General features: G+C 72.8%; 104 protein-coding genes, 1 tRNA gene and 1 pseudogene (1 of these 106 running past the window's edge). 55 read left to right on the top strand and 51 right to left on the bottom strand.

Annotation, left to right across the window (positions count from 1 at the left end; all coding sequences use genetic code 11):
* The first annotated feature begins 154 nt into the window (after nucleotides 1-154).
* Together AB0H83_RS01850 and AB0H83_RS01845 are read left to right on the top strand one after the other, a co-directional pair.
* Nucleotides 155-1180, top strand: a complete 1026-nt coding sequence (locus tag AB0H83_RS01850; protein WP_360085203.1) for a phosphotransferase family protein — start codon at nucleotides 155-157, stop codon at nucleotides 1178-1180.
* Nucleotides 1180-2391: an acyl-CoA dehydrogenase family protein gene (locus AB0H83_RS01845; RefSeq protein WP_360085200.1), complete on the top strand. Its 1212-nt coding sequence runs from the start codon at nucleotides 1180-1182 to the stop codon at nucleotides 2389-2391. The genes AB0H83_RS01850 and AB0H83_RS01845 overlap by 1 nt, the downstream gene beginning before the upstream one ends.
* A gap of 56 nt (nucleotides 2392-2447) precedes the next feature.
* Here AB0H83_RS01845 and AB0H83_RS01840 read toward each other — a convergent pair whose 3' ends face one another.
* The 9 genes from AB0H83_RS01840 to AB0H83_RS01800 form a co-directional block, all read right to left on the bottom strand.
* Entirely contained in the window at nucleotides 2448-2867 is a 420-nt protein-coding gene (locus AB0H83_RS01840; RefSeq protein WP_360085197.1) for a hypothetical protein, read from the bottom strand.
* A 547-nt stretch (nucleotides 2868-3414) separates the two neighbouring features.
* On the bottom strand, nucleotides 3415-4470 hold the full coding sequence (locus tag AB0H83_RS01835) for a LacI family DNA-binding transcriptional regulator (protein ID WP_360085194.1): 1056 nt from the start codon (nucleotides 4468-4470) through the stop codon (nucleotides 3415-3417).
* A gap of 82 nt (nucleotides 4471-4552) precedes the next feature.
* Nucleotides 4553-6988: a glycosyl transferase gene (locus AB0H83_RS01830; protein ID WP_360085191.1), complete on the bottom strand. Its 2436-nt coding sequence runs from the start codon at nucleotides 6986-6988 to the stop codon at nucleotides 4553-4555.
* Between the two features lie 45 nt (nucleotides 6989-7033).
* On the bottom strand, nucleotides 7034-8062 hold the full coding sequence (locus AB0H83_RS01825) for a LacI family DNA-binding transcriptional regulator (RefSeq protein WP_360085187.1): 1029 nt from the start codon (nucleotides 8060-8062) through the stop codon (nucleotides 7034-7036).
* A gap of 1 nt (nucleotide 8063) precedes the next feature.
* Nucleotides 8064-9467, bottom strand: coding sequence for a GH1 family beta-glucosidase (locus AB0H83_RS01820; RefSeq protein WP_360085184.1), 1404 nt, complete (start codon nucleotides 9465-9467; stop codon nucleotides 8064-8066).
* Entirely contained in the window at nucleotides 9464-10360 is an 897-nt protein-coding gene (locus AB0H83_RS01815) for a carbohydrate ABC transporter permease (RefSeq protein WP_360085575.1), read from the bottom strand. The genes AB0H83_RS01820 and AB0H83_RS01815 overlap by 4 nt, the downstream gene beginning before the upstream one ends.
* 8 nt (nucleotides 10361-10368) lie before the next feature.
* Nucleotides 10369-11355, bottom strand: a complete 987-nt coding sequence (locus AB0H83_RS01810) for a sugar ABC transporter permease (protein WP_360085181.1) — start codon at nucleotides 11353-11355, stop codon at nucleotides 10369-10371.
* A gap of 87 nt (nucleotides 11356-11442) precedes the next feature.
* Nucleotides 11443-12684 (bottom strand): extracellular solute-binding protein, encoded by a 1242-nt coding sequence (locus tag AB0H83_RS01805; RefSeq protein ID WP_360085178.1) that lies wholly within the window; start codon nucleotides 12682-12684, stop codon nucleotides 11443-11445.
* 723 nt (nucleotides 12685-13407) lie between these two features.
* Nucleotides 13408-13953 (bottom strand): plasmid pRiA4b ORF-3 family protein, encoded by a 546-nt coding sequence (locus tag AB0H83_RS01800; protein ID WP_360085175.1) that lies wholly within the window; start codon nucleotides 13951-13953, stop codon nucleotides 13408-13410.
* Nucleotides 13954-14136: 183 nt separating this feature from the next.
* Here AB0H83_RS01800 and AB0H83_RS01795 point away from each other — a divergent pair, with 183 nt between their 5' ends.
* From AB0H83_RS01795 to AB0H83_RS01760, 8 genes are all read left to right on the top strand, one after another.
* Nucleotides 14137-14853, top strand: coding sequence for a pyrimidine reductase family protein (locus AB0H83_RS01795; RefSeq protein ID WP_360085172.1), 717 nt, complete (start codon nucleotides 14137-14139; stop codon nucleotides 14851-14853).
* A gap of 187 nt (nucleotides 14854-15040) precedes the next feature.
* Nucleotides 15041-16810 (top strand): ATP-binding protein, encoded by a 1770-nt coding sequence (locus AB0H83_RS01790; protein WP_360085169.1) that lies wholly within the window; start codon nucleotides 15041-15043, stop codon nucleotides 16808-16810.
* 15 nt (nucleotides 16811-16825) lie between these two features.
* Nucleotides 16826-17977, top strand: coding sequence for an exonuclease subunit SbcD (sbcD, locus tag AB0H83_RS01785; RefSeq protein ID WP_360085166.1), 1152 nt, complete (start codon nucleotides 16826-16828; stop codon nucleotides 17975-17977).
* A 14-nt stretch (nucleotides 17978-17991) separates the two neighbouring features.
* Nucleotides 17992-20469 carry an SMC family ATPase gene (locus AB0H83_RS01780; protein ID WP_360085163.1) on the top strand — a complete coding sequence of 826 codons (2478 nt, stop codon included), beginning with the start codon at nucleotides 17992-17994 and terminating at the stop codon, nucleotides 20467-20469.
* The gene (locus AB0H83_RS01775; protein ID WP_360085160.1) at nucleotides 20466-21416 is read left to right on the top strand and encodes a hypothetical protein; all 951 of its coding nucleotides are present in this window, start codon (nucleotides 20466-20468) and stop codon (nucleotides 21414-21416) included. The genes AB0H83_RS01780 and AB0H83_RS01775 overlap by 4 nt, the downstream gene beginning before the upstream one ends.
* A gap of 50 nt (nucleotides 21417-21466) precedes the next feature.
* On the top strand, nucleotides 21467-22312 hold the full coding sequence (locus AB0H83_RS01770) for a DNA-3-methyladenine glycosylase 2 family protein (protein WP_360085572.1): 846 nt from the start codon (nucleotides 21467-21469) through the stop codon (nucleotides 22310-22312).
* Between the two features lie 61 nt (nucleotides 22313-22373).
* Nucleotides 22374-23489: an ATP-dependent DNA ligase gene (locus AB0H83_RS01765; RefSeq protein WP_360085157.1), complete on the top strand. Its 1116-nt coding sequence runs from the start codon at nucleotides 22374-22376 to the stop codon at nucleotides 23487-23489.
* The gene (locus AB0H83_RS01760) at nucleotides 23486-25024 is read left to right on the top strand and encodes an alpha/beta hydrolase (protein WP_360085154.1); all 1539 of its coding nucleotides are present in this window, start codon (nucleotides 23486-23488) and stop codon (nucleotides 25022-25024) included. The genes AB0H83_RS01765 and AB0H83_RS01760 overlap by 4 nt, the downstream gene beginning before the upstream one ends.
* Before the next feature lie 2 nt (nucleotides 25025-25026).
* On the opposite strand, the gene ligD is transcribed toward AB0H83_RS01760, so the two are convergent.
* Together ligD and AB0H83_RS01750 are read right to left on the bottom strand one after the other, a co-directional pair.
* Nucleotides 25027-26046, bottom strand: a complete 1020-nt coding sequence (gene ligD / locus AB0H83_RS01755; protein ID WP_360085151.1) for a non-homologous end-joining DNA ligase — start codon at nucleotides 26044-26046, stop codon at nucleotides 25027-25029.
* A 78-nt stretch (nucleotides 26047-26124) separates the two neighbouring features.
* Nucleotides 26125-26910, bottom strand: coding sequence for a hypothetical protein (locus AB0H83_RS01750; RefSeq protein ID WP_360085148.1), 786 nt, complete (start codon nucleotides 26908-26910; stop codon nucleotides 26125-26127).
* Between the two features lie 160 nt (nucleotides 26911-27070).
* On the opposite strand from AB0H83_RS01750, the gene msrB reads away from it, so the two are divergent.
* Complete coding sequence (gene msrB / locus AB0H83_RS01745; RefSeq protein WP_360085144.1) at nucleotides 27071-27481, top strand: peptide-methionine (R)-S-oxide reductase MsrB; 411 nt, start codon at nucleotides 27071-27073, stop codon at nucleotides 27479-27481.
* A gap of 57 nt (nucleotides 27482-27538) precedes the next feature.
* Here msrB and AB0H83_RS01740 read toward each other — a convergent pair whose 3' ends face one another.
* Nucleotides 27539-28303, bottom strand: a complete 765-nt coding sequence (locus AB0H83_RS01740) for an ABC transporter permease (RefSeq protein ID WP_360085141.1) — start codon at nucleotides 28301-28303, stop codon at nucleotides 27539-27541.
* Nucleotides 28296-29258 carry an ATP-binding cassette domain-containing protein gene (locus AB0H83_RS01735; RefSeq protein ID WP_360085138.1) on the bottom strand — a complete coding sequence of 321 codons (963 nt, stop codon included), beginning with the start codon at nucleotides 29256-29258 and terminating at the stop codon, nucleotides 28296-28298. The genes AB0H83_RS01740 and AB0H83_RS01735 overlap by 8 nt, the downstream gene beginning before the upstream one ends.
* Before the next feature lie 77 nt (nucleotides 29259-29335).
* Here AB0H83_RS01735 and AB0H83_RS01730 point away from each other — a divergent pair, with 77 nt between their 5' ends.
* From AB0H83_RS01730 to AB0H83_RS01695, 8 genes are read left to right on the top strand one after another with little or no spacing between them, the layout of a single operon-like run.
* Nucleotides 29336-30100: a TetR/AcrR family transcriptional regulator gene (locus AB0H83_RS01730; protein ID WP_360085135.1), complete on the top strand. Its 765-nt coding sequence runs from the start codon at nucleotides 29336-29338 to the stop codon at nucleotides 30098-30100.
* A 44-nt stretch (nucleotides 30101-30144) separates the two neighbouring features.
* Complete coding sequence (locus AB0H83_RS01725) at nucleotides 30145-32502, top strand: hypothetical protein (RefSeq protein ID WP_360085132.1); 2358 nt, start codon at nucleotides 30145-30147, stop codon at nucleotides 32500-32502.
* An 18-nt stretch (nucleotides 32503-32520) separates the two neighbouring features.
* Complete coding sequence (locus AB0H83_RS01720; protein WP_360085129.1) at nucleotides 32521-33405, top strand: class I SAM-dependent methyltransferase; 885 nt, start codon at nucleotides 32521-32523, stop codon at nucleotides 33403-33405.
* Nucleotides 33405-34919 carry a dGTP triphosphohydrolase gene (gene dgt, locus AB0H83_RS01715; protein ID WP_360085126.1) on the top strand — a complete coding sequence of 505 codons (1515 nt, stop codon included), beginning with the start codon at nucleotides 33405-33407 and terminating at the stop codon, nucleotides 34917-34919. The genes AB0H83_RS01720 and dgt overlap by 1 nt, the downstream gene beginning before the upstream one ends.
* Before the next feature lie 4 nt (nucleotides 34920-34923).
* The gene (locus tag AB0H83_RS01710; protein ID WP_360085123.1) at nucleotides 34924-35388 is read left to right on the top strand and encodes a GNAT family N-acetyltransferase; all 465 of its coding nucleotides are present in this window, start codon (nucleotides 34924-34926) and stop codon (nucleotides 35386-35388) included.
* 53 nt (nucleotides 35389-35441) lie between these two features.
* The gene (locus tag AB0H83_RS01705) at nucleotides 35442-36518 is read left to right on the top strand and encodes a hypothetical protein (protein ID WP_360085120.1); all 1077 of its coding nucleotides are present in this window, start codon (nucleotides 35442-35444) and stop codon (nucleotides 36516-36518) included.
* Nucleotides 36519-36526: 8 nt separating this feature from the next.
* On the top strand, nucleotides 36527-37900 hold the full coding sequence (locus tag AB0H83_RS01700; RefSeq protein ID WP_360085117.1) for an FAD-dependent oxidoreductase: 1374 nt from the start codon (nucleotides 36527-36529) through the stop codon (nucleotides 37898-37900).
* Nucleotides 37901-37902: 2 nt separating this feature from the next.
* Nucleotides 37903-38340, top strand: coding sequence for a GNAT family N-acetyltransferase (locus AB0H83_RS01695; protein WP_360085569.1), 438 nt, complete (start codon nucleotides 37903-37905; stop codon nucleotides 38338-38340).
* A 641-nt stretch (nucleotides 38341-38981) separates the two neighbouring features.
* Here the strand turns inward: AB0H83_RS01695 and hemQ are convergent.
* Nucleotides 38982-39683 carry a hydrogen peroxide-dependent heme synthase gene (gene hemQ / locus AB0H83_RS01690; RefSeq protein ID WP_360085114.1) on the bottom strand — a complete coding sequence of 234 codons (702 nt, stop codon included), beginning with the start codon at nucleotides 39681-39683 and terminating at the stop codon, nucleotides 38982-38984.
* Nucleotides 39684-39687: 4 nt separating this feature from the next.
* Nucleotides 39688-41046 (bottom strand): protoporphyrinogen oxidase, encoded by a 1359-nt coding sequence (gene hemG, locus AB0H83_RS01685; RefSeq protein WP_360085111.1) that lies wholly within the window; start codon nucleotides 41044-41046, stop codon nucleotides 39688-39690.
* A 22-nt stretch (nucleotides 41047-41068) separates the two neighbouring features.
* On the opposite strand from hemG, the gene AB0H83_RS01680 reads away from it, so the two are divergent.
* The gene (locus tag AB0H83_RS01680; protein ID WP_360085108.1) at nucleotides 41069-41824 is read left to right on the top strand and encodes an SDR family oxidoreductase; all 756 of its coding nucleotides are present in this window, start codon (nucleotides 41069-41071) and stop codon (nucleotides 41822-41824) included.
* Between the two features lie 136 nt (nucleotides 41825-41960).
* Complete coding sequence (locus tag AB0H83_RS01675) at nucleotides 41961-43112, top strand: HEAT repeat domain-containing protein (RefSeq protein WP_360085105.1); 1152 nt, start codon at nucleotides 41961-41963, stop codon at nucleotides 43110-43112.
* A 5-nt stretch (nucleotides 43113-43117) separates the two neighbouring features.
* Here the strand turns inward: AB0H83_RS01675 and hemE are convergent, their stop codons facing one another.
* Entirely contained in the window at nucleotides 43118-44131 is a 1014-nt protein-coding gene (gene hemE / locus AB0H83_RS01670) for a uroporphyrinogen decarboxylase (protein WP_360085102.1), read from the bottom strand.
* A gap of 80 nt (nucleotides 44132-44211) precedes the next feature.
* On the opposite strand from hemE, the gene AB0H83_RS01665 reads away from it, so the two are divergent.
* Entirely contained in the window at nucleotides 44212-44760 is a 549-nt protein-coding gene (locus tag AB0H83_RS01665; protein ID WP_360085099.1) for a DUF3000 domain-containing protein, read from the top strand.
* 105 nt (nucleotides 44761-44865) lie between these two features.
* Here AB0H83_RS01665 and AB0H83_RS01660 read toward each other — a convergent pair whose 3' ends face one another.
* Together AB0H83_RS01660 and AB0H83_RS01655 are read right to left on the bottom strand one after the other, a co-directional pair.
* Nucleotides 44866-45681: a hypothetical protein gene (locus tag AB0H83_RS01660; RefSeq protein WP_360085096.1), complete on the bottom strand. Its 816-nt coding sequence runs from the start codon at nucleotides 45679-45681 to the stop codon at nucleotides 44866-44868.
* 116 nt (nucleotides 45682-45797) lie between these two features.
* Nucleotides 45798-46742, bottom strand: coding sequence for a trypsin-like peptidase domain-containing protein (locus AB0H83_RS01655; RefSeq protein ID WP_360085093.1), 945 nt, complete (start codon nucleotides 46740-46742; stop codon nucleotides 45798-45800).
* Between the two features lie 425 nt (nucleotides 46743-47167).
* On the opposite strand from AB0H83_RS01655, the gene AB0H83_RS01650 reads away from it, so the two are divergent.
* The 4 genes from AB0H83_RS01650 to AB0H83_RS01635 all read left to right on the top strand — a co-directional run bounded on the left by AB0H83_RS01650 (nucleotide 47168) and on the right by AB0H83_RS01635 (nucleotide 53025).
* Nucleotides 47168-48442: an HRDC domain-containing protein gene (locus tag AB0H83_RS01650; protein WP_360085090.1), complete on the top strand. Its 1275-nt coding sequence runs from the start codon at nucleotides 47168-47170 to the stop codon at nucleotides 48440-48442.
* A gap of 98 nt (nucleotides 48443-48540) precedes the next feature.
* The gene (locus AB0H83_RS01645; protein ID WP_360085087.1) at nucleotides 48541-49734 is read left to right on the top strand and encodes an acetyl-CoA C-acyltransferase; all 1194 of its coding nucleotides are present in this window, start codon (nucleotides 48541-48543) and stop codon (nucleotides 49732-49734) included.
* Nucleotides 49731-51800, top strand: a complete 2070-nt coding sequence (locus AB0H83_RS01640) for a 3-hydroxyacyl-CoA dehydrogenase NAD-binding domain-containing protein (protein WP_360085084.1) — start codon at nucleotides 49731-49733, stop codon at nucleotides 51798-51800. The genes AB0H83_RS01645 and AB0H83_RS01640 overlap by 4 nt, the downstream gene beginning before the upstream one ends.
* 133 nt (nucleotides 51801-51933) lie before the next feature.
* Nucleotides 51934-53025: a peptidoglycan DD-metalloendopeptidase family protein gene (locus tag AB0H83_RS01635; RefSeq protein ID WP_360085081.1), complete on the top strand. Its 1092-nt coding sequence runs from the start codon at nucleotides 51934-51936 to the stop codon at nucleotides 53023-53025.
* Between the two features lie 75 nt (nucleotides 53026-53100).
* Here AB0H83_RS01635 and AB0H83_RS01630 read toward each other — a convergent pair whose 3' ends face one another.
* The 3 genes from AB0H83_RS01630 to AB0H83_RS01620 all read right to left on the bottom strand — a co-directional run bounded on the left by AB0H83_RS01630 (nucleotide 53101) and on the right by AB0H83_RS01620 (nucleotide 56835).
* On the bottom strand, nucleotides 53101-54858 hold the full coding sequence (locus AB0H83_RS01630) for a sensor domain-containing diguanylate cyclase (protein ID WP_360085078.1): 1758 nt from the start codon (nucleotides 54856-54858) through the stop codon (nucleotides 53101-53103).
* Nucleotides 54859-54955: 97 nt separating this feature from the next.
* Entirely contained in the window at nucleotides 54956-56161 is a 1206-nt protein-coding gene (locus AB0H83_RS01625; protein WP_360085075.1) for a HAMP domain-containing sensor histidine kinase, read from the bottom strand.
* Nucleotides 56158-56835 (bottom strand): response regulator transcription factor, encoded by a 678-nt coding sequence (locus AB0H83_RS01620; protein WP_360085072.1) that lies wholly within the window; start codon nucleotides 56833-56835, stop codon nucleotides 56158-56160. Before AB0H83_RS01620 ends, AB0H83_RS01625 begins: the two co-directional genes overlap by 4 nt.
* A gap of 114 nt (nucleotides 56836-56949) precedes the next feature.
* Here AB0H83_RS01620 and AB0H83_RS01615 point away from each other — a divergent pair, with 114 nt between their 5' ends.
* Nucleotides 56950-58317: a PQQ-binding-like beta-propeller repeat protein gene (locus tag AB0H83_RS01615; RefSeq protein WP_360085069.1), complete on the top strand. Its 1368-nt coding sequence runs from the start codon at nucleotides 56950-56952 to the stop codon at nucleotides 58315-58317.
* A 1-nt stretch (nucleotide 58318) separates the two neighbouring features.
* On the opposite strand, the gene AB0H83_RS01610 is transcribed toward AB0H83_RS01615, so the two are convergent.
* The 10 genes from AB0H83_RS01610 to AB0H83_RS01565 all read right to left on the bottom strand — a co-directional run bounded on the left by AB0H83_RS01610 (nucleotide 58319) and on the right by AB0H83_RS01565 (nucleotide 71092).
* Entirely contained in the window at nucleotides 58319-58990 is a 672-nt protein-coding gene (locus AB0H83_RS01610; protein WP_360085066.1) for a slipin family protein, read from the bottom strand.
* A gap of 415 nt (nucleotides 58991-59405) precedes the next feature.
* Nucleotides 59406-60668, bottom strand: a complete 1263-nt coding sequence (locus AB0H83_RS01605; protein WP_360085063.1) for a hypothetical protein — start codon at nucleotides 60666-60668, stop codon at nucleotides 59406-59408.
* Between the two features lie 18 nt (nucleotides 60669-60686).
* Nucleotides 60687-62060, bottom strand: a complete 1374-nt coding sequence (locus tag AB0H83_RS01600; RefSeq protein WP_360085060.1) for a PQQ-binding-like beta-propeller repeat protein — start codon at nucleotides 62058-62060, stop codon at nucleotides 60687-60689.
* A gap of 56 nt (nucleotides 62061-62116) precedes the next feature.
* Nucleotides 62117-63565, bottom strand: coding sequence for a PQQ-binding-like beta-propeller repeat protein (locus AB0H83_RS01595; RefSeq protein WP_360085057.1), 1449 nt, complete (start codon nucleotides 63563-63565; stop codon nucleotides 62117-62119).
* A gap of 137 nt (nucleotides 63566-63702) precedes the next feature.
* The gene (gene dxs / locus AB0H83_RS01590; RefSeq protein ID WP_360085054.1) at nucleotides 63703-65658 is read right to left on the bottom strand and encodes a 1-deoxy-D-xylulose-5-phosphate synthase; all 1956 of its coding nucleotides are present in this window, start codon (nucleotides 65656-65658) and stop codon (nucleotides 63703-63705) included.
* Nucleotides 65659-65763: 105 nt separating this feature from the next.
* Entirely contained in the window at nucleotides 65764-67014 is a 1251-nt protein-coding gene (locus tag AB0H83_RS01585) for an ABC transporter substrate-binding protein (RefSeq protein ID WP_360085051.1), read from the bottom strand.
* A 32-nt stretch (nucleotides 67015-67046) separates the two neighbouring features.
* On the bottom strand, nucleotides 67047-68783 hold the full coding sequence (locus AB0H83_RS01580; RefSeq protein ID WP_360085048.1) for a hypothetical protein: 1737 nt from the start codon (nucleotides 68781-68783) through the stop codon (nucleotides 67047-67049).
* Between the two features lie 100 nt (nucleotides 68784-68883).
* Nucleotides 68884-69150, bottom strand: a complete 267-nt coding sequence (locus tag AB0H83_RS01575; RefSeq protein WP_360085045.1) for a hypothetical protein — start codon at nucleotides 69148-69150, stop codon at nucleotides 68884-68886.
* 376 nt (nucleotides 69151-69526) lie between these two features.
* Nucleotides 69527-70255, bottom strand: a complete 729-nt coding sequence (gene aroD, locus AB0H83_RS01570; RefSeq protein WP_360085042.1) for a type I 3-dehydroquinate dehydratase — start codon at nucleotides 70253-70255, stop codon at nucleotides 69527-69529.
* A 72-nt stretch (nucleotides 70256-70327) separates the two neighbouring features.
* Nucleotides 70328-71092 carry an RNA ligase family protein gene (locus AB0H83_RS01565; RefSeq protein ID WP_360085039.1) on the bottom strand — a complete coding sequence of 255 codons (765 nt, stop codon included), beginning with the start codon at nucleotides 71090-71092 and terminating at the stop codon, nucleotides 70328-70330.
* An 88-nt stretch (nucleotides 71093-71180) separates the two neighbouring features.
* Between AB0H83_RS01565 and AB0H83_RS01560 the strand changes: the two genes are divergently transcribed.
* Nucleotides 71181-71253, top strand: a tRNA-Ser gene (locus AB0H83_RS01560).
* 117 nt (nucleotides 71254-71370) lie between these two features.
* Nucleotides 71371-72909 (top strand): TROVE domain-containing protein, encoded by a 1539-nt coding sequence (locus AB0H83_RS01555; protein WP_360085036.1) that lies wholly within the window; start codon nucleotides 71371-71373, stop codon nucleotides 72907-72909.
* Here the strand turns inward: AB0H83_RS01555 and AB0H83_RS01550 are convergent.
* Together AB0H83_RS01550 and AB0H83_RS01545 are read right to left on the bottom strand one after the other, a co-directional pair.
* On the bottom strand, nucleotides 72906-74072 hold the full coding sequence (locus AB0H83_RS01550) for a TRAM domain-containing protein (RefSeq protein WP_360085033.1): 1167 nt from the start codon (nucleotides 74070-74072) through the stop codon (nucleotides 72906-72908). The two genes, AB0H83_RS01555 and AB0H83_RS01550, sit on opposite strands and share 4 nt — an antisense overlap.
* A complete protein-coding gene (locus AB0H83_RS01545) occupies nucleotides 74069-76078 on the bottom strand; it encodes an APC family permease (RefSeq protein ID WP_360085030.1) in 2010 nt (669 codons plus the stop codon). The genes AB0H83_RS01550 and AB0H83_RS01545 overlap by 4 nt, the downstream gene beginning before the upstream one ends.
* 97 nt (nucleotides 76079-76175) lie before the next feature.
* On the opposite strand from AB0H83_RS01545, the gene AB0H83_RS01540 reads away from it, so the two are divergent.
* On the top strand, nucleotides 76176-76841 hold the full coding sequence (locus AB0H83_RS01540; RefSeq protein WP_360085027.1) for a TrkA family potassium uptake protein: 666 nt from the start codon (nucleotides 76176-76178) through the stop codon (nucleotides 76839-76841).
* Complete coding sequence (locus AB0H83_RS01535) at nucleotides 76838-77548, top strand: TrkA family potassium uptake protein (RefSeq protein WP_360085566.1); 711 nt, start codon at nucleotides 76838-76840, stop codon at nucleotides 77546-77548. The genes AB0H83_RS01540 and AB0H83_RS01535 overlap by 4 nt, the downstream gene beginning before the upstream one ends.
* Nucleotides 77549-77582: 34 nt before the next feature.
* On the opposite strand, the gene AB0H83_RS01530 is transcribed toward AB0H83_RS01535, so the two are convergent.
* The 4 genes from AB0H83_RS01530 to dut form a co-directional block, all read right to left on the bottom strand.
* Entirely contained in the window at nucleotides 77583-78281 is a 699-nt protein-coding gene (locus tag AB0H83_RS01530; protein ID WP_360085024.1) for a DUF3159 domain-containing protein, read from the bottom strand.
* 6 nt (nucleotides 78282-78287) lie between these two features.
* Nucleotides 78288-78695 (bottom strand): OB-fold nucleic acid binding domain-containing protein, encoded by a 408-nt coding sequence (locus tag AB0H83_RS01525; RefSeq protein WP_360085021.1) that lies wholly within the window; start codon nucleotides 78693-78695, stop codon nucleotides 78288-78290.
* A 64-nt stretch (nucleotides 78696-78759) separates the two neighbouring features.
* Nucleotides 78760-79524, bottom strand: coding sequence for a DUF3710 domain-containing protein (locus tag AB0H83_RS01520; RefSeq protein ID WP_360085018.1), 765 nt, complete (start codon nucleotides 79522-79524; stop codon nucleotides 78760-78762).
* On the bottom strand, nucleotides 79521-79982 hold the full coding sequence (gene dut, locus AB0H83_RS01515) for a dUTP diphosphatase (RefSeq protein WP_360085015.1): 462 nt from the start codon (nucleotides 79980-79982) through the stop codon (nucleotides 79521-79523). Before dut ends, AB0H83_RS01520 begins: the two co-directional genes overlap by 4 nt.
* A 51-nt stretch (nucleotides 79983-80033) precedes the next feature.
* Between dut and AB0H83_RS01510 the strand changes: the two genes are divergently transcribed.
* The gene (locus AB0H83_RS01510; protein WP_360085012.1) at nucleotides 80034-80483 is read left to right on the top strand and encodes a DUF3093 domain-containing protein; all 450 of its coding nucleotides are present in this window, start codon (nucleotides 80034-80036) and stop codon (nucleotides 80481-80483) included.
* Here AB0H83_RS01510 and AB0H83_RS01505 read toward each other — a convergent pair.
* Nucleotides 80470-81264: a hypothetical protein gene (locus AB0H83_RS01505; protein WP_360085009.1), complete on the bottom strand. Its 795-nt coding sequence runs from the start codon at nucleotides 81262-81264 to the stop codon at nucleotides 80470-80472. The genes AB0H83_RS01510 and AB0H83_RS01505 overlap by 14 nt on opposite strands.
* Before the next feature lie 78 nt (nucleotides 81265-81342).
* Nucleotides 81343-81639 carry a DUF4193 domain-containing protein gene (locus tag AB0H83_RS01500; RefSeq protein WP_033357966.1) on the bottom strand — a complete coding sequence of 99 codons (297 nt, stop codon included), beginning with the start codon at nucleotides 81637-81639 and terminating at the stop codon, nucleotides 81343-81345.
* Nucleotides 81640-82014: 375 nt separating this feature from the next.
* Between AB0H83_RS01500 and AB0H83_RS01495 the strand changes: the two genes are divergently transcribed.
* The gene (locus AB0H83_RS01495) at nucleotides 82015-82536 is read left to right on the top strand and encodes a LytR C-terminal domain-containing protein (protein WP_360085006.1); all 522 of its coding nucleotides are present in this window, start codon (nucleotides 82015-82017) and stop codon (nucleotides 82534-82536) included.
* Nucleotides 82537-82553: 17 nt separating this feature from the next.
* Here the strand turns inward: AB0H83_RS01495 and AB0H83_RS01490 are convergent, their stop codons facing one another.
* Entirely contained in the window at nucleotides 82554-83354 is an 801-nt protein-coding gene (locus AB0H83_RS01490; RefSeq protein ID WP_360085003.1) for an inositol monophosphatase family protein, read from the bottom strand.
* A gap of 263 nt (nucleotides 83355-83617) precedes the next feature.
* On the opposite strand from AB0H83_RS01490, the gene AB0H83_RS01485 reads away from it, so the two are divergent.
* Together AB0H83_RS01485 and AB0H83_RS01480 are read left to right on the top strand one after the other, a co-directional pair.
* Nucleotides 83618-85261 (top strand): RNA polymerase sigma factor, encoded by a 1644-nt coding sequence (locus AB0H83_RS01485; protein ID WP_360085000.1) that lies wholly within the window; start codon nucleotides 83618-83620, stop codon nucleotides 85259-85261.
* A gap of 294 nt (nucleotides 85262-85555) precedes the next feature.
* On the top strand, nucleotides 85556-85789 hold the full coding sequence (locus AB0H83_RS01480; protein ID WP_360084997.1) for a hypothetical protein: 234 nt from the start codon (nucleotides 85556-85558) through the stop codon (nucleotides 85787-85789).
* A gap of 376 nt (nucleotides 85790-86165) precedes the next feature.
* Here the strand turns inward: AB0H83_RS01480 and AB0H83_RS01475 are convergent, their stop codons facing one another.
* Together AB0H83_RS01475 and AB0H83_RS01470 are read right to left on the bottom strand one after the other, a co-directional pair.
* Complete coding sequence (locus AB0H83_RS01475) at nucleotides 86166-87875, bottom strand: DEAD/DEAH box helicase (RefSeq protein WP_360084994.1); 1710 nt, start codon at nucleotides 87873-87875, stop codon at nucleotides 86166-86168.
* A gap of 143 nt (nucleotides 87876-88018) precedes the next feature.
* Nucleotides 88019-88288, bottom strand: a complete 270-nt coding sequence (locus AB0H83_RS01470; RefSeq protein ID WP_360084991.1) for a DUF3039 domain-containing protein — start codon at nucleotides 88286-88288, stop codon at nucleotides 88019-88021.
* Between the two features lie 62 nt (nucleotides 88289-88350).
* On the opposite strand from AB0H83_RS01470, the gene AB0H83_RS01465 reads away from it, so the two are divergent.
* Together AB0H83_RS01465 and AB0H83_RS01460 are read left to right on the top strand one after the other, a co-directional pair.
* Nucleotides 88351-89259, top strand: coding sequence for a pseudouridine-5'-phosphate glycosidase (locus AB0H83_RS01465; protein ID WP_360084988.1), 909 nt, complete (start codon nucleotides 88351-88353; stop codon nucleotides 89257-89259).
* Complete coding sequence (locus tag AB0H83_RS01460; protein WP_360084985.1) at nucleotides 89256-90155, top strand: sugar kinase; 900 nt, start codon at nucleotides 89256-89258, stop codon at nucleotides 90153-90155. The genes AB0H83_RS01465 and AB0H83_RS01460 overlap by 4 nt, the downstream gene beginning before the upstream one ends.
* Here AB0H83_RS01460 and AB0H83_RS01455 read toward each other — a convergent pair.
* From AB0H83_RS01455 to AB0H83_RS01445, 3 genes are read right to left on the bottom strand one after another with little or no spacing between them, the layout of a single operon-like run.
* Entirely contained in the window at nucleotides 90142-90504 is a 363-nt protein-coding gene (locus AB0H83_RS01455; RefSeq protein WP_360084982.1) for a DUF3099 domain-containing protein, read from the bottom strand. The genes AB0H83_RS01460 and AB0H83_RS01455 overlap by 14 nt on opposite strands.
* A gap of 37 nt (nucleotides 90505-90541) precedes the next feature.
* Entirely contained in the window at nucleotides 90542-90991 is a 450-nt protein-coding gene (gene mscL, locus AB0H83_RS01450; protein WP_360084978.1) for a large conductance mechanosensitive channel protein MscL, read from the bottom strand.
* Nucleotides 90992-91039: 48 nt separating this feature from the next.
* Nucleotides 91040-91609, bottom strand: coding sequence for an HhH-GPD-type base excision DNA repair protein (locus AB0H83_RS01445; RefSeq protein ID WP_360084975.1), 570 nt, complete (start codon nucleotides 91607-91609; stop codon nucleotides 91040-91042).
* 372 nt (nucleotides 91610-91981) lie between these two features.
* Between AB0H83_RS01445 and AB0H83_RS01440 the strand changes: the two genes are divergently transcribed.
* Both AB0H83_RS01440 and AB0H83_RS01435 read left to right on the top strand, forming a co-directional pair.
* Nucleotides 91982-92359: a hypothetical protein gene (locus AB0H83_RS01440; protein ID WP_360084972.1), complete on the top strand. Its 378-nt coding sequence runs from the start codon at nucleotides 91982-91984 to the stop codon at nucleotides 92357-92359.
* 19 nt (nucleotides 92360-92378) lie between these two features.
* Nucleotides 92379-94463, top strand: a complete 2085-nt coding sequence (locus AB0H83_RS01435) for an NB-ARC domain-containing protein (RefSeq protein WP_360084969.1) — start codon at nucleotides 92379-92381, stop codon at nucleotides 94461-94463.
* On the opposite strand, the gene AB0H83_RS01430 is transcribed toward AB0H83_RS01435, so the two are convergent.
* Together AB0H83_RS01430 and AB0H83_RS01425 are read right to left on the bottom strand one after the other, a co-directional pair.
* Nucleotides 94433-94726, bottom strand: a complete 294-nt coding sequence (locus tag AB0H83_RS01430) for a hypothetical protein (RefSeq protein WP_360084966.1) — start codon at nucleotides 94724-94726, stop codon at nucleotides 94433-94435. The genes AB0H83_RS01435 and AB0H83_RS01430 overlap by 31 nt on opposite strands.
* Nucleotides 94723-95847 (bottom strand): hypothetical protein, encoded by a 1125-nt coding sequence (locus tag AB0H83_RS01425; RefSeq protein ID WP_360084963.1) that lies wholly within the window; start codon nucleotides 95845-95847, stop codon nucleotides 94723-94725. Before AB0H83_RS01425 ends, AB0H83_RS01430 begins: the two co-directional genes overlap by 4 nt.
* Before the next feature lie 223 nt (nucleotides 95848-96070).
* Here AB0H83_RS01425 and AB0H83_RS01420 point away from each other — a divergent pair, with 223 nt between their 5' ends.
* Entirely contained in the window at nucleotides 96071-99004 is a 2934-nt protein-coding gene (locus AB0H83_RS01420) for a BTAD domain-containing putative transcriptional regulator (RefSeq protein ID WP_360084960.1), read from the top strand.
* Between the two features lie 388 nt (nucleotides 99005-99392).
* Here AB0H83_RS01420 and AB0H83_RS01415 read toward each other — a convergent pair whose 3' ends face one another.
* Entirely contained in the window at nucleotides 99393-99584 is a 192-nt protein-coding gene (locus AB0H83_RS01415; RefSeq protein ID WP_360084957.1) for a hypothetical protein, read from the bottom strand.
* Between the two features lie 160 nt (nucleotides 99585-99744).
* Here AB0H83_RS01415 and AB0H83_RS01410 point away from each other — a divergent pair, with 160 nt between their 5' ends.
* From AB0H83_RS01410 to AB0H83_RS01390, 5 genes are all read left to right on the top strand, one after another.
* Nucleotides 99745-100086 (top strand): YciI family protein, encoded by a 342-nt coding sequence (locus AB0H83_RS01410; RefSeq protein ID WP_360084954.1) that lies wholly within the window; start codon nucleotides 99745-99747, stop codon nucleotides 100084-100086.
* A gap of 2 nt (nucleotides 100087-100088) precedes the next feature.
* On the top strand, nucleotides 100089-101294 hold the full coding sequence (locus tag AB0H83_RS01405) for a DUF6596 domain-containing protein (RefSeq protein WP_360084951.1): 1206 nt from the start codon (nucleotides 100089-100091) through the stop codon (nucleotides 101292-101294).
* A gap of 147 nt (nucleotides 101295-101441) precedes the next feature.
* The gene (locus AB0H83_RS01400; RefSeq protein WP_360084948.1) at nucleotides 101442-101672 is read left to right on the top strand and encodes a ribbon-helix-helix domain-containing protein; all 231 of its coding nucleotides are present in this window, start codon (nucleotides 101442-101444) and stop codon (nucleotides 101670-101672) included.
* Nucleotides 101659-102006 (top strand): type II toxin-antitoxin system PemK/MazF family toxin, encoded by a 348-nt coding sequence (locus AB0H83_RS01395; protein WP_360084945.1) that lies wholly within the window; start codon nucleotides 101659-101661, stop codon nucleotides 102004-102006. The genes AB0H83_RS01400 and AB0H83_RS01395 overlap by 14 nt, the downstream gene beginning before the upstream one ends.
* A gap of 166 nt (nucleotides 102007-102172) precedes the next feature.
* Nucleotides 102173-103765, top strand: coding sequence for a glycosyltransferase 87 family protein (locus AB0H83_RS01390; protein ID WP_360084942.1), 1593 nt, complete (start codon nucleotides 102173-102175; stop codon nucleotides 103763-103765).
* Here AB0H83_RS01390 and AB0H83_RS01385 read toward each other — a convergent pair.
* Nucleotides 103749-104192 (bottom strand): SRPBCC domain-containing protein, encoded by a 444-nt coding sequence (locus tag AB0H83_RS01385; RefSeq protein WP_360084939.1) that lies wholly within the window; start codon nucleotides 104190-104192, stop codon nucleotides 103749-103751. The two genes, AB0H83_RS01390 and AB0H83_RS01385, sit on opposite strands and share 17 nt — an antisense overlap.
* 103 nt (nucleotides 104193-104295) lie before the next feature.
* Here AB0H83_RS01385 and AB0H83_RS01380 point away from each other — a divergent pair, with 103 nt between their 5' ends.
* From AB0H83_RS01380 to sigB, 6 genes are all read left to right on the top strand, one after another.
* Complete coding sequence (locus AB0H83_RS01380; RefSeq protein ID WP_360084936.1) at nucleotides 104296-104757, top strand: heme-degrading domain-containing protein; 462 nt, start codon at nucleotides 104296-104298, stop codon at nucleotides 104755-104757.
* Nucleotides 104758-104800: 43 nt separating this feature from the next.
* Nucleotides 104801-105259: a hypothetical protein gene (locus AB0H83_RS01375; RefSeq protein WP_360084933.1), complete on the top strand. Its 459-nt coding sequence runs from the start codon at nucleotides 104801-104803 to the stop codon at nucleotides 105257-105259.
* 72 nt (nucleotides 105260-105331) lie between these two features.
* Nucleotides 105332-105673, top strand: coding sequence for a hypothetical protein (locus tag AB0H83_RS01370; RefSeq protein WP_360084930.1), 342 nt, complete (start codon nucleotides 105332-105334; stop codon nucleotides 105671-105673).
* 17 nt (nucleotides 105674-105690) lie between these two features.
* Nucleotides 105691-107157, top strand: coding sequence for a methyltransferase (locus tag AB0H83_RS01365; protein WP_360084927.1), 1467 nt, complete (start codon nucleotides 105691-105693; stop codon nucleotides 107155-107157).
* A complete protein-coding gene (gene dtd / locus AB0H83_RS01360; RefSeq protein WP_360084924.1) occupies nucleotides 107157-107579 on the top strand; it encodes a D-aminoacyl-tRNA deacylase in 423 nt (140 codons plus the stop codon). The genes AB0H83_RS01365 and dtd overlap by 1 nt, the downstream gene beginning before the upstream one ends.
* Nucleotides 107580-107709: 130 nt before the next feature.
* A complete protein-coding gene (gene sigB / locus AB0H83_RS01355; RefSeq protein ID WP_360084921.1) occupies nucleotides 107710-108708 on the top strand; it encodes an RNA polymerase sigma factor SigB in 999 nt (332 codons plus the stop codon).
* A gap of 99 nt (nucleotides 108709-108807) precedes the next feature.
* Here the strand turns inward: sigB and AB0H83_RS01350 are convergent, their stop codons facing one another.
* Complete coding sequence (locus AB0H83_RS01350) at nucleotides 108808-111384, bottom strand: GNAT family N-acetyltransferase (protein ID WP_360084917.1); 2577 nt, start codon at nucleotides 111382-111384, stop codon at nucleotides 108808-108810.
* A gap of 38 nt (nucleotides 111385-111422) precedes the next feature.
* Between AB0H83_RS01350 and AB0H83_RS01345 the strand changes: the two are divergent.
* Nucleotides 111423-111572 (top strand): annotated as a pseudogene (locus tag AB0H83_RS01345) (DivIVA domain-containing protein); the annotation flags it as partial.
* A 140-nt stretch (nucleotides 111573-111712) separates the two neighbouring features.
* Here AB0H83_RS01345 and AB0H83_RS01340 read toward each other — a convergent pair.
* A complete protein-coding gene (locus AB0H83_RS01340) occupies nucleotides 111713-112873 on the bottom strand; it encodes an acetoin utilization protein AcuC (RefSeq protein WP_360085563.1) in 1161 nt (386 codons plus the stop codon).
* A 203-nt stretch (nucleotides 112874-113076) separates the two neighbouring features.
* Here AB0H83_RS01340 and AB0H83_RS01335 point away from each other — a divergent pair, with 203 nt between their 5' ends.
* The 3 genes in view from AB0H83_RS01335 to AB0H83_RS01325 are tightly spaced (at most 51 nt apart) and all read left to right on the top strand, a layout consistent with a single transcriptional unit that may run on beyond the window.
* Nucleotides 113077-113760, top strand: a complete 684-nt coding sequence (locus tag AB0H83_RS01335; RefSeq protein ID WP_360085560.1) for a metal-dependent transcriptional regulator — start codon at nucleotides 113077-113079, stop codon at nucleotides 113758-113760.
* On the top strand, nucleotides 113760-114119 hold the full coding sequence (locus tag AB0H83_RS01330) for a helix-turn-helix domain-containing protein (RefSeq protein ID WP_360084913.1): 360 nt from the start codon (nucleotides 113760-113762) through the stop codon (nucleotides 114117-114119). The genes AB0H83_RS01335 and AB0H83_RS01330 overlap by 1 nt, the downstream gene beginning before the upstream one ends.
* Nucleotides 114120-114170: 51 nt before the next feature.
* On the top strand, nucleotides 114171-114301 hold the 5' end (the start) of the coding sequence (locus AB0H83_RS01325; protein WP_360085557.1) for a Uma2 family endonuclease. 388 nt of this gene lie beyond the right edge of the window; the window shows 131 of its 519 coding nt (coding positions 1-131); the start codon lies at nucleotides 114171-114173; its stop codon lies off the right edge, out of view.

Below are 114301 nucleotides of genomic sequence, written 5' to 3'. Positions count from 1 at the left end.
AGCTTGGCGACCCCGGATTTCCGCGCCGTTTCGCCGCGGTGTCGATGCCGGAACGTCTCCGGGTCCCGCGCTGAGTCCGCGAAAACGGACAATGGCGGTGAAACACCTCGCTCAATGCTTGACAGAGAACGCGTCTCACCCATGGACTGGCCGTATGACCACCCCGCCCGGTCTCGACCTCGCCCGCCTCGCGGCATACCTGCGGGACAAGGCCCCCGGCCTCGTCGCCGAGCCCCTCCACGCCGAGCTCATCGCCGGCGGCCGGTCCAATCTGACGTACGTGCTCAACGAGGTCTTCGTGCTGCGCCGCCCGCCGCTGGGCCATGTCCTGGCCACCGCGCACGACATGGCCCGCGAGCACCGGATCATCTCCGCGCTCGGCCCCACCGCGGTGCCGGTGCCGGAGGCGCTGCTGCTGTGCGAGGACGACAGCGTCATCGGCGCGCCGTTCTACCTGATGTCCCGGGTACCGGGGGTGGTGCTGCGCAGCCGCCGGCAGACCGACCCGCTCGGCGAGCAGGCCCGCCGCGAGGTGGCGTTCGCGATGATGGACACCCTCGCCGGCCTGCACCGCGTCGACCCCGCCGCGGTCGGCCTGGCCGACTTCGGCCGGCCCGAGGGCTTCCTGGAGCGGCAGGTCCGGCGCTGGTCGAAGCAGCTGGCGCAGTCCACGAGCCGGGACCTGCCCGACGCGGAGACCCTGCGCGACCGGCTCGCCGCCGGCATCCCCGCCTCGGCCGCGACCGCGATCGTGCACGGCGACTACCGCCTCGACAACCTCATCGTCGACCCCGCGACCATGCGCGTCGCGGCGGTGCTCGACTGGGAGATGGCCACGCTCGGCGACCCGCTCACCGACCTCGGGCTGCTGCTGGCGTACTGGACGGTCCTGGACCGGTTGAAGATCGGCGTCAACCCGATCGCCGACGGGCTGGGCGCCGACGCCGGCTTCCCGACCGGCGACGCGCTGCTGGAGCGCTACGCCGCGAGCAGCCCGCTGCCGCTGGACGATCTGCACTGGTACGTCGCGATGGCCTGCTACAAGCTCGCCGTCATCTTGGAAGGCATCCACTTCCGCTACACCAGCGGCCAGACGGTCGGCGCCGGCTTCGACCAGATCGGCGCGCTGGTCCCACCCCTGCTCGCGCAGGGTCTCGCAGCGATCAACGGAGAGAGCTGATGGACTTCCGCTTCGACACCCGCACCGCCGAACTGCACGAGAAGCTCACCGATTTCATGCAGGAGGAGGTGTACCCGGCCGAGGCGCGCTTCGAGGAGGAGCTGGCGCGGCTCGACGACCCGTGGGCCCGCCCACCGGTGATCGAGGAGCTGAAGGCGTCGGCCCGCGACCGCGGCCTGTGGAACCTGTTCCTGCCCGACGACCGGTTCGGTGCCGGCCTCACCAACCTGCAGTACGCACCCCTGGCCGAGATCACCGGGCGCAGCCCGCACCTGGCGCCGGAGGCGCTCAACTGTGCCGCACCCGACACCGGCAACATGGAGGTCCTCGCCGGGTTCGGCTCACCGGAGCAGCAGGACCGCTGGCTCAAGCCGCTGCTGGAGGGGCAGATCCGGTCGGCGTTCTGCATGACGGAGCCCGACGTCGCCTCGTCCGACGCGACGAACATCGCCACCCGCATCGAGCGCGACGGCGACGCGTACGTCATCAACGGCCGCAAGTGGTGGTCCTCCGGCGCGATGAACCCCAACTGCGCGATCTTCATCGTCATGGGCAAGTCCGACCCGGCCGCGGAACGCCACCGCCAGCAGAGCATGATTCTGGTCCCCCGCGACACCCCCGGCGTCACCGTCAAGCGCGGCACACACGTGTTCGGCTACACCGACGCGGCCCACGGCGGCCACGCCGAGGTGCTGTTCGAAGACGTCCGCGTCCCCGCCGACCACCTCATCGCCGACGAGGGCTCCGGGTTCGCGATCGCGCAGGCCCGCCTCGGCCCCGGCCGCATCCACCACTGCATGCGGCTCATCGGCATGGCGGAGCGGGCGCTGCAGCTCATGTGCGAGCGGGTCAGCGAGCGGGTCGCGTTCGGCCGTCCCCTCGCCGAGCAGGGCGTCGTGCGCGACTGGATCGCCGAGAGCCGGGTCCGCATCGAGCAGGCCCGGCTGCTGGTACTGAAGACCGCCTGGCTCATGGACACCGTCGGCAACAAGGGCGCCCACACCGAGATCCAGGCGATCAAGATCGCGGTGCCGCAGATGGCCGAGTGGGTGATCGACAAGGCGATCCAGGCCCACGGCGCGGCCGGTGTCAGCCAGGACACGCCCCTGGCCGCCCTGTGGTCCCAGGCCCGGACCCTGCGCCTCGCCGACGGCCCCGACGAGGTCCACCGCGCGTCCCTCGCCAAGCGGGAACTGCGCAAGTACAGCTGAGCTTCTGTATTTCGGACGGGGCCGTCCCTGTCATGTGAGGGCCGGCCCGCCCGCCGTCATTCCGCGACGCGGTAGGCCGCCGGCGCCTCGTACGTCGGCGACGGCACGTCCTCTTCGTCCTCGAACCGCTCCTGCGCCGCCTGGATGGCCTTCGGCGCCGAGGCCGCCACCGCCCAGCCGACCGCGATCCCGCCGAGGACGGCGACCGCGACCCAGCCCCACGGCTTACGCTGCTTGCGGCCCGACAACGCGTCGAACGCCAGGCTCGCCCGGTGCCACGCCTCGTCCGCCACGGACCCGACCCGGTCCGACGCCGAGCTGTACCGGTCCGACGCCTCGCCGGCGATGCCGTACGCCCGGTCCTTCACGGACCCGCCCACCGACCGCGCGGACTCGACCGCTGACACCAGATACTCCCAGGCGTCCTCGGCCACGCTCTCAGCGCGCCGCTTACCCTTCTTCCACTGTGCGGTCATCTCAGCCACCTCTCCTCCATTGACCGAGTGCCCTGTTCCCGAACCCCGCAAACCGCTGTTCCTGGCTTCGGCTGTTCCTGGCTTCGGCGCGGCTGCCGCCGCGGGCCGGCCGGGGGGTTCCCACCCCGGAGCCCCCCATGCTCGCTGGCGCTCGCACTGCCTGCGCTGACGCGCGGCAGCCTCACGCGCGTGCGCGCCGCATCCGGTGGCCGCCGCCCCGCCGCCCGGACCCCGATGGTGATCGAGTCGCCCCCGCCGACGGCCGCGGTCCCGCACCCCAACCCCGTGGTGATCGAAGGCGCGTCCCGGTCACCCGGATGACCACGACACGACTTCGATCAAGCGAGCAAGATCACTAACAACCCGGCCGCCGCCAGCACAGGAGACGCCACAGCACAGGACACACCGCAACCCGCGCCACCCCGCCAACGGCCGCGCATCCCCCCGCCCGACCCCGTGGTGATCAAAGTCGCACCCGGTCGTCCGGATGACCACCACGCGACTTCGATCAAGCGAGCAAGATCACCAGCGATCCAGCCGCCGCCGGCTACGTGCTGGTGCGCTCCACCAGGTGGGTCTCGACCATCACGGCGGAGGGTTCGGCGCCGGCGATGCGGGCCAGCAGCAGCCGGACCATCTCCCGGCCCATGGCCTCGACGGGCTGGTGGACGGTGGTCAGCGGCGGGTCGGTCTGGCGGGCGATGGCCACGTCGTCGAAGCCCACCAGCGACACGTCCTCGGGGACGCGCTTGCCCAACTCGCGCAGGGCCCGCAGGGCGCCGACGGCCATGAGGTCGGAGGCGGCGAAGACGGCGTCGACGTCGGGTTTGCGGGCGAGCAGCTCGTGGATGGCGCGCTCGCCGGAGGCCTCGCTGAAGTCGCCGTACGCGATGAGGGTCTCGTCGACGGGCATGCCGGCGTGTTCGATCGCCTCGCGGTAGCCGGTGAGGCGGGACACGCCGGCGGCCATGTCCTGCGGGCCGGCGATGGCGGCGATCCGGCGGCGGTTGCGGTCCACGAGGTGGCCGACGGCGAGGCGGGCGCCGCCCTCGTTGTCGGCGTCGACGAAGGCCACGTCGGTGGTGGACCGCCCCCCTTCCGACAGCATCCGGGCGGGCCGGCCGCCGAGGACCACGGGCAGGCCGCGCTGCTCCAGCAGGCCGGGCAGCGGGTCGGCGTCGTGCAGGGAGAGCAGCATGACGCCGTCGACGTGCTGGTTGGTCAGGTGGTGCTCGACGCGCTGGCGCTCGGCCGGGGACTGGGCCATGGCGAGCCACAGCTGCAGCTGGGTGTCGGCGAGGGCGGAGCTGACGCCGCGGACGATGCCGGCGAAGAACGGCTCGCCGAAGACGCGCTCCTCCGACTCGGAGACGACGAGGGCGACGGAGTCGGTGCGCTGGGTGACGAGGGCACGGGCGGCGCGGTTGGGCACGTAGCCGAGCTCGTCGATCGCCTTCTGCACGGCGGCCCGCGCCTCCGGGCTCACCTGCGGCGAGCCGTTGACCACGCGCGACACGGTGCCGCGCCCCACGCCGGCGCGCGAGGCGACCTCGTCGAGGGTCGGGCGGCCCGCGGAGCGGGGGCGGCTGTTGGTGGAAGGCACGGCCCCATTGTGCGCACCCGCCAGCGATCTTGCAGCCGCGGTGTCGGAGATACGCGACACCGCGGCGGCAAACCGAAACGATCTACGACAAATGTGCCTCGACCTGCACCGTCGTGCCGGCGGGCGCGACGGGCAGGACGCCGCCCTCGACGGGCACCCCGTCGGCGACGAGCCGGCAACTGGTGGCCGCCGCACCCGGCTCCTTGTGCACGGTGATCTGGTACGTGGCGCCGCGGAACCGGCGTACCGCGGAGAACCCGGACCACGCGGCGGGGATGACCGGCGCGATCCGCAGCCCTGACAGCTCCGGGCGGATGCCCAGGATCCACTGGGTGACGGCCGCGTAGTTCCACGCTGCGGTGCCGGTGAGCCAGGAGTTCTTCGCCTCGCCGTGGGTGGGCGCGTCGCGGCCGGCGATCATCTGGGCGTACACGTACGGCTCGCAGCGGTGCAGGTCGCCGAGCTCCTCGCGGGCCGACGGGTTGATCCGCTTGTAGTAGTCGAACGCGCCGTCGCCGTTGCCGACCATCGCCTCGGCGATCATGAGCCAGGGGTTGGTGTGGCAGAAGATTCCGGCGTTCTCCTTGTACCCCGGCGGGTAGGAGGAGATCTCGCCCAGCTCGATGCGGTACGAGCTGAACGCCGGCTGCTGCAGCACGATGCCGTGCGGGGTGGCCAGCCGCTCCCGGACGCTGGCCAGGGCGCGGGCCGCGGTGCCGTCGTCGAGGCCGACGCCGCCCATGACGCACATGCCCTGCGGCTCGATGAAGATCTGGCCCTCGTCGTTGGACGCCGAGCCGATGACGTTGCCGTGGAAGTCGTACGCGCGGCGGAACCACGCGCCGTCCCAGCCGTGCTCGCCGATGGTGCCGGCCATCTTCTCCGCCGCGATCTGGTAGGCGGTCGGGTCGTCGCCCTTCTGCGCCGCCAGCCCGGCGAGCTCCTTCGCGGCGAGGACGAACTGCCCGGCGATGAACACGGACTCCGCGACCCCGCCGGTGGCGTTCTCGGTGGTCTGGAACGGCTCGCCCGGCGTGTCGGAGAAGCAGTTGAGGTTGAGGCAGTCGTTCCAGTCGGCGCGGCCGATCAGCGGCAGGCCGTGCGGTCCGAGGCGGTCCAGGGTGTACCGCAGCGACAGCTTGAGGTGCTCGTACAGGGGCTGCTCGCTGCCTGGCGCGTTGTCGAACGGGACCGGCTCGTCCAGGATGCTCAGGTCGCCGGTCTCCTTGACGTACGCCGACACGCCGAGGATCAGCCAGAGCGGGTCGTCGTTGAAGCCCGACCCGATGTCGTTGTTGCCCCGCTTCGTGAGCGGCTGGTACTGGTGGTACGCCCCGCCGGTCGGCAGCTGGGTCGCGGCGATGTCGAGGATCCGCTCGCGGGCCCGCTCCGGGATCATGTGCACGAAGCCGAGCAGGTCCTGGTTGGAGTCGCGGAAGCCCATGCCGCGGCCGATCCCGGACTCGTACAGCGACGTGGACCGGCTCATGTTGAAGGTGACCATGTTCTGGTAGGCGTTCCAGATGTTCACCATGCGGTCGGTGTCGGTGTCCGGGGTCTGCACCCGCAGCCCGCCGAGCAGCTCCTCCCAGCGCGCCGCGAGGGCGGCGAAGCCGGCGTCGACCGTCGCCTGGTCGAGCCACTCGGCGATCTTGGCCTGGGCGCCGGCCTTGTTGATGGTCTGCGAGCCGGGCGGGTCGAACTTCGCGTCGCGGGGGTTCTCCCAGTACCCGAGGACGAAGCCGATCTCGCGGGTCTCCCCCGGCTGGAGGGTGAGCTTGACGTGGTGCGAGCCGTGCGGCTGCCAGCCGTGCGCGATCGAGCCGGTGGACTCGCCGCGCTCGACGACGAGCGGCCGGTCCCAGGAGCGGTACGGCCCGAGGAACGCCTCCCGCGCGGTGTCGAAGCCCGCCAGGGGCTCGCCGCAGGCGAAGTAGGCGAAGTGGTCGCGCCGCTCGCGGTACTCCGTCTTGTGGTAGATCACGCCGTCGACGACCTCGACCTGGCCGGTGTTGAAGTTGCGCTGGTAGTTGGTGGCGTCGTCCTGGGCGTCCCAGAGGCAGAACTCGATCGAGGAGAAGGCCGACAGGGTCACCGCGGTGTCCCGCTCGTTGGTGACCTTGAGCCGCCACACCTCGAGGGTCTCCCCCAGTGGCACGAAGTAGAGCGTTTCGGCCTTGATCCCGCGGTACCGGGAAGCGATGCGGGTGTACGACAGCCCGTGGCGGCACTCGTAGTCGTCGAGCTCGGTCTGCGTCGGCTGCCACGTGGGCGACCAGAAGGTCTCCTCGTCCCGCAGGTACAGGTACCGGCCGCCCAGATCCATCGGGGCGTTGTTGTACCGGTAGCGGGTGAGCCGGCGCAGGCGGGCGTCACGGTAGAACGAGTAGCCGCCGGCGGTGTTGGAGATGATGCCGAAGTACGCCTCGGTGCCGAGGTAGTTGATCCAGGGCAGCGGGGTGTCTGGTCGGTCGATGACGTACTCGCGGCGTTCGTCGTCGAAGTGGCCGAAGCGCACGGGGTGCCTCCTGCTGGGGTAGAGACGCGCTGGACACGTGCCCGGTCAGGCCGACTCGCGGACGACGAGGTGCGTGTCGAGCACAGTCGAATGGGCCGGCCCGCCGGCGATGCGGGCCAGCAGGAGCCTGGCCATCTCGCGCCCCATGCCCTCCACCGACTGGTGCACGGTGGTGAGCGGCGGCTGGGTCTGCCGGGCCACGGCGGAGTCCTCGAACCCGACCACGGCCACGTCGGCGGGCACCCGGCGGCCCAGCTCACGCAGGGCTCGGATGGCGCCGGCGGCCATCAGGTCGGAGGCGGCGAAGACCGCGTCGAGACCGGGGTTGAGATGGATGAGGCGGTGCATCGCGTCGGCCCCGCTCGCCTCGCTGAAGTCGCCGTACGCGATGAGTCGCTGATCGTGCGGCAGGGACGCCAGGCGCAGCGCCTCCCGGTAGCCACGGAGGCGGGCGATGCCCACCGCCATGTCCTGCGGCCCGGCGATCACCGCGATGCAGCGGCGACCGAGGCCGATCAGGTGATCGACGGCGGTGCGGGCACCGCCCTCGTTGTCGTTGTCGACGTAGGCGACCTCGTTGTCACCGTTGTCGTCTTCCGCCTCGAGCATGTGCGCGGGGCGGCCGCCGAGCACGGTCGGCAGTCCCCGTTTGGTCAGCAGCGCCGGCAGCGGGTCGTCGTCGTGCAGCGACAGCAGCAGTACCCCGTCGACGTGCTGGTCCGACAGGTGCCGCTCGACCATCAGGCGTTGCGACGGCGACTGCGCCATGGCGAGCCACAGCTGCAGGGAGGTGTCGGCCAGGACGTTGCTGACGCCGCGGACGATGCCGGCGAAGAACGGCTCGCCGAAGACCCGCTCCTCCGACTCGGACACCACGAGGGCGACCGAGTCGGTGCGGCGGGTCACGAGGGCGCGGGCGGCCCGGTTGGGCACGTAGCCGAGCTCCTCGACGGCGCGGGCCACGGCGGCGCGGGCCTCCGGGCTGACCTGCGGCGAGCCGTTGATCACCCGGGAGACCGTGCCCCGCCCGACGCCGGCGAGCGCGGCCACCTCGTCCAGCGTCGGGCGGCGCACGTTACTCGCCGAGGCCGTTGTGCTTGATGACTTCGCGGTACCGGTGGCCACTGGCCTTGATCGTGCGCTCCTGCGTGTCGTAGTCGACGCGGATCATGCCGAACCGCTTGGTGTAGCCCCACGCCCACTCGAAGTTGTCCAGCAGCGACCAGGCGAAGTAGCCGCGCAGCGGCGCCCCGGCGGTGATCGCGTCGTAACAGGCCCGGAAGTGGGCGTCGAAGTAGGCGACCCGGTCGGTGTCCTCGACCGAGCCGTCGGGGCCGACGGTGTCGATGTACGCGGCACCGTTCTCCGTGATGTAGAGCGGGATCGCCGGGTAGTCGCGGGCGACCCGGGTGAGGGTCTCGGTGAGCCCCTCGGCGTCGACCTCCCAGCCCATGTCGGTGACCGGGACGCCGGGCCGCTTCAGGAACCGGACGGTCTCGCTGCCCGGCCACGACGTCGGCGCCCGCCAGTACGGCTCGGCGGGGACGTCGGGGTCCTCGGCGGCGACCACGTGCCGGCTGTAGTAGTTGATGCCGAGCAGGTCCAGCGGCTGGGCGATGCGCTCCAGGTCGCCGTCGCGGACGAAGCCGAAGTCGCTGACCCCGGCGAGGTCGGCCACGACGTCGGCGGGGTACGAGCCGAGCAGCACCGGGTCCAGGAAGATCCGGTTGGCGAGCCCGTCGATGCGGCGGACCGCGTCGAGGTCGTCCGGCCTGCTCTCGTCGGCCGCGGAGATGGCGTACAGGTTGAGCGTGATGCCCAGCTGCGCGCCCGGGTCGGCCGCGCGGATCGACTCGACCGCCTGGCCGTGGCCGAGGAGCAGGTGGTGCATCGCGGCGAGGGCGTCGGGTGCGTGCTGGCGGCCGGGCGCGTGGACGCCCGAGGCGTAGCCGAGGAACGCCGAGCACCACGGCTCGTTGAAGGTGGTCCAGTGCCGGACCCGGTCGCCGAGCGCGCCGTGCACGAGCATGGCGTAGTCGGCGAACCGGGCCGCGGTGTCGCGGGCGGGCCAGCCGCCCGCGTCCTCGAGCTCCTGGGGAAGATCCCAGTGGTACAGCGTCACCCAGGGGGTGATGTCGTTCGCCAGCAGCTCGTCGACGAGCCGCCGGTAGAAATCCAGGCCCTTGGCGTTGGCCGGCCCCGACCCGCCCGGCTGCACGCGGGGCCACGCGATGGAGAACCGGTAGGCGTTGACGCCCAGGTCCTTCATCAGCCCCACGTCCTCGCGGAAGCGGTGGTAATGATCGCAGGCCACGTCGCCGGTGTCCCCGCCCAGCGTCTTGCCCGGGGTGTGGCTGAACGTGTCCCAGATCGAGGGGGTGCGGCCGTCCTCCTGGGCCGCCCCCTCGATCTGGTACGACGCGGTCGCCGCACCCCACACGAAACCGGGTGGGAACGTCAGCGGGTCGATGCTGGTCACGCCTTGACCGAACCTTCCATGATGCCGCCGATGATCTGACGGCCGAATGCGATGAACACGAGCAGCAGAGGCACGATCGCCAATGCTGTCCCGGTAAAGACTTGCACGTAGTCGGTCTTGTAGTAACCGGTCGCGAGAATGTTCAGTGAAACTTGCACGGTCGGCGTGTCACCGGTGAGCACGACGTACGGCCACAGGAAGTCGTTCCAGGTCTCCATGAACGTCAGCAGGCCCAGCACCGCGGCCGCCGGACGCAGCGCCGGCAGCACCACGGACCAGTAGGTCCGCCACGTGGACGCGCCGTCGACCCGGGCGGCCTCGATGAGCTCGTCGCTGATCGCCGACTCCGCGTACTGCCGGATCATGAACACGCCGAAGCCCTTGACCAGGAACGGCACGATGACCGCCTGCAGGGTGTTGGTCCAGTCGAACTTCACCATCAGCAGGTACAGCGGGATGATGTTGACCTGGGTCGGGATCATCATCGTGAGGATGATGATCAGCAGCAGGGCGTTCTTCCCGCGGAACTTGAGCTTCGCGAACGCGAACCCGGCAAGGGTGGAGAAGAACACCACCGACAGCGTCACGCACGACGACACGATCGCCGAGTTGATCAGGCCGTAGATGAAGTTCGCGTCGGTGTTCTCCAGGACCCGCTGGGCGTTGTCGAAGAAGTTCGGCCCCGGGGTCAGCGGCGGCGGGATGTCGGTGACGGCGCTGTTGTCCCGCGACGCCACGATGAAGGACCATACGATCGGGAACACGGACAGCACGATCGTGATGATCAGCGCGAGGTAGGTCAGCGGGCTGGCGTCCCACAGCGCCGCCGAGGCGCTGCGGACCTTGCCCTTCTTGCGCGGCGGCTCGACCGGCACGCTGCGCGGCCTCGTCATGGTGGTACTCATGTCGTGGTCCCCTTGACGGATCGGCGCACCAGCGCGAAGTTGACCAGCGCGAAGATCAGGATGATCAGGAACAGCAGCCAGGAGATCGCGGCGCCGCGGCCCACGTTGTAGTTGTTCGTGAACGTGGTCTCGTAGATGTACATCGCGACGGTCTGGAACTCGTTGAGCGAGCCACCCTGGATGCGGCCGTAGTTGAACAGCAGCGGCTCGGTGAACAGCTGCATGCCGCCGATCGTCGAGATGATCACCGTGAAGAGGATCGTCGGCTGAATGAGCGGCACGGTGATCCGCCAGAACCGGCGGGCCGCGGACGCGCCGTCCAGCGACGCCGACTCGTACAGCTCCTTCGGGATCGCCTGCATCGCGGCGAGGTAGATCAGCGCGTTGTAGCCGGTCCAGCGCCAGTCGACCATGAACGCGATCGCGGTCCACGACGACCAGCGGCTGTTGCGCCACTCGACCGGCTGCAGCCCGATGGCGTCCAGCAGCCAGTTCGCCAGGCCGTACCGGTCGGCGAAGATCAGGCCGAACACGATGCCGACGGCCGCGACCGAGGTGATGTTGGGGATGAGCACGCCCATCCGGATCGCGGTGCGGGCCCGCATCTTCTTGTTCAACCAGCTCGCGATGAGCAGCGCGAAGATCAGCTGCGGCACGGTCGCGACGATGAACAGGCCGAACGTGTTGTAGATGACGATCCAGAAGTGCTCGTCCATCAGGACTTTGCGGTAGTTCTCGAGCCCGACGAAGCCCGCGTCGCCGCCGGTCAGCGTGTTCTTGCGGGTCGAGAGGATCGCGGTGTAGACCAGCGGGTACGCGCCGAACACCGCGAACAGCACGAAGAACGGTGCCACGAAAAGGTACGGCGACAGTCGCAGGTCGAGCCGGCCGACCCGCACGGAGCGCCGCGACGGCTGCTTCGACGGCCCGGCGGGTGCGCGCCCGTGGCGAGGTCCAGTGACCTCGCCGACGTTGGTTGCCATGGGGGGTGGATCCCTTCCGATCAACGGGCTATGTGGAGGACGGAGGCGGCGTCAGGTTCGACGCCGCCTCCGCCGTCAACGTTCGGATCAGCCTTCGGCGAGTGCCTTGCTGTCCTTGATGGCCTTGTCCCAGCCCGCCTGGGCGCTCAGCTTGCCCTGCTCGGCAGCCTGCATGGCCGGCTCGAACCCGTTCTCCCACAGCGCCTGGTGCTTCGGGCCGAGGTAGATCGGCTTGAGCTCCTTCGCGGCGGCGGCGTAGATCTTGCCGACCGGGGCGTTGTTGAAGTAGTCGTTCTTCGCGTCGGTGATCTTCGGGTCGTCCAGCGCGGCGATCGACGAGGGCAGCGGGCCCGCCTCGGCGAACGCGTCCAGGCCACCCTGCTTGCCGGTGATGAACTTGACCAGCTCGAACGCGGCCTTCTTGTTCTTGCTCTGCTCCGGGATCGCGAGGTACGAGCCGCCCCAGTTGCCACCCTTACCGGGGATGGTCGCGATGTCCCACTTGTTCTTGCCGGCGTCGCCGGCGCGCTCCTTGATGACACCCGTGTACCACGGCGGGCACGGCACGGTCGCGAACGCGGCGTTCTTGAACGCGGCGTCCCAGTCCGCCTGCCAGCGGGCGAGCTTCGCGGTCAGGCCCTTGGAGGCCATGTCCATGCCCAGGTCGTACGCCTTGCGCACGGCCGGGTTGGTGTCACCGATGTACTTGTCGCTCTTGTCGTAGAACCAGCTGTCGGCGTTCTGCATGATGTACGGCTGCATGACGCTCGTGGCCGAGTCGGTCCAGGCCGCGCCGGTGTTCTTCGACTTGAAGATCTCGCCCTGCTTGACGTACTCCTCCCACGTCGGCCAGAGGGCGCTGACCGCGTCACGCTCGACCGGCAGGCCGGCCTTCTGGAAGAGGTCGGTGCGGTAGCACATGGCCAGCGGGCCGACGTCGGTGCCGAGGCCGACGAGCTTCTTGCCGTCCGCGGTGAAGGCGTTCTTCCACTTGAAGGACAGGTAGTCCTTCTCCAGCGACGCCGCACCCAGGTCGAGCAGGTTGGCGAAGCCCTTGTTGTCCTTCAGGTACTGCAGCAGCATGCCCTCTTCGAGCATGACCACGTCGCTCGCGCCGCTGCCGGCGGAGATCCACTGGGCGAGCTTCGGGGCGAAGTCCTTGGTCTGGCCCTCGTTCTTGACGTCAACCTTGATGTTCGGGTTGGCCGCCTCGAAGTCCTTGACCGCCTGGTTGAAGCCCGGCGTGCCGAAGTAGGACAGCGAAATGGTGACCGGACCGGTGCCATCGGCACTCGGCTCGTCGTCGTTCTTGGCGCTGCATGCGGTCATACCGAGGGTAAGACCCACGGTGAGCGCGGCCGTGGCGATCGAACGCAGACGGCGCGAGGTGACGCTCATCCTGACCCCTCTCTCAGGTCGTGATGGGTGTGGTGGGGGTGTGATGCATCGACGGCGGACCCGGGTGTGAAGTCCGTCGTTCGGGTGTCGCAGGTATGGCGGGTCGAGCATTTGAGTGGCTCCCATGGCCGCAGGGTGTGTCACCGGCCACAGCCACGGGAGCGCTCCCATGAGACTGGCCCCTCGTCCGCCACGTGTCAATGGGGCAATGGGAGCGTTCCCATTTCGTTACCGCAAGGTTTCAGAGCGCCGTTTTGTCAGCCTTTACCGAGACATGTCCGCTCTACCCGCACCAACGAGAGCGACCGCCATCAATCCAACCCCCTCCAGCGCCTCCATCGATCGCGGTCACGATCCCGTCACCCTCATGAAACACACACGAATCGATCCCCACACCCCCCGGAAATCGACAACCACAAGTCCCCTACACGCGCGCATTCCATGCAAAGATGTCGATGTCGATCGCGCGGGCCCAACTCGAAGGCGCGAACGGTTCTCTGGCGATCTCGCCCGGTTGATCGAAGGCGCGCCGTGGCCATCCGGACGACCGCAACGCGGCTTCGATCACCCACGGCGGTCGGACCGGCAGGCCGACGTCCGTCCCGCGCACCGGAAGGTGCGACCGGAGGGAGCATGAAGGGTCAGCGCGGGGATCTAGGTCATGCGGCGCAGCAGGGTGGTCGCGAGGGCCGGGTCGAACCGTTCCGGGTCGAACGGGCGGCCCAGCCACTCCAGCATCGTGCCGTGGTCGGGGTGGGTCGGGTCGGCCATCGCGGCCACGAAGTCCTGGTACCCGTCCGGACCACCGACGTCGTCCGGCGGGCAGGCGCGCTCGCCCCCCACGCAGACCGGGTACTCCATGTCCAGGTCAGCGGGGAACACGTCCTCGACGGTCAGTTCGTGCTCCCACCAGTCGCCGAAGTCGTACGTGTACCGCAGCCGCCCGCCCTTGTGCGCGACCGCGTCGAGGCGGGTGTCCAGCTCGTCGCGGACGTCGAGCAGGCCGTCGGGGTCGGGGACGCCGTACTGCACCCCATCGACGTCGAAGACGTGCAGGTGGCGGTTGCCCCAGCCCATCGCGAACTGCAGGACGCGGTGGACCCGGTCGAGGGTGAATCCGCCGGGGATGAGGACCCGACGCCAGACGGTGGGCTCGACGCCGTCGAGCGTGATGCGGAGTTGGATGATCGCGCGCGTCATGGTGCAGTCATTGTTGACCGGGCCCGTGCCGCGGCGCACCCTGAACTTGTGATCTGTCCTGCGTGCCGGGAGAAAAGGCATGCCGACTGCCCAGGCGGCAGCTGGTGCGACTGCCAGCACCGCCCACCGGCCCCCACTCCACCGGTGACCGGGCCGCCCGGCGAGTGAACGTAGGGTTGGGCGGTGCAGCAGCTGTACCCGGAGCCGGGCCCCGTCGACCAGGACACGCTCATCAACCTGTACGCGCCACCGCCGGATCCCTCGCTGCGGGTGAACTTCGTGTCCAGCCTCGACGGCGCCGGCACGCTGCAGGGCAGGTCGGCCGGGCTCTCGGGGGCCGAGGACAAGCGGGTCTTCGGGATCCTGCGGATGCGCTGCGACGCGTTGCTCGTCGGCGCGGGCACGGTCCGCGACGAGGGCTACCGCGCGCTGCGCCTGGACGAGGAGCGCCGCCGGTGGCGGCTGGCGCACGGCATGAGCGAGTTCCCGACCCTGGTCATCGTCTCCGGCCGGGCGGACCTGGACCCCGCCCAGCCGGCCCTCGCCGACGCACCGGTGCGGCCGGTCATCGTGACGACGCGGCAGGCGGACCCCGGGCCGTTGCACGACGTCGCCGACGTCATCCGGGCGGGTGACCGGCACGTCGACCTCGCGGCGGCGGTCGACGCGCTGCGCGGGCGCGGGCACGCGCAGATCCTCAGCGAGGGCGGCCCGAGGCTGTTCGGGTCACTCACCGTGGCGGGGCTGGTCGACGAGCTGTGCCTCACGCTGTCGCCGTTGCTCACCGGGCCGGGAGCGGGCAGGATCACTGCCGGACCCGACCACGACGTCCCGGAGCACCTCACGCTGCGTCACGCTCTGCTGGCCGATGGTCAGCTGCTGCTGCGGTACTCGCGCTGACCCTCATCCACATCATTGTCCACACCCCTGTGGACAAAGGTCCCCAACCTGTGGACAGCCGCCTGGCTTGCCCCGGTTTGGGGTCATGAACGCGCGTGAACGCGTCCACAAGCGGGCGTGGTGACTTCGATCCGCCGGTGGTCTTGGGGCACGATGCACAGGCGAACACATGTACTGGGGGTCGAGCATGGAGCCAGGCACGGACGCGGCTCAGGACGGGCCGGTCGTCGGCCGGGTCCTCGGCACGGCCGACGCGACCCCGCTGACGTTCTGGGTCGCCGTGAACGAGGACGCCTACCTGCAACTCGATGACGTCGTTGTCACCGAGCGTGAGCTTCCCGGCCAGCCACCGGTGAAGATCGCCGGGGTGGTCACCGCGGTCCGGGCCCGGCACGAGGGGGTCGTGTTCGACTCCGACGTGTTCCTGGTCGCCGACGGCACGCTCCCGGCGACCGTGCAGGAGGCCGCCGAGATCACCACCACCCGGGTCGACCCCGAGGTGTACGTCCCGCCGACGCCGGGCGCCGTCGTGCACCGGGCGCAGGGCGACGCGCGGGCCGGCGCGCTGTACTTCGACCGGATGGACCGCACCATCCCGATGGGGTTCGGCCGCGACGGCGCGGCGATGTTCCTCAACGCGGACTTCCTCGACGGCAGCCGCGGCGCGCACGTGTCGATCTCCGGCATCTCCGGGGTGGCGACGAAGACGAGCTTCGCCACGTTCCTGCTGTACTCCGTGTTCCGCTCCGGCGTGCTGGGCGGGGCCGGCGAGACCGCCAACACCCGCGCGCTGATCTTCAACGTCAAGGGCGAGGACCTGCTGTTCCTCGACCACCCCAACAGCCGCCTGGACGCCGCGACCGAGGCCGGCTACGCCCGGCTCGGGCTGGTCGCCGGGCCGTTCCCCGACGTGCGGGTCTACGCGCCGCCCCGGGCCGGCGACTCCTCCGGCACGCCTGACGTCAGCAGCCGGCTCACCGGCGTCGACAGCTTCTACTGGACGCTGCAGGAGTTCTGCGCCGACCGGCTGCTGCCGTACGTCTTCGCCGACGCCGACGACGAGCGCCAGCAGTACACGATGGTGGTCCACTCGGTCACGGCGCACCTGGCGCGCATCGCCCAGCCCGCCGAGGGCGGCGTCGCGGTCGACGGCACCCGGCTCAATTCCTACGCCGACCTCGTCGACTACCTGGTCGAGCAGCTCAACGACGACGCGACCCGGGGGCAGTGGGCGGGCAGCGCGGTCGGGCTGGGCACGGTCAACGCGTTCGCGCGGCGGCTCATCGGCAGCAAGAAGGACCTGTCCCGGCTCATCCGCGGCGACCTGGCCACCCGCCGGCCGCACGCGGTCAACACCGCCGAGAGCGCCCAGGTGACCGTGGTCGACCTGCACAACCTGCCGGACCGCGCGCAGCGCTTCGTGGTCGGCGTGACGCTGCGCAGCGAGTTCGAGCGCAAGGAGAAGGCCGGCACCGCCAAGCCGCTGCTGTTCGTGGTGCTCGACGAGCTCAACAAGTACGCGCCACGGGAGGGCACCAGCCCGATCAAGGAGGTGCTGCTCGACATCGCCGAGCGCGGCCGTTCCCTCGGCGTGGTCCTGATCGGCGCGCAGCAGACGGCGAGCGAGGTCGAGCGGCGCATCGTGGCCAACTCCGCGATCCGGGTCGTCGGCCGGCTCGACCCGGCGGAGGCGTCCCGGCCGGAGTACGGGTTCCTGCCGCCCGCGCAGCGGCAGCGGGCCCTGCTCGCCAAGCCGGGCACCATGTTCGTGTCGCAGCCGGAGATCCCGGTACCGCTGTGCATCGAGTTCCCGTTCCCGTCGTGGGCGACCCGGCCGGCCGAGGCGGGCCCGCCGCCCAGCGCGACGCTGCGCTCGATCGCGCAGGCCAACGACTCGTTCGCGGTCGTGGCGAGAGTGGGCGGCGGCGGCATCTCCGACGACGACATCCCGTTCTAGAGAGGACACCCAACGGTGCGGATCCTGCACACCTCGGACTGGCACGTCGGCAAGGTCCTCAAGGGACAGTCGCGGGCCAACGACCACATCGCGGCCCTGAAGGCGCTCGTCGACGTGGCCGAGGCCGAGCAGCCCGACCTGGTGATCGTCGCCGGTGACCTGTACGACTCCGCGAGCCCGCCCGCCGACGCCACGAAGATCGTGACGCGGGGGCTGTCGGCGCTGCGCAAGACGGGCGCGGACGTGGTCGTCATCGGCGGCAACCACGACAACGGCCAGGCCCTCGACGCGCTGCGGCCGTGGGCGGAGGCGGCCGGGATCACCATCCGCGGCGCGCTGACCAGGCCCGAGGAGCTGCTGCTGGCGGGGCGGACGAAGGACGGCGAGGAGTGGCGGCTCGCCGCGCTGCCGTTCGTGTCGCAGCGCTACGCGGTCCGCGCCGCCGAGATGTTCGACCTGAGCGCGGCGGAGAGCGCCCAGTCCTACGCCCACCAGATCGGCGGGCTGCTCGCGACCCTCGCCCAGGGCTTCGGCCGGGACACCGTCAACCTGATCACGGGGCACCTGACGGTGATCGGCGCGACCATGGGCGGCGGCGAGCGCGAGGCGCACACCATCATGGGCTACGCGGTGCCGGCCTCGGTCTTCCCGTCCTCGGCGCACTATGTGGCGCTCGGGCACCTGCACCGCGCGCAGACCGTCAACGGCCCCTGCCCGATCCGGTACAGCGGCAGCCCCCTGCCGATCGACTTCGGCGAGGAGGAGAACTTCTCCGCCGTCGCCGTCGTCGACGTCACCACGAGCACCGCGGCGCGGGTGCGGGAGGTGGCGCTGCCGGTCGCGACCCCGCTGCGCACGGTCCGCGGCACTCTCGCCCAGCTGGCCACGCTCGACACCGGAGACGCGTGGCTGCGGGTGTACGTGTCGGAGCAGCCGCGGGCGGGGCTGCACGAGGAGGTCCAGGAGCTGCTGCCGAGGGCCCTGGAGGTGCGCATCGACCCGAAGCTGCTGCCGGACCCGGCGTCCGCCGGGCGGGCCGCCGCCCGGGCCGGGCGCTCCGCCGGCGAGCTGTTCTCGGACTACCTCGGCCAGAAGGGCCACGCCGACGAGGCCACGGTGCAGCTGTTCCACCGGTTGCACGACGAGGTCCAAGAGGCCAGGAACTGAGGCGAGGAGCAGACATGCGGCCCATTCGTTTGGACCTGGACGGGTTCACCGTGTTCCGGCGGCCGACCACGATCGACTTCACCGACACGGACTTCTTCGCCCTCGTCGGCCCGACCGGCTCCGGCAAGTCGACGGTCCTCGACGCGATCACGTTCGCCCTGTACGGCACCGTGCCCCGCTGGGGCGACCGCCGGGCCATCGCCAACGCGCTCGCCCCCTCGGCGACCGAGGCCAGGGTGCGGTTCGTGTTCGAGTCCGCGGGCGTGCGCTACGTGCTGGCCAGGGTGGTGCGCCGCGACGGCAAGGGCGCGGTCACCACGAAGCACGCCGGGCTGGAGGCGCTGCCGCACGGCTTCGACCTGTCCCGGTTCGACAGCGGGCTGAGCGCGGAGGACATGGGCACCGTGCTCGCCGGCACCCCCAACGAGGTGGACCTGGCGGTGCAGACCGTGATCGGGCTGCCGTATGAGCAGTTCACCAAGTGCGTGGTGCTGCCGCAGGGCGAGTTCGCGGCGTTCCTGCACGCCAAGCCGGCCGAGCGGCAGAAGATCCTGGTGAATCTGCTGGGTCTGGACGTGTACGGCCAGATCCGCGAACGCGCGACCGCCCTCGGCGGCACCGCCGACGCGAAGCTCAAGGTGCTCACCGAGCAGCTCGCCGGGATGTCCGACACGGACGACGCGGCCCTCGCCGCCGCGCAGGCACGGGCCGCGACGCTGCGCACGCTCACCGAGGACGTCGACCGGATCAGCCCGCAGCTGGCCGACGCGGCGAAGCTCGCGGTCGCCGCCGCGGAGACCCTGACCGGCCTGGACGCCGAGATCCGGCGGCTGACCGGGCTGCGGGTCCCCGCCGACGCCGGCACCCTGGCCGCGGGCGCGGCCGCCGCCCGGGGCGCGGTCGCCGCCGCCGTCGACGCGGCCCGGGCCGCCGAGGAGTGCGAGGACAAGCTGCGCGGCGAACTGCAGGCGGCCGGGGACCAGACCGCGCTGCGCCGGCTGCTGGACGCGCACGGCGAGCGCGACCGGCTCGCCGCCGAGGCGGTCACCGTGCACGAGACCGTCGCCGCCGCCGAGCGCGAGCACGGCAAGGCGACCGGGGCCCTCGCGACCGCCCGTACCAGGGCCAAGGACGCCCTCGACGCGCTCGAGGCCGCGCGGGACGCCTACCAGACGGCGGTCGCCGTGGACCGCGCCGCCGCGCTGCGCCCGCACCTGCGGGTCGGCGACGAGTGCCCGGTGTGCACCCAGACCGTGCAGGTCCTGCCGGAGCTGCCGCACGAGCCGGCGGTCGCCGCGGCCAAGGCGGCCGGTGACGCGGCCCGCAAGCGCAGCGACGCCGCCGAACGGGTCGTCACCGAGCAGGACAAGGTGGTGCGCGACCTGGACCGGGGGCTCGCCGCCGCCCGGGCGCACGCCGAGCAGGTCGACGCCCGGCTGGCCGCGCTGGACCGGGCGCTGGACGGTGCGCCGCCGCCCGACGCCCTGCGCCGCGACCTCGAAGCCATCGCGAAGCTCCACAGTGGACTGGAGCGGGCCGGCGCCGAGGTGCGCAAGGCCCGCGAGGCACACCGCAAGGCCGCCGGCGCCGCCGACCGGGCCGAGGACCAGCTGCGGGCGGCATGGAAGGCGTTCGACGCGGCCCGCGACGCGCTCGCCGCGTTCGGCCCGCCGCCGGCCGACCGGGACGACCTCGCCGCGGCCTGGGCCGCGCTGACCGGCTGGGCCGGCGCCGCCGCCGGGGAACGGCAGGCCCGCCGCCCGGTGGCCGCCGAGGCCGTCACGGCCGCCGAGGCGCGGGTGGACGAGGTCCGCGACGAGCTGCGCGCGCTGTTCGCCGCGGCCGGGCTGCCCACACCCGGCGGGGACCCGTCCCGGGAGGCCGCGATCGCCCTGGAGCGGGCCGAGGCCGCGCACCGGCGGGTCGAGGAGCGCCGCGCGGAGGCGGCGCGGCTGCGCGAGCAGCGCGACGAGGTCGCCAAGGAGAGCCAGGTCGCCAGGGCCCTCGCCCAGCACCTGCGGGCCGACCGGTTCGAGCGGTGGCTGCTCGCCGAGGCCCTCGACACGCTCGTGGAGGGCGCGTCGCGGACCCTGCGCGAGCTGTCGGGCGGGCAGTACGACCTCGGCCACGAGAAGGGCGAGTTCTACGTCGTGGACCACCACGACGCCGGGCTGCGCCGGGCGGTGCGGACCCTGTCCGGCGGTGAGACCTTCCAGGCGTCGCTGGCGCTGGCGCTGGCGCTGTCGGAGCAACTCGCCGGCATGTCGACGGCGGCCGCGAGCCTCGAGTCGATCGTGCTGGACGAGGGCTTCGGCACGCTGGACCAGTCCACGCTCGACACGGTGGCCGCGACCCTGGAGGCCCTCGCCGCGCGCGGCGACCGGATGGTCGGCGTGGTCACCCACGTCGGCGCCCTCGCCGAACGGATCCCGGTCAGGTTCGAGGTCCGCCGCGACGCGCGCACGGCCCGGGTGGAACGGATCGGGCTGTGAAGTTCCACGTCGACGCCTGGGACCCCTCCTACGGGGTCGCGTTCGAGGCGGCCGACGGCCCGCAGGCGCAGAGCAGCGCCCAGATCCAGGCCGACGTCGAGCTGCCGGCAACGGCGTGGCGGGCGATCGAGGCTCCGGCGGGGCTGCGCCCGCCGGGCACCGTCCTCGTCGTCGACGGCGTCCAGCGCATCGACGCGCGCGTCTGGGCCACCGACGACGACGGCGTCACCCATCCCGGCGTCGCCGCGTCGTACGCCGCCGGGGTCGTGCGCTGCGACCTGGACCGGGGCGCCGCCGCGATCGCCACGACCCGCATCGAGCGCGGCCTGTTCACCCCGTTCGAGCTCGCGCCGCCCCTCGTCGCCGGCGCGATCCGCTACCCGGCCCGGCGGGTCGCCCGGGGTGAGCCGAAGGACCTGGCGCTGGGCGTCCAGCGGCACATGCGGGCGCTCGAGGTCGGCGTGTCCGGCGAGGAGCGCGACGACGGTGACCTGCTCATCGTCGACGGCCCGCTGCAGGAGCGGGCGCACCTGCCCCGCGCGCTGGGCTACATCAAGACACACCGGGTGGAGTACCTGCCGGCGGACCTGACCGCCGTCGTGACCGCGCTGCGCGGCGGGCAGCGCTCCCCCGTGTTCCTGCTCGGCACGTCGTGGCACCGGTTCGCCTGGTACCTGCGGCTGCCCGGGCCCGAGGGCTCGCCGTGGGCGGGGATCGTGCGGGCCGAGTGCTCCGCCGAGCTGCTGCCGGTCGACGCGGTCGCGCTCGCGCACCTGTCGGCGGTCACCCTGCCCCGCTTCGCGTCCAGCGCCTACAAGGACCCGCGGGCGCCGCAGAACCTCATCCCGATCGCCGGCCTGGAGCGGAAGCTGCGCGCCATGCTCGGCGACGCCCGCCTGCTGCACCGCGCCCTGGCCCGTGCCGCTGCCAGGGCCGTGGCCCGGTGAGGACCTTCCCCACCCCGCCCCGGTACGACCTGGCGGGTACCCTGCGCGGCCTGGCCCTCATCCACGGCGACCCGACGCTGTCGATCGGGGTGCGGGAGGGCTGGTTCGCCACCCGTACCCCGGACGGTGCCGGGACGCTCAGGCTGGAGCTGGCCGGATCGTCGCTCGTCGCGACCGCCTACGGCCCGGGCGCAGGCTGGCTGCTGGAGCGCGCCGACGCCGTCGCCGGGCTCCGCGACGACGTGACCGGCTTCGCCGAGCTGGCCCGCCAGCACCCCCTCGTGCACCGGCTCGCCCACGAGCACGCCGGCCTGCGCATCGGCGCGACCGGCCGGATCTTCCACCACCTGGTGCCGGCCGTGCTGGGCCAGAAGGTCACCGGCAAGGAGGCCCGCGACGGCTACGTGCGCCTGCTGCGGCACTTCAGCACCGACCCGGCGCCCGGCCCCAACCCGCGGCTGCGGCTGCCCCCGCCGCCCGAGGCGATCGCCGCCGCGCCGTACTGGGTGTTCCACCCGTTCGGCATCGAACAGAAGCGCGCCGACACGCTGCGGCGGGTCGCGGCCGAGGCCACCCGCCTGGAGCGCTGCGCCACGATCGCGGAGGCGGCCGCCCGCCTGCTCAGCGTGCGCGGGATCGGCCCGTGGACCGTCGCGGAGGTGACCCGGGCCGCGTTCGGCGACGCCGACGCCGTGTCCGTCGGCGACTACCACATCAAGAACGTCGTCGCGTACGCCCTGACCGGCGCCGCCCGTGGCACCGACGAGCACATGCTGGAGCTGCTCGCCCCGTACGCCGGGCACCGCGGCCGGGTCTGCGGGCTGCTCGCCGCCGCCGGCATCACCGCGCCGAAGTTCGGCCCGAGAATGCCGCTGCGCAGCTTCGCGCGCTTCTGACGGCGCCGCGCCCGGCGCGACCCGGGGCCTGCGACATCGCGGATCCGGTTACTGTAGGACCGTGGATCTGCCGGTGATGCCGCCCGTTGAGCCGATGCTGGCCAAGAGCATTCCTGACCTGCCCAAGGCGGACGGGATGAGCTTCGAGCCGAAGTGGGACGGCTTCCGTTGCATCGTGTTCCGCGACGGCGACGAGGTCGAGCTCGCCAGCCGCGGCGGCAAGACGCTGACCCGCTACTTCCCCGAGGTCGTCGCGCAGGTGCTGGCGCAGCTGCCGCCGCGGTGCGTGGTCGACGGGGAGATCATCGTGATCCGCCGCGACTCCGGCGAGCCGAAGCTCGACTTCGAGCTGCTCGGGCAGCGCATCCACCCGGCGGCGTCGCGGGTCAACCTGCTCGCCGAGCAGACGCCGGCGTCGTTCGTCGCGTTCGACCTGCTCGCGATCGGCGACGAGGCGCTGGTCGAGGTGGGCTATTCGGCCCGCCGCGCCCGGCTCGTCGAGGCCCTGTCGGGGGTGCGGGCGCCGGTGCACGTGACGCCGGTGACGACCGACATCGACACGGCCCGCGACTGGTTCGACCGGTTCGAGGGCGCCGGGCTGGACGGGGTCATCGCCAAGCCCGGCGGCGGCGCCTACGAGCCCGGCAAGCGCACCATGTACAAGATCAAGCACGCACGGACCGCCGACGCCGTGGTCGCCGGGTTCCGGTGGCACAAGGACGGGCCGATCGTCGGGTCGCTGCTGCTCGGCCTCTACGACGACGACGGCCGCCTGCACCACGTGGGCGTGTCCGCGTCGTTCACCCGGGAGCGGCGGGCGGAGCTGGTCGAGGAGCTCGCGCCGTACCGCGAGGGCATCGTCGAGCACCCGTGGAACTGGGCGGGTCAGGCGCCCGGCGAGGCCGCCGCCAGCCTGGACGCGGTGCCGGCCGACGGGGCCACCCGGCTGCCGGGCGGGCTGAGCCGCTGGTCGGGCAAGAAGGACCTGTCGTTCGTGCCGCTGCGCCCCGAGCTCGTCGTCGAGGTCGGCTACGACGCGATGGAGGGCGACCGGTTCCGCCACACCGCCCAGTTCAAGCGCTGGCGGCCGGACCGGGAGCCGCGGTCGTGCACCTACGAGCAGCTGGACCGGCCGATCCGCTTCGACGTCGAGTCCGTGCTGGCGGGGCGGCCTTGAGACGCTCGCGGCTGCTGCCGGCACTGGTGGTCGCGGCGCTGCTCGGCGGCTGCGGCGCGCCTGCGGCACCCAGGCAGCACGCGCGCCAGCTGGACGCGCCGGCCGCCGGGCCGGCCACGTCCTCCGGGGTGAAGGTCGAGCCGGCGCAGTGGACGCCGTGCCCCGACGTGTACAAGGGTGTGTTCGCCAGCCCGCCGCAGAACGTGAAGTACGACTGCGCCACGGTGAAGGTCCCGCAGGACTGGCAGAACCCGGAAGGGTCCGGCACGTTCGACATCGCGCTGGTCCGCGGCCGGTCCACCACGCAGCGGGACCGGGTCGGGTCGCTGTTCATCAACCCGGGCGGGCCGGGCGCGTCCGGCTTCGAGTATGCCGTCTACCGCTCGGTGTACCTGCCGGCCGAGGTCGTGCGCCGCTTCGACGTGATCGGCTTCGACCCGCGCGGCATCGGCCGGTCCTCGCCGGTGAAATGCTTCTCCGACGCCGACCTCGACGCCAACTTCGGCATCGACCCCGACCCGCAGACCGACGCGGCGTTCGCCGAGTCCGTCGCGCTGGCCAGGAAGCTCGCGCAGAGCTGCGGCGACAAGTACGGCGACACCCTGCGCTACTTCTCCACCGAGCAGACGGCCCGCGACATCGACGCGCTGCGGGCAGCGGTCGGCGAGCGGCAGCTGACCTATCTCGGGTACAGCTACGGCACGCTGCTCGGCGCGGTGTACGCGCAGCTGTTCCCGAAGAACGTGCGCGCGCTGGTCCTCGACGGGGCGGTCGACCCGGCGCTGTCGATGCAGGACTCCGCGGAGAAGCAGGCGGCCGGGTTCGAGCACGCTTTCGACAACTTCAGCACCTGGTGCAAGGCCAACGCCAGCGCCTGCCCGATCGGCCCCGACCCGCGGGCCGTGGTGACGAAGGCGATCGCCGACGCCCGGACGGCCCCGGTGCGGGGCAAGGGGCGCACGGCGACGGCCGGCTGGGTGTTCACCGCGGTCGTGTCGTCGCTGTACAGCGAGTCCAGCTGGCGGGTGCTCGCCCAGGCGATGCAGGACCTGCGCGGCGGCAACCCGGACAGGATGTTCCAGTTGGCGGACTCCTACGCCGAGCGCGACCCGCGGGGTAAATACACCAACATGTTCGACGCGAACGCGGCGGTCGGCTGCGCCGACAGCGACGACACGCCCACGGTCGAGCAGGCCCGGGCGCTGCAGCCGCTGTGGCGGTCGAAGTACCCGCTGTTCGGCGGCGCGCTCGCGCTGAACCTGATCTGCGCGCAGTGGCCCGGCAAGCGCGACCCGTACCCGGCGGGCGAGGCGACCGGCTCCGCGCCGATCGTGGTCATCGGCACGCTCGGCGACCCGGCGACCCCGTACGAGCAGGCGCCCGCCCTGGTGAAGATGCTGGGCACCGGCACGCTGGTCACGTGGAAGGGCGAGGGCCACACGGCCTACCCGAAGACGGGCTGCGTGATCGACGCGGTGAACCGGTACCTCATCGACCTGCGGGTCCCCACCGCCAACCTCACCTGCGACAAGTAGCGTTAGTCGACGGGCTCCACGGCCCTGGCCCGGCTCGGCTGGACCCGCATCGGCTCGCCCGGCATCTTCGGGTACTCCGGCGGGTAGGGCATGTCGCCCTCGCCGTTCGCGGCGTCGCGCTCCGCCCACTCCAGCAGCGGCGTGATGTCGTGGGCGACGTCGTCGATGCCGGCGTGCGCGTCGCCGAGCCGCGCGATGCGCTCCGGCACGGTGCGCAGGTCGAAGTCGTCGGGCTCGACGTCGGGCAGCTCCTCCCAGCGCAGCGGCGTCGAGGCGGTGGCCCGGGCGTTGGCCCGCAGCGAGTACGCGCACGCGATCGTGCGGTCCCGCGCCATCTGGTTGAAGTCGACGAAGACCCGCTCGCCCCGCTCCTCCTTCCACCACTTGGTGGTCACGAGGTCGGGCCGGCGCCGCTCGACCTCACGGGCCAGGGCGATCACGGCCCGCCGGGCCTCCACGAACGTCCACCGCGGCTGGATCCGCACGTACACGTGCACGCCGCGCCCGCCGCTGGTCTTCGGCCAGCCCTTCCAGCCCAGCTCGTCAAGGACGGCCTTGAGCTCGCCGGCGACGACGGCCGCGTCGGCGAAGTCGGTGCCCGGCTGCGGGTCGAGGTCGATGCGCAGCTCGTCGGGGTGGTCCACGTGCGCCCTGCGCACCGGCCACGGGTGGAACACGATCGTGCCCATCTGCGCCGCCCAGGCCACGTGCGCGAGGTCCACCGGGCACAGCTCGTCAGCCTTGCGCCCGCTGGGGAACGCGATCTGCGCCGTCTCCAGCCACGGCGGCACGCCCTTGACGGGGACCCGCTTCTGGAAGAACGTCTCGCCGCCGATCCCCTCCGGGAACCGCTGCAGCGTCGTCGGCCGGTCGCCCAGCGCCCGCATGATCCCGTCGCCGACCGCGACGTAGTACTCGAAGACGTCGCGCTTCGTGAAGCCGCGCTCCGGGAACATCACCTTGTCGGGACTGGTCAACCGCACCGGCCGCCCGGCCACCTCGATCTCCAGCGCACTGGCCATGCCAAGCACCCTACGCGCCGGCCGGGCCCGCGGGGACCCGCGACACCGGTCCGGCCGCCGCCGCGCCCACGCTCACGCTCACGAGCGGCGGGTGGCCTGCGGGCTGGGGCGGCGGCGGGGCTGCGGCGTCGCGGGGCGGCCGTCCCTGGGTCCGGGGCCCTTGCGGGCGGGGCCGCGGCCCTGCTCCTCGCCCCGGTCGCCGAGCCGCGTCAGGTACAGGATGCCGGCTCCGCCGATGATGAACCCGAACCCGATCGTCGTCATCATCGACGACGTGCCGGTCACGGGCAGCGCGCCGGCCGCGGTGCCGGTGGCCGGGCCCGCCCAGGAGCCCACGGGCACGGCCGCGACGCCGGGGCCGCCGGTGCCGGTGCCGGTGCCGCTGGGTGTCGTGCCGGGTGCGGCACCCCCACCACCGGGCGTGCCGTTGCCTGCGCCACCACCGGGCGTGTCGCCTGGAGTCCCGTTGCCGGTGCCGCCACCGGGTGTCGTGCCACCGTTGCCGCCAGGCGTACCGTTGCCGGCGCCACCGCCGGGAGTCGTGCCGCCGTTGCCGCCGGGCGTGCCGTTGCCAGTGCCGGTACCGTAGCCGCCGCCCGCCAGGCCCGGGTGCAGCGGGCCGCCGGTGCCGACCCCGCCGTACCGCCAGTCGTTGGTGTCCGCCGGGCCGTAGCCGGCGGGGCCGGTGCCCGGGTGGGAGGTCTCGCCGGCGGCGCACAGCTCCAGCGTGCCGCCCCACGACGTGCCGCAGCCGTCCACGCGCAGCTCTTGCGCCGCCGGCGCGGCCTGCGCCGCGGTGGTCAGTGGCGTCATGCCCGCGGCGCCGGCCGTGCCGACCGCAACCGCCTTGTAGAGCAGCCTCATCGTTGTCGTACCTCGCCTATTCGACCACTGTGCCAGAAAAGTCCGAATCACGGCTTTCGTCGTCCAACGAGGCGAGGACGCAGACGTCGCGCGTACCAGCGCAAAAAGGGGTTCTCAGGCTGTAATGGTCGGTCGGCGGCGGGCCGCCTACCGTTGAGGCATGACCGAGCCACTTGTCGACCTGCCCACCACCGATGCCGAGTGGCGCGTGCGGCTGTCCCCGGACGAGTTCCGGGTGCTGCGCCGCGCGGGCACCGAGGCGCCGTGGAGCGGGGAATACGTCAACACCAAGACCGTCGGCGTCTACCACTGCCGGGCGTGCGGCGCCCAGCTGTTCGAGAGCACCGCCAAGTTCGACTCGCACTGTGGCTGGCCGAGCTTCGACGACGCCATCCCGGGCACCGTGAAGGAGATCGAGGACCGCAGCCACGGCATGCTCCGCACGGAGATCCGCTGCGCCCGGTGCGACTCCCACCTGGGGCACGTGTTCCGGGGCGAGCGGATGACCGACAAGAACACCCGGCACTGCGTCAACAGCCTGTCGATCAGGCTGGACCCCGCCGCCGGCTGACAGGCACCCGGGCCCGCCGGACCGCCGATGAGGGCGGCCCCGGCGGGGTCCGCGCCGTCAGCCGCGGGTCTTGGCGCGGAAGAGCAGCGCCGACGCGACGATCGACACGGCCATGATGGCCAGGCACCAGGCGACCGCCTTCCACGGCGCCGAGCCGACCGGCTGGTCCAGCAGCAGCCCGCGCAGGCTCTCCACGATCGGCGTGACCGGCTGGTTGGCCGCGAACCCGCGCAGCCACGACGGCATGGTGTCGGTCGGGACGAAGGCGCTGCTGGCGTAGGGCAGGAACGTGATGCCGAACGTGTAGCCGCTCGCCGCCTCGGGCGAGGACGCCAGCAGCCCGAGCGCCGCGGCCAGCCACGACACGGCGCCGATCACCAGCACCAGGATGCCCGCCGCGGCGAGCCACTGCACCGCCGAGGCGTGCGGGCGGAACCCGATGGTGAACGCCACCCCGAAGACCAGCACGCTGGAGAACACGTTGCGCGCCACGCTGGCGGCGACGTGACCGGCGAGGATGGCCGGGCCGCCGACGTCCAGCGAGCGCAGCCGGTCGATGATGCCGCCGGTCATGTCGTTGGCCACGGAGCCCGCGGTCATGCCGGAGCCGAACGACACGCACAGCAGCATGACGCCGGGCACGACGTAGGTGACGTAGGCGGTGCCCGTGTCGATGGCGCCGCCGAAGAGGTACACGAAGACGACCATCAGCATCACCGGCAGGACCAGCGACATGATGATCGCCTCGACGTTGCGGCGGCCCAGGCGCAGCGAGCGGCCGCCCATGGTCAGCCACTGGACGGGGACGGTGGCACTAGACATCGGCGAGCTCCTTGGCGGGTGACGAGGTACGCGACGTCGTGGTGAGGGCGAGAAAGACGTCGTCGAGGGTGGCGCTGTGCAGCCAGAAGCGGCGCACGGCGGTGCGGCCCGGGTCGACCTCGTCGAGGACCGCGCGGACATGGGCGGCGCTGCCGTCGGTGGTGACGCCGACGGTGAGCCGGTCGGCGTCGTGCTGCACGACCCGCCCGCCGAGGTGGGCGAGCACCGCGTCCCAGCCGGCCCGGTCGACCAGCTCCAGGTCGAGGCGCTGGTCGCCGAAGCGGCGCTTCAGCTCGGCGGGGGTGCCCTCGGCGACGACCCGTCCCTGGTCGACCACGGCGATGCGGTCGGCGAGCCGGTCGGCCTCCTCCAGGTACTGCGTGGTGAGGAAGACGGTCACCCCGGTGCTGACGAGCCCGGCGATCACCTGCCACATCGCCTGCCGGCTGGTGAGGTCCAGCCCGGTGGTCGGCTCGTCGAGGAAGATCACCGACGAGGTGCCGACGAGCCCGGCCGCGAGGTCGAGGCGGCGGCGCATGCCGCCGGAGTAGGTGCCGGCCCGGCGGTCGCCGGCCGCGCCGAGGTCGAAGCGCTCCAGCAGCTCCGCGGCCCGGCGGGTGGCGGCGGCGGCGCTCAGGCCGCTGAGCCGGCCCATCATCCGCAGGTTCTCCGCGCCGGTCTGCAGCTCGTCGACCGCCGCGTACTGCCCGGTGAGGCTGACCGCGCCGCGCACCTGCCGGCGCTGCCGCACCACGTCGTAGCCGGCGACGCGGGCAGTGCCGCCGTCGGGGCGCAGCAGGGTGGCCAGGATGCGCACGGTCGTCGTCTTGCCCGCGCCGTTGGGCCCGAGCAGGGAGAACACCGTGCCGGTGGGCACCGCGAGGTCGACGCCGGTGAGGACGTCGAGCTTGCCGTAGGACTTCGTGAGGCCACTGGCCTCGACCGCGAGAGACATCCCCGTCCTCCAAGATTCTAATGCGTATGTCGTACGCACTACTGCGTAAGTTATACGCAGAAGTAGAATCCGAGTCAATGGACACTGAGCTGCCCCAGAGCCTCGCCGCCGCCTGGGGGATCCGCACCCGGCCGGGCAAGGGCCCGAAACCCGGGCTGACCCTGGACCGGATCGTGCAGGCGGGGGTGCGGGTAGCGGCGACCGAGGGCCTTGGCGCGGTGTCGATGGGCCGGGTCGCGGCCGAGCTCGGCGCGGCCACCATGTCGCTGTACCGCTACGTCACGGCCAAGAACGAGCTGCTCGACCTCATGGTCGACGCGGCGATCGGCCCGCCGCCGGCCGCGCCGCCGGGCGAGGGCTGGCGCGAGGGGATGCTGCGCTTCGCCCGCACCCACCTCGCGGCCCTGCGCCGGCATCCCTGGATCGTGCGGGTGCCGATCACCACCCCGCCGCTGACCCCGCAGCAGGTCGCCTGGATGGACCACGGCCTCGAGGTGCTCGCGCACACCTCGCTCAGCGAGGCCGAGAAGCTCTCCACGATCATGACCATCAGCGGCATCACGCGAAACTGGGCGCTGCTGACCGCCGACATCACCGCGGCCGCGCAGGCGTCCGGCACGACCCCCGACGAGGCGATGCTCACCTACGGGCAGCTGCTCGGCAAGGTCGTCGACCCGCTGCGGTTTCCCGCGATCGGCCGGCTGCTGGCAACCGGCATACTGGACATGCCGGACGAGACACCAGACACCGACTTCGAATTCGGATTAGCCCGTGTCCTGGACGGTATAGCAGCTCTGGTCGACCGCCGGGAGCACGGCACGCACGCCCCGGACGGTCCATGACGCGTTAACAGGGTGCGACGGTCGTCTCGAGAACGGCGGATCACGTGGCAGTAACCGTAGAACAGCCCACGTCAGCGGCACCGGCGCCGGTCACGACCCGGCGGGTGCCGGCCGCCTGGACGCCACCGGCGGTGCTCGGCGGGCTGATCCTCACCGGGCTGGCGTGGTACGGGGTGCCGGTCTGGACCACCGCGGTCTTCGCGGGCTACGTCGCCCTGGGAATCATCCTGCCGGGCACGCTGCTCTGGCGGGCGGTCCGCGGCCGGCCCGGCTGGTTCGTCGAGGACGTGGCCGCCGGCCTCGCCGTGGGCTACTCCTGCGAGGTCATGGCGTACGCCGGCGCCAGGGCGATCGGGCTGCCGCTGCTGACCGCCGCCTGGCCGGTCGTCACGATCGCCGTCTTCCTGCTCGTACCGGGGCTGCGGCGGCACTGGCGCGGCACCGGCCGGGCCGGGGAGAAGACCCCGTTCTGGTTCTCGGCGATCCTGTCCGGCTCCGCGCTGGTGCTCTTCTACTGGAGCGCCGTGCGGTTCTTCCGCACGCACGACCTCGCCGGGCCCGGCATGCTGAGCCCCGACATCGACTCGCCGTTCCACCTGGCGCTGCTCGGCGAGGCCAGGCACCACATGCCGCTCGCCTCGCCGTGGCTGCCCGAGCAGCCGGTGCTCTACCACTGGTTCGTCTACGCCGAGATGGCCTCCACCTCGTGGCTCACCGGGATCGAGCCGCAGGTGCTGCTGCTGCGCCTGTCCCCGCTGCCGATGGTCTTCGGGTTCCTGCTGCTGATGGCGGTGCTCGGCCGGCGGCTCACGGGCCGGTGGTGGGCCGGCGCCGCCGCCGCGGTCACCACCTACTTCGTGCTCACCCCGACGCCGTACCAGTGGCGCCTCGACGGCTGGTTCTCCACCTTCGGCACGAACGCCTACGAGGACGGCTCGTCGCTGCGGGCCCAGATGTGGACCAGCCCGACGCAGACGTTCGGCGCGATCCTGTTCGCCGGGCTCGCCCTGGTCCTCGTCGACGTGCTCACCGTGCCCGGCCGCCGGCGGTGGGTCCTGGTGGTGCTGCTGACCGCGGCCGTCACCGGCGGCAAGGCGACGTTCCTGCCCATGCTGCTGGCCGGCCTGCTGCTGGTCATCGCGGTGCGGCTGGTGACCCGCCGCCGGGTCCACCCGGCCGCCCTGATCGCCGCCGGGATCGCGTTCGTCGCGCTGCTGTTCGCGCAGTTCGTGCTGTTCGGCGGCGCCGCGCAGGGCCTGGCGATCGACCCGCTGCACTTCGCGCGGATCTCCGGCGCGCCCTACACGGCCGCGTTCGCGCTGCCCGACACCGGGCCGGCGTGGCGGCTGGCTCTCGTCACCCTGATCACGTTCGCCTGCTGGGCGTGCATCTGGCCGGGCCTGATCGGGCTGGCCAGGCTCGCCAGGCGCCGCCGGCCGGACCCGGACGTCCCCGCCGACCCGGTCGTGCTCATGGCCGGCATCGGCCTGTCCGGCATCGGGGCGCTGCTGGTCTTCGGGCACGAGGGCGGCGCCGAGGGCTGGTTCATGGTGTCCGGGCGGCCGTACCTGTCGCTCGCCGCGGTGGCCGGTCTCGCCCTGATCACGCCCACCGGCGTGCCGGTCCGGCGGATGCTGCTGTGGGTGTACGGCGCGATCTTCACCGGCGCCGCGATCCTGGTCGTGGTGCACGAGGCCGACCCGAAACGGACCCCGCGCCCGTCGGCCGTCGGCGGGGCGGCGCAGACGGCGTTCCACCTGGTCTGGCCGTACCTGGCGGTGTTCGCGCTGCTCGGCGTCGCCGCGTACGTCGTGCACCGCTCGTCCTTCCCGGCCAAGGGCACCGTGTACGCCGCCATGCTCGCCGGGGTCTGCCTGGTCACCACGCCGCTGCACCTGTACGCGACAACCCGCGACGCCGGGCGGACCGGCTGGCGCGGCGTGCAGCAGTACCAGCCGTTCATCCCCCCGGGCACCGCGGAGGCGGGCCGGTGGCTGCGCGACCACTCCGACCCCGGCGACCTGGTGGCCACCAACGCGCACTGCCTCATTGCCGGCGACGCCCCGAAGGACGGGTGCGACAACCGGCACTTCGCGTTCTCCGCGTACTCCGAACGCCGCTTCCTGATCGAGGGCTGGGGCTTCACCGCCCGCACCCACGAGGTGGCCGCCGCGACCGGCGTCAACGCCGTCTGGGCGCCGTACTGGAACGCCCAGCTGCTGGCGGACAACGACGCGGCCTTCTCGGCCCCGTCGGCGCAGACGATCGGTAAGCTGCGCGACCAGTACCGGGTGCGCTGGCTGTTCGTCGACGAGGCCCGCAACGCCCCGGCACCGGCGCTGGGCGACGTCGCGCGGCTCAGGCACCGCGCCGGGGACATCGCCGTCTACGAGATCGGCTGAGGGATGATGGACGACACTGTGACCGGAACCCTCGCGACCGTGCCGGCGGCGGACCGCCAGGCCCGCCTGGCCGAGGTGCTGGCGTGCCCCGCGTGCCGGGCGCCGCTGCGGCTCGGCGACGGCGCGACGATCGCCTGCGCGGCCTGCGGTCACACCGGCCGGCGCCGCGGCGGGCAGCTGACGTTCGGCGGGTTCGAGTCCGAGGAGCTCACCGCCGACGCGCTCAACCGGGTCAAGGAGTTCGTCAAGAAGCGGTTCAACAGGGCGTACCCGACGGCGATCAAGGTTCTGTCGCCGGTGATGGACCGCAACCTGATCATGCCGTTCCTGCGCAGCTTCGACCTCGACCGCGATCTGGTCGCCGACTTCGGCTGCGGCACCCACCGCCGCGACCCGCGCGTCATCTGCCTGGACGGCGGCACCTACCCCAACGTCGACATCGTCACCGACCTGCGCACCGTGCCGCTCGCCGAGGGCAGCCTCGCCGGCGGGATCAGCATCGCGGTGCTGGAGCACGTGCCGGACCCGGCGGCGCACATCGCCGAAATGCATCGACTGCTGCGCCCCGGCGGCCGCATGCTGGTGTTCGTGCCGTTCATGCAGCCGTTCCACGCCTCGCCGTACGACTTCCAGCGCTACACGCAGGTCGGGCTGCGCGAGCAGTTCCCGCAGTTCGAGGTGCTCAGCGTCAAGGTCGGCGCCGGACCCACGTCGGGGATGCTGTGGACGCTGCAGGAGTGGCTGGCGATGCTGCTGTCGTTCGGCAGCATGCGGCTGTACCGGGCGATCCTGCCGCTCACCTGGATCCTCTCCCCGCTCAAGGTGCTCGACCTGCTGCTGGCGCGCCACCCCGCGGCGGCCGTGACCGCGAGCGGCTTCGTCATCGAGGTGCGCAAGCCCTGATGAGAGAGGAGCGCCTGTTCGGCGGACCGGCCGGTGACCTGTCCGGCAACCCGTTCCGCGCCGACCGCGACCGGATCGTCGCGTCACCGTTCTTCGCCCGGCTCGGCGGCGTCACCCAGGTGATCAGCCCCGGCGGGTCCGGGTTGCTGGTGCACAACCGGCTCACGCACAGCCTCAAGGTCGCCAGCGTGGCCCGCGGGATCGTGGAGCGGCTGTGCTCCCCCACCGGCGGCGCGCGGCCGCTGCTGGACAAGCTCGGCGGCTGCGACGCCGACGTGGTCGAGGCCGCGGCGCTCGCGCACGACCTGGGCCACCCGCCGTTCGGGCACCTCGGCGAGCGGGTCCTGGACCGGCTCGCCCGGCAGCGGCTCGGGCTCCCCGACGGCTTCGAGGGCAACGCGCAGTCGTACCGGATCGTGACGAGCACCGAGATCAGCGGCTCGACCGTCGGGCTGGACCTCACCGCCGCGGTCCGGGCGGCCATGGCGAAGTACCCGTGGACGCGGCGCACATACCCTTCGCCGCACGTACACCTGATGCAGCCGCCACCGCGGGGGGCCGGGGTGGACCCGGAGGACCCCGTGACCGGGTCGGTGAAGTTCGGCGCCTACGTGACCGAGCTCGACGACCTGCGCCAGGCCCGGGCGCCGTTCGAGGGCCGGCTCGCGCCGTGGCAGCAGACCGCGGAGGCCTCGGTGATGGACACCGCCGACGACATCGCCTACGCCATCCACGACCTCGAGGACTTCCACCGGGTCGGGGTCCTGCAGCAGGGCACCGTGGCCACCGAGCTGATCGCCTGGCAGCGCGACGCGACCGAGCTGCGCGCGCTGGACCTCGCCGAGCTGCACGGCTCCGCCCGCCGGCCGGGGCGCTCGGTGGAGCTGCTGCGCCGCGACCTGTTCCGCAAGGACGGCTGGATCAGCGACGACGACGCGTTCTGGGCGGCGGTGGAGCACGTCCGCCACGAACTGGTCGACGGGCTGCTCTCGGCGCCGTTCGACGGCTCGATCGAGGCGGAGCAGGGCGTCGCGCGGTTCTCGGCGCGCTGGACCCGCCGGCTCATCGACGCCATCCACGTGCTGCCCGACCCGCCGGTGCGCTGCGGGCACGTGGCGCTCGCCCCCGCGCAGTGGCACGAGGTGCAGGTGCTGAAGTTCGTGCACCACCGGTTCGTGCTCGAACGACCGGACCTGGCGCTGCACCAGCGGGGCCAGGCGCGGCTGCTGGGCGCGCTGGTCGAGGCGCTGCACGCGTGGCTGGTCGACCCCGACGAGGCGACGCGGCTGCCGCGGCGGCTGCACGACCTGGTCGAGATGGCCCACGCCGAGGTGCGCGACCTGACCACCGCCGACTACGGCCTGCCCGGCGGCGACCTCGACCCCACGGCCATGGCCCGCGGCCGGGCGATCGTCGACTTCGTCGCCGCGCTCACCGACGGGCAGGCAGTCGGCCTGCTCGACGCGCTGGCGGGACGGTCGCGGCAGCTGTGGACGGACGCCTTCGTATTGTGAGCCCATGCTCAGCATCCGCCCGCTCACCCAGGCCGAGTACGACGTCCGCATCCCCGCCCTGATGGCCGAGTACGCCGCCGACGAGGTCCGCGCCGGGCGCAGTGACCCGGCGGAGGTCACCGCGCGCATCGAACGGCAGTTCCAGGCGCTGCTGCCCGACGGCCTGGCCACCGAGGGGCAGCTGCTGTTCGCCGGGGAGGCGGGCGGCGAGGTCGTCGGGTTCCTGTGGATCGGCATGCCGACCACCGAACGGCCGCAGGCGTGGATCTACGAGATCCACGTCGAGGAGGCGCACCGCCGCCGCGGGTACGGCCGGGCGCTGATGCTTGCCGCCGAGGAGGAACTGCGCGCCCGCGGCGTCGCCCGGCTCGGCCTGAACGTCTTCGGGCACAACCCCGGCGCCCGGCACCTGTACGAATCGTTGGGGTTCGAGACGACTTCGCTGCAGATGTCGAAGGCACTTGGGTAACCGTACGCATCAATGGCTTGCGCCCGTCACTCCTGTACCACTAAAAAGGGTCGGTGACCACCGAGAGTGATCTTCCGGCGACAGGGCGCCGCATTCACTGGGGGCCGATCGGCGTGGCGGTCGCCGGCGTCGCCACGGTGGCACTGACCGCGATCCTGGTGTACCCACTGACGCAGCCGTCGCGCCGGACGTCGGCGGACGGGCTGACCCCCGAGCAGCGCCGCTCCGCGGAGATGGCCGGGCTGCCCGGCACCGGCTCCTCCGCCGCCTCCCGGTCCGCGTCGCCGTCGCCGTCGGTGTCCACGTCGCCTGGCGGGTCGCCGTCCGCGCCGCGGGTCGTGTCGCGGGGCGGCGGAAAGCCGGCGGCCGGCAACACCGGGGTCATCGCCGGGACCACGCTCACCGTGCTCACCGGCGACCAGACGATCTCCGCCGACAACACCGTGGTGGCCGACGCCGACATCCGCGGGTACGTCCGCATCACCGGCAGGAACGTGACCATCCGCAACTCCGTCGTGCGTGGCGGGGCGGCCCGGTGCCCGGCCGCGGTCATCCAGGTCGAGGGCAGCGCCGTCATCGAGGACGTCGAGATCGCCCCGGCGAACCCCAACGCCTGCCTCGACGGGGTGTGGGCGAGCGCGACCACGCTGACCCGGGTCAACATCCACGGCACCGTCGACGGGGTGCGGGCCGGCACCGACGTCGTCGTGCAGGACTCCTGGATCCACGACCTGACGTACTACGGCAGCGGCGCCCCCGGCGGCGGCGCGACGATCAACGACGCCGTCGACACCCGCGGCGGGCGGCGGATCACGCTGCGGCACAACGTGCTCCACCCGGGCACCCGCGCCAACGCCGCCTACCAGGTCACCCAGGAGACGGGTGCGAGCGGCGACATCCGGGTCGAGCGCAACTGGCTCGACGGCGGGCAGTGCGTGCTGAACTTCGCCCACCGCGGCGGCGGCCCCACCCCGATGACCGGCATCGCCGTGGTCAGCAACCGCTTCGGCCGCAACAGCAGATTCGTGTGCCCGATCCTCATCAGCACCCAGACCAACCTGAGCACCAACTCGGGCAACGTCTGGGACGACACCGGCGCCGCCATCCCGGCACCCGACAAACACGATTAAATGGTCGGGTGACTTCTGCACAGCGCCTCGTCGTCATCGGCGGTGATGCCGCGGGGATGAGCGCCGCCTCCCAGGCCCGCCGCCGCCGCAAGCCCGCCGAGCTGGAGATCGTGGCGTTCGAGAAGGGGCAGCACGTCTCGTACTCGGCGTGCGGCATCCCGTACCTGGTCGCCGGCGACGTGGCCGAGCCCGACGACCTGGTCGCCCGGACCCCGGCGCAGTTCCGCGACCTCGGCATCGACCTGCGCCTCGGCAGCGAGGTCGTCGCGATCTCGCTCGACGACCGCTCGGTCACCGTCCGCCCCGCCGGCGGCGACTCCTACACCGAGCCCTTCGACCAGCTCGTCATCGCCACCGGCGGCGTGCCGGCCCGCCCCGACGTGCCCGGCGCCGACGCCGCCGGCATCCACGGGGTGCAGACCCTGGAGGACGGCATCCGGCTGCTGTCGTTCCTCGACCGCCACGAGCCCCGCCGGGCCGTCGTGGTCGGCGCCGGGTACATCGGCCTGGAGATGGCCGAGGCGATGATCCGCCGCGGGCTGCAGGTCGCCCTCATCGACGCCGCCGACCAGCCGATGCGCACCCTCGACCCCGACATGGCCACCCTCGTCGCCGACGCGCTGCGCGGCCTCGGCGTCGACCTGCGGCTGTCCTGCCCCCTCGAAGGGTTCGAGAGCTCCGGCGGCCGGGTCACCGGCGTGCGTACCGCCGACGGGGTGCTGCCCGCCGACATCGTCATCCTCGGCCTCGGCACCCGCCCCAACAGCAAGCTCGCCGCCGACGCGGGTATCGCCGTCGGCGCGAGCGGCGGCATCACCGTCGACCGGCGCCTGCGCACCTCCGCCGAGGGCGTCTGGGCCGCCGGCGACTGCGTCGAGGTGTTCCACCTGGTCTCGCAGCGCCCGGTCGCGATCGCCCTCGGCACCCACGCCAACAAGCAGGGCCGCGCCGCGGGCATCAACATCGGCGCCGGCTACGCCACCTTCCCCGGCGTCGTCGGCACCGCGGTCTCCAAGATCTGCGCGTACGAGGTCGCCCGCACCGGCCTGTCCACCACCGAGGCCGCGGCGGCCGGCTTCGCCACCTTCTCCACCGTCACCGAGTCCACCACCCGCGCCGGCTACTACCCCGGCGCCGTCCCCATCACCACGAAAATCATCGCCGAGCGCACCACCGGCCGCCTGCTCGGCGCCCAGATCGTCGGCCAGGAGGGCGCGGCGAAGCGCATCGACGCCCTCGCCATCGCCCTCTGGCACGGCATGACCGTCGAGGAGATGACCGGCCTCGACCTGTCCTACGCCCCGCCCTACGCTCCCGTCTGGGACCCGGTCCTCATCGCCGCCCGCAAGGCCGCCGAGCGGCTGGCTACCCTCGAACCGTGATCATGCACAGCGCGCCGTTCGCCTCGTTGGACGTCTTCACCCTGTACGCCCTCCTCCGCCTCCGCAGCGACGTCTTCGTCGTCGAGCAGCACTGCGCGTACCCAGACCTGGACGGCCGCGACACCGAGCCGTCCACCGTCCACGTCTGGCTGACCGACCCGCCCGGCCCGGTCCTCGCCTACCTGCGCGTGCTCACCGAACCGGACGGCTCGGCCCGCATCGGCCGCGTGGCGACCGCCCCGACCCACCGCGGCCAGGGCCTGGCCGGCCGCCTGCTGACGGAGGCGGTGACCGTCATCGGCCCACGCCCCGCCACCCTCGACGCGCAGACCACGGCCATCCGCGTGTACGAGCGCTTCGGCTTCACCATCTCCGGCCCCCGCTTCCTGGACGACGGCATCGAACACGTCCCCATGCACCGCCCCGCCCCCACCCCTTGACGACGAGCGCCGCGACGCCCACCTCGGAGCCGGCCGCGGCCGGTCGCGCTCGCCGCGACGGGGGCTGAATCGGCGCTCCCCTCACCCATCGTGATGAATGCCGGGAAGCCGCCCCGCGTCGCCCGCGCATGCGCGCGACCGAGCAGCACTACCCGGTGGATCCCTGTGCCCCGGCAAACAGGGATCCACCGGGTTGCAGCAATCCACCGGGTTGCAGCAATCCACCGGGTTGTACCCATGGTCCAAGGCCGAGTGCCATGAGCGTATGGACAGCCATCGTTCCTGACGGCGGCCGGCATCCACGGAGAGTGACGCAATCGACCCCTGTGCCGCCTCGGTCCCGTGCCTCAAGCAATGGTCAACACCGTGGCGCTCGTGCTCACCCGTCCATGCCGGCGAGGTGGGACCGGAAGTGACTGACATGTGGCCGTCCTCGCGAAGTCACCCGCTTCACCGTGGCGAGCAACACGGAGGCAGACCAAGCCACCGACGACCAACCAGGGCACCGGCGGAAGGACACCGACGACGAGTCAGGCCACCAGCGGCAGGCCAGGCCACCGGCGACCAGCCAGGCCACGCCCGCCGGACGCGACCCAGGTAAGCCGCGGCGGGGCCGCGGGGCGAGCAGCAGGGGCTGCGGGCTACGGCAGGTTGGCGATCAGGTCAGCGATGTCGCGGCGGCGGCCCGTGTAGAAGGGGACCTCCTCGCGGACGTGGCGGCGGGCGGAGGAGGCCCGCAGCTCGCGCATCAGGTCGACGATGCGGTGCAGGTCGTCGGCCTCGAATGCGAGCATCCACTCGTAGTCACCGAGGGCGAAGCTGGCCACCGTGTTGGCGCGCACGTCGGCATAGCCGCGGGCCATCTTGCCGTGCTCGGCGAGCATGGCGCGGCGCTCCTCGTCGGGCAGGAGATACCACTCGTAGGAGCGGACGAACGGATACACGCACACCCAGGCGCGCGCCTCCTCGTCGGCCAGGAAGGCCGGGATATGGCTCTTGTTGAACTCGGCGGGGCGGTGCAGGGCCACCTGCGACCAGACGGGCCGCAGGTGGGTGCCGAGGGCGGTGCGCCGCAGCGCCGCATAGGCCTCCTGGAGGGCCTCGGCGCTCGAAGCGTGCCACCAGATCATGAGGTCGGCGTCGGCGCGCAGGCCGGCGACGTCGTAGGTGCCGCGCACGACGACGTCCTTGGCGGCCAGGTCGGCGAGGAAGGCGGTCGCCTCGGCCGCGACCTCGGCGCGGGTGGCCGGGTCGAGGGGTGTCCCAGCCTGGAACACCGACCACATCGTGTAGCGGATCGAGTCGTTGAGCTCGCGGATGCGGGCGGCGTTGCTGCTGGTCATGTCGTCATCCTTCCAGGGCCTGGATCAGCGCGTCGGCGGCGGTCCGGCCCGATGTGACGCAGGCGGGGATGCCCACGCCGTCGTAGGCGGCGCCGGCGACGGCGATCGCCGGGTGGGCGGCGAGTGCGGCGCGCAGGGCGGCGACCCGGTCGCGGTGGTGGGGCTCGTACTGCGGGAGGCCGCCGCCCCAGCGGAAGACGGCGGCGTCGACGGGGTCGGGCAGGCGGTCGGCGCCGAGAAGCCGGGCCACCTCGTCGCGGACCAGGTCGAGCAGGCCGGCGTCGGTGCGCTGCAGCTGCTGCTCGTCGCCGGCACGGCCGACCGAGGCGCGCACGACGGTGAGGCCGGGGCGGCGCAGGTGCGACCACTTCTGGTCGAAGAACGTGACGGCCTTGACCGCGAAGCCCTCGGTCGCCGGCACCAGGAACCCCGACAGCTCGGGCAGCTTGGTGGCCGGCAGCGCGAGCGCGACGAGGGCGACGCTGGCGTAGTCGAGCGGCACGCCCGCCACGCCATCCACAGTGGACAGCAGGCGGGCGGCGGGGGCAGCCGGCACGGCGAGGACCACGCCGTCGGCGTCCACCGTGGACGGGTCGCGGGTCGAGCCGACGGTGAGGCGCCAGCCGGTGCCGTGCCGGTGCAGGTCGCGCACGGGCAGGCCGAGCCGGACGTCGGGCAGGGTGGCGGCGACCGCGTCGACGAGCCGGCTCATACCACCGCGCACGGCGCTGAACACGGGCGCGCCCGGCGTGGCCCGCCGCGCGGCGAGGGCCGTGCGGACCGCGCCGGTGAGGGTGTCGGACGACTCCGCCGCGTCGGCGAGGGCGGGCAGCGCCATGCGCAGCGAGAGCCGGTCGGCACGGCCGGCATAGACGCCGCCGAGCAGCGGCTCCACGAACCGGTCGACGACGAGGTCGCCGCGGCGCGGGCGGACCAGCCCGCCGACGGTCACGTCCTCGCCGGGGCGCAGCAGGGGGCGGCCGGAAGGCCGGTCGGCCGGGTCGTCGCCGGCCGGGATGCCCATGAGGGTGCCGGCGGGCAGGTCGAGCAGGCCGCCGCCGACCGCGACCGCGGCCCTGGCCGTGGCGGGGTGCACGAGGTCGTCGCCGAGCCCGACCTGCTCGGCGAGGCGCACCGCGGCGCTCGAGCCGCCGGCCGGGTCACCGGACAGGAACGACTCGGCGCCCCGCTCGACCGGGCCACCGGCCAGCTCGACGGTGCGCAGCTTGCCGCCGGGACGCTCGCCCTGGTCGAACAGCACCACGTCGAGGTGCGGGGCGCGCTCGCGCAGCCGGTGCGCCGCGGCGAGACCGGCGATGCCACCACCGATGACCGCGACCCGTCTGCGCACGCCCCCAACCATGCCCCGAGTCTATGGTCGGTGTATGACAGAACCACGAGTGGCCGTCGTCACCGGCGCGGCCCAGGGCATCGGCCGCAGGACCGCCGAGGTGCTGGCCGAGGAGGGCTATCGGCTGGCGGTCATCGACACCCGGCCGGTGGACCTCGACGGGCTCGTCTTCGCCGGTGACGTGTCCGACGAGCAGGACGTCGCGCGGTTCGTGAGCGAGGTCGAGGACGCGTACGGCGGCTGCGACGTGCTGGTGAACAACGCCGGCATCGCCTCGATCGCGCCGGCCGAGGACACCGACGCGGCGCAGTGGCGGCGGGTGCTCGACGTGAACCTGACCGGGCCGTTCCTGCTGTGCCGGGCGTTCGGGCGCCGGATGCTGGTTCGCGGCACCGGCTCGATCGTCAACATCGCCTCGGTGGCGGGGCTGTTGGGGGTCGCCGACCGGGTGGCGTACAACGCCAGCAAGCACGGCCTGATCGGGCTGACCCGCACCCTCGCGGTCGAGTGGGGCGGCCGGGGCGTGCGGGTCAACGCGGTCTGTCCCGGCTGGGTGAAGACGGAGATGGACGACGAGTCGCAGGCGTCGGGCGCGTACGCGGACACCGACATCACCGACCACGTGCCGATGGCCCGGTTCGCGCAGCCGGAGGACATCGCCCGGGCGGTGGCGTTCCTCGCCGACCCGGCGCGCTCCGGGTTCGTCAACGGTGCCGCACTCTCCGTCGACGGCGGCTGGGCGGCCGACGGGTCGTGGCAGTCGCTGCGCCTGGGCAGCCGGGGACGTTGACGAGGTCGTCGCGGCGGCCGGTGCACCCGAAGTGCGTCGATATGTCGTCGGGTCGGGCGAATCTGACCAGCGGGATGTCCATCTGTGGGGCGAACCCCTCTGGAACATCTCGCCGGAGGCGAGCAGACTCTCTCGGATGAGCGACCTCGCGTCCTCCCGACCGTCACCGGACGAGCCGAGCGACCGCGCGCTGGACGCCGGCGCCGCCGGCGGTCACGCACCGTGGACCGCCGAGCCGTGGACCACGGACCCGTGGCAGATCGGCGCCGGCCAGGCGGCCCCCGGGCAGCTGGGGGCCGGGCAGGACGGCGACGCCTATGCGACGGACCCGCTCGCCGACGTCATCGCCGACCTGGCCGAGCTGGCCGAGCTGGCCGACCTCGCGGATCCGGCGGCCGCGGCCGCCGCCGCGGAGGCGGCCGCCGAGGCACGGGCAGCCCCCGTCGACGACGTGGAGCCGACCGCCCGGACGATCTCGGCGCTGCTGGCCGACGCGACGACGTCCCCGGCCGAGCTCGCCGACGCCGTCGCCTGGTGCTACGACGACGAGGCGCTGCCGCTGCTGCTGCCGCTGATCCACCACGCCGACCCGCGGGTGCGGCGGGCGGTCGCCCAGGCGCTGCCGAGCGTCCTCGGGGAGGCCTCGCCCGACGACACGGTGCGGGCGCTGCTGGTACTGAGCAACGACCCCGACGACGACGTGCGGGACTGGGCGTGCTTCGCGCTCGGCACCCAGCTGTCGGAGGTGGACGCACCGGTGCTGCGTGAGGCGCTGCTGGTGCGGCTCGACGACCCGCACGACGACACCCGGTGCGAGGCGCTGCTCGGCCTGGCCCGGCGGCGCGACGAGCGGATCCTGCCGGTGCTGCAGGAGCGGCTGGCCCGCGTCAACGTGTTCTCGCTGGAGATCGACGCGGCCGGCGCGCTGGGCCACCCGTCGCTGCACACGCTGGTGCGCGGGCACCTGTCCGGCTGGGACGACGACGTGGTCGCGCGGGTGTGCGCGGCGCTGCGGCTCACCGACCCCGACGGCGTCGGCGACGACCTGCTCGACGGGCTCGCGGAGTGGTTCGCCGGCGGTGCGCCGCACGCCAGCGACGAGGACCGGTACTGGTGGTCGGTGACCTTGCAGCTGCTGGAGCACGCCGAGTACCGGGCGCCGGAGATCGCCGAGCAGGTGCACGCCCGGCTCGCCGGCGAGGCCCGGGCGACGTCGCTCATGCTCGGCTCGCGGCTGGCCCAGCTCGCCGGCGACCACGGCTGGTGGCGCTGGAGCCCGACCTACTGAGCCCGCTACGCCGTGTGGACCAGCTCCACCAGGCGGGTCAGCACGTCGGGGTCGGTCTCGGGCATGACGCCGTGCCCGAGGTTGAAGATGTGCCCGGACGCCTTGCGGCCCTCGGCGATCACCCGGCGCGCCTCCTGCTCCACGACCTCCCACGGCGCGAACAGCACGCACGGGTCGAGGTTGCCCTGCAGTGCCTTGCCCGGCACGCGCGCCGCGGCCGCGTCCAGTGGCGTGCGCCAGTCCACGCCGACCACGTCCGCGCCGGCCTCCGCCATGGCGGGCAGCAGCTCACCGGTGCCGACGCCGAAATGGATCCTCGGCAGCCCCGTGCCGGCCAGTCCGTCCAGGACGCGGCGCGAGTGCGGCAGGACGTAGCGGCGGTAGTCGGCCTCGGACAGCGCCCCGGCCCACGAGTCGAACAGCTGCACCGCGTGCACGCCCGCCTCGGCCTGCACCCGCAGGAAGGTCAGGGTGATGTCGGCGAGCCGGCCGCACAGGGCGTGCCAGACGTCGGGTGCGCCGTACATGAGGGCCTTCGTCTTCACGTGGTGCCGTGACGGGCCGCCCTCGACGAGGTAGCTGGCGAGGGTGAACGGCGCCCCGGCGAAGCCGATGAGCGCGGTCGGGCCGAGCTCGGCGAGCAGCAGCCGGATCGCCTCGGCGACGAACCCGACGGCGTCGGGGCTCAGGGCGGGCAGTGCGTCGACGTCGGCCATGCTCGCCACCGGCGCGGCGACGACGGGGCCGGTGCCGGCGACGATGTCCAGGTCGACGCCGGCGGCCTGCAACGGCACGACGATGTCACTGAACAGGATCGCCGCGTCGACCTTGTGGCGGCGCACCGGCTGCAGGGTGATCTCGCAGACCAGGTCGGGCCGCCGGCACGACTCGAGCATGCCGATGCCGGCACGCAGCGCGCGGTACTCGGGCAGGGACCGTCCGGCCTGGCGCATGAACCAGACCGGGGGGTGCGGCACCGCCTGGCCGCGGGCGGCACGCAGAAGCAAATTGTCAGTCATAGCGAACTCATCGTTTCACTGCGTGCGCAACGGCGGCGCGGCGGCACCCCCCGCGTGGGTTTGCGCCTTACTCTTCCGGTATGGCGCCATCGACCGCGACTCCCCTCACGTTCACCCGGGCGGTGGAGGACCTGCGCGCGGTCACGGCGCGGCCCGAGATCGAGCTCGAGGAGATGCCGGCGCCGCAGCGGCTCGCCCCGTTCGCCCACGCGATGAGCGGCACGGTGCTGCGCGACGGCGACGAGGTCGCCACCGGGCGGCTGATCCTGCTGCACGACCCGGCCGGGCACGACGCGTGGGACGGCACGATGCGGCTCGTCACGTACGTGACGGCGGAGCTGGAGGCGGAGCTCGCCGCCGACCCGCTGCTGCCCGGGGTCGGCTGGAGCTGGCTGACCGACGCCCTGGAGGGCCACGGCGCCTCCTACACGGCGATCGGCGGCACGGTCACGCAGACGCTGTCGACCCGCTTCGGCGACCTGGCCGGCCCGCCGACCGCCGCGGACCTGGAGATCCGGGCGTCCTGGACGCCGACCGACGTCGACCTGCAGGCCCACGTGCACGCCTGGTGCGCGCTGCTCGCCTCGACGGCGGGCCTGCCGCCGCCGGGCGTCACCGCACTGCGCTGACGGCGCGACGCGAAAGGCGCGAAGGCGCGACGCGAAAGGCGCGACGCGAGAAGAGCCGGACGCGCAAGAGGGCGGGCCTGGAGGCCCGCCCTCTGCCTGCGCCGATCAGATCCCGAGCAGGACCTCGGCCTCGTCACACGGCTTGTCCATCTCGTTGAGCTTGTTCTGCAGGGTGGTCTTGTCGCCCTTGCTGGACGCGTCGAGCGCCTCGAGCAGCAGCTTCAGGCAGGTGCCGATGACGTCGCGCTGGCGCTTCGCCTCGGTGCTGTCGGCCGTCACGCCGCGCAGCTCCTGCTGGGCCTTGGTGAGCTCGTCGGCCTTCGCCTTGAGATCGGTCTTGGTCTTGTCCAGCTCGCCCTGGGTCGCGGTGAGGCTGTCCTGGCGCTGCGACGCGAGCTTCTCGGACTTGTCGAGCTTGCCGCTCTTGTCGATGTAGAGCCCGACGAACACGCCGGCCGCGATGATCGCGAGCGCGAGGAGGCTGGCGAGGATCGGCACCGCGACGCTCTTCTTCGGCGCCGGGCCGGGGGTCTGGTAGCCGCCCTGCGCGTACCCGGGCGGGCTGGAGACCGGGCCGTAGGAGGCCGGCGGGCCGGACATCGGCGGCGCCGACATTGGCGGCGCCGACATCGGCGGGTTCGCCATCATCGGCGAGGTCGGCGGCGCGGACACCGACGGCTCGAGGTTGTACGACGCCGGCGGCTCGCCGTAGGTGGGCATCTGCTGGGTGCCCTGGTCGTACGGGTTGGGCTGCGGCTGGCCGTAGCCCTGGTCGTGGGTGGGGGCGGGCTGCGGCGGCACCGGGGCGCCGTAGGGCGACTGCGGCGCGCCGGGCGGCGGGTAGGCCCCCTGCGGCGAGTTCGGGTCCGGGTAGGCGTAGCCCTCGTTCGGGTTCCCCTGGGGGTTATTGGGGTAGGTCATCTCTTTCTTCCTCCTGATGATCCCTCCGGGCAGCGCCCCGGGCGGGGTCGAACGGCCGCCGCGACCGGGACGCGACGACGTGGTGCACGGTGCTTCCGGGGTGCCGGCCGCGGGGATCAGCAGATGCTGATCGTCTCGCAGACCACTGAGATGGGGATGGCGAGTCCGATGCCTTCGGCCTCCCGCGCCTTGAGCGTCGCGACGCCGACCACCTCCTTCTTGGCGTTGAACACGGGCCCGCCGGAGTTACCGGGGTTGATCGCCGCGTCGAACTGCATCAGGCTCTCGCCGCTGAGCGAGCGGAACGCACTGACGACGCCGGTGGTGACGGTGTCCTCCAGGCCGAGCGGCGCGCCGACGACAAGCACGGGATCGCCGACCTTCGGCACCTGCGCCGCGGCGACGAGCCGGGTGAAGTCCTCGTCGGTGTGCAGCAGCGCCAGGTCCTTGTCGGGGTGCGCCTCGATGATCTTCGCCGGGAAGCGCTGGTTGGTGCGCTCGATGCTGACGTCGCGCTCCCCCTTCTCGTACGCCTCCTGCACGACGTGGTAGTTCGTGATCAGGTTGGTGCCGCCGCCCGACGGGACCTTGCCGAGCGCGAAGGAGGTGCCGGTCGCGTACTTCGTGGTGACACGGAACACGCTCGGCCGGACGCTCTCGGCGACGGCCGCGGCGTCGAGGTTGCCGCCGGTCTTGGCTTCGAGCTTGTCGGCGCGGTCCTCGAGGGTCTTGAGCCGGGTCTCGTCGCTCTGCTTGGCGGCGCTCGCCGCCTTCTCGGCCTTGTCGAGGCGGGACTCGAGCCGGACGATGAACGCCGCCTGCACGCCGACGACGATCAGCAGCAGCAGCGCCAGGGTCAGGGCGAGCACGCTGCTACGCCCGCGGGGGACCCCGCCGGCGTGCGGCGGGGCGCTGTGCGGCGGCGGGCCGGCAGGCGCGGAGACGGGCCAGGCGCTCGTCGGCTGGGCGGGGAACGCGCCGGTGGCCGGGAAGCTGCCGGTGGCCGGGCCGCCGCCCGCAGGCGATACGCCGGCGGCCGGGAAGGATCCGGTCGGCGTCATGCGTGGAGGAAGTGGACCGAGCCGCTCCGAGTCGTCGCCCGACCGGTCCGCGTGGCGCGGACGATCGAACGATTCAGAGGTTCCGGAAGCCACCGGGTTGGAGGGGTCATACCCGGCCGTCATGCTTCGCGTTTCCTTCCTGTCACAATTCCACCCGTTTGTACCGCGGCGCGGTCGAAGTGCGGCATCGCAGTCGGCCTCACCCTAAACTGCCCGCACAAGCCTCGCGACCTCCGTGGCAGGCAACAGACACAACCGGAAGTACCAGTTCGGCCCGCGCACGCGACCGTACCGGGGCGACCCGGATTTGTCCGTCCCGAATCGGCGTGTCCCGGGCCACCCGGGGACCGCCGGAGCACAGCGGAAACCGACGCGCCGGACCCGGCTGCATCGGCGTGCCGGTGGCGCAACGTACCGTGGTCCGGGTGACCGACGAACCCCCCGCGCGGCGTCGGGACGAGGAGCCAGACAGTCCGGATAAACCGGACGACACGACCGAGCCCGTCCTGCTGACCGCCCCCCGAGACGGGACGCCCGAACCGATCACCGACCGGGCCGAGCTGGTGCGCGCCGTGGAGCGCTTCGCACAGGGCAGCGGCCCGGTGGCCGTGGACGCCGAGCGCGCCTCCGGCTACCGGTACACGCACCGGGCCTATCTCGTGCAGCTGCGCCGTGCCGGAGCTGGCACCGTCCTGATCGACCCCCTCCCCTTCGGGCAACTGCCGGAGCTCGACGAGGTGATCTCGCCCACCGAGTGGATCCTGCACGCCGCCAGTCAGGATCTGCCCTGCCTGACCGAGCTGGGGCTGCGCCCCACCCGGCTGTTCGACACCGAGCTCGCAGCACGGCTGTGCGGCTTCGAACGGGTCGGCCTGGCCGCCCTGACCGAGTCGCTGCTCGGCTACACGCTCGAGAAGCACCACTCCGCCGCCGACTGGTCGACGCGGCCGCTGCCGGCGTCCTGGCTCACCTACGCGGCGCTGGACGTCGAACTGCTGCTACAGCTGCGCGACACGCTCGCCGAGGAGTTGCACGAGCAGGGCAAGACGGAGTGGGCGGCACAGGAGTTCGCCGCGCTGGTCGCCTCCGCCGGCGACCCGCCCCGGGTGCGCGCCGACCCGTGGCGCCGCACGTCGGGCATCCACCGGGTGCGCGGCGCCCGCGCCCTGGCCCGGGTCCGCGCGCTGTGGCACGCCCGCGACGAGATCGCCGCGCGCCGGGACGCGAGCCCCGGCCGGGTCCTCGCCGACGCGGCGATCGTCGCCGCCGCCGAGGCGGACCCGAAGGACGAGCGGTCGCTGCTGGCCCTCGCCGGCTTCGGCGGGCGCTCCGTGCGCCGGCTCGCGCCGACGTGGCTGGCCGCGCTGGCCGACGCCAGGGCACTGCCGGACAAGGAGCTGCCGACCACCCCGCCGTCGGAGGGGCCTCCCCCGCCGCACCGGTGGGCCGAGCGCGACCCCGTCGCGGCCGGGCGCCTGGCCCGGTGCCGGGAGCTGGTGACCAGCCTGGCCACCGCCAACCGGGTGCCGCCGGAGAACCTCATCACCCCGGACTCGGTGCGGCGCCTCGCCTGGTCGCCGCCGGAGGAGCTCACCGAGGAGGCGGTCGCCGCGGTGCTGGCCGGCTACGGCGCGCGCCCGTGGCAGGTCGCGCTGGTGACCCCGGGGCTGACGGCGGCACTGGAGGTACCGGCGGAATAGGGCACCGACGGGCACGGGGCGGATGTGGGCGGGTCCACAGGCGCATCGGACCTACTGGCGAGTAACATTGCCGGTAATTCGTCGCTAGGAGGACACCCGTGCCCCGTCCCGTCCGCGACGTCGTCTTCGTCGACGGCGTGCGCACCCCGTTCGGCAAGGCCGGTGGGATGTATGCCAACACCCGCGCCGACGACCTCGTCATCCGCTGTATCCGCGAGCTGCTGCGCCGCAACCCGCAGCTGCCGCCGGAGCGGGTCGACGAGGTCGCGATCGCGGCCACCACGCAGACCGGCGACCAGGGCCTGACCATCGGCCGCACCGCCGCCCTGCTGTCGGGTCTGCCCAAGACCGTCCCGGGCTACTCGATCGACCGCATGTGCGCCGGCGCCCTGACCGCGGTGACCACCGTCGCCGGCGGCATCGCCTTCGGCGCCTACGATGTCGCGATCGCCGGCGGCGTCGAGCACATGGGCCGCCACCCCATGGGCGAGGGCGTCGACCCCAACCCGCGGATCATCGCCGAGCAGCTGGTCGACCCGTCGGCGCTGGTCATGGGCGCCACCGCGGAGAACCTGCACGACCGGCTGCCCGGCATCACCAAGGAGCGGGCCGACCGGTACGGCTACGCCTCGCAGGTGAAGACCGCCGCCGCGTACCAGGCCGGCAAGCTGCAGCCCGACCTGGTCAGCGTCGCGACCCGCGACCCCGAGGCGGGCTGGGGCCTGGCCACGGTCGACGAGGCGCCCCGCGAGACCAGCCTGGAGAAGCTGGCCACGCTCAAGACCCCGTTCCGCCCGCACGGCAAGGTCACCGCCGGCAACGCCGCGGGCCTCAACGACGGCGCCACCGCCGCCATCATCGCCGCCGAGGACGTCGCCCTCGAGCTGGGCCTGCCCGTCGGTATGCGCCTGGTCTCCTACGGCTTCGTCGGCGTCGAGCCGGAGGTCATGGGCTTCGGCCCGGTCCCGGCGACCGAGAAGGCGCTGCGCCAGGCCGGCCTGAGCATCGACGAGATCGGCCTGTTCGAGCTCAACGAGGCGTTCGCCGTGCAGGTGCTGGCGTTCCTCGACCACTTCGGCATCGCCGACGACGACCCGCGGGTCAACCCGTGGGGCGGCGCGATCGCCGTCGGGCACCCCCTGGCGTCCTCCGGCGTGCGGCTCATGACGCAGCTGTCGCGGCAGTTCGCCGAGCACCCCGAGGTCCGCTACGGCCTCACCGCCATGTGCGTCGGCATCGGCATGGGCGCATCCGTGATCTGGGAGAACCCGAACTGGAAGGGCGACAAGTGAGCGCGGCCATCTCGAACCCGAACGAGGTCGTGACCAGGGCGCTGCTGCGCTTCGTCACCCTGCCGAGCCGCGAGCGCGCCGCGCTCATCACGCTCGACAACGGCTTCGACCACACCAAGCCCAACTCGTTCGGCCCCGGCGGCCTGGCGAGCCTGGACGCGGCGATCGGCGAGGCCGTCGCGGCGGCGCCGAAGTTCATCGCGATCACCGGCAAGCCGTACATCTTCTGCGTCGGCGCCGACATCACCGGCATGCCGCTCATCACCGAGCGGGAGCAGGCGCTGGAACTCGGCCGGTACGGCCACCGCGTGTTCCGCAAGCTCAAGGACTCCCCGGTGCCCACGTTCGCGTTCATCAACGGCGCGGCGATGGGCGGCGGCCTGGAGGTGGCGCTGCACTGCCACTACCGCACCGTGTCCTCCGGCGCGGCGGCCCTCGCCCTGCCCGAGGTCGCGATCGGCCTGGTGCCCGGCTGGGGCGGCACGCAGCTGCTGCCGAACCTCATCGGCATCGCCCCGGCCGCGCAGGTCATCCTGCAGAACCCGCTGACCCAGAAGACGCTCAAACCGGCCCAGGCCCGCGAGCTGGGCATCGCCGACGAGATCTTCGAGCCGGCCGACTACCTGGAGCGGTCCCTCGCCTGGGCCGAGGGCGTCGTGGACGGCACCGTCACCGTCACCCGGCCGGAGATCGACCGGGACATGTGGGACGGCGTGCTGTTCTTCGCCAAGCACCAGCTCGACGAGCGGCTGCACGGCGCGGTCAACTCCGCCAACAAGGCGATCGAGCTGCTGGCCCTGGCCAAGAGCGCGACGTTCGAGGACGGCACGGCGGCCGAGGACGAGGCCCTCGCCGACCTCATCATGGGCGACCAGGCCCGGGCCAGCCTGTACGCGTTCGACCTCGTCCAGCGCCGGGCGAAGCGGCCCGCCGGGGCGCCCGACAAGGGCCTCGCCCGCGACGTCAACAAGGTCGGCATCGTCGGCGCCGGCCTCATGGCCTCCCAGCTGGCGCTGCTGTTCGTGCGCCGGCTCGAGGTCCCGGTCGTGCTGACCGACCTCGACCAGGCCCGCGTCGACAAGGGCGTCGGCTACGTCCACGCCGAGATCGACAAGCTGGTCTCGAAGCGGCGCCTCGACCCGGGCAAGGCCGCCAAGCTGCGCGGCCTGGTGAGCGGCTCGGCCGACAAGGCCGCCTTCGCCGACGCCGACCTCGTGCTGGAGGCGGTGTTCGAGGACCTGGGCGTCAAGAAGCAGGTCTGGGCCGAGGTCGAGAAGATCGTCCGGGACGACTGCGTGCTGGCGACCAACACCTCCTCGCTGTCGGTCAGCGAGCAGGCCGCCGGCCTCGCCCACCCGGAGCGGGTCGTCGGGCTGCACTTCTTCAACCCGGTCGCGATGATGCCGCTGCTGGAGGTCGTGCGCGCCGACCAGACCGACGACGCGACGCTGGCCACGGCGTTCGCCGTCGGCAAGGCCCTGAAGAAGTCCTCGGTGCTGGTCAAGGACGCCCCGGCGTTCGTGGTCAACCGGCTGCTGACCCGCTTCCTCGGCGTGGTCACCGCGGCCGTCGACAACGGCACGCCGATCGCCGTCGCCGACGCCGCCCTGGACCCGCTGGGCCTGCCGATGCGGCCGATGGCGCTGCTCACCATGGTCGGCCCGGCGGTCGCGCACCACGTGGCGGAGACGCTGCACGCGGCGTTCCCCGACCGTTTCGGCGTCTCGGCCAACCTGGGCCGGGTGGTCGAGGCCGGCAAGCGCGGCTTCACCGACGCCGAGGGCAACCCCGACCCGGAGGTGCTCGCGCTGCTGCAGGTCGGCGACTCCCCCTCGACCACCGAGGAGCTGCGCGACGAGGCGACCGCCGCCCTGGCCCGCGAGATCCGGCTCATGCTCGACGAGGGCGTGGTCGCCGACCCGCGCGACATCGACCTGTGCATGATCCTCGGCGCTGGCTGGCCGATGCACCTGGGCGGCGTCACGCCGTACCTGGACCGTGAGGGCATCTCGGAGAAGGTGACCGGCGCACGGTTCCTGCCGCCCGGCGTGGCCAACGCGCCGTAGGTTCACCCGAACGAGGGCACATTCGGTAAATATCGGTAACGGACCCCGCCGGCGCCTAGCGTTGGCGGGGTTCGCTCGCAGTCCCCCCGGCTGCACGAATCACTCGTCCCGGGGGTGCACCATGCGCAAAATCATGTCCGTCGCTGCGGTTGTCCTGGCCACGCTGACCCCGGCGGTCGACGCGCACGCCTCCCAGAGCGCCACGGTCGTCTCGCCCAAACGCCCCCTGAACGTACGGGCGGGCAGTGCTGTGTGGACCACCCAGCTGCGCACGCTGGCGCACGGCGCGTCGGTGGCGATCGACTGCCAGGTCAAGGGCCAGCTGATCAACCAGGGCTCGGTCCGGGTCACCGACCAGTGGGACCGGCTCACCGACGGCTCCTACGTCTCCGACGCGTGGATCCGCCGCCCCGCCGTCCCGATCCCCGCCTGCGGCCCGGCCGCTCCCGTCGCGCCCGCCGCCGTCGCCGCCGCGGTCACCACGACCACGGGCACCGTCGCCACGGGTGGCACGCCGCTCAAGGCCCGCACCGCCCCCACGCACGGCGCGCCGCTCGTCGCCGCCCTGCCCACCGGTACCCCGCTGACCCTGGTCTGCCAGCAGCGTGGCGAGAGCATCGCCGGCACCCAGCGGGTGACCGCGATGTGGGACCGCCTGCCGGAGGGCACCTACGTCTCCGACGCGTACGTGCGCCGCACCGCGACCCCGCCACCGTGCGCCGCGGCGGCGAACCAGCCGGCCGCCGCGCCCGCCGCACCCGTCGCCACCGGCGCCTGGACCAACCCGCTGCCCGGTTTCCGGGCCCGGCCGGGCTTCCGCACCGCGAGCAACCCCAACCACATCGGCGTGGACATCATGTCCTTCACCGGCACCCCGATCCACGCCGCCTCGGCCGGCACGGTGGTCGAGGTGGTGTGCAACATCGAGGCCGGCCACAGCTGCGACCAGACCGGCAGCGCATCGATCGGCGGCTGCGGCTGGTACGTCAAGCTGCAGCACGCGGGCGGCATCTCCACCCTGTACTGCCACATGGTCCGCCGGGCCCTCGTCCAGCCCGGGCAGAAGGTCAAGGCCGGCCAGGTCATCGGGTACGTCGGCAGCTCCGGCAACTCCTCGGCCCCGCACCTGCACTACGAGGTGCACATCAACGCCCCGCCGACCGGCCCGCACAACGCCGTCGACCCGATCCCCTTCATGCGCACCCACGGCGCCGCCATCGGCTGACGGCGCCGGCGCCAACCCACGCGGTGCCGGCGCGAACCCGCCCCGGTACCAGCGCGAGCCCGCGCGGTGCCGGTGCTACCCCGCGCGGTGCCGGCCGGGGCGGTCGGGGCCGCGCTTGGCGGCGTACATGGCCTGGTCGGCGGTGCGCAGCGCCTCGTCCGGGTCCTCGCCGGGGCCGGCGAGGTGCAGCCCGACGCTGGCACCGATGCGCACCTCGTGGCCGGCGACGTCGAACGGCTCGGCCAGCACCGCGCGCAGCCGCACCGCCAGGGCTTCGGCGTCCCCGCCGCCCACCACCCCGGGCAGGAGCAGCACGAACTCGTCGCCGCCGACGCGGGCGAGCACGTCGCTGGGGCGCAGGCAGGACGAGAGGCGCTCGCCGACCTGGCGCAGCAGCTCGTCGCCGGCCTCGTGGCCGAGCTCGTCGTTGACGGGCTTGAAGCCGTCGAGGTCGACGAAGAGCACCCCGACCGGGGTGTGCTGCAGCGACGCGGTGAGCCGCTCCTGCAGGCGGCGGCGGTTGGGCAGGCCGGTGAGCGGGTCGTGGTGCGCGTCGTGGGCGAGGCGGTCCTGCATCTCGCGGCTGTCGGTGATGTCGCGGGCGTTGATGACGATGCCGTTGAGGGCGGCGTTGTGCAGCTGGTTGGAGGCGGTGAAGTCGAACCAGCGATGGTTGCCGTCGGCCTGCAGGACCCGCACCTGCATGCGCTCCAGACCGCCCCGCTCCGCCAGCAGCGCCGCGAAGCGGTCCCGCACGTGCTGGCGGTCGTCGGGGGCCAGCAGGTCGAAGACGGACGAGCCGACCGCGACGAAGCCGAGGATGCGTTTGCCGCTGGGGCTGGAGTACACCACGGCGCCCTCGCGGTCCAGGACGGTGACGACGTCCGGCGCGTGCTCGACCAGCGCGGCGAAGCGCTCCTCGGCGCGGCGGCGCACCAGCTGCGAGCGGTAGCCGAGGACGGCCAGGCCGGCGACGCCGACGAGGAGCATGGTCAGCAGCGCCAGGTTGATGGTGAGGCTGCGGTTGCGGATCGGGCCGTCGAACGTCGCCGTGGACTGGGTCCGCACGTACGCCCAGCCGCCTGGCAGCCCGCCGTGCACGGCCGCGATCATGGAGTGGCCGCCGGCGTGGTACGTGACGAACACCGGCTCTCTGGAGCCGAGCTTGTCGATGATCGCGGAGTCGACGACGGTGCCGACCGCGTCGGGGTCGCTGGACGCGCCCACGGTCCCGCCGGCGTCCACGACGAGCGACAGGTGCGACGAGTCGCTGAGCTTCTCCAGGTACACCTGCAGCTGGTTCTTGCGCGCGGGGATGAAGCCGTAGATCAGCGCGACCGGGGCGCCGTCCACGACGATGGGCACGGCGACCGCCTGGACCAGAGCGTCCTTGACCGTCATGAGCGCGGAGAAGCCCGGCTTCCCCACCGCCAGCCCGGAGATCAGCGACTGCCAGCCGGTCGCGGCCTGGTCGGGGAACTCGTCCGCCGGTTTCGTGGCGTTGATCGGGTTGCCGGTGAGGTCGGTGATGGTGAGCCCGTACGTAAAGAACGTCGACTTGCGCGCGTACTCGACGAGGGCGGCCCGGTCGCCGGCGTCGCCGGGGGTCAGGCGCAGCGGCCGGCCGGTGACGAAGTCGTTGAGCTCCTTCACCGACAGCATCAGCAGCTGCTCGACCAGGCCGCCGTTGTTGGTGGCCAGGGCGAGCGTGTCGGCGCGGTGCACGGTCTCCGCGGCCCGCAGCGCGGACCGGTTGACCGAGACGCCGACCGCCCCGATCGCGAGCAGCAGGGCTGCGCTGATGCTGACAACCAGCCAACTTCGCAGCCGCATCCAGTTTCCTCCGACTCGTCCTGTGGAGGTCAGATCGGCGGCGGCAGGGGCGGAACTGAGAAACTGTGTGACCGATCACAGCCGCGGCGGCGGGCCGTCAGGCGGTGGGCTTCACCGTGGCGGTGCCGGTCAGGACCGGGGTGACCGCGGCGGCCGGGAGGCTCACGGTGACCTCGAGGCCACCGCCGTCCAGGGCGACGGCGCTGACCCCGCCGCCGTGGGCCTCGCAGACGGCGCGGACGATCGACAGGCCGAGCCCGGAGCCGCGGGCGCCGGTGCGCTCCCGCCCGCCGCGGCGGAACGGCTCGAACAGCACCGGCACGTCGGCCGGGTCGACCTCGAAGCCGGTGTTGCCCACGACGAGCCAGGCGAGGGTGTCGTCGGTGCCGGTGCGCACCCAGATCCGCCCGCTGAGGTGGTTGTACCGCACGGCGTTCTCCACGAGGTTGCCGGCGAGCCGCTCCAGCAGGCCGGGGTCGCCGACGACCCGCGCCGGGGCGAGGTCGGTCGTCACGTCGAGGGTGAGCCGCTTGATCTCCTTGCCCATCGCGGACATGGCGACGGTGACCCCGGTGGCCAGGTCGGTCGGCACTTTCCGGCCGAGCCGGCGGCCGGCCTGCGCCTCGGTCCGCGCCAGCAGCAGCAGCGACTCCACCAGCGCGTTGGCCCGCATGGACGCGTCGCGCACCACGTTGGCCATCCGGCGGAACTCCTCGACGTCGGCGTCCGGGTCGTCGAGGGTCACGTCGACCTCGGTGCGCATCACGGCGAGCGGGGTGCGCAGCTCGTGGGAGGCGTTGGCGACGAACCGCTTCTGCGTGTCGAACGCCTCACCGATCCGGTCGAGCATCGCGTCGAACGTCTTGGCCAGCTCCGACACCTCGTCGTCGGCGCCGTCGTAGTTGATCCGGGCGTCGAGGGTCTCCCCCGTCAGCCGCTGCGCGGTGGTGGTGACCTTCTGCAGGGGGCGCAGCGCCCGGCCGGCGACCACGTACGCGCCGGCGACCCCGACCGCGCCGATGAGCAGCAGCGCGAGGCTGCCCCGGGTCACCAGCTCCCACTCGGCGGCGTCGGCGAGCTCGGTCTGCCACTGCCGGGCGTCGACCTCGGTGCCGTCCTGCAGCACGATGCGGGTGCCGGGCTGCAGCTCGTCGGCGGGTCTGATGGCGCTGTCGACGAGGATGTACGCGAGCACCACCAGCACCAGCCCGGCTCCGACGAGCAGGATGCCGTTGAGCAGCGTGAGGCGCAGCCGCAGGGTCGGGCGGAAGAGGGCGGCGCGCCGGGCGTCGTAGACCGTCATTGCGGTGGCCCCTGTGGCGGCCGGGTCCGGTAGCCGGCGCCGACGACGGTCTCGATCAGCGCCGGGTCGCCCAGCTTCTTGCGCAGCGTCATCATCGTGACCCGCACGGTGGTGGTGAACGGGTCGGCGTTGGCGTCCCAGACGCGCTCCAGCAGCTCCTCGCTGGACACGACGGCGCCGCGGGCCTTGAGCAGCTCCTCGAGCAGGCCGAACTCCTTGCGGGTGAGATCCAGCGGCTGCCCGCCCCGGGTCGCGACCCGCTTGGCCTGGTCGAGCACGAGGTCGCCGATGGTCAGCACCGGCGGGGCGGCCGGGGTGGCCCGGCGGCCGAGCGCCTGCACCCGCGCGACCAGCTCGTCGAAGGCGAACGGCTTCGGCAGGTAGTCGTCGGCGCCGATCTGCAGCCCTTCGACCCGGTCGGCGACGCTGCCGCTCGCGGTGAGCATCAGCACCCGGGTCAGCGCCCCGGACGCGACGAGATCGGCGCAGATGTCGTCGCCGTGCACGCCGGGGAGGTCCCGGTCGAGCACAACCACGTCGTAGCGGGTCACCATGGCCATCTCGTGGCCCTGGGTGCCGTCGTAGGAGACGTCGACCGCCATGCCCTGGCGGCGCAGGCCCCGAACGATCGCGTCAGCGAGGTGCTGCTCGTCCTCGACCACCAGCACGCGCACGCCACATCACCCCCCACCGGTCGGGCCAGTGTCAGGCACCGGCTGTGAAGTCCGCGTGAGCCAACGTATACCGCACGGTTGGCGACCATGGCCTGTGCCAGGCACCCTGATGAGGTGGGAGAGCCGCTGATCGATCTCGGGGTGGTCACCGACGGCGCGGACCAGCTCGACACCGGGCCCGCTCCCGTGGTCGCCGGCCGCAGCCAGTGGCCGTTCGTGATGGTCCTCGCGCTGCTCGCGGCGCTCGCCGGCGGCTCCGGCGCGAGCACCTCGGTCGATGCGCTCGGCGTCCTCGCCGAGCACACCATCGGGTTCGTCGCCGACCGGGGCGCCCTGTACGCGCTGCGCGAGGAGCCGGCGGTCACCGCGTACGACTGGGGCACCGGCGAGGAGCGCTGGAGCCGCTCGATCCCGTCCAACGCCGGACAGGTCTACCTCGCCGCGGACCGCGCGTACATCCGGCACCGCCCCTGCACCGACGCGGTCGGCTGGAGCCTGGAGCGGCTCGACCCGGCCGACGGCCGCCAGCAGTGGCTCGCCTCGGGGGCGCCGGTCTCGGTGCTGCGCGTCGAGGGCCGGCCGGTGCTGCTGCTCGTCGACGAGCGCGCCACGACGTGCCCGCCGGCGGTGCCGCTGCGCAACAGCCCGCAGACGCCGGTACACCTGGCGGCGATCGACGCGGAGACCGGCATCGTGCGGTGGCAGTTCCAGATGCCGCCCGGCGGCCGGCTGGTCTCCCCCGACGTGCCCGGCAACGACTGGTTCGCGATCTGGTACCCGGGCGGCCACACCGAGGTCCGCGCCGCCGCGACCGGGGCGGTGGTCAGCGCCGCGCAGGTGCCGGAGCTCGCCGACGGGCCGCCGCAGAGCGTGCGCATCGTCCGCGACCTGCTGGTGATCGTCGCCGTCCGGCTCGACGGGGCGATGATCACCAGCTACGGGCACGCGCCGCTCACGTACCGGTGGCAGCAGCTGTTCCAGTCCGCCGAGCCGGTGCCGATCGCCGAGCTCGCCTACGGCCCGGTCGTCGTGGCGTGCGGCCCGATGGTGTGCGTGCCGAACTGGCGCGACATCGCCGTGCTCGACCCGCGGACCGGCGAGCAGCGCTGGCGCCGCACGATCCAGCTGGACGCCGTCGGCGCCGGCGTGCTCGTGGCCCGCGACCGCGAGGACTTCATGCGCATCCGCATCGTCGACTGGCAGACGGGCGTGGACCGCAGCCAGCTCGACGGCTGGGGCCTGGTCCCGATGGCCACCGACGGCAACGACGACGCGGTCGGCACCGCCGCGGCCGCCGGCGCCACCTACGCGGTGGTCCAGCGGCCCGACGGGGACGGCTCCCGGATCGCCCGGGTCAACCTGCACACCGGCGAGGTCGACGTGCTCGGGCACGTGCGCCCGATCCCGTCGCGGTGCGCGCTGCACGGGCGCCGCCTGTCCTGCCTCGCCGGCGGCGACGCCGTGCACCTCTGGAAGCTCTGAGTCATCCCCCGGCCGCCGCCGGCGGCTCGCCGGTGTGCAGCACCAGGGTCGTGCCGGCCTGCCCGGCCGCCTGCAGGGCGCGCAGCCGCAGCAGCGCCGGGTGGTCTTCCAGCAGCTTCGCCGTGTTGGCCAGGGAGCGCAGCGCGGCGGCCTCGCCACGGGCGCGCTCCAGCTCGGCCCGGCCCCGCTCCTTCGCCAGAGCGGTGTCGGCGTACGCCCGGCGCAGGTCCGCGGGCAGCATGAGGTCCCGCACGGTCAGCTCCAGCACGTCTACGCCGACGTCGCGGGCCGCGGGCGCGAGCGCGGCGGTCAGCCGGGCCGGCAGCTGCGGGCGGGCCGCGATGACCGACTCGAGGTCCGCCTCGGCGACGGCGGCACGCAGCTCGACCTGGGTGCGCAGGTACAGCTCCTGCACCGGGTCCTGGGCCGCGGTGACGAACAGGACCGGGTCGGTGACGGCGATGCGCAGCGTCGCGGAGACCTTGACCACGAGCCGGTCGGCGGTGAGCATCTCCTGCCCGTTGACCGGGACCAGCCGGGGCCGCAGGTCGACCCGCTCGAGCCGGGTGCCGCGGCGCTGGTACCGGTGGCGCCCGGGCTCCAGCACGCCGGCGAGCCGGCCGTGCACGAAGCGGACGACCCGCTCGTACTCCATCACGGTGACCTTGGCCATGACCCTGACTCCTGGTCGGTGCGCGGCGGCCGCGGGCGGGGATCCCGGCGCCTGCCGGGACCCGCAGGGCCCGCGGTCGCCGGGCACGGTGGGCGGGTGGTGCTGGTGAGGATGCAACTCCTGGAATCCTGGCGCGGTGCGGAACACCGTCCGGCGATGCCGTGGTGCCGCGTCCTGCCGCGCCTTCCGGCGCCGAGACTACGGCCCGGGCGCGCGCTCGCGCATCCCCATATCGGCGCCTCAAGGCAGCCGCGATGTCGGCGCCTCAAGGCAGCCGCGATGTCGGCGTCTCACGGCAGCCGCGATGTCGGCGCCTCAAGGCAGCCGCGATGTCGGCGTCTCAAGGCAGCCGCGATGTCGGCGACTCACGGCAGCCGCGATGTCGGCGCCTCACGGCAGCCGCGATGTCGGCGTCTCACGGCAGCCGCAGCAGGACCACCTCGTCGGCGTCGGTGCCGCAGGCGACGAGACCGCCGTCGATCTCGCAGGCGACGAGGGTGCCCGGCACCGACGCCGACGGCGTGGGCACCGGCCCGCCGCCGGACCAGGCGAGCAGCGTGTCGCCGTCGGTGTGCAGGCCGAGCAGGACGCGGGGGCCGTCGGCGGCGAGGAACCGCCACCCCGACGGCACGGTGCGCCCGGTGTCCGGAGGCAGGGCCAGCGCGCCGCTGGGCGCGACGGACGGCGGCGTCTTCGGCACCGTCCACAGCACCGCGCCACCGGCCGGGTCCACGGCGACGGTGCGGTCGCCGCTGACGCACAGCGCCGCGCCGCACGGCAGGACAGTGCGCGGCCCGCCCGGACCGGTCGGCACCTGGGCGCTCCAGCGCCGCTTGAGATCGCGGGTGTACGCGGTGAGCCGGGCGCTCCCGCCCGCAGCGTCCCACCGGGCGACGAGCAGCAGGTCACCGACGGCGGCGACGAGGTCGGCGGCGGGACCGGCGACGCCGGCGACGGGCGCGGTGCGCGCCCCGGTGGTCAGGTCGACGGTGCTGAGCCCGCCGCCGGCGTCCAGCAGCGCCGCCCACGTGGCACCGGCCACCGCCGCGTCGACGGCGACGCGGGTGCCGGCCTCGACCGCGACGTCCCAGCGCACCAGGCCCGCCGGGTCGATGAGCTGCCAGCGCAGCACCCCGGCGAGCGGCGTGTTGCCGGCCAGGGCCTGGCAGCCGTCGGACCACAGGCTGCGCATGACGACGGTGCCGGTGCCGCCGGGCGGGGTGCGGACGGGCACGCCGACGGCCCGCCACTGCTCCCGCCCGGTTGCCCTGGTCACGGCGACGGTGGTGCCGGTGACCCCGGAGCGGCACAGGTCCGGGGAGAGCACCGCGAGGTCGCCGCGGACGTCGACGGCGGAGAGGCTGGCCAGGCCGTCGGGGGTGAACACCCAGCGCAGGGAGCCGTCGGCGGCGTCGAACGCCTCGACGGGCGTCGGGGTGCGGTCGCTGTCGAGCACGAACAGCGCCCCGCCGGCGACGTGGAACTCGCCGTTGCGCAGCGGCTGGCGGGTCACCTCGTGCGGGCGCCCCGGCGGCGGCGCCGAGGACAGCAGGCTCAGCAGCAGCGCCAGGACCCCGGTCAGGGCCCACCCCCTGGGCAGGCCGGCGGCGTCGTCGTCGACGTGGTCCCAGCTGTCGTCGATGACGCCCAGATCGATGGTGACCGTGCTCACCGGCACGGCTCCATTGTGCGCGGATCAGTGCCGGTTGGGCAGCCGCCACACGGACAGCCCGCCCACGACGACGCACACGAGCGTACGGCCGTCGACGGAGCACTCGGGGTTGCCGAACCAGTTCTCCGCCCGGACGAACACGGTGATCAGCCCGGTCGCCGGGTCGAGCTGGCCGAGCAGCGCGGTGCGCTTGTCCACCGGGCGCCACAGCAGCGGGCGGTCGCCGCCGGGCAGCAGCGCGTACCAGCCGGTGAGCTTCCTGACGAAGGCGCCGGTACGGGCGTCGACGATCCCGGCGATGCGTGGACCGGTCGCCACCGGGTTCCGCCAGGAGCCGACGAGCAGGCGGTCACCGGCGAAGTCCAGGATCCCGTCCGACCCCGAGAGGTGCCAGCGGCGCTCGCCCGTGGTGCTGTCCACGGCGTCCAGGCCGCCCTCGACGCCGCTGCACAGCAGCCGGTCCGTGCACCGGAACAGCCCGTTGTTGAGCTCGCCGGGCCAGCGGAACAGCTGCCGGCCAGTGGTGAGGTCGTACACGACGGCGCCGCGCTGGCCGTCGGGGTAGACGACGATCCGGTCGGCGGTCCGGCCGGAGCCGTCGACCCAGCCGGCGCTGAACATCGCCGAGGTCCCCGACCAGTCGAGCTGGTGGGTCGAGGTCACCGCGCCGGTGCGCGCGTCCCGCCGGGTCAGCTGCCCGGTGCGGGTGAGCACGTCGAAGCGGTTGATCCTGGCCTGGGACGGGCTGTCCCAGCTGAGGTTGACGTCGGAGCCCTCGGCGACGGTGACGTCCCAGACCGTCGCGCCGGTGCGCAGGTCCAGGCCGAGCAACCGCCGCTGCGGCTGCACCCAGGCGTGGTTGACGCCCGAGTCGTAGTCTGCCTTGTCGATGACCAGGCCAGCCGGTGTGTCCCGGGCCTCCTGGACGACCATGACGTCGGGGTTGGTGCCGTTGAACGTGACCCCCGACCGCGACCACAGCTCCCGGCCGGTCGCCGCGTCGAGCACGACGAGGACGCTGGAGTCGCCGCGGCCCGTGCGGTCCTCGCTCATGAGGATCACCACGTCGGAGCCGGCGACGATCAGCTGCTGGTCGACCTCGGCGGGGCGCTGCCAGAGCACCGTGCCGTCCGAGGCCCGCCGCGCCTCGATCATCGGGCCGGGGCCGGTCAGCTGGTACCGGGCGAGGAAGATCCGCCCGCCGGACGCCTGCGCCCGCAGCACCTGGAAGTCGACCGAGAACAGCAGGCCGGTGTCGGGGCGCGGCCCACCCGCGGCGAGCACCCCGAGCGTCACGGCCAGCACCGCGGCCACGGCCACCCACCGCGCCCGCAGGCGGCGGCGCGGCGCGGGCCGCTCCGGCGGCTCCCACGGCGTACTGACATCAAGTTCGATCACGGTCTCCGGCACAGGGACCAGACTGTCACGGCCTCCGCCGGGTCGCGCGCCCACGCTCACCGGCGCCGGTCCGGCAGGCGCCACACCGTCGCGGTGCCGACCATGACGCAGGCGAGGGTGCCGGCGTCCTCGCTGCACTCGGGCGCGCCGTACCAGTCGTCGGCCCGGCCGAACACGGTGACCCCGCCGGTCGCCGGGTCGAGCTCGCCGAGCAGCGCGGTGCGGATGTCGACGGGCCGCCACAGCAGGATCCGGCCGGTGAGTGTGCCGAGGATCAGCTGCCACCCGGTGACCTCGTGGAGGACGGCGCCGGTGCGCGCGTCCGCGACGCCGACCCGCCCGGGCGTCCCGCCCTGCTCGTGCGTGCCGACCACCAGCCGGTCTCCCTTGACCGCGACGACCTCCGTGTACCCGCCGAGCCGCCACACCGACCGGCCGGTGGTGCCGTCGCGAGCGGCGATGCCGGCGCCGGTGCTGGTGCAGAACAGCGTGGGGGTGCACTGGTAGAGCCCGTCGAACATCGCGGCGTCGGTGCGGAACAGGGCCCGGCCGTCGGCGAGGTCGAACACGATCCCGCCGCGCTGGCCGTCGGGGTAGACCACGGCCCGGCCCGGCGTCCGCCCGGGGCCGCCCGCCGGGTTGTTCGCCGGGTTGTTCGCCGGGCCGGTGGGCCAGACCGGGCCGGTGCTGAGCATGGCGGGAGTGCCGGACCAGTCCAGCTGCCGGGTCGCGACCACGGCGCCGGTGCGCACGTCCCGGCGGGTCACCAGCCCGGACGGGTCGAGCTGGTCGAGGGCCGTGACCCGGCCCGTCGGGTACCGGCCGTCCCAGGCGAAGTCCAGAGCGCTGCCGGGCGGCGTGGTGAGCCGCCACACCTCGGCGCCGCTGTGCGCGTCGAGCGCGAAGAGCTGCCGCTGCAGCGGCCAGCCGGCGTGGTTGGTCTCCGGGTCCGTCGCGTCGGGCGCCTCGGCCTCGGCGGACCCGACCGCCTCGTCCTGGTCCGGCAGGTCCTCGACGACGACCAGGTCGTCGCGGGTGCCGACCAGCGCCGCCTGCGGCCGGGTCCACAGCTGCCGCCCGGTGGCCGGGTCGAGGGCGATCAGGGTGCTGCTGAACCCGCGGTTCGACTCGCCGTGCCGGACGAGGATCAGCGCGCCAGCGCTGCTGGCCACGTAGTGGTGCTGCAGGTCGACGGGGACGCTCCACAGCACCGTGCCGTCCGACCGGCGGCGGCCCTCGATCCGCGGGTCGCTGACGCCCTGCTGGTAGCGGCCGACGAACAGCATGCCCCCGGCGACGACGATGCTGCGGACCTGGTGGTCGATCCGGTACAGCGGCCCGGTGGACGGCGCCACGCCCGACGCGGACGGCCCGGCGGCCACCACCGCGACGACCGCGCACACGGCCACCCAGCGCAGCCTCCTGGCCGGCCCCGGCCGCCCACGGGGCGGGTCCGGCGGCTCCCAGGGGCTGCTGAGGTCGAGCTCGATCACCGTCTCAGCCACGTAAGCCAGAGTCGCACGGCGGGCCCCCGGTTGCGGTCCCCCGGCACCGACGCGAAACGGCGGATCCATGACTGGATCCGCCGTTTCGCTTGTCGCCGGGTCAGCGCCCGGCGCGGGCCTTTTCCGCCTTCGCGGGGTCAGCGCCCGGCGCGGGCTGCCGGGACGGCCGGCTGCTCGGCCTCGTCGAGGCGGCTGACCCACTCGGTGACCTGGCGCGCCACGTCCTGCGCGGTCAGGCCCAGCTCGGACAGGATCTCGGCGCGCGTGCCGTGCGGGTGCCAGCCCTGCGGCACGCCCAGGTCGCGCAGCGGCACCCAGACGTCGGCGTCGCGCAGCGACTTGGCGATCGCGTCGCCGACGCCACCGGTGCGGATGCCGTCCTCGACCGTGACGACCAGGCGGTGCTCGCGGGCCAGGCCGACGAGCTCGACCGGGACCGGGCGGACCCAGCGCGGGTCGACGACGGTGACGCCGTACCCCTGCTCGGCGAGGCGGGCGGCCGCGTCCACGGCGAGGTGCGCGAACGCGCCGATGCTGACCAGCAGCACGTCCTTGCGCTCGTGCTCGCTGAGCACGTCGACGCCGCCGAAGCCGTCGACACCGCCGACGCGGCGCACCGCCGGCAGGTCGGCGGGGACCGCACCGGTCGGGAAGCGCAGGATCGTCGGGCCGTCCTCGATGCTGACGGCCTCGCGCAGCTCCTCGCGGACGGTCTGTGCGTCGCGCGGCGCGGCCAGGCGCAGGCCCGGCACCACGCCGAAGACCGACATGTCCCAGATGCCGTAGTGCGACGGGCCGTCGGGGCCGGTGATGCCGGCCCGGTCGAGCACGAACGTCACCGGCAGCTTGTGCATCGCCACGTCGAGCAGGACCTGGTCGAAGGCCCGGTTGAGGAACGTCGCGTAGACGGCGACGACCGGGTGCAGGCCGCCGATCGCGAGGCCGGCCGCGGACGTCGCCGCGTGCTGCTCGGCGATGCCCACGTCATACGCCCGCTCCGGGTACTTCTTCATGAGCTTCGCGATGCCGGTCGGCTCGGCCATGGCGGCGGTGATGCCGACGATGTCGGCGCGCTCGTCGGCGATCGCGACCAGCTCGTCGGCGAAGACGCCGGTCCACTTGACCGCGGCCGGGGCGAGCAGCTTGCCGGTGTCGATGTCGAACGCGCTGCTCGGGCCGTGCAGGCAGTCGGCCTCGTCCTCCTCGGCGGGGCGGTAGCCGAAGCCCTTGCGGGTCACCGCGTGCACGATCACCGGCCCGCCGAACGACTTGGCCTTGCGCAGCGCCGACTCGACCGCGACCTGGTCGTGGCCGTCGACCGGGCCGACGTACTTGATGCCGAGGTCCTCGAACATCGCCTGCGGCGCGACCGCGTCCTTGATGCCCTTCTTGACCGCGTGCAGCACCTCGTACAGCGGCGGACCCACCAGCGGCGTCCGGCCGAGGGAGTCCTTGACCAGGTCGAGGACCTTCTCGTAGCTCGGGTTGAGCCGCAGGTCGGACAGGTGGTCGGCGAGGCCGCCGATCGTCGGGGAGTAGGAACGGCCGTTGTCGTTGACGACGATCACCAGCGGGTTCTTCGCGCCGGCGATGTTGTTGAGCGCCTCCCAGCACATGCCGCCGGTGAGCGCGCCGTCGCCGACGACCGCGACGACGTGGCGGGGCTCGCCGCGCAGCGCGAACGCCTTGGCCAGGCCGTCGGCGTAGGACAGCGCGGTCGAGGCGTGCGAGTTCTCGATGAGGTCGTGCTCGCTCTCCGCCTGGCTCGGGTAGCCGGTGAGGCCACCGCGCTGGCGGAGCAGATCGAAGCCGTCCTGGCGACCGCTCACGATCTTGTGCACGTACGACTGGTGGCCCGTGTCGAAGAGGATGCGGTCCTTCGGCGAGTCGAAGACCCGGTGCAGGGCGAGGGTCAGCTCGACCACACCGAGGTTGGGGCCGAGGTGGCCGCCGGTGCGGGAGACCTTGGCCACGAGGAAGTCGCGGATCTCGGCCGCGAGGACCGCGAGCTGCTCCGTCGAGAGGTCGCGGAGGTCACCCGGACTGCGGATCGAGCTCAGCAGGGTGGCGGCCTCGGTCTCTTCAGTGCTCATGGGGCCCAACTCTAACGGGGTCGCGCATCAGCGCACGTCGGCCGGTTGAATCTTGACAGCTTCCACACCTGCCCGTTACGCCTCCTCCGCAGGTGGAGCGGCACCTCAGCCCGCGGCCGCTGCGGCGAACTTCACGGTGTCCTTGTCCTGCACGAACAGCGTCAGCGCCGCATCGATGGCCGCACTGCGCACGGTACCGGCGACGACACCGTGCGTGAGTGAGCCGACCACCCGGGTCGAGCTGTCGGTCCACTCGGCGATCGCCTGCGCGAGATAGCCCGTGTACTTGGACTTGTCGGTGTCCAGCCGCGCCGGGACGGACCCCTTTTGCGGATTGAACGCGTCCTGGCCGCTGACCGAGCCGCACTCGATCAGCCACTGCTCGGCGGCCCGGCGGTGCGGCGCGCCCCGGGGCAGCGTGAACGAGTCGGACAGGAAGTCGTAGACCCGCGCCGAGCCCGGGCTCGCCACGACCGAGTAGCCCTGCTGGAACACCAGGCCCTTGGTCCGCAGGTACGCGTCGGCCCAGTCGCCCATCACGTTGTACGCGGCGGCCCCGGCGACGACCTTGTCCAGCGCCGGCTGCCAGTCGCCGGCGGCGGCGACGACATCGGACTGCTCGAGGACCTTGATGAACAGCGTCAGCGCCTGCTGGACGGGCGCGCCGGCCCAGTCGGTCGCGCCGTTCCACAGGCCGGTGTACCCGTCCGCGCCCAGCTCGCCGAGCAGCACGCACTCCAGCAGGTGCTTCTGCGTCCAGGTGGGGCCGATCGACAGCAGCAGGACGCCCTCGGCCTGCAGCGCCGCCGCCTGGGTCAGGAACTGCGACCAGCTCCCGGCCGGGGTCAGGTTCTGGGCCGCGAGCACGGCAGGGTTGTACCAGAGCAGGTTCGCCCGGTGGATGTTCACCGGCACCGAGTAGATCCTGCCGTCGAACGTCAGCGCCTCGACCAGCCCCTTCGGCAGCCGGTCCCGCCAGCGCTGCTGGTCGTACAGGTACCGGACGTCCTCCAGGTAACCGGCCCCGATGTCATTGTCGAGCTCGAGGCCGGCGTGCACCTGGTAGGAGTCCGGCGGGTCGTCGTTCTCCAGCCGGGTCGCCAGCACGGTCCGGGCGACCGTGCCGGCGCCGCCCGCGACGGCGGCGTTGTCGAACTCGATGCCCGGGTTCCGCTGCCGGAAGTCCGCGACGAGTGCCTCCAGCCCCTCCTTCTCGCCGGGCCCGGCCCACCAGGAGAACACCTCCACCTTGCCGGACCCGTCGTCGGCGAGCTCGTCCCCGGTGACGGAGCACGCGGGCAGCCCGAGAAGCGCCAGCCCGCCGGCGGCGAGCAGACTTCTCCGGCTATATCCCACTTTTGCAGTATCTTCGCCGTGGGACTGCCGCGTCAGCGGTTCGGCGGCATCCAGTCGGAGTCCGGCCCCTGCTGCGCCGGCCCGTCCTGCACGGGCGGCACCTCACCAGGCTGCTGCGGGCCGTGCTGCTGCGGGTCGTGGGCCGCCGCGTTGTACTGCGGCGCGACGTGGGCCTGCGGGTCGTACTGCTGCGCGGCGTGGACCTGCGGGTCGTACTGCTGCGGGTCGTAGGCCTGCGGCGGGGTCAGCCCGGCCTCGTTCGCGAGGGTCGCCGTGGTCAGCGGCTCGACCCGGGCGCGCATGTCGGCGTACGCGGCCAGCGTCAGCGGCGCGGTCAGCACCGCACCCGCCCGCGCCATCAGGTCCGCCACCACCGTGCCCGCCACCACCGCGACCAGGTAGCCGGTCCCCACACCCCCGAACGGCTCCGGCGAGCCGGGGTCGAACGTCGACGACCCCGGCACCAGCTGAATGATCGTGTTGACGATGTACGCGACCACCCCGACGCCGATACTGATCCCGGTGATCGTCGCGACCCGGCTGATCGAGGCGGCCAGGTCCTGGTGGAACAGCCGGAAGCAACGACTGATCGCCGACGCGCCCCGCTCGAACGTGACCACCACCGGCAGCACCGTGAACACCGCGGCGAGGTAGAACGCCGGCAGGATGCACGCGCATACCCCCGCCAGCAGGATCAGCCCGGCCAGGACCTGCCACCCGAGCAGCGGGAACATCCGCCGCACCGCCAGCCCCAGCGCCGCCCCGATCCGCGGCCGCAGCCCCGCCGCTACCGACACCGCCACGTGGTTGCACGCGATCGCCACCACGAAGCTCACCATCACCGCGAGGAACGCCCCGAGAAACGTGAACCCCAGGAACGCGAACAGCGGCCCGAGCTCCGGCGTGACCGGCTGTCCCGTGTCCGGGTCGACGGTCTGGCTCGCCCGGCCCAGCTCGTCGGTCAGGTTCAGCAGCAGCAACGCCTGCGGCACGCTGAACAGCAGCGACACCGCGAACCCGATGACCTGCAGCAGGGCCAGCGACCGCCAGCCCTGCCTGAGCACCGAGACCGTCCGCCGCCACCAGCCCGAGTAGTCCGGGCTCACCAGGGGGTCGCCCTCCCCGATCACCCCGTGGAACATCCCGCTGGCCGGCATCGCCTGATAGATCACGTACGGCTGCGACGGGTCGTACTGCACCGGGTACGGCTGCGACGGGCCATACCCGCCCGGCACCGGCTGCCCCGGATAAGCGGCGTAACCCGGGTATCCGGGCTGACCGAACTGACCGGGCACTGCGGGCTGACCAGGCTGGCCAGGCTGGCCGGGCACCGCGGGCACCGCGGGCACCGCGGGCACCGCGGGCACCGCGGGCACCGCGGGCTGACCGAACTGACCGGGCTGCCCGGGCACCGCAGGATTGCCTGGCGTCACGGGCTGGCCGGGCGTCACCGGGTGACCCGGCTGCGCAGCCCCGCCGGCGCCAGCCTCTCCGGGAGCCGGCGGCCTGATCACCGGCACCGCCCCACCCGGCGGCACGACGGGTGGCGTGGCGGGTGGCGTGGCGGGTGGCGTGGCGGGTGGCGTGGCGGGTGGCGTGGCGGGTGGCGTGGCGGGTGGCGTGGCGGGTGGCGTGGCCGGCGCGGCGGACGCCGGGGTGGTCTCCTCCGGCGGCGCGGTCTCCCGCTGCTGCCCAGAATCCGCCGGGGGCACCGGCTCGGATGGCTGGGCCGGGCCAGTGGTCTCGTCGGGCCCCGGGGGCTGGGTCATGGTTCCTCCGTATCGCGGACTGCGCCGGGCGGCACGACACAGAAGATAGGGCCACGCGCACCGGACCGCCGCCCCCACCGGTGGCGAACCTGCCCGCCGGTCAGTCGAGCAGACCCGAATACACCGTCGTCAGCACGAACCCGGCGACCCACAGCCCGCCGCACCACCAGGTGAGCCGCACCTCGGTGGCCCTGTCGGCAGCCCGTAACGCCTTCACGGCGACGAGCGAGGACGTCACCATCACCGCCAGGCTGGCGATCCAGACGACCCAGGCGGCCGGGCTCCGCTCCACCTTCGGCCCGTCGTCGAGCCCGAGCACCAGCCGGATCAACGGCACCAGGAACAGCACCGTGAACGCGATCGTCACCTGCGCCACGGTCCGCCGCACCGGCCGCCACTGATCCCGGCGCCCGGCACCGCCCCCGCCACCGGCGCCCTGCACCTCGGCCCCCGCTGGCTTCGCCACCGGCTCCGCCGCCCCAGCGGACTCGGCGGCGCCCGACTGGCCGGCTCCAGCGGGCTCGGCCACGCCCGACGGCTCTGACGCCCCAGACGGCCCAGCCGCGCCCGAAGGCCCGGCCACGCCCGACGGCTCTGACGCCCCAGACGGCCCAGCCGCGCCCGAAGGCCCGGTCGCGCCTGACGGCTCCGACGCCCCTGACGGTCGCGACCCCCCAGACCGCGGCTCCTCCGACCCGCCGGGCTGGTCGGCGCCCCCGGGCGGTCCCGTCGGCTCGGTCGGCTCAGTCACCGGACCGCCGCCGGGCGAAGCGGGGCGAGAACAGCTCCAGCAGCCGCACCGTCTCCTCGAACGGCAGCTGCCCCGGCGCCGGGCGGCCGCCGATCGCCGAATAGGTGATCCTCGAGCCGAGGACCGGCAGCATGACGCGGGACGCGGCGCCCTCGGCGCCCATGGCGATGACGATCACGCCGCGGTGCTGGTGGCGCAGGGTGAGCTCGGTGAGGGTCCGCACGTCGTCAGGGCCGTGGGCCATGGTGCTGATCTTGACCAGGTCGGCGCCGGCGGTGAAGCCCTCCTCGACCAGCGTGTCGAGATACGCCGCGGACGGGGTGGCTGCGAAGTCGTGGTGGGAAAGGATGACCAATGTGCCGTGCGCGCGGGCGGCGGCCACCACGCCGGGGCGGATCTCAGCGGAGGCCAGCTCGACGTCCACGGCGTCGACCTCGGGCATGACCGCCTCGTAGAGGCGCAGCCGGGCCCGCTCGTCGCCCGCCCAGTAGCCGCCCTCGTCCTTCGACCGGATCGTGGCGAGCGTCGGCACCCCGGCGAACGGCCGCACCTGCCGCAGCGCGTGCTCGGGCTGCGTGGAGGCATACCAGTCGACCCGCAGCTCGGCCACGTCGACGCGCAGGTCGCGCACGAGCGCCGCGTCCCGCGCGGCGTCCTCGTCACCGAAGCTGACCGCGACGAGCGGCACCTCCTCGGCGAGTCGCTCCCGCAGTGTTGCCATACCCGACACTCCCCCAGCCCCCGAACCGCACCGCTCAACGACAGGGGGAGTCTACGTGCCAGGTACGACACTTCACCGCCGCCGGCGCAGCGTCCGCTCGTAGTCCTGGAAACGGGCCTTGGCGATCACCGACCGGTCCGGGGCGCGCAGCACGAGCCCCTCGGCCCGGCCGTCGGCGCCGTCCAGCCCGACGAGGGTGGCCGGCAGCGTCGCCGTGAGCAGCTGGTGCATGTCCTCGATGCCGGCCGGCAGGTCGGCGCCGGGCCGGTGCCACAGGCGCGGGGTGAGCTCCAGCCCGGCCTGCCCGGCGAGGCTGACCAGGGCGTCCTCGGGCAGCCACGGCTGGCCGCCGGACTCCCGCCACGCCGAGATCTTCGCCGGCGACCAGGTCAGCGGCTCCTGCCAGCCGGCCAGCTCGGCCACATCGAAGAGGCGCCACCCGAACCGCGCCGGGTCCCGGGTGTACTGCTTCGCCGCGGCGCCGACCTTGCCGCCGTACAGCTCCAGGTAGTACACCCGGATCCCGTCGCCGCGGGGCAGCCGCTCGGCGACCGGCCTGAGCTGCTCGACGATGCCGAGGGCCGGGTTGCCGATGAGGTCGCCCTTCGCGTACAGCAGCTCCTCCCGCGACCCGATGAGGTAGGACCCGTCGGGCAGCAGGACGAGGCGGCTGTTGGTCCCGTCGACCTTCTCCGTCGCGACGACCTCACCGGCGAACACCGTGGCCGGCGAGGTGAGGCACCCGGAGCTGGGGTCCAGGGTGTGGTACGTGGCGATCGACGGATACTTCGTCAGCGAGTTGAGCAGCCGCAGATCGACGGCGCGGACATCGAACATCGCCACATCATCGCCGCCGGAAAATAGGCGGCGCCACGAGATTCGCCGCTGCTACGGTTCGACCCACACGATGTCCCGTCGTGGTGACCCGGTGCGTAGACGCCGGATACTTCGACTTCTCATCGAGAGGTCGCAGGTTCGAATCCTGCCGTCCCGGCCCATCGGGGCGTAGCTCAGCGGTCAGAGCACTTTGTGCCGACGTCGCCTGGATCTCGGGTCACCACGACGGGACATCACCGTCTTCACCACACACCAGCCCCGGAGAGGGTGATCCCACCATGGCCAAGTTCAACCAGCAGCGCACGCGCCGCCCCGACGGGGTCACCCACCAGGGCGGCGCCGGTTACTCCCGCGACCTGCAGACGGAGCTGTTCCTGCTCGCGGTGGCGAACATGGTCGGCGAGCAGACGTACTACGAGACCGGCGCCGACCGTGACCAGCGCTACCGCGAGCTGGTCGGGGCGGCCGCCGTCGCGCACCCGCAGTGGACCGCGGCGCTGCTGCGCTGGCTGCGCGGCGGCGCGAACCTGCGCACCGCGGCGCTGGTCGGCGCGGCCGAGTACGTCCGCGCCCGCCTGGCCGCCGGCCTGGTCAACGGCACCGGCGAGCACCGCCGGGTGGTGGCCGACGTGCTGCAGCGCGCCGACGAGCCCGGTGAGCTGCTCGCGTACTGGACGTCGCGCTACGGCCGGGCCGTGCCCAAGCCGGTGAAGCGGGGCGTCGCGGACGCGGCGCAGCGGCTGTACACGGAGCGCAACCTGCTCAAGTACGACACCGCGAGCCACGCGTTCCGCTTCGGCGACGTGCTCGACCTGACCCACCCGTCCCCGGCCGGCCCGGCGCAGGGTGACCTGTTCACGTTCGCGCTCGACCGCCGGCACGCCCGGCCCGAGCCGCGCGTGGCGGCGTCGCTGGCGACGGTCGCCGCCAACGCGGCGCTGCGCGCCGACGCGGCGGAGGACCCGTCGGTGCTGCTGGACCCGCAGCGGCTCCGCGCGGCCGGCATGACCTGGGAGGACGCGCTGTCGCTCGGCGGCTCACGGCTGCCCAAGGCCCGCCTGTGGGAGGCGATGATCCCGTCGATGGGCTACATGGCCTGTCTGCGTAACTTGCGCAACTTCGACCAGGCCGGGGTGTCGGACGAGGTCGCGGCGGGGGTCGCGGCGCGGCTGGCGGACCCGGGTGAGGTGGCCCGGTCGCGGCAGCTGCCGATGCGGTTCCTGTCGGCGTACCGGGCGGCGCCGTCGCTGCGCTGGGCGTGGGCCCTGGAGCGGGCACTGAACCTGAGCCTGGCGAGCATCCCGTACCTGCCGGGCGACACGCTGGTCCTGATCGACACGTCGGGCTCGATGCACTCGCCGTTCTCGAAGGACGGCACGCTCATGCGGTGGGACGCGGCGGTGCTCTTCGGGTTGGCGCTGGCGCTGCGGTGCGAGCGGGCGAAGGTCGTGTCGTTCTCGACCCGCACCACGGTGTTCCCGGTGCAGCGGGGCGAGTCGCTGCTGCGCGGGATCGACCGGTTCAAGGCCAAGGGGCACTTTCACAACGGCGGCACCAACACGGCGTCGGCGCTGCGGGAGCACTACCGCGGCCAGCACCGGGTGGTGATCCTGACCGACGAGCAGGCGTCCTTCGACGGCGACGTGTCCACGGCGGTGCCGGCCACGACCCCGTTGTTCACCTGGAACCTGGCCGGGTACCGGATGGGCCACACCCCGCAGGCGCGCAACCGCTGGACGTTCGGCGGCCTCACCGACGCGGGGTTCGGCATGATCACCCTGCTGGAGGCCGGCGAGCGCGGCGACTGGCCGTTCTAGCCGCCTGCCATAACGAACAGGCCGATGGTCTCGAAGTGCTGGGTCATCGGGAAGCTGTCGAAGGCACGCACCTGCGACAGCTCATACCCGAGGCCCAGCAGCAGCCCGGCGTCGCGGGCGAAGGCGGCCGGGTCGCACGCGACGTAGGCGATCGCCCGCGGCGACCTGGCCGCGATCGACGTGACCACCTCGCGCCCGGCGCCGGCCCGGGGCGGGTCGAGCACGACCAGGTCGACGCTGCGCCAGCGCGGGTTGGCAATCGTCGCAGCCACATCGCCGTTGACGAACCGGACGTCCGGCAGGTCGCGCAGCGCCTTGCGGCCGGCGGCGACGGCGCGGCGGTCGCCCTCGACCACGGTGACCGGGCCGCAGTGCGGGGCGATGGTGGCGGCGAAGAGGCCGACGCCGCCGTACAGGTCCCAGGCCCGCTCCCCCGCCGCGGGGCGCAGCATGTCCAGGACGGTGCGGGTGAACGTCTCCACGGCGTGCGGGTGGACCTGCCAGAACCCGCCGGCGTCGACGCTCCACTCGTGGCCGGCGGCGACCTCGCGGACCCGCGCCGGCGGCCCGGTGCGCGCGCCGCCGCGGGCGGCCCTGGTCAGCACCGCGGTCTCCCCGCTGGACGCGGCGACGGCCTCCACGGTCGAGCCGGGCGGCCACCGGCGGCCGGTGACCGGCAGCGCCTGGATCGCCGGGTGCGCGATCCGGCACCGGTCGACGGGGATCACCTCGGCGGAGCGGTGCCGGTGGAAGCCGGCCCGTCCCTCGTCGTCGACGGCGTACTGGACCCGGGTGCGCCAGCCGAGCGCTCCCCCGGGCAGGGCTTCCACCGGTACCGCCGCCGAAAACGCGGCAAGGCGTGCCAGCTGCTCGCTGAGGATCTGCGACTTCAGGCGGCGCTGGGCGGCGGGGGTGGCGTGCTGCCAGTCGCAGCCGCCGCACGCGCCGGGGCCCGCGAACGGACACGGCGGGATGACCCGGTCGGGCGACGGCAGGAGGATCTCGACGGCGTCGGCGCGCAGGTACCCCTTGCGCTCGTCGGTGATCCGGGCCAGCACCCGCTCGCCGGGCAGCGCGTGCCGCACGAAGATCACGCGGCCGTCGTGCCGGGCGACGCAGTGCCCGCCATGCGCCACCGGCCCGATCTCCAGCTCGAGCATCATTCGGTGGGCGTTTCCGCGGCACGGCGCGGGCCACGCTGCGGCCCCCGGGTGAACGCGGCGTCGAGCTTGGCGATGTCGACGTCGTCGATCGAGCTGAGCTGCCAGGGGACGCTGGTGACCATGACGCCCGGCTCGAACAGCAGGCGGCCCTTGAGCCGCAGCGCGCTCTGGTTGTGCAGCAGGTGCTCCCACCAGCGCCCGACCACGTACTCGGGGATGAAGACGGTGACCACGTCGCGGGGTGAGTCGCGCCGTTTCGACCGGACGAAGTCCAGGATCGGGCGGGTGATCTCCCGGTACGGGCTGTCCACGACCGTCAGCGGTGCGGGAATGCCGCGGCGCTCCCATTCCGCCTGCAGGTTGCGGGTGTCGTGGTCGTCGACGTTGACCGTCAGCGCGGTCAGCGAGTCGGGCCGGGTGGCCTGCGCGTACGCGACGGCCCGCAGCGTGGGGCGGTGCACCTTGCTGACCAGGACGACGGCGTGGTTGCGCGACGGCAGGACGGGCCGGTCCTCGGACGGGGTCAGCTCGCGGGCGACGGTGTCGTAGTGCTTCTTGATGCCGACCATCAGGAAGTAGATGACGATCATCGCAATGATGGCGATGTACGCGCCGAGCAGGAACTTCGTGATGAGCACGACGACGAGCACGGCGCCGGTCATGCTCAGGCCGATCATGTTGATCGTCCGGGACCGGATCATGCGCGCCCGGGTGCCCTTGTCCCGCACGGTGCGCAGCAGCCGGTTCCAGTGCAGGATCATGCCGGCCTGCGACAGCGTGAACGACACGAACACGCCCACGATGTACAGCTGGATGAGGCGGGTCACCTCACCCTGGAACCCGACGATGAGCACCATCGCGGCGAGGGCCAGCAGGATGATGCCGTTGGAGAACGCCAGCCGGTCGCCGCGGGTGTGCAGCTGGCGGGGCAGGTAGCGGTCCTGGGCGAGGATCGAGCCGAGCACCGGGAAGCCGTTGAACGCGGTGTTGGCGGCCAGGAACAGGATCAGCGCGGTGATCACGGCGACCACGTAGAGCATGATCGAGCCGGAGCCGAACACGGTCTCGCCGAGCTGGGTGGTGACCGTCTTCTGCACGTAGTTGTGGGGGCCGCTGATGATCTGCCGGCCGGGGTCCTCGACGTACTTCAGCCCGGTCTTGCCGGCCAGCAGGATGATGCCGAGCAGCATGGTGATCGAGATCGAGCCGAGCAGCAGCAGCGTGGTCGCCGCGTTCTTGCTCTTCGGCTCCCTGAACGCCGGGACGCCGTTGGAGATCGCCTCGACGCCGGTGAGCGCGGCACAACCGGAGGAGAAGGTCCGCAGCAGCAGGAACGCCATCGCCCAGCCGCTCAAATTGATCTGCTCGGCCGCGATGGTCAGCCCGGCGCTCGGCGCGCGCAGGTCCTCGCCCAAAACGAAGATTTTGACGAAGCCGGTGAGGATCATGCCGATCATCACGATCATGAACCCGTACGTGGGGATCGCGAAGGCACTGCCCGACTCGCGGATGCCGCGCAGGTTGAGCGCGGTCAGGATCGCGATCGCGACGATCGCGATGGCAACCTTGTGGGTGGCGACCCACGGTACGACCGAGCCGAGGTTCGCCACGCCGGACGCGGTCGACACCGCGACCGTCAGGACATAGTCCACGAGCAGCGCGCTGGCCACCGCGACGCCGAAGCGTGGCCCGAGATTGACCGACGCCACCTCGTAGTCGCCGCCGCCGGAGGGGTAGGCGTGCACGTTCTGCCGGTAGCTCGCGACGACCGTGAGCATGACCACGGCGACGGCCAGGCCGATCCACGGGGAGATCAGCAGCGCCCCTGCCCCGGCGATCGACAGCGTCAGCAGGATCTCGTCGGGCGCGTAGGCGACCGACGACAGAGCGTCGGAGGCGAAGACGGGCAGGGCGATGCGCTTGGGCAGCAGCGTGTGTTTCAGCCGGTCCGAGCGGAACGGTCGGCCCAGGAGCAGCCGCTTCATCAAGGAGGTGGGACTGGCCACGACCGCTAAGCGTACGGGTCGCGCGCCTGCCGGATGCACCGGTCCGGCCCGCGCATGGCATCCTCAACACGAGTACCGCACACATCGGAGGCATTACGTGCACGTGGTGATCATGGGGTGCGGGCGGGTGGGCTCGACCCTCGCACTCAGCCTCGAGCAGCGCGGTCACTCGGTCGCGGTGATCGACTCCGACGCCGACGCGTTCCGCCGGCTGGGCGGTGACTTCACCGGCGCGACCGTCACCGGCGTCGGCTTCGACCGCGACGTGCTGCTGTCCGCCGGCATCGAGCGCGCCGATGCCTTCGCCGCGGTCTCCTCCGGCGACAACTCCAACATCATCTCCGCCCGGGTCGCCCGCGAGACGTTCGGCGTCGAACGGGTCGTCGCGCGCATCTACGACCCGAAGCGCGCCGAGGTGTACGAGCGCCTCGGCATCCCCACCGTTGCCACCGTCCGGTGGACCGCGGACCGCATGCTGCGCCACCTGGTCCCCGAGGGCAACGTGGAGGTGTGGCGCGACCCGACCAGCACGGTCTCCATCATGGAGATCCCGATGCACCCCGACTGGATCGGCCGCTCGGTCGGCGACCTGGAGGCCCGCAGCGGCACCCGGCTGGCGTACCTGATGCGCTTCGGCCTGGCCATGCTGCCCACCGAGTCGACCGTGATCCAGGACGGTGACCTGGCCTTCATGCTCGTCACGGACGAGCTGGTCGCACCCGTGACGAAGGTCACCGGCTCCGCTCCCGAAGGGGGACACTGATCATGCGGATCGCCATCGCCGGGGCCGGCAACGTCGGCCGCTCCATCGCCACCGAGCTGGTCGACAACGGCCACCAGGTCATGCTCATCGAGCGCGTCCCGCACATGGTCCGGCCCGAGCGCGTCCCCGCCGCCGAGTGGATCCTCGCCGACGCCTGCGAGCTGTCCTCGCTGCAGGAGGCCGACCTGTCATCCTGCGACGTGGTCGTCGCCGCCACCGGCGACGACAAGGTCAACCTCGTCGTGTCGCTGCTGGCGAAGACCGAGTTCGCGGTGCCGCGGGTCGTCGCCCGCATCAACCGCGCCGAGAACGAGTGGCTCTTCAACGAGCAGTGGGGCGTCGACGTCTCCGTGAGCAAGCCGCGCCTGATGGCCGCCCTGGTCGAGGAGGCGGTCTCCGTCGGTGACCTGGTCCGGCTCATGACGTTCCGCCAGTCCGAGGCCAACCTCGTGGAGATCACCCTGCCGGAGACCGCGCCCTACGTCGGCCACCCGGTCCGCGAGGTGCCCCTGCCGCACGACTCGGCCCTGGTCGCCATCCTGCGCGGCAAGCGGGTCCTCGTCCCCACCCCGGACGACCCGCTGGAGGCCGGCGACGAGCTGGTCTTCGTCGTCACCTCGGAGATGGAGGACTCGGTGCGCGCTGTGGTCCTGGGCGCCGACTCGGTCGAGAACACCCGCAAGAAGCGCGGGCCGCAGTTCTACTGACCGCTCTTCTGACTGCGCTGCTGCCCGGGCTGCTTCAGTCGGCCGGCCGGGCGGCGGCCTCGGCGGTGGCCGGCTCGCTGTCCCGGATGATCCGCCGCGCCTGCCAGATCGTCAGGGCCGCCAGCAGCGCATAGGGCGGCCAGCCCAGCGCCAGCCGGGCGACGCCGAGCAGGTCGGCCGCGTCCTCGCGCCAGAGCTGGATCTGCACGCCGAGCTTCGCCAGGTAGACGACCGCCCACAGCACCGTGAGCCAGGCGAAGGCGCGGCGCAGCCGCGGGTTATCCCGCCAGCGGGTCTCGCCCCTGTCAAGCATCACGGACCACAACCAGCCGACCAGGGGCCGGCGGAACGCGACCGAGGCGAGCATGCCGATCGCATACGCCGCGGTCAGGGCCATGCCCGGCAGGTAGATGTCCTTGGCGTCGCCGCTCTTCCAGGCCAGGTACGCGCCGATCGCGATGCCGAACACGCCGTTGACCGAGTGGCGGACCGACTCGCGGCGGCTCAGCCGGTACACGGCCATGGCGAGCGCGGCGGCGACCGCGACGATCAGTGACGTGCGCAGCGACCACCAGTGGAAGTGGTCGCCCAGGAAGTTGACCACGATGAAGAGGGTGATCGGGATGCTCGACTCGATGAGGCCGCGCGCACCGCCCAGCTGCTCGGACATCTGCACCGAGAACGAAGGCAGTGGCGCCTCTTCCTCGGCGTCCGCGGTCTTACCTGGCTGCATCCGGCCTCATCTGGGTGTTTCGAGCTCGTAGTACGGGTTGTAGAGCACCTTACGGCCGTCACGGACCGCGATGCGCCCCTTCGCCGTGATCGCTCGACCGGGCTCGATGCCGGCGATGTGCCGGCGACCCAGGAAGACCAGGGTCACCAGGTCACTGCCATCGAACAGCTCCGCCTCGAGGGTGGGCAGGTTGGTGCGCGGCGTGTAGACCACCGTGCGCAACCGGCCCTTCAGGCTCACGACCTGACCGCGGCGGCAGGCGAGTGCGGGCATGCTGCCGCACTGCTTGGCGTCGCGCTGCAGCTCTTCGGCGTCGAGCTCCGCCTCGCTGGCGGTGAGGCGGCGGAAGAACCTCCGCAGCCCCTTGGCCTGCTCGACGGACGGATCGACGGCTTTCTCACTGTCCGTGGTCATGATGTCGGTGCCACCCTCCTCGGCCAGACATGACACCTCACTACGACGGTACAGCGCACAGCGGCTATTTTCGCCTGGGCCTCGGTGACGGCTTTCTGCGCTCCGCCGCACCGCCGCCGTCGGCACCGTTGGCCGCATCCGGGAGCGGGACCTCCGTGGCGCCGTCGGCGGTCGCCTCGGCGACCTCCTTCGGCAGGTGCAGCGGCAGCGGCTCGCGGACCGGCATCGCCTCGTGGCCCCGGTCGACGACCAGGTTGCGCAGGCACTCCAGCAGCTGCGGCGCGGCGTCCGGGTCGACCGCGGCCGGGCCCTGGAAGACGGCGCGGACCAGCCAGCGGGGGCCGTCGATGCCGACGAACCGGATGTCGGTCAGGCCGTCGGGGGTGCGCACCCGGGCGCGCAGCTCGACGCCCCACTCGCCGTCGGCGTCCTCGGCCGCGACGCCGTCGGTGAACAGCTGCTTGCGGATCTCGCCGCGGACCTCGTCCCAGATGCCCTCGCTGCGGGGCGCGGCGAAGATGCCGAGCTGCAGCGCGCTGTCGTTGTGGACGAGCACGATCTGCTGGATCTTGCCCTCGTTGTCGGCCTGGACGCGGACCTCCACGTCGTCGACCGCGGGCACCTTGAGCGCGCCCAGGTCGAGCTGCGGGATGCCGGCGGGCGCCTCGGTGATGTCATACGGGCCCTCGGGCCGGTCCGCCTTGGGCGCCACCGCCTCCTCCGGCTCGTCGTCGACGAGGCCCAGCTCCTCCTCGAGCCGACGGGTTCCGCTCGGGCGGGTGTCGTCCTTCGCGTGCCGCCCGCTCCCGCGATTGCGCGAGAAGATCACTGCTCTGCCTCCAGTTCAGCATGCCCACCGGTGGATCCGTGACCCCCGGCTCCGCGCACAGTATCGGGAAGGTGGTCGACGCCGTGGAAGTGTGCCCGCTCCACGCGCTGGACCACAAGCTGGGCAATCCGGTCACCTCGGCTGATTTTGGCCGTGATCACCCGATCGTGATTGACCAGGTTCACCAGGATCTCGCCGCGGTACCCCGCGTCGATGGTGCCCGGCGCGTTGAGCACCGTCACGCCGAGCCGGTGCGCGAGGCCCGAGCGCGGGTGCACGAGGCCGACGTAGCCGTCCGGCAGCGCGATCGCGATCCCGGTGGGGACCAGCGCCCGCTCGCCCGGGGCGATGTGGACGTCCCGCGCCGCGACCAGGTCGGCGCCCGCGTCACCGGGGTGCGCGTACGCCGGCAGCGGCAGCTCGGGGTCGAGCCGCCGGACGTGAACCTCCACCGTCATGCCTCCATCCTGCCGGGTGCCCGTGGACGCCGGACACGTACCCTCGCACACGTGGCACAGCCGACCTCGTACCGTGAGCGCCTCACCGTCGCCTGGTGGCTCTGGCTGCCCGCGGTGGCGTTCGCCGGCCTCCTCGCAGCGGAGGTCCGGCTGGGCGCGCCCGGGCTGGCGACGTGGATCCCCTACCTCGTCCTGCTGCCGTTGACCACCGTAGGGCTGTGGTGGCTGGGGCGCATCCGCGTCGAGGTGTCCAACGGTGAGCTACGGGTCGACGACGCGCACATCCCGCTGCGATACATCGGTGAGGTGACGCCGCTGTCCGCCGCGGACAAGCGCGACCTGCTCGGCCCGTACGCGGATCCGGAGGCGTTCGTGATCCAGCGACCGTGGATCACTGGCGCGGTCCGCGTCGATGTGACGGACGACGCAGACCCGACACCGTACTGGCTGATCAGCACCCGCCACCCGGAGCGGCTCGCGGCGGCGCTCAGCCCTCGATGACCTTGCGCCCGGCCTGGAGGTCCTTGCGGATCTCGGTGCCGAGCGCGAGCGTGGCGCGGCGGTTGAGGAACCCGCCGACGGCGGCGCCGGTCAGGAACGGGCCCAGGGTGCTCAGGTTGCGCCCGAAGCGCTGCAGCAGCCGGTCGCGCAGCTCCTTGCGCAGCGCGGTGCCCATGGCGGCCGCGACGCTCCCGCCGACCTTCAGCGGGTTGATGCCGCGGCGCTCGGCCCACGCCTGGATCAGCGCCCCGGCGCGCTGGGTGCCGGTGCCCTCCACCGGGCGGCCGTAGACGGCGTGCAGCTCGCCGATCAGCTTCATCTCCACCGCAACCACAGCGACCGTCTCGGCGGCCAGCAGGACCGGTGCGGACAGCAGGCTGGGGGTCACGGCCCATTCGACGGCGGCCACGCCGCCACCCGCGGCGCCGATGCCGGCGGTGACCCGGGCCGCGTTGCGCACCAGCCGGTCCGCGAGCGCGTCGCCCTCCAGCCCGGGGTGGTGCTGCATCAGCGTGTCGAGATCACGCACGGGGATGTGCGGTGCGACCGTCGTCACAGAGTCGGTGATCCAGTTGATCGCCTTTTTCGGCCGGAACAGGTCCTTGACGCCCCGCTCGCGGATCTCCAGCCGGACCAGCCGGCCGAGCAGGCGCCGGCGCTCCTTCTGCTCGACGCCCTCGTCGGTCAGCGCCGCCACCGCGGTGGACAGCTCGGCCTCATCGACCGGCCCGGCAGAGCCGTCCACAGGCTGGTTCTCGGCGAGCTCGTCAGGCTGGGCCATCGTCTACCTCCGCGGTGCGAAACGGTGCCGCCTATGACTCAAGCACGCCTGCGCCAGATCCGCGTGATCAACTCACGGTCAGGCGCACTCCCGGCAGATCAGCTCCCCGTTGCGCTCGGCCGCGAGCTGGCTGCGGTGGTGCACCAGGAAGCAGCGCGAGCAGCGGAACTCATCGGCCTGCATCGGCAGGACCTTGACCGTCATGTCCTCGTCGGCGAGGTCAGCACCGGGGAGCTCGAAGGTCTCGCCCAGCTCGGTCTCGTCCACGTCGACGATCGCCGACTGCGCATCGGTCCGGCGGGACTTCAGCTCCTCGAGGCTGTCCTCCCCGAGGTCGACCTCGTCGCGACGCGGCGCGTCGTAGTCGGTGGCCATCGGTGTTCACACTCCCAATTCATTCGCCCGTAGGTGTCGCGCCCGGTGTAACGTCCAACGGGCGGCGTACCTTACCGCCCTCGTGCGTTTGTTGTACGCCTACTCGCGGAAACTTGTTCCCAATGTGACCGAGGCGACACAACAACGTCCCAGGCTTCTGATCCGCCCGGGCCGCGGCGGATGCGACCTTACCGCCACACGGTCATCTCCGTGGGGAGTCGTCCCGCAACGGCGAGTAGGAACTTTGTGGTAACCCGGGTGGGGACCTCAACATGGATCCTCGACAGGCGCTAACCTTCCCGGCAGCCAGAGCGTCTATCTGGTGACGGAGTCGCTCTGGGGGCGGGGAGAAGCACTGCCATGAGTTTTGCGCGGGTGAGAGCCTTGGCTCTGGTTGGCCTGCTCGTGGTCACTGCGGCGGTGTTCGTGACCATCGCCCTGGTCAAGGACCGCCAGACCGGCTCTGTGTCGGCCAACGAGTGCGCCCAGGACGCCGTGATGGTCAACAACAGGTTGCCCGAGGAGAAGCAGGTCAACCTCAACGTGTTCAACGCGACGAGCAAGCCCGGCCTGGCCGGCGAGATCACCAACGACTTCGCCAGCCGCGGGTTCAAGGCCACCGTGCAGAACGGGGCGCCCAACCCGCCGGTGAACAAGGCCAACGAGAAGGTGGCCGTCATCCGCTTCGGGCCGAAGGCGGTCGGCGCCGCGTGGCTGGTGCGGGCGTACTTCCTGAACAAGTCCGAGGACGAGTTCGACAAGAACCGGCAGGACGACAAGGTCGACGTCATCCTCGGCGCGAGGTTCCAGCAGCTGCCGACGGTGACCGAGGTCAAGCAGTCGATCGGCGCACTGGGCAACCCTGAGCTGCCCGAGGGCACCTGCGCCGAGGCCTGACCCGGCCCGGGCCGGGGTCAGGGGCCCTTGTCGGCACCGAGCTCGACCAGGCGGTCGTGCAGGCCCTGGTGGAGGGCCGGCGGGGCAGCCACCACCATGTCGGGTCCGGGCGCGGCGCCGCTCAAACCGGTGACCAGCAGGCCCGCCTCCGCGGCGACCAGGCCGCCGGCGGCGTGGTCCCAGGCGTTGAGGCCCTTCTCGTAGTAGGCGTCCAGGCTGCCCTCGGCCGCCAGGCACAGGTCGATCGCGGCGGCGCCGAAGCGGCGCACGTCACGGATGTCGCCGATCAGGCCCGCCAGCACGGCCGCCTGGTGCAGGCGGCGATCGGCCGCGTACCCGAAACCGGTGCCGACCAGCGCCTGGCGCAGGTCGGTCTGCTGGGAGCCCGACAGCCGCCGGCCCCCGGCGTAGGCGCCGCCGCCGCGCACCGCGGTCCACTCCCGCCCGGTCGCGGCGTTGATGACCACGCCCGCCACCACCGCGCCGTCGACCTCGGCGGCCAGGGACACGGCGTACTGCGGCAGGTCGTAGAGGTAGTTCACGGTGCCGTCGATCGGGTCGAGGATCCAGCGCACGGCGCTGCCGCCGCCCTCGCCGCCGCCGAACTCCTCCCCCAGCACGGCGTCGCCAGGGCGGGCGGCGTGGATCGCGTCGCGGACCTGCTGCTCCACCGCCCGGTCGGCGGCCGTGACCACGTCGGTGAGCGTCGACTTGGTGGCGACGGGGTCGACACCGGCGGCTCGCATGGCCCGGGCCCGCGCGGCGGCCTCCCGGGCGATCGACACCGCGAGGTCCAGCAGTTCGTGTTCCCGATCCATGCATCCCATCCTGTCAGGCCCGGTTTTGCCCATCCGTTCGGTCACAAGGTGGGCTCTGGATCGCGGGTCGGGCCCACAAGGCGGGATGTTGGGGCGAGAGAGCGTTACAATTCACGCGCTGCCCGCTGTCGCTCGTGAATCCGCCCCGGACGCACGGCACACGGGCGCCACCAAAAGCACCCAAGGCCCACTCAGCACGGCCGCGCCGTGCGCGAACTCGGCCGCACCGGCCGTCGCTCGCTCATCGCACCGGAAGGTCGTTCGTGACAGCAGCTCACCAGCCCAGCGTCGACGTACGCTCGCTCGCCGACTCGCTGATCGCGCGTGCGGCCGCCAATGGCGGCCACCTCACGTCGGCGGAGGTCGCGCAGGCGGTCGACACCGCAGATGTGACCCCCGCTCACGCCAAGAAGCTGCTCAGGAGTCTCGCCGAGGCGGGAGTCACCGTCGTCGTCGACGACTCCGCCAACGGGCGGCGCCGGGTCGCGGCGGCACGCTCCGCGACCCCCGCGTCCAAGGCCGCCACCGCCAAGGCCGCACCAGCCCGTAAGGTGCCGGCAGCCAAGCCGCTGACAGCCGTCGAGTCCGCTCAGGATCCGGGGGTGGAGAAGGTGCCCGTGAAGAAGGCAGCGACACCAGCAGCACCCGCCAAGAAGGCCGCCCCCGCGGCGGCCGCGCCGGCGAAGGCCGCACCCGCCAAGAAGGCGGCGCCGGCGAAGAAGGCCGCCGGGCCCGCGAAGAAGGCCGCCCCCGGCGACGCCGCCGACCCGGCCGCGCCGAAGGTCGTCGGCGACGAGCCGGAGCTCGAGGAGATCGACGACGCCGCGCTCGTGGCCGAGATCGAGGACGTGGTCGCCGACGAGCCGGTCGAGGTCGTCAAGGCCGTCGAGGCCGACGCCGAGGCCACCGCGACCGACGACGACTTCGCGTGGGACGACGAGGAGTCCGAGGCGCTCAAGCAGGCCCGCCGCGACGCGGAGCTGACCGCGTCCGCCGACTCGGTGCGCGCCTATCTCAAGCAGATCGGCAAGGTCCCCCTGCTCAATGCCGAGCAGGAGGTCGAGCTGGCCAAGCGCATCGAGGCGGGGCTCTACGCCGCCGAGCGCCTGCGGGCCGCCGAGGACGCGGGCGAGCCGATGGTCATGCCGGCCAGCCGCGACTTCATGTGGATCTCCCGCGACGGCGAGCGCGCCAAGAACCACCTGCTGGAGGCCAACCTCCGGCTGGTCGTCTCGCTCGCCAAGCGCTACACGGGCCGCGGCATGGCGTTCCTGGACCTCATCCAGGAGGGCAACCTCGGCCTCATCCGCGCCGTCGAGAAATTCGACTACACCAAGGGCTACAAGTTCTCCACCTACGCCACCTGGTGGATCCGCCAGGCCATCACCCGCGCCATGGCCGACCAGGCCCGCACCATCCGCATCCCGGTGCACATGGTCGAAGTGATCAACAAGCTCGGCCGCATCCAGCGTGAGCTGCTCCAGGACCTGGGCCGCGAGCCCACCCCGGAGGAGCTGGCCAAGGAGATGGACATCACGCCGGAGAAGGTGCTGGAGATCCAGCAGTATGCGCGTGAGCCCATCTCCCTCGACCAGACCATCGGCGACGAGGGCGACAGCCAGCTCGGTGACTTCATCGAGGACTCCGAGGCGGTCGTCGCGGTCGACGCCGTGTCGTTCTCGCTGCTGCAGGACCAGCTTCAGCAGGTGCTGCAGACGCTGTCGGAGCGCGAGGCGGGCGTCGTGCGGCTGCGGTTCGGCCTCACTGACGGCCAGCCGCGCACCCTCGACGAGATCGGCCAGGTTTACGGCGTGACCCGCGAGCGGATCCGCCAGATCGAGTCCAAGACGATGTCGAAGCTGCGCCACCCGTCGCGTTCGCAGGTCCTGCGCGACTACCTGGACTGATGTCGCATTCCGCTGTGGGCGAACCCGGGCTGTCCCTTTTGGGGCAGCCCGGGTGTGTTTCCGGTCACCGAGGGCATGAGGGAGGGGGACCAGCGCCTCAACCCACTTGTGATCGCCGCCGAGGCGCGATAGGAAGCACGTAGCGGGTGTTGCGGTCCGGGCATTCGCAGGCACGACGGAAATGTGACATCGGTCCCCCTGGTCCGGCGGGAACGATGTCAGGCACGACGGTGTTGAACCATCTGTGAACGACGCAAGGAAGCGTTCGTCGGTGACGATCAGAGGAGGAAGGCGATGACCCCGACCCTCACGCCGCCGCCGGAGACGGCAGCGCCCCCAGCCGCCGAGGAACGGTGCGACCGCTGCAGCGCGGCAGGCAAACTACGAGTTCGGCTCGCCGAAGGCGGCGACCTGATCTTCTGTGGACATCACGCAAACAAGTACGCCGACCAACTGGTCAAGATCGCAGTTGAGGTGGCCGTCGCCCCGGACTTCACGTGGCGAGGCTCTGAGATCACGGTCAGCTGACCCATACCGTCTCCGTAGGGCGTCCCGGCCGGGGCGCCCTACGGCTGTCTTCCGGCCCGGCGCCGGCAAGGACCCGGGCCGGGAGCGCGCGGGGACCCGGCCCTGACATGGTGCCCGGCTCGCCCGATGAGGTGCCGGAAGGCGCCCGGGTCGGGCCCGGCGCGGGCCCTCCCCGGCAGCGCGCATGGGCCTGCCGGCATACCGCCCCGATCCGTTGGTGTACGTAACGGGCAGCCCGGACGAGGCGGCCGCCCTGCCGACCCCCGGGGCGCACACCCTCGGACGCCCCACCACATGAGCCGCCGGTCACCTGAGCCCGACGCTCCAGACCGGCCCTGACCAGCGCAATCCCGGCAGCACCGCGCCGGGCCAGGCGTCACATCGTCTGGATGGTGGCGATCCGCTCCTCGAGCTGCTCGATCGTCGCCTGCGCGCTCGGCGGCCCGCCGCACAGCCGGCGCAGCTCGGCGTGGATCTTGCCGTGTGGCAGCCCCGTGCGGTGGTGATGGGCCGCGACCAGCGTGTTCAGCTGCCGGCGCAGCACGATGCGGCGCTCGCCCGCCGTCTTGGGCGGCTCCGGGGCGAGGGTCGCGGCGGCCGGGGCGCGGCGCTTCTCGGCCGCGACCTGCTCGGCCTGGCGCTTGCTGAGCAGCGCCGACACCTGGTCGGCGGTGAGGAGGCCGGGCAGCCCCAGGTACTCCTCCTCCTCGGGCGTGCCGGTCTGCGCCGGCAGGCCGAAGGTGGCCCCGTCGAAGATGACCTGGTCCAGCTCGGCGGTCGCGGACAGCGCCTCGAAGCGTTTGAGCAGGTCGTCGCCGACCTTCTCCTCGCGCTGGGCGCGCTCCAGCAGCTCGTCCTCGAAGCCGTCCTTCTCCTTCGGCGCGCCGAGGACGTGGTTGCGCTGCGCCTCCATCTCGGAGGCGAGCTCCAGCAGGTGCGGCACGCTGGGCAGGAAGACGGTCGCGGTCTCGCTGGTGCCGCGGGCCCGCACGAAGCGGCCGATCGCCTGGGCGAAGAACAGCGGGGTGGAGGCGCTGGTGGCGTACACGCCGACGGCCAGGCGGGGGATGTCGACCCCCTCGGACACCATGCGCACGGCGACCATCCAGCGCTCGTCCGACGCGGAGAACGTGGCGATGCGGCCCGAGGCGCCCTGGTCGTCGGAGAGGACCACGACGGCCTTCTCGCCGGTGATGTCGTGCAGGACCTTCGCATACGCCCTGGCCGCCGTCTGGTCGCTGGCGATGACGAGCCCGCCGGCGTCGGGCATGCCGCCCGCGCGCAGCACCTTCAGGCGGGCGTCGGCGGCGCGCAGCACCTGCGGCATCCAGTCGCCGGTCGGGTCGAGGGCGGTGCGCCACGCCTGCGCGATGAGGTCCTGGGTCATCGGCTCGCCCAGCCGGGCGGCCAGCTCGTCGCCGGCCGACGTCCGCCAGCGGGTCTCACCGGAGTACGCGAGGAAGATGACGGGCCGCACGACGCCGTCGGCAAGGGCCTCGGCGTAGCCGTAGGTGGTGTCGGATCGGGAGCGGGCGATGCCGTCGGAGCCGCGCTCGTACTGCACGAACGGGATCGGGTTGTCGTCGGAGCGGAACGGGGTGCCGGTCAGCATCAGCCGGCGCACGGCGGGCTCGAACGCGGCCTTGACCCCGTCGCCCCACGACTTCGAGTCGCCGGCGTGGTGGATCTCGTCCAGCACGACCAGGGTCTTCCTGGTCATCGTGCGCCGCCGGTGTACCGCGGGAGCCACGCCGACCTGCGCGTACGTGACGACGGTGCCGTGGAAGTCGGACGCGGCGTGCACGTCGGCGTTGCGGAAGCCGGGGTCGAGGTCGATCCCGACCCGGGCGGCGGCGTCGGCCCACTGCTTCTTCAGGTGCTCCGTCGGCGTGACGACGGTGAGGTTGTCGATGGTGCCGTCGGCGAACAGCTCAAGGGCGATCCGTAGCGCGAACGTCGTCTTGCCGGCGCCGGGCGTGGCGACGGTGAGGAAGTCCTCACGCTTGCCGCGCAGGTATTCCATGAGTGCCTTGCGCTGCCACACCCGGAGCGTCTGTCCTGCCTGCACCACCGGACGCGGCGGCATGCGGCACCCCCTTGAGGACCCGAAGAAACCCACACAGAAACGCCTCCGGGTCGCTGGACCTCGAAGGCGTTGCTCAGCCTAGCGGGCGCGGGCCGGCGGAGCGCCGATCCGCGCCGAACGTCACTACGACAGCTGGACGGCCGTCAGGACGGGTCGTCGTTCTGCACGACGTTCTCGTAGATGTCCTTGCAGACCGGGCACACCGGGAACCGGCTCGGGTCACGTGACGGGACCCACAGCTTGCCGCACAGCGCCCGCACCGGCGTGCCCTCGATCATGGCCTGCATGATCTTGTCCTTGGGTGCGTAGTGCGAGAACTTCTCGTGGTCGCCGGCGTCATACCGGTAGTCGGTCTGCTCTTCGACGCGCTCGTCGGTGAGCGTCGAACCACCGTTTTCGGGAGTCGTTGTCACGGTCCCAGTCTGCCAGGCGAACGGCCGGCCTGCTGCACGGCGGCCGGGGTTATCGTTGCCGGGTGATCAACCATGCCATCCGCTTCGGCGCAGAGGTCGCGGCCGCCCGGGAGTCCGGCGCGCCGCTCGTCGCGCTGGAGAGCACCATCATCTCGCACGGGCTGCCCCGGCCGTCGAACCTGACCGTCGCGAAGGAGATCGAGGCGACGGTCCGGGCGGCGGGCGCGGTCCCGGCGACGATCGGCATGATCGGCGGCGAGATCGTGGTCGGCCTGTCCGACGAGGAGATCCACCACCTGGCCGGCAGCGACGACGTGGTGAAGCTCTCCGTGCGCGACCTGGCCCCGGCCGCCGCCTCGCGGGCCGACGGCGCCACGACCGTGGCGGCGACCTCGGCGGTCGCGGTCGCGGCCGGGATCGCCGTCTTCGCCACCGGCGGGCTCGGCGGGGTGCACCGGGGCGCGGCGACCACGTTCGACGAGTCGGCGGACCTGACCGCCCTGTCCCGGCTGCCGATCACCGTCGTCTGCGCGGGCGTGAAGTCGATCCTCGACGTCGGCGCCACCCTGGAGCGGCTGGAGACCCTAGGGGTCAGCGTCGTGGGGTACCAGACCAGGCGTTTTCCGGGCTTTTACCTGACCGACGGCGGGTTTGACCTGGACTGGTCCGTGGACGACCCGGCGGGCGTCGCGGCGATCGTGCGGGCGGCGCGCGCCCAGGCGGTGCACACCGGCGCGCTGATCGTGGCCCACCCGCTGCCGGTCGGCGAGCAGCTCGACCCCGGTCTGCACGACCGGGTCCTCGCCGAGGGTCTGGCGGGCCTGGAGCGCGACGCCGTGACGGGCAAGGACGTCACCCCGTTCCTGCTGTCGCACTTCCACGCCGCGACCGAGGGCCGCAGCCTGGACGTCAACGTGAGGATCATCCTGCGCAACGCCGACCTGGCGGCGCGCATCGCGGCGGCCCTGTGACGGTGATCGTCGTCGGTGACGTGGTCACCGACATCGTGACCGTCCACGAGGGGCCACTGGCGATCGGCTCCGACACCCTCGCCTCGGTCCGCGTCAGCGGCGGCGGGTCCGCCGCGAACACCGCCGCGTGGCTGGGCTCGGTGGGGCACCCGGTGGTGTTCGCCGGGGTCGCCGGCGACGACGAGCCCGGCACGGCCCGCCTCGCCGAGCTGGCCGCCGCGGGCGTCACCACGTCGGTGCGCCGGGTGCCGGGCACGGTGACCGGCACGGTGGTGGTGCTCGCCTCCGACGCGGAGCGGACCATGTTCACCGACCGCGGCGCCAACCGGCTGCTCTGCCCCGCCGACGTCGACCGGGCCCTGGACGCGACGCCGGACGCGCGGCATCTGCACCTGTCGGCGTACGTGCTGTTCGACCCGGACTGCGCGCCCGCCGGCCGGCACGCCTTGCGCACCGCGCGGCGCCGGGGCCTGACGACCAGTCTCGACGCCGCCTCGGCCGCGCCGTTGCAGCGGCTCGGGGAGGCGTTCTGGGCGTCGGTACCGGGCGTGGACCTGCTCTTCGCCAACCTGGACGAGGCGAGGGTGCTCGCGGGGCCCGGCGGCACGGCGGCGCAGCTGGCGGCGGCGCTGCTGGACCGGGCCGGCGCGGTGGTCGTGAAGTCGGGCGCCGGCGGGGCGACCTGGGCCGCACCGTCCACGCCGGCGGTGCACGTGCCCGCGGCGCCGGTCGCGCGGGTGGTCGACCCGACGGGCGCCGGCGACGCGTTCGCCGCCGGCTTCCTGGCTGCTTGGCTCACCGGCGCGACCCCGGCGGACGCGCTGGCCGGTGGGGCCCGCCTCGGCGCCCGCGCGGTCGCGCAGGTCGGCGGCAGGCCCACCGCTACAGATCGATGATCTTCGGGTCGGTCCGCTCGTGGTCGGTCAGCGCGTGCGCCGGGTCAGGGTGCGACTGCTGCCGGTCGCGCCGGGCCTGGAACTTGTTGCGGAAGCGGTGCTCGGGCCGGGGCCCCCGGTCGTTGGCGAGCAGCACCGCGGCCCAGGGCAGCACGGCCGCCCCGACCAGCAGCAGGCTCAGCCACAGCCAGAGCAGCGGCACCTTCGCGGTGACCAGGATCGCCGCCATGATCACGCAGAGGCCACGCACCAGCATCATCGCCACATAGCGCCGCTCCCGGGATCGGAGCTCCTGTTCGGGCGAGCGCTCGGCGGTGGTGATCAGCTGCGGTTTCGGCCTGCGTCCCATTACCACCGAGTCTGCCACGCGCGCGGGTGGGGCGTGCTCAGGTGCCGCTCGGCTTCACCGGGGCGACGTACGCGCCGCCGTTGGGGTCGGTCGGCTGGTTGACCGTGCCGGTCGCGAGCAGGTCGCGGATCTCGGTCAGCAGCCGGATGTCGTCGGCCGGTGCGGCCGGCTCGGGCTCGATACCCCGCTTACGCCGCTCGGCGAGCTTGTTCATCGGCAGCACGACCAGGAAGTAGACGGTGGCGGCGGTGAGCAGGAAGCCGATCACCGAGTTCAGGAACGCCGGCCAGGCCAGGAACTGCGACCCGATCTTCAGCCCCTGGTTCTTGTCGCCGACCCCGATGCCGCCGGTGAGCTTGATCAACGGTTGGAGGAAGCCGTCCGTGAACGACTTGACCACGTCGTTGAACGCGGCACCGATGACGACGGCGACGGCAAGCTCGATGACATTGCCGCGCGAGATAAAGTCCTTGAAACCCTTCAGCACGTTAGGCACCCTACGACCCCGGGTGCCCGCGCGCACGCAACGGTGGGCCTATCCCAGTTTCGCGGCGGCCTTCATCTGCTTCTTGTACTCGCGCACCCGGCCCAGCGACTCGCCGTCGACGATGTCGGCGACCGAGCGGAACGAGCCCTCCTCGCCGTAGCCACCGGCAGCCTCCCGCCAGCCGTCCGGCTGGACCGAGTACTGCTTGCCCAGCAGTGCGACGAGGATCTGCGCCTTCTGCTTGCCGAAGCCGGGCAGGGCCTGCACCCGGCGGAACAGCTCGGCACCCGACCCGGCCCCGGTCCACAGCGCGGCGGTGTCCCCGTCGTACCGGTCGACAAGGACCCGGCACACCTCCTGCACCCGCGCCGCCATCGCCTTCGGAAACCGGTGCAACGCCGGCGGCGTCGCGAAGATCTTCACCAGCGCGTCGGGATCGAACTCGGCCAGCTCCTGCGCGGTCGGCTCATGCCCGAGCCGCTGCGCCAGCACCCACGGCGACGTGAACGCCTTCTCCAGCGGAATCTGCTGGTCCAGCGTCATCCCGATGAGCAGCGCCAGCGGGTCCCGGTCCAGCAGCGCGTTGGCTTCGGCCGAGATCGGCAACGAGAACGACATGCGGACATCTTGCACCACAGCCCGCCCACGGCCGCGCCTCAACACAGTAAGGCGAGTTCCACATGCGGGCGTGACATGCAGTGACGCAGGCCACCCCCGGAATCACCCGGCATGCATCTCGCTGGCCCGGCGAAGCGGCGCGTACGGGCCGGACACGAGCCTCGCCTGCGTGAGCGCGGTGCAAGCCACGCGGGACCAGCGACTGGTCCGGCGGACGGCGGGCGGTCGCCGGTCAGCGAGTTCCAGCCGCGGCGGGATCGCGGCATGGCCGATGCCCACCGTCCGACGTCACCATCACGACGCATGGTAATCCATTGAAGAAGACCAGTATTGTTGTGCGCACCGAGGGTGACACTGGCCGAGGAGGTCCGCATGACGCCGGATGAGCTTGCGATGGCGGTCGCCGCGACCGTCGCGACGGTGGGCACCGAGGCCGCGGTCGCCTCGGGCGGCAGAGCGGTCGGCGCCCTGGTTCGACTGGTCCGGGACCGGCTCGCGCGGCGGGGCGGCGACGATCGCGCCCTGCGGGACGCGATCGAGCACCCCGATGACCGGCAGCGCGTCGCGGCGCTCGCTGACGCGCTGTTGAGCGCGATGGCCGAGGACCCCGCGCTCGCCGGCCGGCTGCGTGAGATCCTGCCCCCGGACGCTGCCCCCGCGGCCGCCGGCGACGGCGCCGTCAACCATTTCAGCGGGCATGCAGCGACCGTCGTGCAGGCGCGTGACATCCACGGTGGCATCAGCCTCTGAGCCGCACCGGAGGCACCGGATGACGCAGGCAGGCGGGCAGGGCAACGACCTGTCCGGGACGGTCCATGGCCCAGCGGTCCAGGCGGGCAACGTCTACGGCGACGTCTACCTCGCCGCACCCGCCGCGGCGCCGGCCGCCGCCGTGCGCCAGCTCCTGCCGGCCACCCCGCACTTCACCGGCCGAGCCGCCGAACGCCGGGCGCTCGACCTGGTGCTGCAGCGGCCCGGCCCCCACCTCGTCGTGCTCAGCGGGCCCGGGGGTGTCGGCAAGAGCGCGCTCGCCACCTGGTGGGCGCATCAAGTCGCCGGGCGTTTCGGCACGGGCCAGCTGTACTTCGACCTCACCGCGTTCGGCGAGGCCGGGCCGGCCGACCCGGCCGAGGTACTGACCTGCTTCCTGCAAGCCCTGGCCGTCCCACCCCGTGCGATACCCACCACGCTGCGGGACCAGGCGGCCTTGTACCGGTCGCTCACCGCTGGCCGGGCGCTGCTGGTGCTGCTCGACGACGCCTACTCCGCCGCCCAGGTGCGGGCGGTGCTGCCGGCATCCCCATCGAGCCTGGTCGTGGTCACCAGCCGGTACCGGCTCGCCGGCCTGGTCGCCGACGGCGCTCACCTCATCGGCGTCGAACCGCTGCCCGCCACCGACGCGGTCGCGCTGCTCGCCGCCACCGCCGGCCGGCGGCGAGTCGACCGAGAGCCGGACGCGACGGCCGAACTGGCGGACGTCTGCGGCGGCTTGCCGCTGGCGCTGAGCGTCGCGGGGGCCCGCCTGGCCGCGCGGCCGGCGCTGTCCATCGGCCGGGTCGTCGCCGAGCTCGCCCGAGAGCCCGGCCGCCTCGGCGCGCTCGCTGTGCCCGGTGGCGGGTCGGTGCGGGCAACTTTCGACCTGTCCTACAGGTCGCTGGACGCAGATACCGCAGCGCTCTACCGCCGCCTCGCCTGGCATCCCGGCCGCGACTTCGGCCCTGACCTCGCCGCGGCACTGACGCCAAGCGCCGGGGCGGTGGAGCGGCTGTTGGACGCCAACCTGCTCCAGGAGATCGACCAGGACCGGTTCCGGTTCCACGTCCTGGTGCGACTGCACGCGCGGCAGCAGACCGGCCCGGATGAGGCCGGGGCGGCCCGGCTGGCAATGCTCGAGTGGTGCCTCGCCGCTTCGGCTGCCGCTGACGGGATCCTCACCCCGTACCGGCGGCGGCTTTCCTACCGGTACGTCGCGCGGCCGCCGCGGGTGCCCGAGTTCGACGGGCGTAGCATGGCGCTCGCCTGGCTGGAACGCGAGCGCGGCACCCTCGTCGACGCCGTCCGCGCCGCGCACGACCTCGGCAGGGCCGAGCTTGCCTGGCACCTCGCATACGCGCTGTGGCCGCTGTTCTTCCACGGCAAGCACTACCGGGACCGCCTCGAGGTGGACCGGATCGGCGTCGCCGCGGCCCGCGAGTGGGGTGACACCTGGGCCGAGGCCGTCATGCTCAAGCGGCTCGGCCGGGTCTGTGCCGTCACCGGCGACCTGGCCGCGGCCGTGCGGCACACCAGCGCGGCGATCCGGCTGTACCACGGCATCGGCGACGAGCAGGGCCACGCCGATGCCGTGGAAGGCCTCGCCGAGATCCACCACGACGCCGGCGACACCGCCTCGGCCGCCGCGCTGTACGCCGAGGTCCTGGCCAAGCGGAGGATCCTGGACGACGGCCGGTCCACCGCGCTGACCCTTGTCAGGTTCGGCTCGCTGCTCACCGGGACCGGCCGGCCGGACGAGGCGCTGCCATTGCTGCGCGAGGCACAGCAGTTGCTCGCCCACACCGATCCTTACAACGCGGCACGGGCCGCCGTCGCGGCCGCTGCCACGCACCTCGGCCTGGACGACCTCGAGCAGGCGGAGCGGCTCGCCGCCGGCGCCGCAGTGCGACTGCGGGAGCTGGGCTCCGAGTTCGAATTCGCGGCCGCCCTCGACGTGTTGGGTCGCGTCGCGCGCCGCCGAGGGGACACCGCGCTCGCGATCCGGCACTTCACCCTGGCATGCACGATTTTCGAGGCGTCCGGGTCCCGCCGGGCCGGGCAGGTCCGGCATCAGCTGGACCTGCTCACCGCAGGGTCCTGATCCGCCAGCCAGGCCGCGTACGCGGCGCCCGCCGCGCTGGATGGGTCACCGATCGGCCCGGCGCTGAACTGCCGCGTGCCGCCGCGGTGGTGGATGGTGTACCCCGTGCGCCCCGCCACCAGCAGGAGCGTCAGGCCCGGGAGCCGGGCGAACCATTCGCCTGCCACTGCGGCGCAGGCGGTGATCACGACGTCGGCGAGAGGCAGCAGTGGCGCCCGCGGATCGTCCGGTCCGCCGAGCACCACGACGACTGGCCGGTTCACCGGTGCACCGCGCCGGGCACGACCACCGGCGCGGGGGCGCGATGCCGGCCCGGCTCGTCGAGGTCGAGCAGCCGGTACATCGTGCGGCGCAGCAACCGGTGCGCCTCGCCGGGACGCGAGGTCAGCGCGGCGGCGGCGACCTGCGGATCGGTGGGCGGTGCGCCTTCGGCCTGGGGCAGCAGGGCCCGGCCGGGGTCCAGTGCGACGCCGTGCACACCAGCCGCGGGACGGACCGTCGCCGGGTCCGGTGCGGCGCCGTACAACGTCGGTGCGGCATGGACCGTCGGCAGGCCCAGCGCCGCGCCGTAAGCGGTCACCGAGCCGTGGTCGCCGACGAGCCGGTCCGCTGCGAGCAGCAGCGCCCGCCAGTCGTCGGCCGGCTCTGCGAGCAGGAGACCGGCCGCCCGGCAGTCACCGAGCCAGGCCCGGACCTGCCGGTGGCCATGCGCCGTCCAGACCGCTGGGTGCAGCAGCGCCCCGATCCGCCACCGGGACCCGGCCGCCTCCTGCATCAGGCGTGGCAGCAGCTCCGGCACGCGGCCGAGCAGCCCGTCCCGGCCCCACGTCGAGCTGACCACGAGAAGCCGCTCGGCCCGCGTCACGCCGAACGCCCTCCGGTACCGCTCCCGCAGGCCGATGCTCGCCACCAGCCGGTCCAGGCACGGGTCGCCGACGACGACAGTCACGTCGAGGGCAGCCGGGCACTGCCGGCGCACGATCTCCAGCTCCGTCTCGTGCGCCAGCGCCAATGCCGAGGCGACGACCTCGCCGTCGTGGCTGAGCCGACCGGCGTCCAGACCGTAGACCTGCCGCTCGCCGGTCGCCGGGGTGCCCCGCCCGGCCGGGCGGACCTGCTTGCCCCGGCCGGCGCCGTGCGCCATGACGAGCAGCGGGGCGTGCAGTGCCGGCAGGCCGCCCGCCGACGCAGCCACCGCGAGGTCGAACCGGGTCCGCCGGGCCTGCTGCCACGGAACCACGAGCGCGCCGAGGCCCTCCAGATGCTCGACGCACCCGCGCCGGAAAGCGTCGGGGGCCACCGTCCACACGGTCTGGATCCGCGTGTCGGACTCGACGCACTCCATCACGTCGAGCATCCGGTGGCAGCTCACCATCGTGTGCACGACGGCAAGTACCGTGCGAATGACCGGTACAGTTCTCCATCTTCGAGCGTCGATGTCTGTAGGAGTTGGAAGCCAGTCACACGTGATCACTGCGAACCCCCGGAACTCGATCTGGAAGCGGTGACCACGAGGCTGCACGACAGCGGTTGTTACGTGATGAACAGTTGCGTTGCAGGCAACTTGCAACGCGCATGAATGTCCGCTGGATACGGTATGTCGGATCTTGAGCAGCACCGTTCCGCTCCGCGACGAACTGCAATGTTGCCCGATAATGGAACGGGGTCGATGTAAGCGAAGGGGGCAGCCGGTGAGATTCGTCATTCTGGGCTCCACTGCCTTGCACGTCGGCGGGGAGCGCATTCCGATAGGCGCGGCGAAGCAGCGAGGGCTCTTCGCCCTATTGCTCTGTCATGCCGGCGAACCGGTCGCCGTCGACACCATCGTCGAGCATTTGTGGGATCGCGGTGATCCAGAGGAGTATCGCGGCAGCCTCTACTCATTGGCCAGCCGGATCCGGGCGGTCCTGAACCGGGTGGACCTACCGCACGCATTGGTAAGGACCGCCGGAGCGCATGCGTACCGGCTGGAGGTCGACCAGGAGGCGGTCGACCTGCACCGGTTCCGCCGGCTGGTGCGCGAGGCGCGGGCCAGCGGGCACGAGGTGCAGCGTTCGGTTGATCTGCTGGAGGAGGCGGTCGGCCTGTGGCACGACGAGCCGCTCGCCGACCTGCACGGCGCACCGTCGGAACACCTGCGCCGCCAGTTGCGCGAGGAACTGCTCGACGCGGAGAGGGCCCTCGCCGGCAGCCAGATCCGGGCCGGCCTGCACCACGCCGCCCTGGCGCGGCTGGAGCCGCTGCTGCGGACCAACCCCCTCGATGAGGTGCTCGCCCGGCACTGGGTCTCCGCGCTGGCAGCCACAGGCCACGACGATGATGCGCGGGCCTTCCTTGCCGCGTTCCGCCGCCGGTTCCGCCGCGAGATGCGCGCCGAACCGGCGATCGGACCGCCGTCGCCGGCCCGCCCCGACCGGCACGCCGGCGGCTCCTCACCCGCCCTGGCGGCAGGGCCGCGCCAACTGCCTGGCGACGTCGGCGACTTCGTCGGCCAGCGCGCGCTGCTCGCCGAGCTCGACGACCTGACCGCGCACGACGGCGTCGTCGCGGTCTCCGGCATGCCCGGCGTCGGCAAGACCACCCTGGTGATCCACTGGGGGCATCACCGCCGCGACCGGTTCCCGGACGGTCAGCTGTACCTGGACGCCAACGCCTACGGCGACGCCGCGCCGGTCGACGCGGCCGAGGCCCTCGGGCGATTCCTGCGAGCCCTGGACGTGCCCGCAGACCGGGTCCCGGCCGGCCTGGAACAGCGCCGGGACCGGCTCAACCAGCTCCTCAGCGGCAGGCGGATGCTCATCGTCCTGGACAACGTGCTGGACTCCGATCAGGCCAGGGCGCTGCTGAGCACCTCCGCCACCTGCGTCACCGTCATCACCAGCCGCAACCGGCTGACCGGCCTGGTCGTCCGGCACGGGGTCCGCGCGATCACGGTCGCGCCGCTGCCCGAGTCCGACTGCGTCGTCCTGCTGACCCGCATGGTGGGTCCGTCCCGGGCCGGGGCGGAGCAACCCGCGGTGCAGACGCTCGCGCGGCTCTGTGGCGGGCTGCCGCTGGCGGTCCGCATCATCGGCGAACACGTGGCGGCACGGCCGTTTGTGCCGGTCGGTGACCTCGTCGAGGACCTCGCCCGGCACCTGATGGACAGCGACGGCGACGATGAGGCCAGCCTGGCGGTGGTGTTCAAATGGTCCTACACCGCGCTGGCGCCGGACCTCGCGCGGACCTTCAGGGTCCTGGGGCTGCATCCGGGCCAAAGCATCTCCACCGAGGCGGCCGGTGCGCTGCTCGGCGCGCCGCTGCCGAAGACTCAGCGACTGCTCGACGCGCTGGCCAGGACGCATCTCATCAGCTACGAGCGGGTGCGCAGGTCCCGCTTCCACGATCTCGTCCGCCAGTTCGCGGCCGGTCGGGCCAGGGAAGAGGAGCCCGCGTCCCAGCGCCGCGACGCCATGCGACGCCTGCTCGACTGGACCGTCCTCACCGCCGCCAACGCCGCAGCCCGGCTCGAACCCAACGCGCCGCCGGTCCCCGACCTGCCCACCCCCACCGACGTTGAGCCGCAGCCGTTTGCGACCACCGCCGAGGCGATGGCCTGGTGCGAGGCGGAACGCGACAACCTGGCCGCGCTGACGCGATGGGCCCTGGACAAGGGCTTTCACCGGCACGCCTGGCAACTGCCGAGCGTGGTCTACGAGATCCTCGACCGCTTCGAACGCCAGAGCGACATGCTCGAACTGCTCACCAACGCCAAGGTAGCCGCGGAGCGTGACGCCCACCCGGTCGGCCGGATCGGCACGACCAGCAATCTCGCGTCGGCCCACTTCGCGCTGCACGCCTATGGCCGGGCCCTCGCGCTGTTCGACGAGGCGCTCGGCATGGCACTCAGCATCGACGACCAGGACGCCGTGACGTACATGTTGCACAACGTGGCGACGGTGAACCTGAAGCTGGGCCGGGTCGCCGCCGCGACCGAGACGCTCGGCCAGGTGGTCGATATCGCTCGCACCCGCGCCGACCACCACACCGAGGCGGCCGCCCTGCACCGGCTCGGCGACGCGTACCGCATGGCCGGCAGCCCTGACGATGCGACCGTTGCGTACCTGCGTGCGCTAGAGCTCCGGATCGGGCTGGAGTCCTTGCGCGGGCAGGCCGTCACCCATGGCGCACTCGCCACGCTGCACCTGGAGACGGCGCGGCACGAGGATGCGCTGCGGCACTGCCGGCTCGCCCTGGACCTGCACGCGCACACCCGCGACGAGGCAGCGCTCGGCGACCTCCTGGCCACCACCGCCGATGTCGAACGCCTCCTTGGACGGTTCGACGAGGCGGAGCGCAGTGCCCGTGGCGCGCTCGCCGTCGGTGCCGGGCTGGACGATCCGCTGCTGCGTTGCCGGGCGTACGCAGTGCTCGCCGATGTCCTGCAGGCGGCGGGCCGGTTCCGCGCGGCGGCGATGGCCCGCATGGACGGCCTCCGGCTCACGGAAGACCTCGACGACCCCGTCGTCGGCCAACTGCGGCGCCGACTCCTGAGAACATGAATGACTTACGAATTAATATTCATCTAAACGTTTCGCAACTCAGTCGTTCGTTCGGAACACGGCAATCCCGGCCGCACTTGATCTACCGTTGCGCCCGTGAATCCGAGTCTCCTCGCAGCCGCCACGTATCTCGTGGTCGTCGTGACACCCATCGTTATCGAAACCTCGACATGGATCAAGCTGCTCTAGCCACGCAAGATGCCGTGTGGGCAACCATACCCGAATGAGGATATGGCCACAAGTAGGCATCGCAACGCCGTCGCGCGTCCGGCACGTGCCTGATGCGCGACGGCGCCATGACAGGCCAGAGTGAGGCCCGACCCACCAGATCAGACCGAGCCGGGTCGCTCGATCTCGACGAGCGGCGTGGCGTCGTCCTCCCGCGTCGTCAGGATCGTTCGAGGCGGTACCCGGCGTCGCGGAGGGTGCCGGCCATGTGGGCGGCGTACCAGGCCGGCCAGTCCGCGTCGGGGGTGCTGGTCTCTGCCTCGTACGCGTGGTGGGCGTCGGCCGCCTGCTTGAGGGCGTCGAGCAGCACCGCGGTCACGTCCGGCTCGGGCCGGTCACCGGGCTGGGTCACGTCAGCTCACCTCCTGGAGGACCTGACCACGGTAACCGCGCGCCCCGTCCCGGAATTTCCGCCGCGCCGTGTCCATCGCGGCGCCGGCCGTTCGTGGACAGGACGGAAGCGAGTCGCGCGAAGCGCGGTAAGGCAACCTGGAAGTAAAGGAGCCGAGACCATGAAGTACATGCTGCTGATCAACAGTGCGCCGGGCGACACCGAGGCGTGCCCGGACTCGTTCGAGGACTGGCAGGCCTACGACAAGGAGGTCCAGGCCGCCGGGATCTTCGTCACCGGGCACTCCCTCGCGGACCTGGTGACCGCGACGACCGTGCGGGTCGCCGCCTCCGGCGAGCGGACCGTGACCGACGGCGCGTTCGCCGAGACGCGGGAGGTGCTCGGCGGCTACTACGTCATCGACGTGCCGGACCTGGACACCGCCCTGGACTGGGCCGCCCGGTGCCCCGGCGCCCACGGCGGCGGCTCGGTCGTGGTCCGGCCGGTCGCCGACTTCGGCTGAGCATGCGGGAGATCGAGGCCGTGTTCCGGGAGGAGCACGGCCGCCTCCTCGCCGCGCTCGTGCGCCGCTTCGGCGACCTGGACCTCGCTGAGGAGGTGGCGTCCGAGGCGGTCGAGGCGGCCCTGGTGCACTGGCCCGCCGACGGGGTGCCGCCCAACCCGGGCGGCTGGCTGATGACCACCGCCCGGCGCAAGGCGGTCGACCGGCTGCGGCGCGACCAGGCGTACGCGGCCAAGCTCGCCGTCCTGCAGGTCGACGCCGACCGGGCCGCGGGCGCGCCACCGCCGGACCTGCCCGGCGAGCTGCCCGACGAGCGGCTCCAGCTCTTCTTCACCTGTGCCCATCCCGCCCTGGCCCCCGAGGACCGGGCCGCGTTGACGCTGCGCTGCCTCGCCGGGCTCAGCACCCCCGAGGTGGCGCGGGCGTTTCTGGTACCGACGGCGACCATGGCGAAACGCATCGTCCGGGCCAAACAGAAGATCCGCGAGGCCAGGATCCCGTTCAGGGTGCCCGGTCCTGACGAACTGCCGGACCGCCTCCCCGGCGTGCTGCAGGTGCTCAACGCGATCTTCACGGAGGGGTACGCCGCACAACGCGACGACCTGGCCGCCGAGGCGATCCGCCTGACCCGCATCCTGCGGCGGCTGCTGCCGGCGCAGCGGGAGGTCACCGGCCTGCTCGCGCTGATGCTGCTCACCCACGCCCGCCGCGAGGCCCGCGCCGGTGGGCTGCTGCTGCACGAACAGGACCGGGGCCGGTGGGACCGCTCGATGATCGAGGAGGGCCTCACCCTGGTCCCGGCGGCGCTGACCGGCGGCCCGGCCGGCCCGTTCGGCGTGCAGGCCGCGATCGCCGCCCTGCACGACGAGGCCGCCGACGTCGCGACGACCGACTGGCCACAGGTGGTCGCCCTGTACGACGTCCTGCTGGCCCTCACCCCGTCACCAGTCGTCGCCCTGAACCGCGCCGCCGCCGTGGCCATGCGCGACGGCCCGGCCGCCGGCCTGGCGCTGCTCGACGAGCTCGCCGGCGAGCCGCGGCTGCGCGGCTACCATCCGCTGCACGCCGCCCGCGCCGACCTGCTCGCCCGCCTGGGCCGGGCCGGCGAGGCGGCGGCCGCCTACCGGGAGGCGATCGCCCTGGCCGGCACCGAGGCCGAACAGGCCCTTCTCCGCCGGCGCCTGGACAGCCTCAACTCCGGACCGTGAGCGAGTTTGGCGCACCTCTGCGCACACCGCTAGCATCGCGTCATGTTGTCATATGCTGACATGTCTGCGCCACCCGGCGGCGGGCCGGGGCATCCTCTGGTAGGAATAGCGGTGCTACCGCATCGGGAATTCGGTAGCATTGGGGGTATGAAGGTTAGTGTGAGTCTCCCGTCCGATGACATCTCGTTCGTGGATGCCTACGCGCGGCGGCGCGGCAACGCGTCGCGCTCGTCGGTGCTGCACCAGGCCATCGAGCTGCTCCGGCTCAGCGAGATGGAGCAGTCCTATTCGGAGGCCTGGGACGAGTGGGCAGACGGCGACGACGCGAAGCTGTGGGAGCACACCACCGCCGACGGGATCGCCGATGCGCCGCGGTGACGTCTTCATGGTGGAGCTCGACCCGGCGGTCGGCTCGGAAGCCGCCAAGTTCCGCCCCGCCGTCCTGGTCAGCAACAACGCCGCCAACCGCGTCGCCGAGCGCAACCACCGGGGCGTCGTCACGATCGTTCCGGTCACGTCCAACGTCGCCCGGATCCACCCGTTCCAGACCTTCATCAGCGCCGGCGACGGCGGCCTGACCGTCGACTCGAAGGCGCAGGCGGAGCAGGTCCGCTCCGTGGACGTGCGATGGCTCGGCCGCCATCTCGGCAGCCTCAAGGAGGACACCGTCCGCAGCATCGACGAAGCGCTCCGCATCCACCTCGCCGTCTGATCACACGCCTGAGTGTGGCCATAGGAGATGCGCCAAGCGACGCTCGACCATGGTCGGCAACTTGACGCCCGCCGGCTGTATCAGCCCGGGTGCAGGCCGTGCACGCTGCGCAAACGCCGGCCTGCGGCGGGGTGCGGGGCTTGATCGTGGACCATAGCCTGGGGCGATGTTCGAGCGAAGGGTGCTGGCGGCGTGGGCCGCGTTCGGGGGGATCGCCGCGGTGTCGGCGGCGCTGGTGCTGCGGCGGCCTGACGCGCAGCGCCTGTCCGACCTGCACATCTACTACGGGGCGGCGAAGTTCGACGGGCCGCTGTACGACTACGTCGCCGAGAACGGCGGGCCGTTCACGTATCCGCCCTTCGCGATGGTGCTGTTCCGGCCGCTGAGCCTGCTGCCCGAGGCGACCCTCGGCCTGCTGTGGCTGGCGATGACGTGCGTCGCGGTGATCGCGATCGCCCGCACCGTGACGAAGCGCCCCGGAAAAGCAGAAGGCGGGACAGGCGGCGGCTCGTGGATCCGTACCCCCGCCGGGGCGAAGGTGCTCGTGGCCGCCGTCGCCACAGCGCTGCTGGTGTCGGCGCCGGTGCAGAGCAACCTGCGGTTCGGGCAGGTGAGCATCTTCATCGTGCTGCTCGCGCTGGTCGACGCCGGGCAGGTGGTGCCGGCGCGGTACCGGGGCGTCCTGGTCGGGGTGGCCGCGGCGATCAAGCTGACGCCGCTGCTGTTCGTCGTGTACTTCGTGGTGGCCGGGCGTTACAAGGACGCGGCGCGGGCCGTGGCGGCGTTCGTGGGCTGTGCGGCGGTCGCCGCGGTGATCATGCCCGGCGCCAGCGTGCGGTACTGGGGCGGCACCATCTTCCAGACCTCGCGCATCGGCGACCTCGCCTCGCTGGGCAACCAGTCGGTGCACGGCATGCTGCTGCGCGTCGGGCTCTCCCCCGCGGCGCTGCCGGTCGTCTGGGCGGTGCTGATCGTGGCGATCTGCGGCGCCGCGCTGCTGCGCGCCCGGCAGCTGCACCTGCACGGCGAGCCGGTACGGGCAGCGGTGCTCGTCGGCTGCGCCACCGTGGCCGCCTCGCCGGTGTCGTGGACGCACCACCAGGTGTGGACGGTGCTCGCGGCGATGCTGCTGGTCGCCGCCGAGGGTGCGTGGCGGCGCGTCGCCGGCGTGGTGCTGCTGGTCGTGATGACGCTGTCGCTGGGGGTGGTGCTGCGCGGCGTCGCGGTCTACCCGGGCTGGCAGTTCCTGCTGGAGAACGCCCGGTCGGTCGGGCTCGTCGCGGTCTGCGTCGCCGGGTTCGGCGGGGTCGCCGCAGCGCGCCTGAGCACGACCCGCCTGAGCACGACCCGCCTGCGCACGACCCGCCGGATCGCGGTCGCCTCGGTCGTGGGGCTCGCCGTCCTCGCGCTCACCCCGCTGCCTGCCGGCGCGGACCCGACGTTCAAGGCCTACTCGGCCGACGACCTCACCAACCCGCGCTACTTCTATTTCACCGGTACGCCGGTGCCGGGCCACCCGGTCACGTTCCTGGTCCGTCGGGAGAAGACGAAGGTGCGGGTCAACGGGGTCGTCGGCGCCGAGGTGGCGCGGCTGCGGTACACCTCGGCGCCGGGCGGCGCGGCGCGCAGCATCCCGCTGCTGGAGGCCGAGGCCGGCGTGCGCACGTTCTCGTTCCGCAGCGCCAGCCTCGCCCACGGCCGCCTCGAGGCCCTCGACGCGGCCGGCCAGGTCACCGCGGCGTTCACGGACCTGGGGTGAAGCGCCCGTCCTCCAGGACCGACTCCAGCACCGTCTTGAGCCCGCTCAGGATGCGCGACCAGGCCTCGTCCCGCTCCGGGTCCGGGTCGCGGTCGACGTCGTCGCAGGTCAGTGCCACCCGGCACAGACCGGGCTCGGTGGCGGTGATCTCCCACGTGAGCCAGCAGTGCACCTCCTGCTCGACGCCGATGCCGGTGTACAGATTGTGTACCAGCAACCGCCCCTCCTCGACGTGCACGATGTCGCCGTGCAGGACGTCGGGGACGGGGCCGGCCGCGGCCCGGTAGACGATGGGCGCGCCCGGCGTCCACTGCGACTCGACCGCGAGGCCGAGGTAGAAGCGCCGGGTGAACGCGGGCTCGGTGATGGCCCGCCACACCCGGGCCGGGTCGGCGGCGATGTACAGGCTGCACGTCGAAGTCCTCATGCCCACATCGTGCGCGGGTGACTTGGGAGGCGCTTGCGCCCGACTTGGCGGCACCGCCGTAGGCTGATCGACGACGTACCCCGTCCGAGCGAGGAGCACCGCGGTGGAGGACCTGATCGCCGAGCTGGTGGCGCAGGAGGAGCGGCTGCGGTTCACCCGGTTCGACAACGACGACGCCTGGGAGCTGGGCTCGCTGCTGGTGCGGCTGGGCAAGGAGCGCGGCCTGCCGATCACGGTCGACATCCGCCGCCACGGCCACCAGCTGTTCCACGCCGCGCTGCCGGGCACCGCGCCCGACAACGACCGGTGGATCGAGCGCAAGATCCGGGTCGTGGAGCGGCTCAACGCGTCGTCCTACCTGGTCGGCCGGCGGATGGCGGCCAAGGGGCAGGCGATGGACGCGGCGTACGGGGTCGACCCGGCCGACTTCGCCACCCACGGCGGCGCGTTCCCGATCCGGATCGTGGACGTCGGCGTGGTCGGCGTGGTCACCGTCTCGGGCCTGCCGCAGGCCGACGACCACGCCCTCGTCGTCGAAGCCGTAGGGCTGTTCCTGCAGAGATAGAGGGTTGTCTCAGCGCCCGGCCGGCCTGAGGATTCCGCGTGTGATGAAGCGACTTCTCGGGTGCGTCGCCGCCACCGCGGCCCTCGCACTGTCCGGCGGCCTGTCCGGCTGCTCCGACGGCGCGCCGAAGGACAGCGGCGCCGCCGCGGCACCCACCACGCAAGAGTCCCTGCTGCCGCAGACCGGCCCGGCGCCGACGAAACCCGGCGCCAGCCCGCAGGCGGGGTGCCCGGTCGACGCGGCGAGCCTGGAGAAGGCGTTCGTGGCGAACATCGAGGTCTCCAACGCCGTCGACATCGGCAAGGGCCTCACCGACATCAGCTGCGCCGACAACTGGGCGACCGCGCGGACCCAGCCGGAGGCCAACGACCAGGCGACGGTGCTGTTCCAGTACGACACCACGAAGAAGCAGTGGCTCGCGATCGCCGGCGGCACCGACAACGTCTGCATGGGCCAGGTCCCGGCGGCGGTGCTGAAGCAGCTCAAGAATTGCGGAAGCTGACCAGGAAAAGTCGTTGAAGGAAGTTGATGAAGAAGGACTAACCAAAAGTCCGGCTTTATGGTCACATAGGTCATGGAGCGTGAAGTACTGCTCCGGCTCCTCGACGAGGTGCCGGGGGAAGCGTTCGTGGCCTGCAAAAACGCGATCAGGGCCGGTGCGGACTACGTCGTGTGGGACGACACCGTGCCGGCCGACGCGCTGGCGCGCAGCTACTCGCGGCGGACGCAGCACATGGCGAAGATCGGCACCCCGATGCTCGGCGGCGACGACGCGGTCGCCAGCCTGCGGGTCTCCGGGGACCAGCCGCTGCGCATCGGCGAGGCCAAGGTCGAGGACCCGCCGACGCACTTCCAGCTCTTCCTGACCGCCGACGCGAGCCGCGTCGTGGCCTGTTTAGGGATCGACCAACGTTGACGTAGCAGGATGTCAGGGTGGATGCACTGCTCGACGCCGACGGTCTCGCCCGGCTCCGTGAGGCGCTGACCTCCGCCCGGTACACCTCCCAGGGCATCAAGGAGCTGCTGGGTGAGCCCGCGACGGCCGCCCTGGCCCGCAACGACTTCCGCGCCGCGCTCAAGCGCACGCAGGAGCAGCCCGGCCGGCTCGCCACCCTGGTGCGCCTGTTCGTGTGCGGCCAGACCGAGCCGCTCGACGCCGTCGCCGACGCCCTGGCGCCGCTGCCCCTGGCCGCCGCGCTGCCGCTGCTGGAGGCCGACGGCGACGGCGTGCGGGCCGCGGTCGAGCTGGAGCCCTACGGCGACTGGTGGGTCGTGGCCGACCTGTCCGCCGGCATGCGCCCCGGCCGGCCGCTGCCCGGCGACCACGTGCTCGGCATCGGCGGCGCCTCGACCACGCTGGCCGCCGCCACGCTGCGGCACCCGGTCGGGACCGCGCTGGACCTCGGCACCGGCTGCGGCGTGCAGGCGCTGCACCTTTCCACGCACGCGGCGAAGGTGACCGCGACCGACCTGCTCCCCCGGGCGCTGCGCTTCGCCGCCACCACCGCCGCGCTCAACGGGCTGGACTGGGAGCTGCTGCCCGGCGACCTGACCGCGCCGGTGGCCGACCGCCGCTTCGACCTGGTGGTGAGCAACCCGCCGTTCGTGGCCGGGCCGGGCACGACCGACCACACCTACCGCGACTCCGGCCGCCCCGGCGACGCGGTCTGCGCCGAGCTCGTCGCCGCCGCCCCGCGGCTGCTCAACGACGGCGGGCACATGCAGTTCCTGGCCAACTGGCTGCACGTCGCCGGCGAGCAGTGGGAGGACCGGGTCGCGGACTGGCTGGCCGGCACCGGCCTCGACGCGTGGGTGATCCAGCGCGAGGTGTCCGACCCGGTCGCCTACGTCAACCTGTGGCTCTCCGACGCCGCCGAGGACCCGGCCCGGCAGCCGGCGATCGCCGCGGCGTGGCTGGACTGGTTCGACGCGCAGAAGGTCGACGCGGTCGGCTTCGGCCTGATCACCCTGCGCGCCGGCGGCCACGAGGACCCGACGGTGCGCATCGAGGACCTGCGGCAGACGGTCGACGGGCCGTTCGGGCCGCTGATCGGCGGCTGGTTCGCCCGGCAGGACTTCCTGCGCGACGGCGACCTGCTCGGCGCCCGCCTGACCGCCGCGCCCGGCCTGCGGCTGCGCCAGGAGGCGACGCAGGGCGAGGAGGGCTGGGAGGTCGAGCGGCAGCTGCTCACCCTGCCCGACGGCCTGCGGTGGATCGAGGAGGTCGACCAGGTGGCCATCACGCTCGTCGGCGCCTGCAACGGCACCGTGACGCTGCGCGACCAGGTCGACGTGCTGGCGGCGGCGCACGGTGTACCGGCGGAGCTCCTCGCCGACGTGGCGGTGCCGCTGGTCTCGCACCTGGTCGAGCGCGGCATCCTGCTGCCGGCGGCCTCCTAGTGCGCGCCCTGGTCCAGACGGTGAGCCGGGCGTCGGTCACCGTCGACGGCGCGGTGGTCGGCGCGATCGAGGGCGGCCTGCTGGTCCTGGTCGGGGTCACGCACACCGACACCCCCGCGCTGGCCGCGACGCTCGCCCGCAAGGTGCACGAGCTGCGTATCCTGCCGGAGGAGAAGTCCGCCGCCGAGCTGGGGGCGCCACTGCTGGTCGTCTCGCAGTTCACGCTGTACGGCGACGCGCGCAAGGGCCGCCGCCCGACCTGGATCGCCGCGGCCCGCCCCGAGGTCGCGGAGCCGCTCATCGAGGACTTCTGCCGGCATCTGCGAGACCGGGGCGCAGTGGTGGAAACCGGGCGTTTCCGCACCCACATGCTGGTCGAGAGCGTGAACGTCGGACCCCACACGGTGATGCTCGAAATCTGAGACTCACGGATTCGTGCCACGGCTCGGCCGCCTCACCGCCACTTCACGCCCGCTCAGCGAAGCTTCTTCCCGTAGGAATGATCGCGCCACTGGACAGGGCACTGGTGCAGGTACACGGGAGGCGAGCGAAGTGGCCCAGCCGCTGATTGACACCACGGAGTTCAACGCAGTCGACGTCGAGACCGACGAGCAGCACGAGCCCCAGATCGACAACACGGGCGTCTCAGCGGACCTCGTTCGTGCGTACCTCAACACCATCGGACGGACCAAGCTGCTCACCGCCGAGCAGGAGGTCGACCTCTCCAAGCGGATCGAGGCCGGGCTCTACGCCGAGGAGAAGCTCAGCACGGGCGACGTCCACCCCGCGTGGATGAACACCTACGAGGTCATCGTCCGCGAGGGCCGCGCCGCCAAGGCGCACCTGCTCGAGGCCAACCTGCGCCTGGTGGTCAGCATCGCCAAGCGCTACACGGGTCGCGGCATGGCGTTCCTGGACCTCATCCAGGAGGGCAACCTCGGCCTCATCCGCGCCGTCGAGAAGTTCGACTACACCAAGGGCTACAAGTTCTCCACCTACGCCACCTGGTGGATCCGCCAGGCCATCACCCGCGCCATGGCCGACCAGGCCCGCACCATCCGCATCCCGGTGCACATGGTCGAGCAGGTCAACCGCATGGTCCGGGTCCGCCGCGACCTAGCCGCCACGCTCGGCCGCGAGCCGGTCGTGGCCGAGGTCGCCGCCGCCCTCGGCATCGAGGAGTACCAGGTCATCGAGCTCATCTCGTACGACCGCGAGCCGGTCAGCCTGGACCAGGCCGTCGGCGAGGACGGCGAGAGCGCCCTGGGCGACTTCGTGGCCCGCATCGACCCCCGCGAGGAGCCCGCCGACAGCGTGTCGCAGGGCATGCTCAAGTCCGAGGTCGAGATCGTCCTGTCCACGCTGTCCCAGCGCGAGCAGGCCGTGATCCGGCTCCGCTTCGGCCTCGACGACGGCCGGCAGCGCACCCTGGACGAGGTCGGCCGCGAGTTCGGCCTGTCCCGCGAGCGCATCCGCCAGATCGAGAAGGTCACCCTGCTGAAGCTGCGCCACCCGTCGCGCGCCAAGCGCCTCGAGGCCTACGCCAGCTGAGCACGACCCGACCCAGAAGCGCCTTGATCGACAGGAACCTGCGGCTGTGGCGACAGCCGGACGTCCCTGTCGGTCAAGGCGTTCGCCGTTTGCGGCGCCTCAGTACAGGCGTCTGGGGCCGCTGTCCGGGCGGTGCACCGGGGCGGTGAACTCGGCGGTCGCGTGCAGCACCGCGAGACCCTGGGGGCGGGCCAGGATCGGGTTCAGTGACAGCGACGACAGCGTCGGGTGGTCGTCGACCAGTCGGCCGACGCGCAGCAGCAGGTCGGCCAGGGCGTCCAGGTCGACCGGGGCGGCGCCGCGGTACCCGGTGAGCAGCGGCGCCGCGCGCGGGGCGCGGACCAGGGCGGCCGCGTCGCGGTCGGTGAGCGGGGCGGGGCGCCAGGCGCGGTCGCCGAGCAGGTCGGCGGCCTCGCCGCCGAGGCCGAAGCCGACGACCGGGCCGAACGCGGGGTCGTCGACGACCTCGACGACGCAGGCGACGCCCGGGGCGACCATCGGCTGGACGAGAACCTCCACGCCGCGGCCGAAGAGCCGTTCCAGCTCCTGGTACGCCTCCTCGACGAGGTCGGGCGAGGTGAGGTTGAGCCGGACCGCGCCGAGGTCGATGCGGTGCCGCCACGGTTTCGTGGCGACCTTCAGCGCGACGGGCAGGCCGAGCCCGGTGGCGACCGCCGCCACGTCCCGGCCCGCGGCGCGGCGGGACGGCACGACGGGGACGCCGTAGGCGGCCAGCAGCTCGTCGATGTCAGCGGGAGCGGAGGACGGGGCCGGCACCTCCGGGTACGCGGGCACCGTGCCGGCCGGCTCGCGGCGCCAGGCGGCGTAGCGGGCGACCCGCCCGAGGGCACGCACCGCCTCCTCGACCGCCGGGTACGTCGGCAGCGCGGCCGGGTCGCCCTCCCGGTACGCCGGGGCGAACGCAAACGACGGGTCCGCGGGCAGGACGACCGCGAGCGGGCGGGCCGACTCGACGGTCGAGGTGCGCAGCAGGTCGGCGACGCCGAACTCGCCGGCGACCGACAGCGCGGGCGCGTAGGCGGCCACGACCGCGTCGACGCCGTCGTCGGCGAGGGCGGCCTGCACGGCCGCGACGAAGTCGGTGTCGCTCACCCCGGGGCCGAGGTCGCGGGGGTACCCGTCGGCGACCCGCAGCCCGGCGGCGGGCGCCTTGGCGACGGTGAGCACGCCGAGGGCGGCGGCGTTGGTGACGACGGCGATGCGGTCGCCGGTCGGCAGGGGCTGGCCGGCGATGAGCAGGCCGACGTCGAAGAGCTCGGCGACGGTGTCGACGCGGATCACGCCGGAGCTGGCGAAGAGGGCGGCGACCCCGCGGGCGTCGGGGCCGGTGGTGACGGCGTCGAGGGCGGGCGGGCGGACCGGGCTGGCAACGGCCGCGACCGGTTTGCGCCGGGCCAGCTCGCGGGCGATGCGGGCGAACTTGCGCGGGTTGCCGAAGGTCTCCAGGTACAGCAGCACCGCGTCGGTGTGCGGGTCCTCCCGCCAGTACTGCAGCGCGTCGTTGCCCGACACGTCGGCGCGGTTGCCGGCGGAGACGAACGTCGACAGGCCCAGCCCGCGCCGGTCGGCCTCGGCGAGCAGGGCGGTGCCGAGCGCGGCGGACTGGCTGAAGAAGCCGACCCGCCCGCGGCGGGGCAGCAGCGGCGCGAGGGTCGCGTTGAGCGAGACGCCGGGGTCGGTGTTGGCGATGCCGAGGCAGTTGGGCCCGACGAGCCGCATGCCGTGGCTGCGCACCGCGCGCAGCAGGGTCGCCTGCGCCTCGGCACCGGCCGGCCCGGACTCGGCGAACCCGGCCGAGACGACCACGAGACCGTGCACGCCGGCGGCCGCGCAGTCCTCCACGACGGACGGCACCGCTTCCGCCGGTACCGCCACCACCGCCAGATCGACGGGGTGCGTGGTGCCGGCCAGGGCGGCCACCGCGGGCAGTCCCCCGACGACCGGGGCGGTCGGGTGCACCGGGACGAGCGGCCCGGCGAAGGCGGCCGCCTTGAGGTGGGCGAGGATCGCGGCACCGATGCCGGTGCCGCCGGCGCGGGCGCCGTAGACGGCCACCCCCCGCGGGTTGAGCAGCCGGCCGATCGAGCGGGCCTCGGCACGCTGCTCGCGGGACCACTGCACCCGCATCGAGTCGGGGGTCGCCGCGATCGGGAACCACAGGTGCACGACGCCGTCGGAGAACTCGCGCTCGATGTGGAAGCCGGCGGCCATGAAGACCCGCAGCATCGCCTGGTTGACCGGCAGGACGTCGGCCTCGAACTCGGTGATGCCCTCCTGCGACGCGGCCGCGACGAGGTGCTCGATGAGCACGGAGCCGATGCCGCGACCCTGGTGCGCGTCCTCGACGACGAACGCGACCTCCGCCTGGTGCGAGCCGGCGCCGAGGCGCTCGTACCGGCCGACGGCGATCAGCTCGCCGGCGTGCTCGACCACGAACGCCTCCCGGTCGCGGTGGTCGACGTTGACGAACCGGTCCAGGTCGCGCTGCGGGATCCGCGGGTACGCGGAGAAGTACCGCAGGTAGCGGGTCCGCTCGGAGAAGCGCGAGTGCAGCGCGACGATCCGGTCGGCGTCGTCGGGCCGGATCGGTCGCAAGTGGACGGTCGTGCCGTCGGACAGCAGCACGTCCGCGGCCCGGTCCGGGTTTTCGGTCACGTCATCATCGTCCCACTGCGGTTTAGTACGGTGTCGGGATGATGCTCACCCCGGCCGACGTGCAAGCCGTCCGGTTCACGAAGGCGGCGTTCGGCAAGCGTGGCTACGACGAGGACGAGGTCGACGCGTTCCTCGACGTGGTCGCGCGGGCGCTGACCGCGTTGCACGACGAGCTGGCCGCGCTGCGGGGCTCGCCGTCGCCGGACGCGTCGTTCGGCACGTCGACGGCGGCGGAGTCGGCGATGCTGGCCGAGCTCGACCGGATCAAGCTGCGCCTGAGCCGGCTCGAGGCCGCCGTGCGGCACTAGCGCCTGCTTCATGACCGGCCTCAGTCGCGCGGGTCGTGCGGGTCCAGGCCGAAGAACGGGAACGTCGCGGTGCGGGTCGCCATGACGGCCCGGTCGACGGCGTCCGGCGTCTGCCCTGGCACCCACGGCGTCCACTGGCCGGTGCCGCCGTCGGTCATCGCCGCCGGCACCGGGTGGCCGGGCCGGCGCGCCGCCGCCAGCGACCGCCACGACTGCGGGGTCTGCGTCGCCGGGTCGAGCGCCTCGCCGGTGACGACGGCCAGCAGGTGGGTCCACGCCCGCGGGACGCACTCGACGAGCGCGTACCCGCCGCCGCCGCTGGCGACCCACTTGCCGCCGGCGACCTCCTCGGCGAGGTCGCGCAGCGCCAGGTACGCGGCGCGCTGCCCGTCGACGGTCAGCCGGAGGTTCGCCAGCGGGTCGTGCCGGTAGGTGTCGGCGCCGCACTGCGTGAACAGCAGCTGCGGCCGGAACGCGCGCAGCACCCCGGGCACCACGGCGTGGAACGCGCGCAGCCAGCCGGCGTCGTCGGTGCCGGGCGGGAGCGCGACGTTGACCGCCGAGCCCTCCGCGCCGGGCCCGCCGGTCTCCTCGGGGAAGCCGGTGCCCGGGAACAGCGACCGCGGCGACTCGTGCAGGCTCACGGTGAGCACCCGCGGGTCGTCGTAGAAGATCTCCTGCACGCCGTCGCCGTGGTGGACGTCGATGTCCACGTACGCGACCCGTTCGGCGCCGAGCTCCAGCACCCTGGCGATCGCGACGGCCGGGTCGTTGTAGACGCAGAACCCGGCGGCGCGGGCCGGCATCGCGTGGTGCAGCCCTCCGGCGATGCTGACGGCCCGGTCGGCCTCGCCGCGCCAGACCGCCTCGGCGGCGGCCCGGGTCGCCCCCGCGATCAGGGCGCTCGCGTCGTGCATGCCGGGGAACGTGGGATTGTCGGTCGTGCCGAGTCCCATGATCCCGATCCGCCGCCCGGTGGACGCGGCCTTGACCACGGCGATGTAGTCCGGGTCGTGCACGGTGGCGAGCATCTCGTCGCCGGCCTGCTCCGGGGCCCGCACCGCGACCCCGTCCCGGGCGAGGATGCCCAGGTCACGGGCGAGCGCCATGGTCAGCTCCACCCGCACCGGATCCAGTGGGTGCTCACCCATGTCGTACCGCAGCAATGCGTCATCCCACATGACCAGCGTGTTCACGTGACAGGGCCCTCCTTCGCAGTGTGCGCAGGGACCCTGCGCGCGCCGGTAGGATTGCAGGACGCGGTGACCCCCGCTTCCCACACCAGCTCGGCGATGACGGCACCGTCCAAGATCGCTTGGTTGGCTGTCACGTTCCAATCTTGACGTACGCGACGAGTACTATCGCGTACCGGGAGGGCAAGGCAGTGAACGACCTGGTCGACACCACCGAGATGTACCTGAAGACGATCCTTGAGCTCGAAGAGGAAGGCGTCGTCCCCAAGCGCGCCCGGATCGCCGAGCGACTCCACCAGAGCGGGCCGACCGTCAGCCAGACCGTCGCCCGGATGGAGCGTGACGGCCTGCTGATCGTCGAGGGCGACCGCCACCTGGCACTGACCGACGAGGGCCGCGTGCACGCGGTCGCGGTCATGCGCAAGCACCGCCTCGCGGAGCTGCTGCTGGTCAACGTGATCGGCCTGCCGTATGAAGAGGCGCACGAAGAGGCGTGCCGCTGGGAGCACGTCATGAGCGACGCCGTCGAGCAGCGGGTCTACGAGCTGCTGGGCCGCCCGACCCGCTCGCCGTACGGCAACCCGATCCCGGGGCTGGAAGGCCTCGAGGGCAGCGCCGACAAGACCCACGACGCCTCCGACCCCGAGCGCAACCTCGCCTTCCCCGGGCTCGCCGGGGCGGTCGTGGTGAGCCGGATCTGCGAGAGCGTCCAGACCGACGCCGACGTGCTGCGCCAGCTGCACACCGCCGGCATCGACCCGGGCGCGACCGTCACCGTGGCGCAGGAGCGCGACGGCGTCAGCATCGACCGGGCCGGCGAGCGCATCCGGCTGCCGCGGGAGGTCGCGTCGCGGGTGTTCGTCGCGGCGCACTGATGCTGCCCGGGTGCACCGTCCAGGAGCTGGTCGACCGGGTCGCCGGCAAGTGGAGCGTGTGCATCCTGGTGGCGGCGGCCGACGGCCCGATCCGCTTCACCGAGCTGGAGCGGGCCATCAGCGGCATCAGCCGCCGCATGCTGACCCTCACGCTGCGCAACCTGGAGCGTGACGGGATGCTCGTGCGGACCGTCTACCCGACCGTCCCGCCACGGGTCGAGTACAGCCTCACCCCGATGGCCCGGGAGCTGCACGCCGCCCTGCTCACGATCATCACGTGGGCGGAGCGGCACCGCACGGACGTCGCCCTGGCCCGCGAGCGCTACGACACCCGCACCACCCCCAGCCCTGACCCCTGAATGACATGACGTCGACATATGGCCACATGCAGACTCCGCCGCGTGACCTTCATGTCGGAGCTACCACCGCGGCCATTGACATTAGGGGACGTGACGGCGCTCGCCGAGGCCGACGAGCTGCACCGGTTCGAGCTCAGCGAGGGAAACCTCGTGGTCATGCCGCCGCACGCCTGGCGACATCA

The organism is Dactylosporangium sp. NPDC050688 (assembly GCF_040654515.1).
Taxonomy (GTDB): Bacteria; Actinomycetota; Actinomycetes; order Mycobacteriales; family Micromonosporaceae; genus Dactylosporangium.
Note: the sequence above shows the minus strand (reverse complement) of the source record. Positions and strands in the feature narration are given on the sequence as shown.

Excerpts from the sequence above, each read along its gene's own strand:
- AB0H83_RS01490 (WP_360085003.1), bottom strand. The coding sequence starts at position 83,354 with ATGGATCGGGAACACGAACTGCTGGACCTCGCGGTGTCGATCGCCCGG.
- AB0H83_RS01580 (WP_360085048.1), bottom strand. The coding sequence starts at position 68,783 with ATGACCCAGCCCCCGGGGCCCGACGAGACCACTGGCCCGGCCCAGCCA.
- AB0H83_RS01790 (WP_360085169.1), top strand. The coding sequence starts at position 15,041 with ATGGAGCCAGGCACGGACGCGGCTCAGGACGGGCCGGTCGTCGGCCGG.
- AB0H83_RS01395 (WP_360084945.1), top strand. The coding sequence starts at position 101,659 with ATGCGCCGCGGTGACGTCTTCATGGTGGAGCTCGACCCGGCGGTCGGC.
- hemE (WP_360085102.1), bottom strand. The coding sequence starts at position 44,131 with ATGACTGACAATTTGCTTCTGCGTGCCGCCCGCGGCCAGGCGGTGCCG.
- AB0H83_RS01805 (WP_360085178.1), bottom strand. The coding sequence starts at position 12,684 with ATGACCGCATGCAGCGCCAAGAACGACGACGAGCCGAGTGCCGATGGC.
- AB0H83_RS01740 (WP_360085141.1), bottom strand. The coding sequence starts at position 28,303 with ATGTCTAGTGCCACCGTCCCCGTCCAGTGGCTGACCATGGGCGGCCGC.
- hemQ (WP_360085114.1), bottom strand. The coding sequence starts at position 39,683 with ATGACCAGCAGCAACGCCGCCCGCATCCGCGAGCTCAACGACTCGATC.
- dut (WP_360085015.1), bottom strand. The coding sequence starts at position 79,982 with ATGACGGTGGAGGTTCACGTCCGGCGGCTCGACCCCGAGCTGCCGCTG.
- AB0H83_RS01525 (WP_360085021.1), bottom strand. The coding sequence starts at position 78,695 with ATGACCACGGACAGTGAGAAAGCCGTCGATCCGTCCGTCGAGCAGGCC.
- AB0H83_RS01635 (WP_360085081.1), top strand. The coding sequence starts at position 51,934 with ATGTCCGTCGCTGCGGTTGTCCTGGCCACGCTGACCCCGGCGGTCGAC.
- AB0H83_RS01405 (WP_360084951.1), top strand. The coding sequence starts at position 100,089 with ATGCGGGAGATCGAGGCCGTGTTCCGGGAGGAGCACGGCCGCCTCCTC.
- AB0H83_RS01550 (WP_360085033.1), bottom strand. The coding sequence starts at position 74,072 with ATGATGCTCGAGCTGGAGATCGGGCCGGTGGCGCATGGCGGGCACTGC.
- hemG (WP_360085111.1), bottom strand. The coding sequence starts at position 41,046 with ATGGTTGGGGGCGTGCGCAGACGGGTCGCGGTCATCGGTGGTGGCATC.
- AB0H83_RS01750 (WP_360085148.1), bottom strand. The coding sequence starts at position 26,910 with ATGAGGCTGCTCTACAAGGCGGTTGCGGTCGGCACGGCCGGCGCCGCG.
- AB0H83_RS01675 (WP_360085105.1), top strand. The coding sequence starts at position 41,961 with ATGAGCGACCTCGCGTCCTCCCGACCGTCACCGGACGAGCCGAGCGAC.
- AB0H83_RS01695 (WP_360085569.1), top strand. The coding sequence starts at position 37,903 with ATGCACAGCGCGCCGTTCGCCTCGTTGGACGTCTTCACCCTGTACGCC.
- AB0H83_RS01555 (WP_360085036.1), top strand. The coding sequence starts at position 71,371 with ATGGCCAAGTTCAACCAGCAGCGCACGCGCCGCCCCGACGGGGTCACC.
- AB0H83_RS01660 (WP_360085096.1), bottom strand. The coding sequence starts at position 45,681 with ATGACCTACCCCAATAACCCCCAGGGGAACCCGAACGAGGGCTACGCC.
- AB0H83_RS01630 (WP_360085078.1), bottom strand. The coding sequence starts at position 54,858 with ATGCGGCTGCGAAGTTGGCTGGTTGTCAGCATCAGCGCAGCCCTGCTG.
- AB0H83_RS01500 (WP_033357966.1), bottom strand. The coding sequence starts at position 81,639 with ATGGCCACCGACTACGACGCGCCGCGTCGCGACGAGGTCGACCTCGGG.
- AB0H83_RS01455 (WP_360084982.1), bottom strand. The coding sequence starts at position 90,504 with ATGGGACGCAGGCCGAAACCGCAGCTGATCACCACCGCCGAGCGCTCG.
- AB0H83_RS01530 (WP_360085024.1), bottom strand. The coding sequence starts at position 78,281 with ATGCAGCCAGGTAAGACCGCGGACGCCGAGGAAGAGGCGCCACTGCCT.
- aroD (WP_360085042.1), bottom strand. The coding sequence starts at position 70,255 with ATGGCAACACTGCGGGAGCGACTCGCCGAGGAGGTGCCGCTCGTCGCG.
- AB0H83_RS01390 (WP_360084942.1), top strand. The coding sequence starts at position 102,173 with ATGTTCGAGCGAAGGGTGCTGGCGGCGTGGGCCGCGTTCGGGGGGATC.
- AB0H83_RS01845 (WP_360085200.1), top strand. The coding sequence starts at position 1,180 with ATGGACTTCCGCTTCGACACCCGCACCGCCGAACTGCACGAGAAGCTC.
- AB0H83_RS01400 (WP_360084948.1), top strand. The coding sequence starts at position 101,442 with ATGAAGGTTAGTGTGAGTCTCCCGTCCGATGACATCTCGTTCGTGGAT.
- AB0H83_RS01505 (WP_360085009.1), bottom strand. The coding sequence starts at position 81,264 with ATGGCCCAGCCTGACGAGCTCGCCGAGAACCAGCCTGTGGACGGCTCT.
- AB0H83_RS01340 (WP_360085563.1), bottom strand. The coding sequence starts at position 112,873 with ATGTGGGATGACGCATTGCTGCGGTACGACATGGGTGAGCACCCACTG.
- AB0H83_RS01850 (WP_360085203.1), top strand. The coding sequence starts at position 155 with ATGACCACCCCGCCCGGTCTCGACCTCGCCCGCCTCGCGGCATACCTG.
- AB0H83_RS01410 (WP_360084954.1), top strand. The coding sequence starts at position 99,745 with ATGAAGTACATGCTGCTGATCAACAGTGCGCCGGGCGACACCGAGGCG.
- AB0H83_RS01840 (WP_360085197.1), bottom strand. The coding sequence starts at position 2,867 with ATGACCGCACAGTGGAAGAAGGGTAAGCGGCGCGCTGAGAGCGTGGCC.
- ligD (WP_360085151.1), bottom strand. The coding sequence starts at position 26,046 with ATGGCCAGTGCGCTGGAGATCGAGGTGGCCGGGCGGCCGGTGCGGTTG.
- AB0H83_RS01370 (WP_360084930.1), top strand. The coding sequence starts at position 105,332 with ATGGAGCGTGAAGTACTGCTCCGGCTCCTCGACGAGGTGCCGGGGGAA.
- dxs (WP_360085054.1), bottom strand. The coding sequence starts at position 65,658 with ATGAGCACTGAAGAGACCGAGGCCGCCACCCTGCTGAGCTCGATCCGC.
- AB0H83_RS01610 (WP_360085066.1), bottom strand. The coding sequence starts at position 58,990 with ATGGCCAAGGTCACCGTGATGGAGTACGAGCGGGTCGTCCGCTTCGTG.
- msrB (WP_360085144.1), top strand. The coding sequence starts at position 27,071 with ATGACCGAGCCACTTGTCGACCTGCCCACCACCGATGCCGAGTGGCGC.
- AB0H83_RS01735 (WP_360085138.1), bottom strand. The coding sequence starts at position 29,258 with ATGTCTCTCGCGGTCGAGGCCAGTGGCCTCACGAAGTCCTACGGCAAG.
- AB0H83_RS01445 (WP_360084975.1), bottom strand. The coding sequence starts at position 91,609 with ATGTCGTTCTCGTTGCCGATCTCGGCCGAAGCCAACGCGCTGCTGGAC.
- AB0H83_RS01815 (WP_360085575.1), bottom strand. The coding sequence starts at position 10,360 with ATGACGAGGCCGCGCAGCGTGCCGGTCGAGCCGCCGCGCAAGAAGGGC.
- AB0H83_RS01480 (WP_360084997.1), top strand. The coding sequence starts at position 85,556 with ATGACCCCGACCCTCACGCCGCCGCCGGAGACGGCAGCGCCCCCAGCC.
- AB0H83_RS01710 (WP_360085123.1), top strand. The coding sequence starts at position 34,924 with ATGCTCAGCATCCGCCCGCTCACCCAGGCCGAGTACGACGTCCGCATC.
- AB0H83_RS01655 (WP_360085093.1), bottom strand. The coding sequence starts at position 46,742 with ATGACGCCGACCGGATCCTTCCCGGCCGCCGGCGTATCGCCTGCGGGC.
- AB0H83_RS01330 (WP_360084913.1), top strand. The coding sequence starts at position 113,760 with ATGCTGCCCGGGTGCACCGTCCAGGAGCTGGTCGACCGGGTCGCCGGC.
- AB0H83_RS01730 (WP_360085135.1), top strand. The coding sequence starts at position 29,336 with ATGGACACTGAGCTGCCCCAGAGCCTCGCCGCCGCCTGGGGGATCCGC.
- dgt (WP_360085126.1), top strand. The coding sequence starts at position 33,405 with ATGAGAGAGGAGCGCCTGTTCGGCGGACCGGCCGGTGACCTGTCCGGC.
- AB0H83_RS01565 (WP_360085039.1), bottom strand. The coding sequence starts at position 71,092 with ATGTTCGATGTCCGCGCCGTCGATCTGCGGCTGCTCAACTCGCTGACG.
- AB0H83_RS01385 (WP_360084939.1), bottom strand. The coding sequence starts at position 104,192 with ATGAGGACTTCGACGTGCAGCCTGTACATCGCCGCCGACCCGGCCCGG.
- AB0H83_RS01625 (WP_360085075.1), bottom strand. The coding sequence starts at position 56,161 with ATGACGGTCTACGACGCCCGGCGCGCCGCCCTCTTCCGCCCGACCCTG.
- AB0H83_RS01665 (WP_360085099.1), top strand. The coding sequence starts at position 44,212 with ATGGCGCCATCGACCGCGACTCCCCTCACGTTCACCCGGGCGGTGGAG.
- AB0H83_RS01435 (WP_360084969.1), top strand. The coding sequence starts at position 92,379 with ATGACGCAGGCAGGCGGGCAGGGCAACGACCTGTCCGGGACGGTCCAT.
- AB0H83_RS01680 (WP_360085108.1), top strand. The coding sequence starts at position 41,069 with ATGACAGAACCACGAGTGGCCGTCGTCACCGGCGCGGCCCAGGGCATC.
- AB0H83_RS01375 (WP_360084933.1), top strand. The coding sequence starts at position 104,801 with ATGAAGCGACTTCTCGGGTGCGTCGCCGCCACCGCGGCCCTCGCACTG.
- AB0H83_RS01440 (WP_360084972.1), top strand. The coding sequence starts at position 91,982 with ATGACGCCGGATGAGCTTGCGATGGCGGTCGCCGCGACCGTCGCGACG.
- AB0H83_RS01780 (WP_360085163.1), top strand. The coding sequence starts at position 17,992 with ATGCGGCCCATTCGTTTGGACCTGGACGGGTTCACCGTGTTCCGGCGG.
- AB0H83_RS01475 (WP_360084994.1), bottom strand. The coding sequence starts at position 87,875 with ATGCCGCCGCGTCCGGTGGTGCAGGCAGGACAGACGCTCCGGGTGTGG.
- AB0H83_RS01800 (WP_360085175.1), bottom strand. The coding sequence starts at position 13,953 with ATGACGCGCGCGATCATCCAACTCCGCATCACGCTCGACGGCGTCGAG.
- AB0H83_RS01810 (WP_360085181.1), bottom strand. The coding sequence starts at position 11,355 with ATGGCAACCAACGTCGGCGAGGTCACTGGACCTCGCCACGGGCGCGCA.